Consider the following 115,343-nt stretch of genomic DNA (forward strand, 5'->3'; position numbering starts at 1 on the left):
GAATTTTGATTTTTTCCAGTTCTTTTCGACGATTAATCCGCCTTTTGGAATAGGTTCTGTCTTGCAAATAAGTTGTTTTTGCATTGCCTTTGTTACGGGTTCTGAAGTGGAAATAATTTTGCCATTATTGTCTGTTAGTATGATAGCTATATCAGAGTTAGCAATTAATTCTGATTCTACTAAGTGTGCAGCTGCATCCGCGATATCGAAATCTGGATACATAGGACGGTTAGGGTTTTTATTGTATTCAGCGCGTTCGGGATGTTGCTTTTCTTTAGCAATTGCATTCCACTTTGTGCGGCTTGTAATTTTTTTACTATAGCGATTACCTTTTTCTAAAAGAGCAAGTGTTTCTTCCTCAATCCGCATTGTTGAAATGCTTTTGTAAAAAGATACAAAAGCAATTGTTTCAATACATAAAGCTAATATTAAAAAGTATGTCCCAATTTTAAGTGAAAGTTTACTCATTTTCTCACCATACCTTATTTCATATAAAGGGTCAGTGGTATACTATTGTCCACTGACCGAAGTAATTATTCACTTTTCCATTTATATCCGACTTTATAAACAGTTTCTAAGTAATTTTCAACTGGAAATCCTTTTTTGCGTAATTTATCACGGATATTGCGAATATGTGAATCGATTGTTCTATATTCAATGTCTGTTTCATAACCCCAAATTTTTTCGATTAAATCATCTCGGCTATAAGCACGGTTTGTATTTTGTAAAAATAGTCCAAGTAAAGAAAATTCGATAGGAGTTAGTGGAATTTTTTCATCATATACTGTGACAGTATGTTTCGTTTTATCCCACTCAATACCATTGAAGCTAACGAAGCCATCTTTCTTTGTACGGCGTAATATAGCTTCGATTCTTGCAACTAATACATGCTCATCAAATGGTTTTGTAATATAGTCATCCGCGCCCATAGTAAGGCCTTTCACCATATCGTAATTTTGATTACGAGCTGTTAGCATAATAATTGGAACGTTGGAAATTTGACGGATTTGATAGCAAGTATCCCATCCATCCATATTCGGCATCATAACATCTAACAAAATAATATCGAAGTCTTTTTGTTCTATTAACTTTAGTGCTTCAAGGCCAGAGGTAGCTTTCATACAAAAATAGCCACGAGGACTTAAGAACAGATCTAATAATCGTAACATACGTTCTTCATCGTCTACTAATAAAATTTTTACCATAATCTTGTGCACCCCAAACTGTTCATTCTACTTGTATAGTTTACATGAAAATGATAAAAAACTCTTTTTATGTGATTGAGTGGAAGAGTGATTTCTCGCTCAGAGTAATTGACATAAAAAATGCACTAGTTTTGCACAACTATTTTTTATAATAGAAAACGTAGCGACACAAAATACCCTATGTTGCGACATAACGTCATGTCATTTTATTTATAAAATGACAATTCCATTCTATTGTGTATGTGAGATAGAGAGGGTTTTCGTATTCACCTCGCATCGGATAAGAAAAAATTCCTATCTCACACTTTTTTTAAAAGGAGATCATACACATGAATCCAAAAGAAGAAATTTCAAAAAAAGAAAAGCAAGATCGTAATACGGTTGTCATGTGCATTGCCGTATCTATGGTTATTATTATAAGTTGTGTAAATAAAATTTTGGGGATTTTATAATATAGAAAAAGCTTATTGCTTCTTAAGAAGCAATAAGCTTTTTTTCGTTATTAGGGGAATAGTTTTATATAATAAACCAAGGTAAAATTGCTAACCCAGAAGTTACAATTGCTGTAGTAAATATTAAAAGCATAGCTCGTTTGTTTTGTTTCATGTCACATTCTCCTCTATCTATCAATTGAATGCTATACGCTCATTTCATAATTGGTGCCTTACTTTATACTTTTAGTATAATGAATGGAAAGGTTTGGTACGATCGATAAAGGTGACATGAAGATTACATTGTTGTAATGAAAAAAGCACCTTCCTTAATAAGAAGATGCTTTTAAAAACTATATTGAAGTATTAATCATTTAAGAACAGAACCATATGTTCCTCGTCCCAATATTGCCCGTTATGTTTTAATGAACGCTCTTGTACGCCGTAAGTTTGGAAGCCTAATGACTCATATAATTTTTTTGCTGCATCGTTACCAACTACAACATCGAGCATAAGTTGTTCTACATGTAATTTATCGGCATTTTCGATAATTGCTTTAATTAGAGCTCTTCCTGCTCCAAGGCCACGCGCTTTTGGGGAAACAAAAACGGAACCGATTTTTGCTTTATGTTCTTGTTTAATGAAAGGCTTTGTTTCTAAAGTAGAAATGCCGATTAAATCGTTATCTTTGAAGACCCCTAGAGTATACTTATCCGGATTGCTTAATCGTTTTGCCATAGCAGCTACAGGATCCTCATGTTTAAGAACATCTTCATAAGAAGAGCTAAAAGCTTCCGGGTTCTTCGTTAAACCTTCCATACAAACTTTTAAATATATTTCTGCGTCCTCTGTCGTTAATAAGCGAATTTCCATAGTTATAACCTCCTTGGTCGATTTCAAATAAAATAAATCCATTACTTCTATAAGATTGTGTATGTGTTTTGTTAACAGTCTCTTTTAATTTGTAAAAGAATGAAAAGATATATGCTACAATGTTTTGTTTTTAATATGTAATGAAATTATATATTAACTTCATTAACTATTCAAGTATTTAATATATTACATTTTTATAACTAAAATAACTCCTCAACCGAGGAGTTATTTTAGTTATTCGATTGATAACCATCAATTCGATTTGGATGTGTGTAAATATTGCAAGATTCATTTCTAATAAATCCTACGACTGTAATGCCTAAATCATGAGCGAGTTGTAATGCTAATTTTGTTGGAGCGGATTTAGATAGAACCATTTCACATCCGATTTTTGAAACTTTGAGTAAAATTTCGGATGAAATACGTCCACTAAATGCGATGATTTTTCCTTTAACGGATATATCGTTGCGTAAACAATGGCCATATATTTTATCTAATGCATTATGTCTTCCGATATCCATTCTTGATAGGAGGATATTGTTTCGATCACATAGCGCGGTATTGTGAACACCGCCAGTTTGGCGAAAGGTAGTGGAAGATTGTTGTAAAGTATTCATTAAGTAAAAGCATTCTTCAGGAGTAATTTTTACATGTATATCATGTAAATCTTTTGCTTTTGCTGCATCGTTAACGAAAATAAAACCTTGTCTACCTTTTCCGCAGCAAGAAGTGATGTATCGTTTATTATATAAAGTTTGATAGAGTGGATTTACTTTTGATGATGTTACATGGACAATTCCGTTATCTTTTTGCACCCATAGTTCTTCAACATCTTTATAGGAAGCAATAATTCCTTCAGAAATTAAAAAACCAATTACCATATCTTCAATATAATTTGGTGTGCATACAACTGTTACATATTCTTCACCATTTAATTTAATAGTAATAGGAGATTCTGTAACAATCTCATCCAGTTGTTTTGAAAATGTACCAGATTGATAGCGTACAATTGTATAAGTCTCTTGCGTAGGCCCCATATTTAATTCCCCTTTTATATGTATTTCTCTCCCATATTTATCATAAAACAATGGGGAAATAAAAACACCTATTAGCAAGGAAATCACAGATTATTTTGGTTATTATTGTATATGTACGATATAATAGAACTGTAGAATAGTGATATTTTCAAGCTTTCGTAGTTATACCTTATAACATCTAGAATCGACTTCATAAGAAAAGTATTCGGACAGAGCGTTCAAAAATATGTACAGTAATGCGATTTTGAAAACGGATTCATAATTGTGTTGTACAGTTGGTTGTAAGGAGAGGGGAAACTATGGCAGAACAGACAGTCCATGTAACCGTGGATGGTAAAGAATTTTCCACATCGGGTGAAAAGACGATACTACAATTATTTAACGAGAGTAATTTGGAACATCCTCAAATTTGTCATGTACCAGAAGTAGATCCAATTCAAACTTGTGATACGTGTATTGTAGAAGTAAATGGGAAGTTATTACGTGCTTGTTCAACAAAATTAGAGAACGGTATGCATATTGAAAGACAGTCCCAGCGTGCAAAAGAGGCACAGACTGAGGCAATGGATCGAATATTAGAGAATCATTTATTGTATTGTACCGTTTGTGATAACAATAATGGTAACTGTAAAGTCCATAACACGGTACATATGATGGGAATTGAAGAACAGAAATATCCGTATGAGCCGAAAGTAAGTGCTTGTGAAGTGGATATGTCACATCCGTTTTATCGGTATGATCCAAATCAATGTATTGCTTGTGGACAGTGTGTAGAAGTATGTCAAAACTTACAGGTTAATGAAACTATATCGATAGACTGGAACTTAGATCGTCCACGTGTTATATGGGATCATGGTGTAAGCATAAATGACTCATCTTGTGTAAGTTGTGGGCAGTGTGTAACAGTATGTCCATGTAATGCGTTAATGGAAAAAACAATGCTAGGTGAAGCTGGGTTCATGACTGGATTAAAACCAGATGTGTTAGATCCAATGATTGATTTTGTAAAGGATGTAGAGCCTGGATATAGTAGTATTTTAGCGGTTTCAGAAGTAGAGGCTGCGATGCGTAAGACGAAAGTTAATAAAACAAAAACAGTTTGTACATTTTGTGGTGTCGGTTGTTCCTTTGAAGTATGGACAAAAGATCGCCATATATTAAAAGTGCAACCTGTTTCAGATGCACCTGTTAATGGTATTTCCACATGTGTAAAAGGTAAATTTGGATGGGACTTTGTAAATAGTGAAGATCGAATTACGAAGCCATTAATTCGCCAAGGAGATATGTTTGTTGAAGCTTCATGGGAAGAAGCATTAGAAGTTGTTGCTTCTAACATGCAGCATATTAAATCTCAATATGGCAGCGACGCATTTGGATTCATTTCTTCATCGAAAGTAACGAATGAAGAAAATTACCTTATGCAAAAACTAGCCCGACAAATATATGGAACGAATAATGTGGACAACTGTTCTCGTTATTGTCAATCTCCAGCGACAGACGGTTTATTTAAAACTGTCGGTATGGGCGGGGATGCTGGAACAGTGAAAGATATAGCTGAAGCAGGCCTTGTTATTATCGTTGGTGCGAATCCAACAGAAGGACATCCTGTACTTGCTACGAGAGTAAAACGTGCTCATAAATTACACGAGCAAAAACTGATTGTAGCAGACCTTCGTAAACATGAAATGGCAGAGCGTGCGGATCTATTTATTCATCCGCGCCAAGGAACGGATTACGTATGGCTTGCAGGTATTACGAAATATATCATTGATCAAGATTGGCACGATAAAAAGTTTTTAGCTGAAAATGTGAAGAACTTTGATGAATATAGCAAAATGTTAGAAAAGTATACGCTTGATTACACAGAAGAAATTACGGGGATTTCTAAAGCTCAGTTAAAAGAAATGGCCCGTATGGTATATGAAGCAGATGGTACTTGTATACTTTGGGGAATGGGTGTAACTCAAAATACAGGAGGAAGTACGACATCAGCAGCAATTTCAAATTTACTACTTGTTACGGGTAACTATCGTCGTCCTGGTGCAGGTGCATACCCATTAAGAGGGCATAATAACGTACAAGGTGCTTGTGATATGGCAACATTACCAAACTGGCTTCCTGGTTATCAAGCAGTATCAGATGATACGCTTCGTGCGAAATTTGAAAAAGCATACGGTACAACTATTCCGAAAGCACCAGGATTAAATAATATTGCAATGTTACTTGCAGCGGAAGAAGGAAAACTACGCGGTATGTATGTCATGGGTGAAGAAATGGCTTTAGTCGATTCAAATGCGAACCATGTGCAACATATTTTATCAAATTTAGACTTCCTCGTTGTTCAAGATATGTTCTTATCAAAAACAGCTCGTTTTGCTGATGTTATTTTACCGGCAGCACCAAGCTTAGAAAAAGAAGGAACGTTTACGAATACAGAGCGCCGTATTCAAAGATTATATGAAGTATTGAAACCGCTTGGTGATTCCAAACCAGACTGGTGGATTTTGCAAAAAGTTGCTCGTGCACTGGGCGGGGATTGGAATTACGAAAGTCCAAGTGAAATTATGGACGAAATTGCATCACTTGCACCGTTATACTCTCAAGCGACGTATGACCGTCTAGAAGGATGGAATAGTTTATGTTGGGGTAGTCATGATGGTAGCGATACACCGCTATTATATGTAGATGGATTTAACTTCCCAGATAAACTTGCTCGTTTATCATTAGATGAATGGGTACCACCGGTTGTAGCGCCAGATGAGTATGATTTACTTTTAAATAATGGTCGTATGCTAGAACATTTCCATGAAGGGAATATGACGAATAAGTCGGTTGGTATTTTATCTAAAGTATCTGAAGTATTCGTTGAAATTTCACCTGAACTCGCTATAGAGCGCAATGTAAAAGATGGTGGTCTTGTAGAATTAGCATCACCATTTGGGAAAATTAAAGTACAAGCGCTTATTACTGATCGTGTAACGGGGAAAGAGCTATATTTACCAATGCATGCAACAGTAAATGAAGAGGCAATCAATATTTTAACTGGGACGGCAACAGACCTTTATACGTGTACACCAGCATATAAACAAACGATGGTGAAAATGCGTGTGTTACGTGAAAAAGGAAATCGTCCGTTACCATCTTCAAACCCGCGAGATAAAAAGCGTAATCCGCAAAATGGTGTTGAAATCGAGCAAAAGTGGCAAAGAAAACAATACGTATCACTTGTGGACTAGGGGGCGGAGATAGTGGCGAAAGAAATTACGTTAATTAAAAAGAAAGTTGTAACAGAGGAAGAACAGAAACAGCAATTAGCAGATGAACTTCTACATGAGCTATCTAATAATCGTGAAGCAGTAGAAGAAACGATGCAGCTTTTAGCACAGTTGCAGAAGGCTGGGATATTAGATGCAGCGATTAGTTTACTTGCTGCGAAGGAAGATGTTTCAAAAATCGCTGTGGAGCAATTAAATCGTGAACCCGTTAAAAATGCACTCAACAATATGATGGGAGCGGGGGAAGCGCTATCTGCAGTTGACCCAGAAGTAACGAAGCAAATCACATCAAGTTTAGTTACTGGATTGCAATTTGCAACAGATGAATTAAATAGTGGTAAAAAAACAAAAGTGATGGATTTCTTTAAAGTATTAAAAGATCCAGATATCAATAGAGCCATTACATTTGGTTTTAGCTTCTTGAAAGCATTTGGGCAAGGGTTAGAGAAAAAATAGGGTAAATGAAAAAGTGATGGGACGTAGCCATCACTTTTTTCATTGTATGTATAAGAGTGTTCATGTTAAGCGGAATATATTATTATTAAAAAGATGGATTGGAAATGGAAGTATGGAATCCATCTCAAATATCGTTTTAGAATGTGGAGGAATATATGCAACACCGTAAAAGACTATCTATACCAGGGGTAATGGGACATTCCTTTCAAACAGTTAGATTTGCTTTTTGGAATGTATTAACCTTTCAACTTGCTTATAAATTATTAGCAGCGATTGTATTTGTCCCGCTATTTGGGATTATTTTTAATAAGTTATTGTATTTTGGTGGTTATGCAAATGCGACGAATGATGAATTATTAACGTTTTTAAAGACACCATACGGCATTTTGGCAATCGTAATTTTATCATTGTTAGCACTGTTTCTTATCTTTACGGAATTTGCGGTACTTATTATTATTTCGTACTTCGCTCATAAAAGACAAAAGGTGAAATTACGTCCGATTTTATATAAAACTGTAACGTATTTACCTACTCTGTTCACATATTGCTTACCAGGATTTATTTTATATGCTGTCGTATTGTTACCTCTTTTAAATATTGGATATGAAACGGCATTAATTCCGCAAATTCAAATTCCTAACTTTATTACAGGGGAACTATTTAAGACAACGATGGGACAAGTTGGCTATTACACATTTTTTGCTGTAGTTGCGTATTTGAACCTTCGCTGGATTTTTGTTCTACCTATTGTTGTTTTAGAGCAAAAGCCGTTTCGCACAGCAGCACGTAAAAGTGCAACGTTAGTAAAAGAAAGTTTTTTAAAAGTACTATTCTTTTTAGTAGGATTTTTTATTTCAATAGGGATTGTGTACGGTGTATTTTTTGGAATATATTTATTGTGTCTATGGGGCATGTACGAATTTACAAATCCACAGGGAACATTTGCATTGTTAGCGGAATCAACAATGTCTGTATTTTTAACGAGTACATTGTATTTATTTAGTTTTATCGTGACGCCATTTTATATTATGGCAATAACAAGATTATATTTACAAAAGGTTCCGGTTGAAGATGTTTTATTAGAAGAAGGATTAGATTATTCAAAGACGAAAGCAGATAAATGTTTCTTCCAAAAACATCGTTGGAAATTTATTGGCGTATATATTGTAGGAATTATTACTGCGGGAATGGTTGTTGCCTTCATTGTGACCTTTATTACAAACACATATAAAGAACCGATTATTATGGCTCATCGCGGTTATATTTCAAAAGGTGTAGAGAATACGAAAGAAGCTGTGCAGGGAGCTATTGATGCGAAAGCAGACTACGCTGAAATTGATGTACTACAAACGAAAGACGGTGAACTAGCAGTTATACATGATTTGAAGTTGAAACGTCTTGCCAATGCTAATGTTCATGTTTCGGATTTAACGATGGACGAGTTAAGACAGCTTACTCTTAGTCAAGATGGGTTTTCAGGACAAATAAGTACACTTGATGAGATTATTAAGCTGTCAAAGGACAAAATCAAACTTAATATTGAAGTGAAGCTTCATGGTGGCGAAAAAGATTTCGTAAACAAAGTATTAAAAGTGATTAAAGATAATGAATTTGAGAAGCAATGTGTCATTCAAACGTTACACTATCCGCTTATTAAAGAGTTTAAACGTGCAAATCCAAATATAAAAGTAGGATATATACTGTATGCAAGTAGAGCTAACTTAAAGAATGTGAAGGCTGATTTTTATGTAGCAGAAGAATACATGTTAAATAAGAAATTAGTAAAAGAAGCAAGAAAGTTAAACAAGCCGATTTACGTATGGACGGTAAATGATATGGAAAGTTTAAAGGGATATTATAAATTAAACGTAGATGGTATCATTACCGATTATCCTGAAGATGCACGTGAAACAATTAAGATGTTAAAAGAGCAAGAAGCGGAAGAAAGTGATCTGTTTGATAAAATTAGTGAAACAACAGATGATTTATTTTCCAAGTTATTTATAAGTTACCCAGCTGCTGGCTAAATGCCTGCAGCTGTTTTTTTAGGAAAAGAATATATCTCTAAAGTATTGTGTACAGTAATAAGTGTATATGTATACGTCGATACTTAGGTTTCTTACATTGTTACATTATTGTCGAATAATAAGTGAATACTGCTTATTTTTAGGGAGTATAATAAAAATAGAGTGATAGATAATGAAATGGAGCGAAGATGCTAATAGAATCAATGTTTCTTATATTTACACTATTCTAAATATATAAACTTTTAAAAAATGATATGTTAGCGTTTTCATAACTTTTAAGTTATGCTAGAATAAGGACATAAGTTATTAATTATTACAAAAAGAAAAAAGACTTTCTTTTTTCTGTTAATTATAAGGGGGCATTTCATTATGCGTATTGGGGTACCAGCAGAAATTAAAAACAACGAAAACCGTGTGGCAATGACACCAGCAGGTGTTGTACATTTAATTCGTAACAATCACGAAGTATTCATTCAAAAGGGTGCAGGTCTAGGATCTGGTTTCACAGATGCTCAGTATGTTGAAGCGGGAGCAAAAATTGTTGATACGGCTGAAGAAGCATGGAACATGGAAATGGTTATGAAAGTTAAGGAACCAGTTGAAAGCGAATACAAACACTTCAGCGAAGGTTTAATCTTATTCACATACTTACACTTAGCTCCAGAACCAGAATTAACAAAAGCATTAATCGAAAAGAAAGTTGTTTCTATTGCATATGAAACAGTACAATTAGAAAACCGTTCTCTACCATTACTTGCACCTATGAGTGAAGTAGCTGGTCGTATGGCTGCACAAATTGGTGCACAATTCCTTGAGAAAAACAAAGGCGGTAAAGGTATCTTACTTGCAGGTGTTCCAGGGGTTAAACGTGGTAAAGTAACAATCATCGGTGGTGGACAAGCTGGTACAAATGCTGCTAAAATTGCAGTTGGACTAGGTGCGGATGTAACAATCATCGACTTAAGTGCAGAACGTCTTCGTCAATTAGATGACATTTTCGGAAACCAAGTAAAAACTTTAATGTCTAATCCTTACAATATTGCAGAAGCTGTAAAAGAGTCTGATCTTGTAATCGGTGCAGTATTAATCCCAGGTGCAAAAGCGCCAAAACTTGTAACAGAAGAAATGATTAAATCAATGGAACCAGGTTCTGTTGTTGTAGATATCGCGATTGACCAAGGTGGTATTTTCGAAACAACTGACCGTATTACAACTCATGATAACCCAACTTACGAAAAACACGGCGTTGTTCATTATGCAGTTGCAAACATGCCAGGTGCGGTTCCACGTACATCAACTCTTGCATTAACAAACGTAACAGTACCATATGCAGTACAAATTGCTAACAAAGGCTACAAAGAAGCTTGCCTAGGGAACGCTGCATTACTAAAAGGTATTAACACATTAGACGGCTATGTAACATTCGAAGCAGTTGCAGAAGCTCACGGTGTAGAGTACAAAGGTGCTAAAGAATTATTAGAAGCAGAAACAGTATCTTGCTAATAGCAGCATTATACAAAACAAAATCGAACAATATATAAAACAACATGAGAAGAGCTAAGAGTGATGATCTCTTAGCTCTTCTTGGCAAAAGGGGGCATACATCGTGGCCAACCTATTTAAAAAGAAATCCGTTACGCAATTGTTAGGGGAAAGTAAAAGTAAAACTTTAACGAAAACGCTAGGGGCATTCGACCTAACAATGCTAGGGATTGGTGCGATAATCGGTACAGGAGTTCTAGTATTAACAGGATTAGTAGCAGCAAGAGATGCTGGTCCAGCAGTTATTTTTTCATTCATGATAGCAGCAATTGTTTGTGGATTTGCAGCATTATGTTATGCAGAAGTTGCATCTACACTTCCTGTTTCAGGTAGTGTGTACACATATTCATATGCAACAATTGGTGAGTTTGTTGCCCATTTAATGGGATGGACATTGTTATCCGTATATGTCGTAACAACTGCCGCAGTAGCTGGCGGATGGACGGGTTATTTCAATAACTTAGTTAGTGGATTAGGACTTGAAATCCCTAAAGCCTTGTTAACGATTCCATCGCAAGGTGGTATGGTGAACTTACCCGCAATTATCGTTACGTTAGTGATAACTTGGTTATTATCACGAGGTACGAAAGAAAGTAAGCGTGTGAATAACATAATGGTATTAATTAAAATTGGTATTGTTGTTTTATTCATTGCAGTTGGTGTATTCTACGTGAAACCAGAAAACTGGATACCATTTGCACCGTACGGCATAAGTGGAGTTTTCGCCGGAGGAGCAGCAGTATTCTTTGCTTTCTTAGGATTTGATGCATTAGCAACTTCTGCTGAAGAAGTGAAAAATCCGCAACGTGATCTACCGATTGGTATTATTGCTTCGTTAGTTATTTGTACAATCATTTATGTTGTAGTTTGTCTCGTTATGACAGGTATGGTTTCTTATAAGGAATTAGATGTACCTGAAGCTATGGCATATGTGTTAGAAGTTGTAGGACAAGATAAAGTGGCTGGTGTAATTGCTATTGGAGCTGTAATCGGAATTATGGCTGTAATTTTCGCTTACATTTATGCAACAACTCGTGTATTCTTCGCAATGAGCCGTGACGGTTTATTGCCAAAATCTTTTGCGAAAATTAACAAGAAGACTGAAGCTCCAACATTTTCAGTTTGGTTAACAGGAATTGGTAGTGCTTTAATTGCTGGATTTATCGATTTAAAAGAATTGTCGAATTTAGCGAATATTGGAGCGTTATTAACATTCGCCATGGTTGGTGTAACTGTTATCATTCTTCGTAAAACGCATCCGAAATTACAACGTGGATTTATGGTACCACTTGTACCGATCTTACCGATTATTTCAGTTGCATGTTGTCTATTCTTAATGGTAAATTTACCATTAAAAACATGGATATACTTCGGTGTTTGGTTAGCAATCGGAGTAGTTGTATACTTTGTTTATTCGAAAAAACATAGTCATTTAAAAGACGATGGAAGTTCGCAGGATAATTTAGAACAAGCTAATTAAAAGGGATATAAGTATAGTAAGCCTTGTGCGTCTAGGGAGCGCGCAAGGCTTTTTTCTTTTGTGCAAAATGTACATCCTTTTTTGTATGAGAATGTAATGGATGTGGAAAATATGTGTAAGCCTTATTAAAATATGAACAAAATGTTCGGAAAAATATATGAGATTTCATTGACACATATGAATGGACGCTCATATAATAAGAGTATAAGATATATGAATGATTGTTCATATGTTCAAATGAAGAGGTGAGCTATAATGGCTGGAAATAAAGTAGAAACACCACAAGAGACATGTTCTCAAACGATAATTCATGAAGAAGTTGTTGATCAAGTAAAACAAACAATTCCAACTGACGAAAGTTTAAGTAAAGTAGCAGAACTATTTAAAGTATTAGGTGATCGTACACGTACGAGAATATTACATGCGTTATTTGAAGCAGAAATGTGTGTGTGTGATTTAGCGTATTTATTAGGAATGACACAATCATCTATTTCACATCAGCTTCGTGTGTTAAAGCAAGCGAAACTTGTAAAGAATCGTAAAGAAGGAAAGGTCGTTTATTATTCGTTAGCTGACCAGCACGTAATTCATATCTTCGAGCAAGCGTTTGAACACGTAAACGAGGAAGAGTAAAAAGAACGCGAGGAGGGAGAACGATGGCTGAAGCATTAGTGAAAAAGAAACTGGTGTTAGAAGGTTTAGATTGTGCGAACTGTGCAATGAAAATTGAAAAAGGCGTTGGGAATATAGAAGGAGTAAATTCTTGCTCTGTAAATTTCGCGACAAAAACAATGGTTTTAGAAACAGCACAAAATAAAGAAAGCGAAGTTGTTACAGAAGCAAAACAACTCGTTACAAAATTAGAACCGCACATTAAAGTACAAGAAGAAAACAACACAAAAGTAGCGAAAGAAGTATTTATATTAGAAGGTTTAGATTGCGCAAACTGTGCGATGAAGATTGAAAACAAAGTGAAAGAAATGCCCACTGTTTCAGCAGCAACTGTTGATTTCGTATCAAAGAAATTAAGAGTTGAAGTAGCGAATAAAAGAGAATTAGAAGCGACTATAGCAAATATAACAAATGTCGTTCAAAAGTTAGAACCAGATGTAAAAGTTGTTCGTGAAGAAAAAGGTGGTCATGACCATGGACATAGTCACGACCATGGTGAAGCAAATGTGAAAAAGATGGTAGGACGATTAGTGGTCGGCGGAATTTTGACAGCAATTGCTGCATTAGCTGGCTTACCACAAATGATAACAATTCCGTTATTCGTCCTTGCGTATTTATTAATAGGCGGAGATATCGTTTGGAGAGCGGTAAGAAACATAACTCGCGGCCAAGTGTTCGATGAGAACTTCTTAATGGCAATTGCAACACTAGGAGCTTTTGCGATTCAACAATATTCAGAAGCTGTTGCGGTAATGCTATTCTATCAAGTAGGGGAACTATTCCAAAGTATTGCGGTCAATCGCTCCCGAAAGTCAATTACTTCATTAATGGATATCCGTCCTGATTATGCGAATGTGAAGGTTGGAAATGAAACGAAACAAGTATCACCAGAAGATGTACAAATCGGCGATTATATTATCATGAAGCCTGGTGAGAAAGTACCATTAGACGGAAAAGTAGTTGAAGGAACATCAATGGTAGATACTTCAGCATTGACTGGTGAATCTGTACCACGTGAAGTCGAAGTTGGAAATGATGTATTAAGTGGTTTTGTGAACCAAAATGGTGTATTAACAATTGAAGTGACAAAAGAATTTGGTGAATCAACTGTATCAAAAATTTTAGATTTAGTTCAAAATGCAAGCAGTAAAAAAGCGCCAACAGAAAACTTTATTACGAAGTTCGCGCGTTACTACACTCCAGTTGTAGTTATTACAGCAGCGATCATGGCGTTTATTCCACCACTTATTTTAGAAGGAGCTACATTCTCAGAATGGATTTATAGAGCTTTAGTGTTCTTAGTAATCTCTTGTCCATGTGCGTTAGTTGTATCTATTCCTCTTGGATTCTTTGGAGGAATTGGTGGTGCATCTAAAAGTGGTGTGTTAATAAAAGGAAGTAACTATTTAGAAGCTTTAAATGATGTGAAATATATTGTTTTTGATAAAACAGGAACATTAACAAAAGGTGTCTTCAAAGTTACAAAAATGGAACCAAGCGAAGGTATTACAAATGAAGAATTATTAGAGTATGCAACATTTGCTGAAGTGTATTCTAATCATCCAATTGCACAATCTATTCGAAAGGCATACGGAAAATCAATTGATGAAAAAATAATCGATGAGTATAGCGAAATTTCTGGTCACGGTACAGTCGTAAAAGTACAAGGAAAAGAAATTTTTGCAGGTAATGCTAAATTAATGAAAAAAGAAAACATTACATTTAAGCAACCAGAAACGGTAGGTACATTAGTTCACGTTGCTGTAGATGGGGAATATGCAGGTTATATCGTTATCTCTGATGAGGTAAAAGAAGATTCAAAACAAGCAATTCAAAAATTAAAAGAACTAGGTATTAAGAAGACAGTCATGTTAACGGGTGATGCAAAATCCGTTGGTGAAGCTGTTGGTAAAGAATTAGGTTTAGATGAAGTTCACGCAGAACTATTACCGCAACAAAAAGTCGAAGAGATTGAAAAAATTGATGCGGCGAAGAACGGAAAAGAAAAAGTTGCTTTCGTTGGTGATGGTATTAATGACACACCGGTATTAGCAAGAGCAGATGTTGGTATTGCGATGGGTGGTTTAGGATCAGATGCAGCGATTGAGGCGGCAGACATTGTTATTATGACTGATGAGCCTTCAAAAATTGCAACAGCCTTAAATATTGCAAAACGCACACGACGCATTGTATGGCAGAATATCATCTTTGCATTAGGGGTAAAAGGATTAGTTTTATTACTTGGTGCTTTTGGTATTGCAACAATGTGGGAAGCTGTCTTCTCAGATGTTGGTGTGACACTACTTGCAGTGTTAAATGCAATGCGTGTACTACGAGTGAAAGATTTATAAAAAAGAGGACGCAACCTGCGTCCTCTTTTTTAGGTTATTTTGTTGAAATTGACTCAATAAAATAATAACAAATATTATTTTGTAAATAAATAACGTAATATTAAAATTTACAAATAAAAAATATTTGTCGTATTATTTTAATATATTTTCCACAAAGATACATATCGTATTGAAAAAACAGAGAAGGAAAAGCTTCTCTGTTTTATTTTTGTATATTTTTTTCAACTTGTTCTCGAACAGTTTGAATGTAATTCATTTTATGATCCCAACATTCTTGACTTAAATCGACAGGGTACTCTTCGGGATTTAAAGTTCGCATATATTCTTCCCAAAATAGTGCGAGACTCTGTTCATTATATTTTTGAATATCTAATATACCTGGTAGTTCATATGTTCTTTCGCCGTTAATGAAAATGTCTTTATGCAGTTCGCGTGCTTCAAAGTTTGTTACAAATTTACTTATATACGTGTGTACAGGATGAAACATTTTTAAACGTTCTTCTTTTCCTGGCTCTTCAGAATCTAATGCAATATAATCGCCTTCTGCATGATCGTTAACTCGATTGATAATGCGATAAATTCGTTTCAGTCCTGGAGTGGTAATTTTTTCAGGGTTAGATGAAATTTTAATTGTATCATTTAACTTTCCATCAGTATCTTCAATCGCAACTAGTTTATAGACAGCCCCTAACGCTGGTTGCTCAAAGGACGTAATTAATTTTGTTCCAACGCCCCATACATCAATTTTTGCGCCTTGAGATTTCAAATGCATAATTGTGTATTCATCTAAATCGCTAGAAGCAATAATTTTTGTATTTGTAAACCCAGCTTCATCTAGTAGTTTTCTTGCCTTTTTAGATAAATAAGCCATATCACCACTATCAAGGCGAATGCCGTAAAAATCGATACGATCTCCAAACTCCTTCGCAACGCGAATTGCATTTGGAACACCTGATTTTAAAGTGTCGTATGTATCAACGAGAAAGACACATTTTTTATGAGTTTCAGCGTATTTCTTAAACGCGACATATTCATCGCGATACGCTTGAACGAAAGAGTGAGCGTGTGTGCCTGCTACAGGTATTCCGAAGCGTTTCCCAGCTCGTACGTTACTCGTAGATGAGAAACCACCAATAAAGGCAGCGCGTGTGCCCCAAAGAGCTGCATCAAACTCGTGGGCACGTCTTGTACCAAATTCTAAAAGTTCATCATTATTTGCAGCGTGCTTCATACGAGCAGCTTTTGTTGCAATTAATGTTTGGTAATTCACAATGTTTAACAGGGCAGTTTCAATAATTTGTGCTTCACCGAGCGGTGCATCAACACGTAATAAAGGCTCGTTATTAAATACAACTTCACCTTCTTGCATACTTCGAACGGTCCCAGTGAATTTCATATTTTGTAAATAATGAAGGAATTCTTCTTCAAATTGTAATTCTGCTAAATAAGCGATATCGCTTTCGGTAAAGCTGAAGTTTTCTATGTACTCTACAATCTTTTCAAGGCCAGCAAAAACAGCATAGCCGTTCTCGAATGGAAGCTTTCGAAAGTATAAATCAAACACCGAGCGGCGATTATGAATACCATCTTTCCAATATGTATAAGCCATATTAATTTGATATAAATCTGTATGTAAGGCATAGCTATCGTCTTTATAATAAGTCATCGCGAAAACACCTCCATAATTTGGTTATAGTATACCAATTTTTCACCGCTCGTAGCAAAGAATGGATATGAAAGTATAGTCAAGAGGGAAAAAAATGAAATAATGCATATTTTTTAGAAAATTAACATTTATCAATTTATATTTCTCAAGATTTTATGTATTATTAGAGTAATGGGGGTAATGAGAATGGAGGAGGACAATGCAACAAACATTAGAAAAAATAGGCAAACAAGTCTTTTATAAACGGCTACAGCAAAAAATGACACAAGAAGAATTATGTCAGGGCATTTGTTCTGTCTCATACTTAAGTAAAATCGAAAATGGAAAGATCGAAGCATCAGAAGAAATTCTACAATTGCTCTGCACAAGGTTAGAAATTGCCGTGACGGATTTGAGAGATGTAGAAGAAGATGTGAAGGGGAAGCTAGATGAATGGTTGAATGCACTAGTTCATTTGGACAAGCCACAAGTAGAACGCATATATGAAGAGTTGCAAGGTGAAATGAAGCATGTTTTGGATTTTGAAATTATAAATTATTATAAACTGCTGTATACGCGTTATTTAATTATGAAACGAGATTTTCTGGCTGTTGAAGAAGAATTAGAGAGATTAAAAAAGATGTACAAAAAGTATTCGCCATTTCAGAAATTATTATATACGTATAGTAAAGGTCTATATTATTTTTTACAGCATAAATATAAAACGGCCTTAGATTATTTAGTTCAAACTGAAGTGATGGCGAAAGAACAAGGCTATTATGAAACTGGAATCTATTATAATTTAGCTCTTGTTTATAATGAATTAGAAATAGAACATATGGCTTTACATTTTGCTCATTTAGCTATGGAAGGCTTTAAGAATGAATATAAATTTCGTCATGTGATTAATTGCCAGTTATTGATAGGGTTAAGTTATATACAGAAAAAACAATATAACGAAGCTTTAGGGATTTATAGAAATATTTTAAGAGAGGCTAATTCTTTTGCGGATAAAGATAACATAACAGCGATTGCTCTAAATAACATGGGGTATTTACATTACCATTTAAAGGATTATGCAAAAGCGAAAGAGTATTATTTACAATGTTTACAATACAAGAAGGAAGAAGATTTAGATTACATTGATGCTGTATATGAGATTGCATTGCAATGTATTGAATTGAAGGAATTTGAAGAAGTAAAAGAGTGGATTAATAAAGGGATAGAAGTTGCGAAAAGAGATGAGAAGTATAAAAGTATGTTATATACACTTTTAATACTTCAATATAAATATTTTGAAGAAAAGGGGGTGTATAAAAAGTTTTTAGAAACAGAAGCTTTAACATTTTTTAGGCAAGAGGAAAATAAAAAAGATTTAAAAAAGGTATATTTAGAATTAGCAAAATATCATGAAGAAGTATTAGAATTCCAAGAAAGTAATCGGTATTATAGACTAACTATTAATTTATTAGAAGAAAAGGGAGGAAGATGAATATGAAGAAAATGATTTTTGGTGCACTAGCATTAGTGGCTATATTAGTAGTGTTAGAACCTCAATATGCTTGGACTGGAGATATGTATGGTCAAGCTAAAGAAGTAATAGAAGTAATAAATTCTTAATAAAAACCCCTTTCCAATCGGAAAGGGGTTTTTCAATATTTGTTCCTCAAAATTCTACAAAACTTGAGAAAAAAATTATTTGAATTTTTAGTATATTAATAGTGGAAACATAGTGCTACGATAAAGCTACTCTTTTTCAAAAAAATTTTTTATTAGGGGGAAGGTTCATGAAAAAGAAAAGTTTAGCATTAGTGTTAGCGACAGGAATGGCAGTTACAACGTTTGGAGGGACAGGCTCTGCATTTGCGGATTCTAAAAATGTGCTCTCTACGAAGAAGTACAATGAGACGGTGCAGTCACCGGAGTTTATTTCTGGTGATTTAACTGGAGCAACTGGCAAGAAAGCAGAATCTGTTGTGTTTGATTACTTAAACGCAGCAAAAGGTGATTATAAGTTAGGGGAAAAGAGTGCGCAAGATTCTTTCAAAGTAAAACAAGTGAAAAAAGATGCTGTAACTGATTCAACAGTAGTACGTATGCAACAAGTATACGAAGGAGTACCTGTATGGGGTTCTACTCAAGTAGCTCATGTAAGTAAAGATGGTTCTTTAAAAGTATTGTCTGGAACAGTTGCACCTGATTTAGACAAAAAAGAAAAGTTGAAGAATAAAAATAAGATCGAGGGCGCAAAAGCAATTGAAATTGCGCAAAAAGATTTAGGTGTTACACCTAAGTATGAGGTAGAACCAAAAGCGGACTTATATGTATATCAAAATGGTGAAGAAACAACATATGCATACGTTGTAAATCTAAACTTCTTAGATCCAAGCCCAGGAAACTACTACTATTTCATTGAAGCAGAAAGCGGTAAAGTATTAAATAAGTTTAATACAATCGATCATGTGACGAATGATGATAAGTCACCAGTTAAACAAGAGGCTCCTAAGCAAGATGCAAAAGCAGTTGTAAAGCCTGTAACAGGAACAAATAAAGTAGGTACTGGTAAAGGGGTATTAGGAGATACGAAGTCGCTTAATACAACGTTATCTGGATCATCTTACTACTTACAAGATAATACACGTGGGGCAACGATTTTCACATATGATGCGAAAAATCGTTCAACATTACCAGGAACATTATGGGCAGATGCAGATAATGTTTTCAATGCAGCGTATGATGCAGCAGCGGTAGATGCTCATTACTATGCAGGTAAAACATATGATTACTATAAAGCTACATTTAATAGAAATTCTATTAATGATGCAGGAGCGCCGTTAAAATCAACAGTTCATTACGGAAGCAATTATAATAATGCATTCTGGAACGGATCACAAATGGTATACGGAGACGGTGATGGTGTAACGTTTACTTCATTATCTGGTGGAATTGATGTAATTGGTCATGAATTAACGCATGCGGTTACGGAAAATAGCTCGAATTTAATTTATCAAAATGAATCAGGAGCATTAAATGAAGCAATTTCTGATATCTTTGGTACATTAGTAGAGTTCTATGATAACCGTAATCCAGATTGGGAGATTGGTGAAGATATTTACACGCCTGGTAAAGCAGGAGACGCACTTCGCTCTATGAGTGATCCAACGAAATATGGTGATCCAGATCATTATTCTAAGCGTTACACTGGTTCAAGTGATAACGGTGGAGTTCATACGAACAGTGGTATCATTAACAAACAAGCTTATTTATTAGCAAATGGTGGTACACATTCTGGTGTAACTGTAACTGGTATTGGTAAAGATAAGTTAGGTGCAATTTATTACCGTGCAAATACACAATATTTCACGCAATCTACTACATTTAGCCAAGCTCGTGCTGGTGCAGTACAAGCTGCAGCTGATTTATATGGTGCGACTTCTGCGGAAGTAGCAGCAGTTAAGCAATCATTTAGTGCTGTTGGTGTAAACTAAGGGTTTAAGAGAGTATTATTAATAAAATACTTCAAAAATAAAGAAGGAGCATAGGCTCCTTCTTTATTTTTTTCTCCATTTTTTCCACAAATAAAACAATCCAACACAACCCGCTATTGTTACAATCCACTTCGCTTCATTCGTTCCATTCATGACATGATAGGCAGAATATACTTCGATTAACAAAGCCGGTATTTTACCTATTGTGCTGGCAATACTGAAAGAGAGTAATGACATTTTGCCTAGAGCGGCAAATAAAGTAACGATACTTGATGGGATGAAAGGTATGAATCGAAACGATAGAACGAGTAGAAAGGCCTCTCTACCTTCTACATAAAGTAGGCGTTCTACCTTTGGATACTTATTTACTTTGTTGTGAGTGAATTTCTGAAGGCCTATACGATAAATATAAAACGAGATAATAGCCCCTAATGCCTCACCTGCGATCGAAATAATGGTTCCGTTTGTTACACCAAAGAGCTGTATGTTAATAGCGGTTAAAAAAATACTAGGGATAAAACCTAAAAGACTGATGATGACGTTAATTAAGATACTAAGTGGAATTGCGATTGAATAATAGTCTGTTAAGAAGTTTTGAATTGTTTCAGCCATTGTTTAAAATCCTTTATCTTTTTTTGCATTACACCATATTTCTATTGTGTAGGCAAGTACAAATTTACATAATGTAGAAAACGTTGATAAAACACCATCAATATACCTTATATAGGTATTGGGTATATTGAATTGGGGGTATATTTTATTTTTAGAAAATCACCAAAAAACTCTGTTTTTAAAGGGAATATTTAGCTTTTTTAGGGGTGATTTAATCTGGGAAATAATTATAAAAACATAGGGGTATATTTCAGAGGGGGGTCCAAAATAGTAGTTTGATGAAATTAGGGTGGTAATATGGCAAAATTGATGATGAATTTTAAAAATGTATATGTTTTTTCGTTGTGAAATTGACTTTTAGTGAAGTTACGATAATAATCATGGAAGAGGTGATATGATGAAACGAATAAGTAGTCTTTTCTTGAGTAGTTTATTGGCATTAATGCTGATCTTAAGTGGATGTGCAGGAAAAGAACAAAAAACAGAGAAACAAACAGGGAATCAATCGACATCAGTAGAAAAAATTAGTGATAATATTTTAGATGAAATGGAAGGGCCACCTAAAAATGGTCATACGATTGAAAGACATGTAGGAAAATCAGAAGAGGATTTGAAGAATCGCTTGAAGACAGATAAAGTATCAGCGGCAAGTACATACTATGATAAGGAAACAGCGACGAAAGCTGTAAAAGATAGTTTGAAGCAGCATGATAAGGAAATTCAAGATTGGTTAAAAAATTCTAAAGAGGCTCGTCTCGTATTAAATACAACTCATTCATTCCCGGTTGGAAAAACGGTAATAAAGAAAAATATGAATGTAAAAGACAAGCTAGTAAAAACTGTTACTGTTTTGGCGAGAGATAAGTCAGGAGATTTAGGATATAAGATCATTACTTCTTATCCATCTGACAAATAAGAAGGGGGAGTACATATGTATACGACATTACAATACTTTCTTAAATCGTACTGTACGTTAAGTGTTCATGAAGGTGAAATAGTAGGCGTGATGGAAGAGTTTATAGAGCAAGAAGATGAAGAAATTGTTTTGAAATTACGCGATGAATTATTATATATGAAGAAAAAGGATACTTGGGAAGAGGCGTGCGTATTAGCTGCGAAGCAAGGAAATCGCATGTGGTCTTTAGAGGAAACGAAAGACCATCTTGAAGCTTTTTTACTATTATTGCAAAAGAAAAAGGCGTGAATAGATCACGCCTTTTTTGTTTGCCAATTTGATGGTGTCTCATTGTGTTGGGGCACTTTTATATACGCTTTTGGAAATTTGTCCATTTGATACTACTTCACCGTTTTGTGTTACTTTTTTATACGTAACCGCTGTTATTTTATCACCAGTTCTACTAACTACTTGAGAAGAAACTTCAACATTTTTACCAGTATTTGTACCAAAAATGCGAGTAGTAATACTACCGCCGTTTGAAAATGCTTGAATATAAATATGATTGCCTGTATTGTTTTTAAATTTTAAATCCGGACCATAATCTGCCACTGCTGCATCTTGCCCAAGTGGTAAATAATTTACGGGCATAGAATGATTACTTCGAGAAACAATTCCTAAATCTGCTCTTAAAGCTGCGCTATATAAAGTACTACTAACTTGGCAAACGCCTCCGCCTGCACTTTGTATAACTTTACCTTCTGAAAATACTGCTGCGGATTTATAACCATGTGCAGCATCCGTTACGCCAACGCGGCCATTAAAACTAAACGTTTCATCAGGTGCGACAATAACTCCACTTAAAGTATTAGCTGACTTATTTACGTTATAGGATTGGTTTCCATTACGACCAGCCATTGGAGTTGAATATTCAGCAATTACTTCTTTAATCCCCATTTTTTGTATATCTTCTGTAGAACGCTCAGGTTTTAAGAGTGTAACTGGTAACGTAACGTCTGATGTGCCAGAAGTAATGGCCTGTTTCGTTAAATCAGTTAACTTTCCTTTATCAATTTTTTCTCCATTTTGACTTTGGCTAATATTTACTGTAGAGCCTTCAACACTTAATTCTGCATTAACAGGATTTTTTAATGTGTCATTATATTTATCCTTCATAAAGCTTTCATAGGCAGTTGTATTTAATTGAGCTGTTAATTTATAATCACGTTTTAATTCACCGTTTTCAGCCTGCTTCCGCATTTTGTAACGATTCATTGCATTTCCTTCTTGTTCTGTAAAGATTTTGTCGATAATATCTTTTTCCTTATAATTTACCCCTAAATCTTTCCATGTGTACGTTTGTTTATCATTTTGGAATATGTACGTAAGAGATTTTTGATCTAATTCAGTTACCTTTTGATTAATAATTGCTTGAATATCTTTTTTGTTTTTTCCATCGAGAGAAATACCTTCAAATGTAGTATTCGGTAATGCAGTAGTATTTAATTGATTATTTAGTTTGGATACATATTGATATCCACCCACACCGCCTACACAAAGTAATATGCCCCCAGTAATTGCAGAACCGATTAGTATTTTACTTAGCTTCATTTATTTCCCCCCAGAAATTTTTGTATAAATATATGTATTACATTTTTTGTATAAAAATGATGAAAATAACATTATGTACGTACTAGTATACTATTATTTTCACTATGCGTGTAATGTTTTTATAAAAAATGTTACACTGGTGTAATAATTGTCTCTTTTTGTCACAATATGTACGAGAAATATGTTGGAAATTATAATAAAAAGGCTGTCTAGAAAGATCTAGCAGCCTTTTTATTATAATTTTTTATGTTCATTTTTATTCGTAACACCGAGATGTTCTTGTAGTTTTGTCGAAATGTTATTGACGCTTTTTTCGTTTGGAACGTAATAATAAATACCACCAATATATTTATCTGTACCTTCTACTTGCATTTTGTCCATTTTCAAATTGGAATCCATTGAATTTTTTGCAATTGTCATCATATCATCAAAAGTTAAATTTGTTTTTAAGTCTTTATCAACAGCGTCTAATAGACCACCAATCTTATTAATGGAATTAAGTGATAGTGCTTTTTGAGCAATAGCTTCTAAAACAAGCTGTTGTCGTTGACCGCGCATATAATCACTATCGATATGACGAGTTCTAGCTAGTGCTAATGCCTCTTCTCCATTTAAATGTTGACGTCCTTTTTTCAAATGAATTGCATCTGGTTCGTCTTTACTATTTTGTTCTGTGAATTCAACAGGAACATCGACAGTAATACCACCAAGGGAGTCGACAATTTTAATAAATGATTTAAAGTTGAATTTTACATAGTAATCAACTGGAACATCTAAAAAGTTCTCTACGGTATCAATCGTGCTGTCTACACCACCGAATACGTGCGCGTGTGTAATTTTATCGTATTTATCACGTGATTTAATGAAGACACGTGAGTCACGTGGAATACTGACAAGTTTAACAGATTTGTCGTTTTTATTAATTGTTGCAAGTAATAGCGCATCCGTACGAGTTGCTTTTCCATAACTCTTATCCCTAATATCACTTTCATCAACACCCATAATAAGTACGGAAATGTTGTCAGTCATAGGTTTCACGGCTTTTTCACGTTTGCTGGATTTGTCCCCGCGGCCCAGTTCAGAATAAGCATTATTTAATACAGACTTTGCTTTACTGTATATATGGAAGGAATAGCCTCCTGCTCCAAGTGCTATAATCAGTAATGGAATAAGAAGGAACCAAAGGAGGCGTTTTTTCTTTGAGCGTCCTTTTTTGGCTCGAGTATCTTTGTTCATATCGGATTTCATCATTTTTTCTCCTTTAAAGCTATCAAAGTGTATACATCTAGAAGCGCATTCAAACACATAAAAAATATTGTACGCTAAATAAAAGCGATTGTACATGTATAAAAAATAGATGTCTTGATTATTTATAAAGACATCTATTCGTTATTGTATACAAAAGATAGGGATAAGAAAATGATAAAATTTTACCTGATTACAACATAATGCTTACGATAATTGCAGATAAAATGCTAACGAGAGTAGCTCCATATAGTAATTTAAGGCCAAATCTGGCAACGACGTTTCCTTGTTCTTCGTTTAACCCTTTTACTGCACCTGAAATAATGCCGATAGAAGAAAAATTGGCAAAAGAAACGAGAAAAACAGAAATAATCCCCACTGTACGGGGAGAAAGGCTATTAGAAATTTTACTAAGGTTCATCATTGCTACAAATTCATTCGTTACAAGCTTCGTTGCCATAATGCTACCAGCTGTGACAATTTCAGAACTTGGTACACCGATAAGGAATGCAACAGGCGCAAATACGTAGCCGATTAATTGCTGGAAAGTAATGCCGAATATAATGAGGAATAGGTCATTAATGCAGCTCATTAATGCGACGAATCCGATGAGCATAGCGCCGACAACGATGGCTACGCGAAAGCCATCTAGAATATATTCTCCAAGCATTTCAAAAAAGCTTTGCTTTTCGCCTTTAATTTCTAAAATATCTTCGTCATCTTTAACGTCGTAAGGATTGATGATGAGTACGATAATAAAACCACTAAATAAATTGAGAACGAGTGCGGTTACTACATATTTAGGCTCGATCATTGTCATGTAGGCACCTACGATAGACATAGATACGGTTGACATGGCAGAAGCACAAAGTGTATAAAGACGGTGTTTTGGAATTTGAGCTAATTGCTTTTTAACTGTAATAAAAACTTCTGATTGGCCGACAATGGCAGAGGCGATAGCGTTGTAAGATTCTAATTTCCCAAGACCATTTATTTTGCTAAGGAAGTAACCGATCCAATGAATAAAAAATGGTAGTATTTTGAAATGTTGTAGTATACCAATTAAGACGGAAATGAAGACAATTGGTAATAATACAGTAAGGAAAAATGACATTTCACCTTTATTGGCAAGACCGCCAAATACAAAGTTTATACCATCAGCAGCATACTCGAGCAGCTTTGTAAACAGACTGGAAATGACCCGAATAAGTATGAGGCCGATTTCTGTATTTAATAATAAATAGGTTAAAATCAACTGTATAATAAGCATGATGAAAATTGGTTTAAATTTAATATGTTTCTTATTGTTGCTAGCAATATAAGCAAGGAAGAAAACAACGATAAGTCCCACGAAAAAAGTAATAAATTTCATAGTAAGCCCCCTAAAAGAGATATTCTGCTATATATGTTTTTCATTTCAAGGGAGAATATACATCTTTGGTAAAGAAAGGAATAGAGAGAGCATGAATATATGTAAAGTGCACCACGTTGCAATTATTTGTTCGAATTATGAACTGTCAAAGGATTTTTATACTCGGATATTAGGTTTAAAAGTGATAAATGAAGTATATAGAAAAGAACGAGATTCTTATAAGTTAGATTTATGTGTAGGGGAAGAGTATCAAATTGAATTATTTTCATTTCCTAGTCCACCTGAGCGCCCCAGTTTTCCAGAAGCAGCTGGACTTAGACATTTAGCATTTGCTGTTACAAATATAGAAGAAGCTGTAAACCATTTAAAACAATGCGGTGTGGAGACTGAAGCGATACGTATGGATGAAATTACGGATAAAAAATTTGTCTTTTTCCAAGATCCTGATGGCTTGCCTTTAGAATTGTATGAGGCTTGAAATTGGTGAATTTTATACAGGGTTGCTTTCAAATAAATGAAGAAACTAAAGTGAAACTTCTTTTTTAAAGGAGGTGTAACTTTAGCTAAGAAAGCTAAAGGACATATGTGGATATTTTAAAATTATTGATGGTAGTTATCCTTATTGCGTTAACAGCATTTTTTGTAGCTGTTGAGTTTGCAATTATTAAGGTACGTAGCAGTCGTATTGATCAACTCGTTAGTGAGAAACGACGAGGAGCATTGGCAGCTAAAAAAGTAACGTCGAATTTAGATGAGTATTTATCAGCATGTCAGTTAGGTATTACAATTACTGCTTTAGGGCTTGGGTGGTTAGGAGAGCCCACTATAAAACATATACTCGAGCCGTTGTTTTTAAAACTACACCTATCTCCTGCAATTGCAAGTACAGTTTCATTTATTATTGCCTTTGCAGTGATTACATTTTTACATGTTGTCATTGGTGAACTTGCTCCGAAGACGCTCGCTATACAAAGAGCAGAGCAAGTTAGCTTATTATTATCGAAGCCAATTATTTATTTTTACCGAGTAATGTATCCGTTTATTTGGGCTTTAAATGGCTCAGCAAGGCTTGTAACAGGGCTATTCGGATTACATCCAGCCTCTGAACATGAAGTAGCTCATTCGGAGGAAGAATTGCGATTAATCTTATCCGAGAGTTATGAGAGCGGAGAGATTAATCAAAGGGAATTTAAATATGTAAATAATATTTTTGAATTTGATAATAGAGTCGCAAAGGAAATTATGGTACCTCGTACGGAAGTTGTAGGTTTATATGAGGACGAACCATTTGAAACACATATTAAAATAATCGCACAAGAAAAATATACGAGGTATCCCGTATTTGGTGAAGATAAAGATGAAATTATTGGGATGGTTAATGTAAAGGATTTATTTATTCGTTATATGGATGGTAACCGAGATGAGGAGTGCTCGATTACACCGTATACAAGGCCAGTTATTGAAGTACTAGAAAATATTCCTATACATGATTTGCTATTACAAATGCAAAGAAAACGAATCCCATTAGCTGTACTATATGATGAATATGGTGGTACAGCGGGGATTGTTACATTAGAAGATATTTTAGAAGAAATTGTTGGAGAAATCCGAGATGAATACGATGAAGACGAGCACCCGCCTATAGAGCATATAAGTGAAGGGTGTAAAATCGTAGAGGGAAAAGTGCTTATTAGTGAAGTAAATGATTTATTTGGCATACACTTAATCGCTGATGATGTAGATACAATTGGTGGCTGGATTATGGTACAAAAGCAAATCGTTGCTGAAGGAGATGTTATTGAAAAACACGGCTTTTCTTTTAAAGTTCTCGAAAAGGATATGCATCAAATTAAACGAGTGGAAATAAAGAAGGTAGAAGAATGATTTTCTATAAATTGTTATCCCGCTATTTGTGGGCAGTAAGACCCCTACTTCAAAATTCAGCGAAAGCGAAGAAGTTAGGTGGGGGATCAACAAAACCCTCACTGATTAAAGTTTCACTTTATAAAAGGTATATATAGAAAAATAAATGTTTGCGCTTTCAAAAAAGGTGCTATATAGTGAAGGTGGATACTGAAAAATTCTTCTGAATGATACTCGTTTTTTTAGAGGCGAATTTTTTAGATAAGGATTTAGAATGAAAAGTATAGGTGATGAAAATGATAGCAACGAAGGATATACGTATAGAGAAAGATTTTTTAGGTGAAAAGGAAGTACCGAGTGTAGCTTATTATGGGGTACAAACATTACGTGCTGTAGAAAACTTCCCGATTACAGGATATCGCATTCATCCGTCACTCATTACGGCAATGGCAATTGTGAAAAAAGCGGCGGCACTTGCAAATATGGATACTGGTTACTTAGCTAAAGACATTGGATATGAAATTGCAGAGGCAGCGCAAGAAATTGTTGATGGGAAATTCCATGATCAATTTATCGTGGATCCAATCCAAGGCGGTGCTGGAACTTCTATTAATATGAATACAAATGAAGTAATTGCTAATCGAGCTTTAGAACGTATGGGATGTGAAAAAGGCGAGTATGTGAAAATTAGCCCAAACACGCATGTGAACATGGCTCAATCAACAAATGATGCGTTTCCAACGGGAATTCATATTGCAACTCTTATGATGTTAGAAGAACTTCTTATTACAATGGAAGAACTTCATGCTGCTTTCCGTGCAAAAGCAAAAGAGTTCGACCACGTCATTAAAATGGGACGTACACATTTACAAGATGCTGTTCCGATTCGTCTTGGACAAGAATTTGAAGCGTATAGCCGAGTGCTTGAACGTGATATAAAAAGAATTAAACAGTCTCGCCAACATTTATATGAAGTGAACATGGGGGCGACAGCTGTTGGTACGGGATTAAATGCAAACCCTACGTACATTGAACAAGTGGTTAAACACTTGCGAACATTTAGCGGATTCCCACTTGTTGGTGCAGAGCATTTAGTTGATGCAACGCAAAACACAGATGCATACACAGAAGTATCTGCGGCATTAAAAGTATGTATGATGAATATGTCTAAAATTGCAAATGATCTTCGTATTATGGCATCTGGTCCACGTGTTGGATTGGCGGAAATTCAATTACCAGCTCGCCAACCAGGTTCATCTATTATGCCAGGTAAAGTAAATCCTGTTATGGCAGAAGTAATTAATCAAGTTGCTTTCCAAGTAATTGGTAATGATCATACAATTTGCTTAGCATCAGAAGCAGGACAATTAGAGTTAAACGTAATGGAGCCTGTACTCGTATTTAATTTAATTCAATCTATTAGTATTATGAATAACGGATTCCGTGTATTCCGTGAATATTGTATTAAAGGAATTACAGCAAATGAAGAATTGCTGAAGCAATATGTAGAGAAAAGTGTTGGAATTATTACAGCAGTTAACCCTCATATTGGTTATGAAGCAGCATCTCGTATTGCACGTGAAGCAATTGAAACAGGAAAATCTGTTAGGGAGCTATGTTTAGAACATGGTGTACTGACAGAAGAAGAATTGGATATTATTTTAGATCCGTTCGAAATGACGCATCCTGAAATTGCTGGTGCTTCTTTATTAAAGAATAAGAAGATGTAATATGAATAAAACACCGATCCATTTGGATCGGTGTTTTATTTTTAAAAGATATTAAATACAGCGTTTAATTGAAGTAAGCTAATGATAGCTAAGAAGATTAAACTGTATTTCATCGCTGTTTTAAATAGGGCAGATTCTTTACCAACTAGTCCAACTGCTGCACAAGCAACGGCTACAGATTGTGGTGAAACCATTTTTGCCATTGTACCACCTACTACGTTTAATGCAACAAGAGTAGAAGGAACGATATTTAATTGATCTGCAGTTACTGCTTGAAGCGGTGCGAATAATGAACCACTTGATACTACTGAACCTGTAATGAATACGCCAATCCATCCTAAGATTGGAGAAAGAACTGGGAATGCATTACCAGTAGAAGAGAATGCCAGTCCAAGTGTAGATGACATACCAGAGTAGTTCTCTACGTAAGCTAAAGCGATAACGCTACAGATTGTATATACTGGAGCTTTTAGTTCTTTCATTGTTTCTACTATTAATTCTTTAACCATTTTACCTTTTACGCGGTAAACGATAAGTGAAACAATAATTGCTAATACGATTGCAGTAGTTGTAGAAGAGAATACATCAAACTTGAAAACAGCCGCGAAAGGTGTATCAGCTTTTGTAATTGGTGTAGTTTTCATAACAGCATTATGAAGACCAGGGAACTGAATGTTAAATACTAAGTTTGCTAGTGCGCCATCCGGAGCAAATAAAGCTTTAATTGGTTTTAAATTAAAGATTGTTACGAATGCAGTTAAGAATACGAATGGAGACCAAGCATATAAAATTTGATTGAATGTATGAGGTTCTTGTTTTTCTTGTTTTTCTTCTGTAGAAGAAGATTTTGGTTGCCAAACACGTAAGAATAATGCTAGAGAAACCATACTTACAACGGCTGCGAAAATATTAGTAAGTTCTGCACCTAAGAAGTAAGTCACAAGGAACTGAGTTATAGCGAAAGAAAAACCACTTACAAGAATACCTTGCCAAGTTTCTTTAATACCTTTAATTCCATCAACCATTGAAACAAGTAAGAAAGGTAAAACAATACTAATGAATGGTAAAATAAGAACAGTTTGACGACCGATAGTTAATGCGTCTAGCTCAGTTAATTGTGCTGGTACTGTAACTGGGATACCCATAGCACCCATAGCACCACCAGCGATGTTAGCTACTAAACAAATACCTGCTGCTTTTAATGGATTAAAGCCCATACCCACAAGTAATGCAGCTGTAATAGCAACTGGAACCCCTAAACCAGCTGCGCCTTCTAAGAAAGCACCGAAAGAATAAGCGATTAATAATACTTGTAAACGTTGATCATTTGTAATGCTTGAAATACTATCACGAATGATGTTGAATTGCTCTGTTTTAACAGTTAATTTGTAAAGGAAAATTGCTGCGATAACGATAGTACAAATTGGATAAAATCCAGATAAAACACCGAATCCGGCAGATGCTACAGCTACGGTTGCTGGCATTTTATAAACGAATATAGCAAGAATAATAGCGACAATCACACTGTAAAGACCAGCCATGTAACTTTTCATTTTCAGTCCCATTAAACAAATGATGAAGCAGAAAATTGGAAGTGCTGCGATTAGTGCAGATAACCAAATATTGTTTAATGGGTCATAAATTTGTGTCCAAGTACTCATAATAATGACAACTCCTATCTATTTTATGTGAAGAAATTCACATTATTTGTGAAACAATTCACAATCAACTTACATGCTTAGTATATTCTCCTTCAACACTATTGTCAACGTAAAAAAGTATAATTATTCCATAATAGTATTAAAAGAAATGCTTTGTTCATAAAGTAGACAAAAAGCAAACTCAAATAGATTTGAGTTTGCTTTTTGAAGTTATTTCTATATTGTTTTGTTTGTTCGTATATCATTAATCTTATATGTTAGATGACGTCTTTGCATTAAGTATATAGGATGTTGAAATTTGATAGGTGTCACATGCTGGTCTGAGTTGATCTAGTAAGAAAGAGAAACCAAATGCATTTAATAGGAAGTTTTGAATAACAGTCTGAGCAAGTACAATACGAATTAAAACAACAATAAGTCAATTTTTAATATTACATTATCTTTTTTTACTGAAAATTCCTTTTAGCATAACAAAGAGGTTAAATATAACCCAAATACGTTACGATAGGTTATCAATTATAGACGGTATTTTACAATATCGTTACTGTAAGTTGCAGTGAGGTGAAAATATAACAAAAAGCTTGATAAAACAACGTTTGTAAGCAAAGTATTCATAGCCCTTACTTTTGCTTTTTCATTATATCATATAGTATAATATTCAAAATCAGCAAGGAATTTTTCCTGAATTCTTTCCTGATAAAGGTGGAAAAAATTTTCAGCATTATAGGTTGATAAAGTTATGTCGTAACAGGAAATATAAGAACAGATATATAAATAAATAAAAAGAAAATAAAAACGAAAATGAGGGGAACTTTATGAGCCAAAATCAATTCGAATGTCGTATTTCAGAAGAAGATGTACAAATGTTAAGAGCGTTAGCGCATCCGTTACGTTTACGCCTAGTAATGGAACTAATGCAACGTGGAACTTGTAATGTAACACAATTACAGGAAGTGTTAGAAATTCCACAATCAACGGTTTCACAACATTTAACGAAATTAAAACAAAATAAAGTAGTGCGCTTTGAAAGACGAGGACTAGAAGTGTATTATCAAATTCATAATGATAAAGTAAGTGAAGTTGTAAAAACATTATTTTCTTAAAATTTGAATATTATGGAAAAAGACGTGTGGGATATACGTCTTTTTTTATTTGTCAGAAAGGTGATAGGAGAGTAAATGTTAGCATGTAAGGAAGAAAAGGTTATCAATTAACATGTTGTTATATGGAATATATTCTAAAGGGAAAAGAAAAGATAGAAAGGAGTGTAGTAAGGAAAAGGAGGAATAGTAGTATGGATGTAAAACGTGTGAAACAAATCTTATCTTCTTCAAGTAGCATTGACGTTACATATGAGGGCGTACCAGTATGGATTGAGAGCTGTGACGAGCAGAGTGGAGTTGCTCAAGTGTATGATGTATCTAATCCTGGAGAAAGCGTTCACGTGAACGTGACGGCTTTAGAGGAGAAGTAATAGAAAAGACGCTTCTAATTTTAGAAGCGTCTTTTTTATTATTCCATCATATGTGCAATTTTCTTAGAGAACATAAGAAGTACTAATCCTAGTACGATTACGATAACACCGATGCTTGCGAATACTTCTAAATATCCTAAAGATTGAGTGAAAGCAGCTAATTGTCCTGCTAAGAAGTTTGCACATCCAGTACCAGCTAACCATACACCCATTAATAAAGAAGCTAATTTAACAGGAGCGATTGCACTAACCATAGATAATCCGATTGGTGATAAGAATAATTCACCGATTGTGTGGAACATGTAAGTGAATACAATGAATAGTAAGTTTGCCTTCATTGTAATGTTACCTTCATCACTACCAGTTTTTAAAACAGCTAAAGTTAGAACTAAGTATCCAATACCTAGTAAAATCATACCTAGTGCCATTTTTGTTGGAATTTTCAAATCACCATTTTTTGTTTTTGAAAGCTTAATCCATAAAGCTGAAACAGGTAATGCTAGTAAGATAATGAATAGTGGGTTTACAGATTGGAACCAAGGTGTTGGAATTGTAAATCCACCAATTGTACGATCTACGAACTTATCTGTGTAAAGTGTTAAAGAACTACCAGCTTGTTCAAAGCCTGCCCAGAAGAATACAACGAAACAAGTTAAAATTAAAATTGCAGCTGTACGTTTTTTCTCTTGTGATGTTAAAGGTTTTTTCTCAATTACTTTTGCAGTTTTTTCTTTAGACTTTTTACCTACAACAGTTGTACCAATTGTTCCTAAGTAACGAGGTGCTAAGAAATTAAAAGCAACCTGTCCAATGATCATACCGATACAAGCTGTTAAGAATCCATATTTGTAATCTGTGAAGTAACCGCAAATGAATGGAGCGATAAGAGCTCCTAAGTTAATTCCCATGTAGAAGATAGTGAAAGCACTATCACGACGAGAATCGTTGTCGCTATATAATTGACCTAGTAAAGTCGAAATATTTGGTTTGAAGAATCCGTTACCAATAACTAATAATCCTAATCCTAAAAATAGTCCAGTTTTCGTATTCATTGAAAATAGTACAAAGTTACCAATTGCCATGATGATACCACCAATAGTAATGGCGTGTCGCTTCGTAATGAAATGGTCAGTTAACCAACCACCAATAATCGGAGTGAAGTATACTAACATTGTGAAAATACCGTATATTTGTACAGCAACTGCTTTATCAAATCCTAAACCGCCGCTTACTAAGCTCGTTGTTAAATAAAGAACTAATAAGCCACGCATTCCGTAATAACTAAATCTTTCCCATGCCTCTGTAAAGAACAACAAATATAATCCTGGTGGATGTTTTTTTGGTGATTGTTGCTCTCCAGCTTTGTCTAATTTTAAAGCTGCATCCATGTTTGTTTCCCCCTAATCCTGTATAACGGATATTTATGTAATTATTTTAATTCACAAAATATTTAGAAGTCAATAGAATTATATGGAAATAGAAAGAAAATTTCTAAAAAAATCTATTTCTCTTCAACCGTTACTGTATTTTTCCCTGAAAACTAGATAATAAGCGTTTTCAAATGTAATAATTGAATTCTAAAAGAATATAAAATAGTGATTAATCAGAAAATTTAGATTAAAATATTTATTCTGATATAGAGAAAATATATTCTATTTACTTTTATAATATAACATATTGGGAATAAAAATACAAAATGAAATAATGTGACATTTAAGTGAATCAAAAAATAACCAGCTCCATAGAAGGGAGCTGGTTAGGGAAATATTATTTAACAAAGCGTTTTTCGATATCATCTAATAGTAGGTTAGCAGCCATTACACCACCGGCTGTATTCCAAATAACGTCGTCAACTTTGTATGCTTTACCGTTTTTCACTGCATTTAAATTTTTAAATAGAGGATCATTGATATATTCTTTTTCTAATTCAGAACCTTTTTTCTCGTTTCCTTTATCGAATGTGAAGTAGAATAATACATCGCCGTCCATTGCTGAAATACGTTCTTTAGATACGTTACGCTCTGCAAAGTCATCTTTATTTTGATCTCCAGGACGTTTAAATCCAAGTTCTTTTAAAATAACACCAGAGAATGTATCACCGTGATAAATACGAACATCACCAGGCATAAAGCGAACCATAGAGATTTCTTGATTTACTTTATCGCCTAGTTTAGTTTTTAAATCTTTCATACGTTTATCGTAATCAGCTAAAACCTTTTGACCTTCTTTTTCTTTATTTAATGCTTTTGCATAAAATTTGAAGTTATCTTTCCATTCACCACGTAGCGTTTCCGAGAACACAGTAGGTGCAATTGCCTTTAGTTGCTCGTACACTTTTTCGTGACGCATTTTGTTACCGATAATTAAGTCTGGTTTTAAGGAAGCGATTGTTTCCACGTTCACTTGCCCTTCATCACCAACAACCTTTACATCTTTCATTTTATCTTTAATATGTGGATACCATGGATCACCAGTCCAAGATTTCACAGCCCCAACTGGTTTTACACCTAACTCGAGTAAAGCTTCAGTGCCTTCATTTGTTAAAATAACTACACGTTTTGGACTAGCGGGAACTTCTGTTTTACCCATTGCATGTTCCACAGTAATCATTTCTTTTTTCGTATTTTCTTTTGATTCTTCTTTCGTATTTGATTTTCCACAAGCACTTAAAAGTAGTGAAAAGGCTAGTAAAAACACAAATATTGTAAACGATTTCTTTTGCACGAATTTCATTATGTACCCCCTACATACTGAGAAGTTTTTTCAATAGCAAGCATGATATTAAGCTTTTATCTTTTGATTGTCAATACATATCAATGAAAATAGTTCTCATTATCGTTGACAATGAGAATTAAGTTGAAATACACTTACAACGTATCATTATACATTGAAGGGGAAACGCTGCATGTTATTAAAAACAAATCAAGCAAAATGGATTGGGTTATTTGTTGGAATCATTGCAGTCATTATTTGTATTTGGGGAAGTATTATTTTCGGATATACAAATACGAGTTGGAAATTAGCGTTAGATGCTTTTTTCCATTTTAATGGTTCCAATGAACATATTATTATTCAAAATGTGCGTCTACCAAGGGCACTAATTGCAGCTAGTGTTGGTGCTAGTTTAGCCATTGCTGGTTGTCTTATGCAAACTTTAACGAAGAATCCACTTGCTTCTCCAGATTTTATTGGATTAAATTCAGGCGCTGCGTTTTTCATAGTTGTAGCAATTGTGGTTTTTTCTGTTACATCATTGTCAGCTTTTACTTGGATTGCCTTTTTAGGGGCAGCAGTTGCTGCAATCCTTGTATTCGCTTCTAGTTCTTTAGGAAAAGAAGGGACGACGCCTCTTAAGTTAACATTAGCAGGGGTCGCAATTAGTGCGTTATTTTCATCATTAACACAAGGATTACTTGTGTTAAATGAAAAAGCGCTTGAAGAAGTACTGTTTTGGCTTGCCGGATCTGTGCAAGGAAGAAAGTTAGAAATTTTACAATCTGTATTCCCATATTTATTAGTAGGCTGGATCGCATCGCTTATGATGGCAGGGAAAGTAAATACATTGATGATGGGGGAAGACGTCGCGAAGGGGCTTGGACAACGAACAATTTTAATGAAATCATTCGTGTTACTTATTATTGTCCTGTTGTCTGGTGGTTCAGTTGCAGTCGCTGGTCCGATTGGATTTATCGGAATCATTATCCCACATTTCGCCAGATTTCTTATTGGAGTAGATCACAGATGGAGAGTACCGTATAGCGGCTTGTTAGGTGCAATACTACTAATCTTGGCTGATATAGCAGCGAGATATGTCATTATGCCACAAGAAGTACCAGTAGGGGTTATGACAGCATTTATCGGGGCACCATTCTTTATTTATATTGCACGTAAGAGAGGGCTTAGCAAATGAAGAAGTATATTCCGTTTCGTATAGGAAAAGGCGGGCTCTCGTTTTTAATGTATAAACGAGCTTGTCTCGTCTTATTCAGTTTACTAGTTGTTTTAATAGGATTATTTTTTGCGAGTGCAGGTATGGGAGACATGAAAATTGCTCCTTATGATGTATGGCAAGCAATCACTGGAAATGGCGATGCGATGTCTAATATGGTTGTAAATAAGTTTCGTATGCCGCGTATTTTAATTGCCATCCTTGTAGGAATCGCACTTGCAGTAGCAGGATGTATTTTACAGGGTCTCGTTCGAAATCCACTGGCTTCTCCTGATATCATTGGGATTACAGGTGGTGCAAGTGTTGCAGTTGTATTATTTTTAGCTATATTTAGTGATAAAAATAATGCGCTAACTGTAAGCATTCATTATATGCCGTTAGCAGCCTTCGCTGGGGCAACGATTGTAGCGCTTTTTGTATATTTATTTGCATGGAGAAATGACGGATTATCACCGATTAGTCTTGTTTTAATTGGTGTTGGTTTTTGGGCATTAACGAAAGCGGCAACGACTTTGTTTATGCTGTTAGCGCCAATTTATCAAGCGAGTCAAGCGAATGTATGGATTACAGGTACTGTTTACGGTTCTTCATGGCAAAACGTTATGGTGCTTGCGCCGTGGGTTCTCATTTTAACAGTAATATCATTTATAGCTGCTAGGCATTTAAATGCGCAAGAGCTAGGGGATGATATTGCGGTAGGACTCGGTGTTCCTTTAACGAAGTCACGCGTATTCATGTTATTACTGAGTACAGCTTTAATTGGTGGCGCAGTTGCCTTCGCCGGAGGAATTGGGTTTGTCGGTTTAATGGCACCTCATATTTCACGAAGACTAGTTGGTTCTTTATACGGTGCATTACTCCCAGTTGCGGCTATTGTTGGTGCAATTTTAGTACTTGCTGCAGATTTAATCGGGCGTACAGTTTTCACACCACTTGAAATTCCAGCAGGGGTATTTACATCAGCAATTGGTGCACCTTATTTTATTTATTTACTTTATAAAAGTCGGAATTCATAAAGGGAGATGAATATGCAAAAAGCATTGGAGACGAAACGTTTGACGCTGTCTTATGGTGAAGCAATTATTATTGATGAGTTGAATTTAGAAATTCCAAAAGGCGAAATTACAATCTTTATCGGTTCTAACGGTTGTGGAAAATCAACTTTATTACGTTCACTAGCTAGATTATTAAAGCCAACAACTGGTGACATTTTGCTAGATAATCAAGCCATTCAAAGTATGCAAACGAAGCAAATCGCTCGTCAAATGGCAATTTTACCGCAAGGACCGCAAGCTCCAGAAGGGCTTACAGTATTGCAACTTGTAAAGCAAGGGCGTTATCCATATCAAACGTGGCTGAAGCAATGGTCAGAAAAAGATGAGGAAATGGTACAAAAAGCACTCGCAGCAACAGGTATGACAGAATTTGCTGAGCGTGATGTGCATGCTCTTTCAGGCGGACAACGACAACGTGCTTGGATTGCAATGACACTTGCACAAGATACAGATATTATTTTACTGGATGAGCCTACTACATATTTAGATATGACTCACCAAATTGAAGTGCTAGATTTATTATTCGAATTAAATGAAACAGAACAAAGAACAATTGTTATGGTATTACACGATTTAAATTTAGCATGTCGCTATGCAGACAATATTGTAGCCATTCAAGATAAACAAATATATGCACAAGGTAAGCCGGAAGAAGTAGTAGATGAGAAGCTAGTACGTGATGTATTCCGAATGGAGTGTCAAATCAGTACGGATCCATTGTTTGGGACGCCACTTTGTATTCCGCATGGAAAAGGAAGACGTGTACGTAAAGAGGTTGCTCAGGCAATGAGTTAATGAAAAAAGACGATGAGGATTCATCGTCTTTTTTATTTTCTACAAGAAAATAAGAGGAAGAGGGGAATTCGTAAACGTCGTTCATATTCTTCTTCGCTCTGAAAATAAGTTTGATTTGGTGTAGCTTCTTTTATATTTGTAATCGTAAATCCAGCTTGTTGTAATAATGTAAAATATTCTTCCGTTGTACGATGATATTTAATAACTTCTTGATCAATCCAAGGTTCAACGCGTTTTCCCATTTTAAAATAATCATCGACGAGCCAGCTTGTTCTTTCTCCGCTCGTTTGCAAGCTTTCAAATGAAGAAGTAATAACAGGGTGTTGAACACTAAAAGTAAAGGTTCCATTTGTTTTTAAAGCTTCGTACACATTTTGAAAAATGATAGGAAGATGTTCAATATAATGTAAGGCGAGTCTAGATGTTACTAAATCAAAAGTAGCGGGAGGGTATGTGTAGTCTTTGAGGTTTAAAAAATGGACGGTCCCAATTTTATTTTCTAGTTGTTTTTTAGCTTTTTCATACATAAGTTCGGAGCCTTCAATACCAGTGTAAGAGTGGCAGTCTTTTTCTAATAATTCCTCACCAAATTTAGCGTCACCGCAGCCTAAATCGAGGATTTTCTTTCCTTTCACATCACCAATGAGTTGAAAGAAGGCTGGTTTTTCAAGTGATTCGTTTGGGCTATTTTCTCGGTATCTTCGTTTCATATATTTTTCCAAAAATGCTTCGTTATTATATACATCAGATTCAGTAAATGCCATGATTGAAGCCCCCTTACATATTTTTTTTATTCTACCAAATATGAAAAGTAAATGATAGATTTCTTGTAATGAATCATTTATAATCTAGAATTGTAAGCGGTTACTTTAAACTATTTTTCTATAATAAATTCTAAAAACGTGTTAAGCTAGTAGAGGGATTATTAGAACTATTAAGATAATAATCCGCTTACATGAACGATGGGAGGCTTCACAATGTCTAGTAAAACACTTGCGAAATTTTTAGAAGAAAATTTAGAGGATTTAAAATCAAAGGGGCTTTATAACGTAATTGATCCGCTTGAGAGTTCAAATGGACCGATCATTACAATTGGCGGAAAAGAATATATTAACTTATCTTCAAACAACTATCTTGGATTAGCAACAGATAGCCGTTTGCAAGAAGCAGCAATTGGTGCAATTCATAAGTACGGCGTTGGAGCAGGAGCTGTTCGTACAATTAACGGTACTTTAGATTTGCATATTAAATTAGAAGAGACAATTGCAAAGTTTAAACATACAGAAGCAGCAATTGCTTACCAATCAGGATTTAACTGTAATATGGCAGCGATTTCAGCCGTTATGGATAAAAATGATGCGATTCTTTCAGACGAATTAAACCATGCTTCTATTATTGATGGTAGTCGTTTATCAAGAGCGAAAATCATCGTTTATAAACATTCTGATATGGAAGATTTACGCCAAAAAGCAATCGCAGCGAAAGAATCAGGTCTTTACAATAAATTAATGGTAATTACAGACGGTGTCTTCTCAATGGATGGAGATGTTGCAAAATTACCAGAGATTGTTGAGATTGCAGAAGAATTAGATTTAATGACATATGTAGACGATGCACACGGTTCAGGTGTACTTGGAAAAGGTGCAGGAACTGTAAAGCATTTCGGTCTATCTGATAAAGTTGATTTCCAAATTGGTACATTATCAAAAGCAATTGGGGTAATTGGTGGATATGTAGCAGGGAAACAAAACTTAATTGACTGGTTAAAAGTTCGTTCACGTCCATTCTTATTCTCTACAGCATTAACACCAGCTGATGCAGCTGCATGTATGCGATCAATTGAAATTTTAATGGAAAGCACAGAGTTACATGATCGTTTATGGGAAAATGGCCGCTATTTAAAACAAGGGTTAAAAGAACTTGGCTTTAACATTGGAGAAAGTGAAACGCCAATTACACCTTGTATTATTGGTGACGAAGTATTAACACAAGAATTTAGTAAACGTCTAAATGAAGAAGGCGTATATGCAAAATCTATCGTGTTCCCAACTGTAGCTAAAGGAACAGGACGCGTTCGTAATATGCCTACAGCAGCTCATACGAAAGAAATGTTAGATGAAGCAATTCGTAAGTATGAAAAAGTAGGGAAAGAAATGGGCATCATTTAAGTAACGACATCTTTTGAATAGCTTGCAAATGAGGAGTGGGGAAAATGAAAAAAATTCTAGTAACCGGTTCTTTAGGGCAAATTGGTTCTGAACTAGTAATGAAACTTCGTGATGTATACGGTGCATCAAATGTTATTGCAACAGATATTCGTGAAACAGATAGTGAAGTAGTAACGTCTGGTCCATTTGAAACGTTAGATGTAACAGATGGACAAAAACTACATGATATCGCAAAGCGTAATGAAGTAGATACAATTATTCATTTAGCAGCTTTACTTTCAGCAACAGCAGAAAAAAATCCGTTATTTGCTTGGAATTTAAATATGGGCGGACTTGTAAATGCGTTAGAAGCAGCTCGTGAATTAAACTGTAAGTTTTTCACGCCAAGTTCTATCGGTGCATTTGGTCCATCAACGCCGAAAGATAATACGCCACAAGATACAATTCAACGTCCTACTACGATGTATGGGGTAAACAAAGTAGCAGGAGAATTACTATGTGATTATTATCATCAAAAGTTTGGCGTTGATACGCGCGGTGTACGTTTCCCTGGTTTAATTTCTTATGTAGCTCCTCCAGGAGGCGGAACAACTGATTATGCAGTTGAAATTTATTATGAGGCGATTAAAAAAGGCACATACACCTCATACATTGCAGAAGGAACATACATGGATATGATGTACATGCCAGATGCTTTACAAGCGATCATTTCATTAATGGAAGCTGATCCAAGTAAACTTGTGCATAGAAACGCATTTAATATTACAGCGATGAGCTTTGAGCCAGAGCAAATCGCAGCATCCATTCGTAAACACATCCCGACGTTTACAATGGATTACGCTGTAGATCCTGCTCGTCAAACAATCGCTGATAGCTGGCCGAACTCTATTGATGCAACAGCAGCAATGAACGAGTGGGGCTTTAAAGCAGAATACGATTTAGACAAAATGACAACGGACATGTTGGCTAAGTTAAAAAAAAAGTTCACAGCTGAGTTAGTGATGAATTAACAGGAAGGGTCGATTCTTAGGAATCGACCCTTTTATTTGTAATTTGAGAATATACAAATAATTACAAATGTGATAGAATGAGTTAATTTGTGCATAAAGGGGAGAGATACAATGGAGAAATGGGAGTTAGCAAAGGAAATTTACAATACATCACGTTTAACGGGAACATTTAAACTTCGATCAGGACAAGTATCAAATCAATACTTTGATAAGTACTTATTTGAATCTAATCCGGTACTGTTATTAGAAATTGCTAAACAATTGAAAGAGCTCATTCCTCCTGAGACAGAAGTACTCGCGGGTTTAGAGATGGGAGGAATTCCAGTAGCAACAGCATTATCTTTACAAACAGGTATACCTGTTGTATTTGTAAGAAAAGAAGCGAAGAAGTACGGTACATGTAAGTTAGCAGAAGGCGTTAATATTGCTGGGAAAAATGTTTGTGTTGTTGAGGATGTTATTACGACAGGTGGTCAAATATTATTAAGCACGAAAGATTTAAGAGAACTAGGTGCGAAAGTAAATCATGTTCTAGGTGTAATTGAACGAACGAAAGAGGGAAAAGACAACTTATTAGAAGATGGCTTACAACTACATTCTTTATTTACAATGGATGAGTTAATTGAAGGAGAAAAGCAACATGCAAAGAGTTGACGTCGTATATGCACTAATACATGATGAAGAAACAGATAAAATATTAATGGTACATAATATAGAACAAAACGTTTGGTCACTGCCGGGTGGGGCTGTTGAAAAAGGTGAAATATTAGAGGAAGCACTAATAAGAGAAGTAAAAGAAGAGACAGGTTTAACTGCTGTGGCAGGTGGACTTGTTGCGATCAATGAAAAATTCTTTGAAGCATCAGGGAATCATGCGATACTATTTACATTCCGAGCAAATGTAGTAAAGGGTGAACTGATTGCGGAAGATGAAGAAGAAATTTCTGCAATAGAGTGGGTGGACCGAGCAATTGCAAATGAACGATTCCCATTCTACGATGGCGGATTCGAGGCATTATTAGAAGTAGCTATTCCATACAAGTTTCAACCAGAAACAAAGTGATTGAGTAGAAAAAAACAGGAGCGACAACGCTCCTGTTTTTTTCTACTCAATCGTCTTCAGTAATAACTTTTTCAATAGTGGTTTAATCTTCAGACGTAAATCTTCAGCATGATTTGCAACTAAGAAGTGATGGTTATAAATGTTCTTCATTAATTGATAAGTTGCTTCTTTTGCTTCGCCTTCTTCGATGAAGATTCCGATTACTTCCATACCACTTTTACGAGCAAGTTTGACAGCTTCATGCGTATCTAAAATACCGTCTTGTTGATAGTCTAGCGCAGAAGGCTCACCGTCTGTAAAGACAAGTAAGAATTTATGTTTTTCTGTTCTTTTTGCAAGTTTTTCAGAAACGATACGAATAATATATCCGTCGCGGTTATCTTCTTCTTCGCGAAGCTGCATAATTTCTGGACCGACGTTTGGTAACGTTGAGTTTTTATACGTTACAACTTCATGGATAACGTTTGGCTTATCCTCAGGCTTAGCACTAGAAGCATCTTCCCAAAATCCACTAATGGCGTGCGGGATTTTTAAAGATTTCAACGCTTCATGGAATAGGACCACACTCTTTTTCGTTTCTTCCATTTTGTTATACATAGAACCAGAGCAGTCCACTAGTAGTTGGAATGCAACGTCAAGTTCTTGTGATTCTTGTCCTTTTTTATAAAACATGCGCGGCTGCTTTTCAGTATAAATACGAAGGAATTTCTTACGAAGTCTTCCGTAATATTTATCACTATTTGCATTCGTTTTATTTTCAATCGTTTTTTCGATAATTTTCTTTAATTCTTTTACATCTTTATTAACGACTGATTTGATAGCTTGGTAATCCTTTTTTTCATCAGGATTTGATTTGCGAGCTTCTTTAAATATATGAGAAGCACCAACGTTATACTTACCGTATGCACCCTCGTTTTGGCTAGAAGCGTGTGAAGCTCTTGCTTCTTCTGTATCAGCGCCATCAAAGTTGGATTGTGTACTCTTTTGAGAAGTACCTTGTACAGAACCAAGTGCTTGGTCGCCATCTTCTGATTCACGAGCAGTATCGCCCATCATGTTTGTTTTTGTTCCACTTTCTAATTCAAAGCGTAAAAAATTCTCGTTTTCGTTATTTTTATTTTCACGATGCCATGTGGAGAAACTTTCATCCATTTTGTTTTTATTTTCATCGTCATCTATGAGCTGCGTATCATCATTTGCTAAATCTTCGACGCGACAGTTCTTTTCGTCTGCAATGACAGATAAATAAAGCGGAGCATGTCCGAAATAATTATTAAGCATATCACTTTCAAGAAGTCCTTCTAAACGATAGCGAATTTTTTCAACGATATACATAATGTCTTCTGTATTACGAGCTTGGAATGTTTCATGCAAAATTGCTTCAATTTGCTCGAAATATTCATTATTAAACATTTCATATTTATCGCTCGTTAATGAAAGATAGCAGAGACAAAATAGACGATCACCGTGATAGTTACGAACACGATTGATTTCATTTTGTGAACCAAAGTAATTGCGATACATTTCTTTTCTTCTTTTAAAAACATGCTTTGTGCCAGGGCGTAAGTCTTTTACGATTTCCTCAACACGTAAATCTTCTAATAGAACAAATAATTGTGTTAAAAACTTTTTTAAGGGTGATTCTTGTAATTCAATCGCATAAGAACGAATTAAAGTCATGTCCGAGTAATGTTTATTACCAAGTGCTTTTAAAAACACTTCGCTTTTTAATCCGATTACTGTATCCTCTTCTTTTCGATCATCCCAAAAGTGACTAATGACAACCTTTTTTTCAATTTCGTCGTAGTATGCTTTATAGCCATACTCAAGGTAGGCATCGTCTTCTTTTAGAAGAGCATACATTAAGTTTTCCATTTGTAGAAACAGCGACGCATCAATTTTTTTGTCACTAAAAATTTGTCTCATGAATTATCCCTCAAAGAAATAACTTTCTGCTAATTCACGGACAGTCATTTGTTCTGTTTCATCGTTTAATTTTGCGATAATACTACGTTCAATTGCACGCATAACAGGAATATATACACCTAAATCACATGCGTCGATAATGCCACGAATACTTGCTGCTTCTTCACTTACACGTCCATCACGAGCTAAAGGCATAAGGTCGCTTGCAAATGCAACGAACTTTTCAATTGTTGCAACATCATTTAATTTTGATTCAGATAGTAATAGTTCTTTTAATGTGTCACCTTGAATGTATGGAACTTCAATAATAACGAAACGGTTTTTTAATGCTTCGTTTAGTTCGCTTGTTCCAACGTAACCTTCATTAATTGCTGCAATTACACGATACTCGTCATCGCCATACACAACCTCTTGTGTAAATGGATTTGTAATCATTTTACGGTAATCTAATGCACCGTGAAGAAGTGGTAACGTTTCAGGTTTTGCCATATTGATTTCATCAATATATAGGAAATGACCGTTCTTCATTGCTTTCATAAGAGGGCCGTTAACAAATGTAACTTCAGATGCGCCATCTTTCGTTTGTAGTGTGTTGTATCCTAAAATACCTTCTACATCTAGGTCAACAGAACAGTTAATGCTATGCATTGGTTTTTGGAATAAAGAAGAAAGAGTTTCAGCTAGTACTGTTTTACCACTACCAGTCGGCCCTTTTAATAGAATGTTTTTGCCAAGAAGAAGCGCTGTAATAGCATCTTCAATAATGCTGTTATCAGATGCTTTATATATTTTCTTTCCAATTAAATGTGCGTTTTCACCAGCTTCTTGTTTATTTTTTTCGTGAATGGTTGAGAGCTGTTGTTTTAAATCAGCATGTATATGAAATTGTTCTAACATGTATTTCCCACCTAACATTATTTTCATAAAGTAATACATCTTATGATAACTTGTTTTAATATGGTATGCAAAGAAAAGGAGAGAGGGGAAATGGAAAAGAAAAAGCAATCAATAGTACATTGATTGCTTACAGTAAAGGAGAAATGAGTCGCATGAAAGACTCTAATATTCGTTTTTTGATACTTCTTTTTTGGAATGCGTTCCATTTAATTTCAGTGGAATGCTTAAAGTCGTCTTCAAAATCATGTTTAATATCATGAACGGTTTCTGATTCATATAGTACGCTAATAAGTTCATAATTTAATTCGAAGCTGCGTACGTCCATATTTGCCGTTCCAATTGTCGCGATCTTATCATCAACGAGTACAATCTTTGCATGCATAAAACCATCTTTATAACTATAAATGGAAGCACCAGCTTTTAAAAGCGGAGTGAAGTAGGACTGAGATGCCTGATCACTAATAATACTATCACTTTTACCAGGATATAAAATGCGTACATCTATGCCAGATATTGCACTTAAACGTAATAATGTTAAAGTTTCTTGATCTGGAATAAAGTAAGGTGTAGCGATCCAAATCGATTTTTTTGCAGATCCCATAACAGCTAATAATGTATTGCGAATGCTTTTATCATCTGAGCTAGGCCCGCTGGCTACAATTTGCACAGCACCTTCTGCACTTGAAATTTCTTTACCTGGGAAGTATTGTCTATTCATAAATTGATCCCAAGAATAAGTATTCAATCCACTAGAGGCATAGAGCCAATCTTCTAGAAAAATTGCTTGTAATTTATATAACGCTTTTCCTTCTATTTTTAAATGACTATCACGCCAAACGGGAAATTTTTTTGAACGGCCAAGATATTCATCACCGACGTTGAGTCCACCAGTAAAACCGATTTCTCCATCTACAATAACGATTTTTCGATGGTTACGATAATTGACAGTTTCAAGTAACCAAGCTGAAAAAATAGGGTCAAATTCTACAATTTCAATACCAGCTTCTTTCATAGGTTTTAAAAAGCGTCTTCTTAACGTATTACTTCCGAGTCCATCATAAAGAAAGCGTACAATAACACCAGATTTTGCTTTTTTTATTAAAGCATCTCGAACTTTCGTACCAATCTCATCAGATTTATAAATATAGTATTGAATATGTATGTGATGTTTTGCTTGCTCGATAGCTTGCAAAATTTCTGAGAATGTTTGATCTCCGTTTGTTAAAAGCTTTGTAGTTGTTCTATCTGCGGCAGGCCCGCCTCCAAATTTTTGTACGACTTCTGTTAAATGGGCAGAGCGTTCACTTAATGGGACTTTGAGTGATAACTCTACTCGTCTTCCTTCTAATATTTCACGGAATAATTTTCTTTGCTCTTCTGAACGATGGAGATGTTTTTTTCTTCTCCAACGGCTACGACCGAAAATAGAGTATAAAAGCACCCCTATAACGGGAAGAAGTGCTAATACTAAAAACCACGCTAAGGTGCTTTGAGGAGATCTATTTTCGATGAAAATAACGAATGAAATTCCTACGATTGTAATAGACCATAGGGCACCGACAAGTGTATATAAAGAAATAAACGATGTATTTAATAGGAAAAGAACGATAGATATAATTGTAAATATTAATAGTAATTGAACGATAGGCTTCTTCATTTCTATAAAATTCCTCTAATCTTTCTTAAATATAGACTTCTTATATAAAAGGTATAATCCGACATTCTTATTATAAAGTGTTTTGTTTTTTTTACAAAATATAGACATTTTCCCCATGCTTTCCGCATTTGTCCTACATACAGTATATTGTTACGTTATTATCCTGCTATTTGCTGGTTAATAAACAGTGTAGGGGGGACAAAACATTTGTCCGTTATATAGGAACAGGGATAACCATATCATGGATTTGTAACAGGTGCATGATGAAGCGAAGGATATGGTTATTCGTATTATACGGATTCTTCTTATTATATAGGTTACTAACAAGGTCCGTACTATTCATACAATACCTATTAAGATAAGAAAATGGAAAAGGAGAGGGGAATAATGAATTATATAGAAAATAACGGATTGTATTATCGTCATAATCATGGAGGTCACCATCATAATGGCGGACATAACCATCATGGAGGGCACAATCACTATGATCATCACCACCATCACGGAGGTGGATGGGGCTGGGGTGGCGGCTCATGGGGCGGTGGATTTTTCCCAGGAAGTTTTGCTGGAGGCGTGTTAGGTGGACTTACAGCTGGCGCATTAACGGGTGCAGCAAGTGGAGGCTACTATCCAGCACCGTACCCAGTAACTTATCCAGCGCCATACCCAGCACCATATCCAACTCCATATCCAGGGTATCAGCAAATACCATATCCGTATTAAACTAAAAAAGAGGCTTGCCTCTTTTTTAGTTTAATAAAGTATTTATAAAATATTTCCAAAATAAAGGTGAAAATATGTTAATATTTTGTTATTGTAATTCAAAAACATATATACTAATTTTAACTTTTATATTATTATCCGTGAATAGTTGTATAGTGTGCTCGGAATTCTATTTCGCTAGTAAAGTAAAGAGGGTTAGATGTGAGCGGGATTATTAGGAAACAATGGTCGTATAGAGCTAGTTATAAAGGAACGTAAGAGAATGAATAAGGTATAATAAAATAAGATCATTATAGTGATAAGAAACTACTATTTATAATGGAAACGGCATTATATTGCTTTTTATTATAAATAATATTATGTTATTTTAATCGGCATATTTCAAAATGTGATGAATGCAAATAGCTATTATTAAGAAATGAAATATCTCTATTTCTATGAAGAGAAACAAGTTGTGTTTTAGTCAGATAGGAAGCAAGGAGAGATGCGCATGCTAGAACAAAGAGGTCATGCATTATATGACTCTTCATTGCGAGATTTAAAGTTAGCATTAGATGAGTCTTCAATTGTTGCGATTACAGACCGAAATGGTCTTATTACATATGTAAATGATAAGTTTTGTGAAATCTCCAAATATACACGAGAAGAGTTAATAGGAAAAGATCATCGTATTTTAAATTCAGGATATCACCCGAAAACATTTTTTCAAATTCTATGGAAGCGTATTTTGAACGGAAAAGTATGGAGAGGTGAGATTCGAAATCAAGCAAAAGATGGGACGTATTATTGGGTTAAAACAACAATTGTTCCGTTTTTAAATGAAAAAGGAGAGCCGTATCAATTTATCGCGATCCGAAATGATATTAGTAGTAGGAAAGAAGCAGAGCAGAGGTTGCGGTTAAGTGAAAGTCGTTATAGGGAGCTTGCGTATCATGATGCTTTAACGAGTTTACCGAACCGATTGCAGCTAATAACGACTGTAAACGAGATGATTGCAGGAAAAAAAGAATTTGGTATGATTTACTTTGATTTGGATCGTTTTAAATTAGTAAACGATACGCTAGGTCATATGATAGGGGATTTACTTTTAAGCGAAGTTGCTTCACGGTTGCATTACGTGCTAGGAGAGAAAGACGTTCTGGCTAGGCTGGGTGGCGACGAATTTGTGCTGTTAACAAAAAATCATAAACAAGATGAAATGAGGCAGTTAGCGACATCTGTGTTGTCATGTTTTCAGGCACCATTTATGCTTGAAGGTCATGAAGTATACATTTCAGCTAGTCTAGGACTGTGCGCATATCCGCAAGACGGACAAGATGTAGAAACTCTATTGAAAAATTCGGATTTAGCCATGTATAGTGCGAAAGAACAAGGCAGAAATGCCGCGTGTTTCTTTACAGATGAGTTACGTGCGAAAATAAATCGTAGAATGAAAATTGAATTCGCTTTGCAAAAGGCAATTCGTGATGAAGAATTAGATGTGGTACTGCAGCCTATTATTGATTTGAAAACGAAGAAATATACCGGTATTGAGGCTTTAGCGCGTTGTTCGACAGAAGAAGGGCCTATTTCGCCAGGCGAATTTATTCCAGTAGCTGAAGAATCTGGACTTATTATAAAATTAGGAGACTGGGTATTAGAAAAGTCATGTCGCTTGTTTAAAACATTGCCAGATTACGAAGAAGGACTAAAGTTATCTGTTAATTTATCCATACAACAATTAATGCAAAAGCGTTTTATCATATCTGTACGTAGCATTTTAAGGAGAACTGGCTTTCCACCGAATCGTTTAATTTTGGAAGTAACGGAAAGTATCGCTGTTCGCCATTTTGATTATATTATTGCTACATTACAAGAATTAAGAAATATGGGTATTTTAATTGCTTTAGATGACTTCGGAACGGGCTATTCTTCCTTATATTATTTAAAACAACTGCCACTGGATATAGTAAAAATTGATCGTAACTTTATTCGTGAATTTCATTATGATCATGCACAGCCAGAGCGAACGATTGTAAAATCTGTTATTGAAATTGCTCATAGCTTAAATTTAGCAGTAGTTGCTGAAGGGGTAGAAACAGTAGAGCAAGAAAGTTTATTACAATCTATGGGCTGTGATTACGTACAAGGATTTTATTATGCGAAGCCTTTATCTGTAGGGGAGTTAAAAGAAAAGTTAATTATAGATTTTTAATAAAAAAGAGAAGCTGGTAGCTTCTCTTTTTTTAATTTATTTTTTGTGAGTTTTTCATTAGTACTGGATAAAGAATAAGACCTAATACAAACAATCCAATTCCTAAGAAGAACGTTTTTAAATCAGCAGTTCCTGTTTTAATAACCCAAATAGAGTAGACAAATGCTAATGTAGTAATGATCCCATCTTTTATTCGAGAGCCAGGCATTATATCATACGTTTCTCCTGTAATAACCAATTTGAATTGGTACAGCGTAGAAACAAGGTATGGAATTAAATAAGCTAATGTTGCTACAACGATAGCGAAATTATAAGCTTCTGATACGGTACCAGAAATCGTTGAGAATAAGAAAATTTGCGTCATCACATTTGTAATAAATAATGATTTTGAAGGACTACCTTTTTTATTTGTTTTCGCAAAAAACTTAGGGAAAAGTCCATTCTTTGCTGCCTGGTAAGGTACTTCTGAACTAACAACGATCCAGCCAACTGTAGATCCAAATAAAGATACAAGTGCAAGTAAAGCCATTATATATGCGCCTTTATTGCCAATTGCTAAATTTAATGCGTCTACTAATGGTTTTTGAGATTCTTTTAAAGCATCTTGCGAGAGAGCTCCCATTGTAAGTAAAGTAATTGACATGTAAATAAGAAGAGCGATAATCAACCCGAAAATGGTAGCTTTTTTTACATCGCGCTGAGATTTTGCGCGGTTAGAAAGCATTACAGCAGATTCAATACCGATAAATGCCCAAAGTGTTGCGATAGCAGCTGAATTGATTTGTCCACCTAACGAAATTGATTGTCCTGCTTCATTCATAAATGTTTGACCGTCTCCGAAATTAGAGGCATTGAAAATGAATAATGTGATTACAATAAACATTGTAAATCCAATAATTTTTGCAATGGTAGCAAGAAGATTCATATTTCCAGCTCGGTCAATATTTTGAGAAAGAATATATTGAATTCCCCATAACATAAGGCTACATACGAGGAAAGTTAGTCCTTTTCCGAGTTCTAGTGAAAATCCGTTCGTTGAAAAAAGAATTTGCTTACTTTGTAACACTGGAAAGAATGTTGATAAATATCCAGCAAAGGAAATAATAACAGATGCGGTTGCAGCCCAGTTCGCAGCCCAATAGCCCCATGCCATACTATATCCTGCAACTTTACCCGCTTTTTTTGAAGGGAACATCGCTTGAGCATAACTTTGTGGTCCAGCTTTTAATTCTGGTTTTCGGATTGCTAAATTTCCAAATACGAGTGCAATCATAAATACGCCAAGGCCTGTAATACTCCATGCGAGTGTAGAACCCATTGGACCTGATACGTGTGCTAAATTTGCTGGGAGCATAAATACGCCACCGCCAACCATATTTCCGATTACAAAAGCTGTTAAAATCCATAATCCCCATTTTTTCGTTTCCATTTTTGTTAACTCCTTTGTAGTAAGTTTTGCTTAAACATCATTTTTTACTAGCTTTTTGGCAATAAAAAAAGAGCCATGTAGATAAAAAATACCTACATGGCTCTTCGCCTAACGTAGGTACAACGGGAATAACCCTTGTACCTACGCGTAATTTTTCCGCTAGGTTTCAAGGGTTACGTATGATGATGATGTTTTTGTGCAAATGTAACTACAATTGTTGTATAAGTAAGCATAGTTCTTTGCTCCCTTTCTCCTCTGATTTTGAAGTTAGTATACTACATGTTTTTTTGAATGAAAAGAAAAATATAAAAATTTTTATAAAAATACGTTTTAGAGATTAAATATTTACCTGTATTTTTCCTATACTGGAAAATAAGTGAGAGATTGGCAGAAGAGTGTAGCATGGTATAATACATATAGAATTAGAAGGTGACAAGGGGCTATTGTAGATGATGAGTAAGTATGAACAAATTTATACAGAAATCAGTAAGTCTATTGATAATAAGCAATTAAAAGAGGGATGCAAAATCCCATCCGAAACTGAATTAATGAAGCAGTATGAAGCAAGCCGCGGTACGGTAAGAAAAGCTGTAGATTTATTACAAGAGCGTGGATATGTTCAAAAAATACATGGAAAAGGTGTTTTTGTTTTAAAGCGAAAAAACATTGAATTCAACTTTGGTGGTATTGTAAGTTTCCAAGAAGAAAATGAACGTTTAGGACGCCATTGTATTACAGAAGTCGTGGAAATGGAGAAAGTAAAAGCGACAAAAGAAGTTGCAAAGCTATTAAATGTGAAAGAGAAAACAGAAATAGATCATATTAAACGAGTACGAAATATTGATGGAGAAAAAGTAATTTTGGATATTAATCATTTTGTATCGGAATATATTCCTGGATTAACGAGTGAAATTGCAGCAAAGTCCATTTATAAATACATTGAGAAAGAATTAGGTCTTCATATTAGTTACTCACAGAGGGTAATTGAAGTGCAGCCATGTACAGAGGACGATAGAGAGTATTTAGATTTAAATGGAACAGACTATGTTGTCGTTGTGAAAAACTTTACGCATTTTTATGATGGAAGTCAGTTCGAATATACAGAATCACGCCATCGTTTAGATATTTTTCATTTTTCGGATGTGGCGCGGAGAAAATAAGGAGATGGAACGAAATAACGTTTCATCTCTTTTTTTATAAAAAAATTACAAACTCGTATATACGAGTGTTGACTAACTTATATATACGAGTTAATATGTAATTGTAAACGGTATCAAAAAAAGAAAAGAGGGACGGGAATATGGGGAAAGACTATCGTCAAACAGCAGAGGAAGTGTTGCAGTATATTGGTGGAAAAGACAATATTGAACAAGCTGCGCACTGTGTAACGAGGCTCCGTATCGCTTTAAAAGATGAAAGTAAAATAGATAACGATAAATTACAGTCTGTTTCATTAGTGAAGGGAGCGTTTCATAACGCTGGAGTATTTCAAATTGTAATCGGTCCAGGAGATGTTGATCGAGTATATGCCGAATTGATAACGCTTGCAGGTATGAAGGAAGCGACAGTAGCTGACGTGAAAGACTCTGGAAACCAAAAGTTAAACCCAGTTCAAAAGTTTGTAAAGGTATTTTCAGATGTATTTATGCCGATATTACCAGCCATCGTAACAGCTGGTTTACTAATGGGAATTAACAATCTATTAGGAGCGAAGGACTTATTTTTTGAAGGTAAAAATTTATTAGATGTATATCCAAACTTAAGTGGGCTTTGGGATTTAATTAATATGATGGCGAATACAGCATTCGTATTCTTACCAGCACTTGTCGGTTGGTCAGCAACGAAGCGTTTTGGTGGTAGTCCGATATTAGGGATTGTTATGGGATTAATGCTTGTGCATCCAGCCTTATTAAACGCGTGGGATTATGGTAAAGCAGCAACTGGTTTAGATGGACAAAAGATTGAGTACTTCGATATTTTAGGATTATTTCAAATTGAAAAGGTAGGGTATCAAGGTCAAATCTTACCGGTTTTAGTAGCAGCACTTGTATTAAGTAAAGTGGAAATTTTCTTGAAGAAACATGTACCAAATGCAATTCAATTATTAGTTGTACCAATTACAACGATTGTCGTAACAGGTGTGTTAGCGTTAGGAATTATTGGTCCAGTTACACGTCATATTGGAGATTTATTAACAGCTGGATTAGTAGGTGTATATGAAACAGTACCAGTAGTTGGAGCAGTATTGTTTGGAGCATTATATGCACCGCTTGTAATTACAGGTATGCATCATATGTTTATTGCAATTGACTTACAATTAATTGCACAGCACGGTGGTACATTCATTTGGCCAATGATTGCTCTTTCTAACATTGCGCAAGGTAGTGCGGCACTTGCGATGTTCTGGATTTCTAAAAATCAAAATGATAAAAGCATGGCATCTACATCAGCAATCTCAGCATATTTCGGTATTACAGAGCCAGCTATGTTTGGTGTAAACTTACGAAATAAATTCCCGTTCTATGCAGCGATTATAGGATCGGCTATTGCAGCTATATTTATTACGTTAAATGGTGTATTAGCACCTGCTATCGGAATTGGCGGATTACCAGCATTTATTTCTATCATTCCGAAATCGATTCCAATGTTTATTGTAGGAATGATTATCGCGGTTGTAATTCCATTTACGTTAACATGGTTATTTGCAAAACGAGTAAAACAGAAGTAGGAGGAAGTTAAACATGAAGGATTGGCATAAAAGTGTAGTTTATCAAATTTATCCGAAGAGCTTTAATAGCTATTACAATAAAGAAACCGGTGATATAAAAGGAGTTACAGAGAAACTAGATTATTTAAAAGAACTCGGAGTAGATTATATTTGGTTAACACCGATATACCAATCACCACAAAATGATAATGGATACGATGTAAGTGATTACTACAGTATTGATCCATCTTACGGAACGATGGAAGAGTTTGAAGAGCTTTTAGAAGAAGCAAAGGCACGTAACATTGAAATTATGCTCGACATTGTTGTAAATCATAGTTCTACGGAGCATAAGTGGTTTAAGGAAGCGAAGGAAGATAAAAATAGTCCATATCGTAATTACTATATTTGGCGTGATGAAAAAAATAATTGGCAATCTAAGTTTGGTGGGTCTGCTTGGAAATATGATGAGAAGACAGAGCAATATTTTTTACATCTATTTGATGAGACACAAGCTGATTTAAATTGGGAAAATAAAAAACTTCGTGAAGAAGTATATGATATGATGCGTTTTTGGCTTGATAAAGGGGTAACTGGATTCCGATTAGATGTTATTAATTTAATTTCAAAAGATCAACAGTTCTTAAATGATGACGGAAGTACGGCGACAAGCGATGGGCGTAAATATTATACAGATGGCCCGCGCGTTCATGAATATTTACAAGAGATGAACCGAAATGTTTTTGAAGGGAAAGATGTAATTACAGTTGGAGAAATGTCATCTACGACAATTGATAATTGTATTAAATATTCAAACCCTGAGCGTAATGAATTAAGTATGACGTTTAGTTTCCATCATTTAAAAGTAGATTATCCGAATGGAGATAAGTGGACGCAAGCTGATTTTGATTTCATTAAATTAAAAGAGATTATGTCTAATTGGCAAATTGAAATGCAAAAGGGCGCAGGATGGAATGCGTTGTTCTGGTGTAATCATGACCAACCTCGCATAGTGTCACGCTTCGGTGATGATAGAAAGTACCGAAATGAATCTGCGAAAATGTTAGCGACAGCTATGCATATGTTGCAAGGAACACCTTACATTTATCAAGGCGAAGAAATCGGTATGACGAATCCTAAATTCGAGTCCATCGAGCAATATCGCGATGTGGAATCGTTAAATATACACGATATAAAGCTAGAAGAAGGATTATCAAAAGAAGAGATTATCGGGATTTTAAAACAAAAATCTCGTGACAACTCTCGTACTCCGATGCAGTGGAATGAAAAGGTGAACAGTGGTTTTACAACAAGTACACCTTGGATTTCAGTTGCTGAGAATTATAAAGAGATTAATGTAGAAAAAGCATTAGAAGATAAAGAATCTGTATTTTATCATTATAAAAAGTTAATAGAACTTAGAAAAACGTATGATGTAATTACAGAAGGGAAATATGCTATTTTAGATGAAAATCATCTTAAGGTTTGGGCATATACACGTACTGTAAATGACGAGGTATTACTCGTTATCAATAACTTCTATGGAGAAGAAATAACGTACTCTGTACCAGCTCATGTTCAATTAGATGGAATGAAGCAAGAAGTACTACTGTCGAATTATAAAGATTCCAGCAAGGATATTACAAAACTTAACTTAAGACCATATGAATCAATTGTATATCGATATACGAAATAAAAAGGTTGTATGCCCGCGTGGCATACAACCTTTTATTTTAAGACACCACTATACAAAATGTTTACTTCTACTTCAGGTTTGAATTTTACTTTTGCATAATCTTTATTCCAATTTTTTTTCTTCCATAAGTCAGGGTGATAAGCGATAAGGTGTCTGCCGATACCGAAAGCATCACAATTTGCTTTTTGTAACCTGTTCGTTATTTGTTTTGCTTCTTTTGTAAGTTGTTTAGATAATTTTTTATTTAATTTTTTTCTTTCTTCCATTTTGTAAATATTATCTCTTGGAGCCTCAAGGGCTATAACTTTTAGTTGAAGCTTAATGTGAGCATATACATTTCCTTTTTTATCTGTTGTTATTTTTAAGTCTCGCTTTAACTTTCGATTGCTAATTTCCATTGTTAAATAATCAGATGTCTTCTCTGATTCATCGCTAGTAAGTTTTTGGGTTATACGGGCACTTGTTCCCATTTTTCCGGTTAATAATACGAATAAAACAGATTGTTTCAAAGGTAAATGCCCAGTTAATTTATCATTATTAAATAAAGCTAACCCGTTTGTAATTACTTCTTTTCCTTTTATTTTTATAGACGGGAGGGTAAAGTCTTTACCGGGATCTAACATTTTTGTAGCGGCTGTTTCTAAAGTTTCTTTTGGAAATACACTCATATCTTCTAAGCTTTTCACTTTTTTCTTTAGAAAATCTCCAATTAGTAAATTTCCTACTTTCTTTTTTTCGAGTATCTCGGACGTTTCACCATCTACTGCAATAAGTTTTACTAAAGCAGTTGGGTTTGTTGGGTCACGAAAGCTGACATCTAAATAGGGTAGTATACCTTTTTTTAGAATTTTGGTTCCTAGTAATTGAACACCATATTTGAAATAGCGAATATTCCCAGTCACATTTTTTTTTAGGGCATCGCTTGTATCCCTTATGTTATGCCCGGTTGCTGAATGTATTTCATTTTCGAATGAAGATTGCTCTCCGCTTGAACTTTTTACGAGTTCAAGCGTTTGCTGAAGTTTATTTTCTTCCGTAATATCATATCCAATGCTATAAGCTAATCTCGCTTCTCTTAATGGTTCTTGATCCCAACAGCCAGAAAGGAATGCACTAGTACATAATATAAAAAGTAATTTAACTCTTTTTTGGAACATACTGTTCTCCTTTCTTATTCCTTATTACTGAATAAAGTAGAAATAAAAGAGGGAGGACAACTATGAAAATATACGTGAACTTATCAGTAAAAGTTGCAATTAATTTTAATTCTTCAGGTGTATCTATAAATAGGGCTACACTAAAAGCAATAATACCAACGATTGGAACAGCCTTTTTATGATTAGCCAGATTGAAGATATGTCCAATTCCTATAGAAGCAGCACAGTAATAACTAGCAATAGAAGCTACAACAGTTATCATCCATATTGGGATGAATAGTAAATCGGTTCGGTCTATAATCCCAATATGTAGAGAACGCAATAAGTAAGCAACTGGCTCTGGAATAAGTTCAACTTGTTTTGGACTAAATACGATAAAGCAAATCCAAACAGTAAAAGTATAAAAAAGAGTTACAAATCCATTAGCGATAGAAATTGCTTTCAGTTTTGCCACAGAACTCCCGTTTACTTTTGGGAAAGCGATAAGAATAATCTCAAAACCATACATAGCTGTAATGGTTTCTTTTGATGCTTGAATAATATTCCACCATCCGGCTTCTGTAATTGGAAAAATGTAAGAAAAATCAGCTCGTGTAAGCCCTAGGGCAATTAAAAGAGCCATTGGTAAAATGAGAATAGAAGCCATGACGTAAAACCGTACGATGACTTTGAACGTATTATAAGCTATGTAACAACAAGCTATTGTAAATAGCATGAGGGTGGCATACCAAGGAGTTGCTTGTAATATCCAAACTTTAATGACATTACAAGCATTTAACATAACCGTCATACCGATAAGGGTAAAATAAAAAACATAAGCAAAACCTAATAGTTTTCCAAACTTATTCCCAAATAGCATACAAACACTTTCATACATATCTGCATCAGGAAATCGTTTTAAGAAAAGCCACATAAGTAAAATAATAAGTTGAATTGCAAGACCAGCGATGAGAGCAGAAATCCATCCGCCACCTTTCGCTATTGGGTGAAGACGGTTTGGTAGAGAAAGTATACCAACTCCGATTTGGCATTGAATAACGAAAAAGGTAAATTGAACAAGTGAAATTTTACTTTGCGTGTTTGTCACCGTTCTCATCCTCTCTCGTTACATGTTGTCGTTGCATTTTTTTCGGTTTTGAATCATGTGGTCGTTCCCAAAACGACCAAATTGGTAGTCGTACAAAAGAGTCTTTCATATCTTTTATCCGCATCGGAGCAACAGGAGAAAGATATGGGGTATGAAATGAATGTAACTGGCATAAATGAACGAAAGTTATAATGAGACCGAATGATATTCCTACATAGCCGAATATGGCAGCAAGGAGCATTAATGGAAAACGAAGAATCCGAACTGCGGAACTCATATCATTTGATGGAACAAGAAAAGATGAGATTGCAGTTAAAGCTACAACGATAATCATTGTATAAGAAACGAGACCGGCTTTTACAATTGCATCACCAATTACTAAACCACCTACAATACCGATTGTTTGTCCAACTCGGCTTGGCAAGCGAATACCAGCTTCCCGTAATAATTCAAAGATTAATTCCATTAAGAGAGCTTCAAAAATAGGAGGAAGTGGCACTTTTTCTAATGAAGCTTTAATCGTATAAACAAGTTCGAGCGGCAACACATCAGGATGAAAAGCAACTGTTGCGATATATATAGCGGGCAAGAGAAAGGCAATCAAGAAACTGACTAAGCGAATCATTCGGATGAAAGAACCGACAATCCAGCGGTTATTATAATCATCTGGTGATTGATAGAAAGCAAATAACGTAACAGGAACGATAAGTGCAGTTGGATCTCCATCAGATAAAATAGCAACTCGTCCTTCCATTAAATTTGCTGCGACTCTATCTGGACGCTCTGTATTTAATTGTTGCGGAAAGGGTGAGAAAGACGTATCCTCTATAAATTCTTGTATATATCCTGGAGGCATAAGTGCATCTGTCTTAATCGTTTCTAACCTTCTTTTTACTTCTGTAACTAAATCGTCATTCGCTATATTTTGCATATAAGCAATTGCCACTTTCGTATGCATTTCTTCACCGAGTGTGAAATATTTAACGACGACATGTGGACTTTTTATGAGTTTACGAATAGAAGCTAAATTGGTTGCTAAATCTTCTACTAAACCAGTATGCGGTCCACGGACAATCCCTTCATTATCAGGTTCTGTTATATCTCTCTTTAAAGATAGAGCTGTTTCGAAAATACAAAAACTGTCGACGTGTTCATGAAAATATAAAGATTTACCTTGTAATAAAAGCTGCACACCATAATTTAAATTTGTTTCTTTTTTCATATTTAATGTGGCAAAAGCTTTATCTAAAGACAGATCCGATCGAGTTAATAATGGTTCAAGAGCTAATTGATGAATTAAATTTGGGTCTGCTAAAGATTCGATATATATAATTGTTCCTTTTCCATTTTGAAAAGGGATATCTAATTTTTTTATATCGTCTGAATGGGAAAGTTTGTTTTCAATGTAATTAATGTTCTCCGGAAGTGATGGAAACATATGCTTTTGATTTTTACTCTCTTGTTGTTCTTTAGGCTCCGTCATAATTTCCACCTCTTTTAGAATAAAGTCACTTCAGTTAATTTTTGTTGTTTGTGAGAAATTTATGCTTGGATTATTCGGGTGAGAGATTGAAAATTCTGTTTTTTTATCTTCTATACTTAAAGAAAATGAAAATTAGGAGAATGGGAAGAAAGCGTATATTAGATTGGCAATATTAATATATATCTTTTGTACTATAGGAGGGTAAACCTAGCGGCACATATAATTACATCATTCGATGAATAGGAAATTTAAGAAAAGCGATTTATAATAATAGTATTGTGTCTTGCCTTTTTAGGGGCAGTACACAGCCGGTGATTGGCTAGTGGAGGTTCTTCCATTTTGCCAGTGCCGGTTTTTTATTGGATAATAGAGAAAATGAAGTTTTATAAAGAAAGAAGGGGTTGTTTTGAAGGATGTAAATTCTATCTTTATGAGAGAAAAGATTGCTAGTTCTTATCTTTATTTTATTTCTTTTCTTGGTTTGATTACTATAACTATATCTTTACTTGAAATTAAAATCCCTTCTCATTTAACAATACTAATATTGTTATTAATATTTATGGGGATTGCAGAGTATTTTCCTGTACGATTTTGGAGAGGAACGAGCTCGCTTACCTTTCCCATAATTTACGCTATGAGTTGGCAGTTTGGAATCCATATAACTATTATTGCTATTGTACTCGTAACGTTAATTATTCACCTGCATCGTCGTTCACCAATACAAAGAATGTTATTTAATAGTACTCAGCATGCGCTTAGTTTGATCTTGGCCGAATGGTTTTCAAATAAATGTATGCACTTATTAATTAACAATATAGATATGTCAGTTCTGTATGAAAATTTAATATCTTTGTTATTATTTTGCGTGTTTTTTTGTTTTTTCAACAACCGCTTTTACGATTTGTTAATGATACTCCTTCCACAGCCATATTCAATCTATCAGTGGTATAAAAAAACTGTAACGGTATTCCTTTGCGAAACTTTTGGTTTCTCTTATGCGGCCTTGATGCATGTATTAATTAGTACATATAGTGTGGAAGTAAATGAGATTACAGTACTTTTTTTCTTTTTTCCACTTGTAGCAATTTCAGTTATTAGCTCTTTTTCTGTACGGATAAGGATGGAGAAGGAACGATTATATGAGCTGTTTCTTATTACGACAGAAATTAGTCGTGGACTAACCGGAGGGAACCTGAAACATATTAAACAAGCACTTAAAGGTTTTTTTGGCATACAAGCATATGGAATATGGACAAAAGATGATGGAAACTGGAATCTTCTATTAAAAGATGGGAAAGTCCGTCTTGATATTTCTGATCATTCGGAAAAGTTTGAGGGAATCTCTAAAAATCTTGTGTTTAATGATTGGAAAACTGGTACGGCTCCTGGAGATGAAATATTTGATAGTGTCATACGCTCCCTTGTATATTTTCCTCTTATTGTAAATGATGAACTAGTCGGAATGTTTGTTGCAGGGAAAAGTAGAACTGCGGGTTTTTTCCCGGAAGATGTACAGTCTTTAGCTACGTTTTCTAATCAATTAGCTAACGTAGTTAAAACAAGGATATTGATTTCTGAACAGGAAAAAAGAATGATTTTAGAAGAAAGAAATAGAATCGCACGCGAAATTCACGATGGTATTGCGCAAACATTGGCAGGGGTGATATATCAACTAGAATCCGCACAGAAAAAATATCGTGATAAACCAATAGATATGCAACAAATAGTAGAGAAAAGTATAAAAGATTTAAGAGGAAGCTTAGGAGAAGTTCGCTATTCTATTTATGCTTTAAAACCATATCCGACACAACAATTAGGGCTAAAGCAGGCGATAGCAAGTAAAATAAAGTCTTTAAAACAAGAATATGAACTAGATATTACATATCATGAAAGAGGTCATGCACGTGCGCTTAGCTTTTCAAAAGAAAGAGCTATTTTTGATACATTACAAGAGAGTTTGCAAAACATTGTAAAACATGCACAAGCAGACAAGACTGATGTTTTACTTAGCTATCAAAGTGAGCACGTGCTTTTAAGGGTTAAGGATAATGGGGTTGGGTTTTCACTATTTGAGTCTATGGTTAAAACGAAGAATGAGCCACATTATGGTATATTACATATGAATGAACAAGCTGAACAATTAGGGGCTACTTTACAGATTGATAGTTCTGTAGGGAAAGGGACAGAAATTACACTATTAATTCCAGATTCACAAACAAGGGGTGCGTAAAATGATTAAAATATTAGTAGTGGATGATCATGCTTTTTTACGAGACGCAATTCGGAGCATACTAGAGGATGAATCTGATATGAACGTGGTTGGAGAAGCTAGCTCTGGGGACGGAGTATTGGAAAAAGTAGAAGAATGCAGACCAGATTGTATTTTGATGGATATTAATCTTCCTGGGAAAAATGGTATTGAAGCTACAGAGTTGGTGAAAAAAAATTATCCGAATTGCCGAGTACTTGTGTTTACAATGTATGAGCATGATGAGTATTTAATGGATGCACTTCAAGCTGGTGCTGATGGGTATTTATTGAAAGATTCATCATCGGAGCAGGTAGTAGCAGCAATTCGGATGTTATATCGAGGCGATTCAGTTATTCATCCGCGTATGACTAAAAAATTAATTACATATCATCAGCAAAAAATGAAAGTAGAATCAAATGAAAATGAACTGACGGAACGTGAAAAGGAAATTCTCTTTGAATTAGTAAAAGGACTTAGTAATAAAGAAATTGCTGAAGCTCTGTATATTAGTGATAAAACAGTTAAAATTCACATCAATAAAATTTTTAAAAAACTAAATGTGAAAAGTCGGTCGCAAGCGGTGATTTATGCTGTTCGAAATCAATTGGTTCCGTTGGATTAAATAAGAGATGTTTAAAAGAACTATCGTGTTTCTTTATTCTATATTACAAAGAATAAAGAGCAAGATAGTTCTTTTGTACTATGTAGACATAGAATCATTAGAAAAAAGATACGCCTTTCGTTTAATTTTCAGAAAAGTTAGAATGTGGAATAATAAAAATAGAATTATTGCTTAAAGCTACTAATAATTCATGTTGTAAATCATTGTAGTTGGAAACAATTTATGGGGGCTTTTATAGAAAGAAGATTAGAAGTGTGGGGATGGCGGTAGTAGTGTTGGAGATTTTTGATCCTTTTAAATAGATCCAAGGTTGATAGAATTGCCAATGCTACATAGGAGCTCAGAAGATTTATTTTAGAAAAAATAATTTTAATAATAAGGAGATGCGCTATGAAGAAGGGGAAATTCGGAAGAATACTTATCGGAACGCTAACTGTTGGTATGTTAATGTCTCAAGGAATTCCATATAACGTATTGGCAGAAGAAGTAAATACATCTACTTTAACTGGAATTGATGATGCAAGTTCTATATTGAAAGGACTTACAAAGGAACAACGTAATGCTTTAAAAACATTAGATACAAAACCTGGTTTTGTTATTTCACCAGGCATTAATACAGCAAGTCCTGATAATGTGAATGTGATTGTAGAATTTAAGCAAGCACCTAGCAAAATCGAGATGTTAAAACAAGCAGCTAAAGGGAAAAAAATAGCTCTTTCAACTGCAGAACAAAAGGTGGAAGCATCGCATAAAGGATTTAAAACTGAGCTTGAACAGCTTCAAAAAAAGAAAGATAAGGGGCCGGATTTTAAAACTGCCAAAATAACAAGAGAATATAAGAATGCTTTTAATGGTGTGGCAATGTCGTTACCTGCGAATACGATCGAAGATTTAGTTCGCACTGGTATTGTTAAGCGTGTATGGGAAGATCGTGAGGTCAAAATTGATTTACCGAAAGAAACAGCTAAGACGGCTGCCGAACCCAAAATGGCAGATAGTGTACCACAAATTGGTGTGGACAAGCTGCATGATGAAAAAATAACAGGAAAAGGAATTAAGGTAGGTGTACTGGACACAGGTATTGATTATAACCACCCTGATTTAAAAGATGCTTATAAAGGGTATCGTGCAAAGCAAGGTGAAGATCCAAGCAAAATAGATCCGAACTCAATAAAAGGATGGGATTTTGTTAATAATGATGCTGATCCAATGGAGACAACGTATAAGGATTGGCAAAATTCTGGAGGATATCCTGAAATTTATGATGGAAGTGCATACTATACATCCCATGGTACTCATGTAGCTGGGACAATTGCTGCAGACAAAAAGAATAGTGTGGATTATGCAGTTACGGGAGTCGCTCCGGATGTAGATTTATATTCATATCGTGTATTAGGTCCATATGGAAGTGGACAAACAAGCGGTATTCTTGCTGCGATTGATAAAGCAGTGAAAGACGATATGGACGTTATCAATTTATCATTAGGTGCGTCTATTAATGATCCTTTATATCCTACTTCTATTGCAGTAAACAATGCGATGTTAGCTGGTGTTGTTACAGTAGTAGCGGCAGGTAATAGTGGTCCAGAAGAAGGTACCCTTGGATCACCTAGTGCAGCAGCACTTCCAATTACAGTTGGAGCAAGTGACGCTGCGATGACTATCCCGACATTTTCCGCCGATGCAGCTGATTTACATGTGGATAAAATGATGCTACTTGGAAAAAGCTTTACTGATAAGATTGAAGATTTGAAAGGTCAATCCTTATCGCTTATATATGCAGGACTTGGGAAATCAGGTGATTTTACAGGGAAAGATGTAAAAGGGAAGTTAGCTCTTATCCAACGCGGTGAGATTACATTTGATGAAAAAATTAAAAATGCTAAGGAAGCAGGTGCAAAGGCGGTAATTGTATATAACAATGTAGATGGTGAAATTACAAGTTATCTTGGAGAAAGTACTTCATCTATTCCATCGTTCCGCTTAACAAAGGCAGATGGTGAGAAATTGCAAGCAAAAGCTGTCCAAGGAGATGTCTCTTTAACATTTGGAGAACTGAGTAACACAAAAACAGAGGGAGATCACTTAGCCGATTTCAGCTCTCGCGGTCCTGCAAGTAAAACAGATGATATTAAGCCGGATATTGTAGCGCCAGGTGTGTCTATTTTCTCTACTGTTCCTGAATATATTAATGATCCAAAGGATGGAGAAAATTATCCGGTAGCGTATGGACGTATGTCAGGTACATCTATGGCAACTCCTCATACAGCGGGGGTGGCAGCACTCATTTTGCAAGAAAATCCAAACTACAGTCCGTTTGAAGTAAAAGAAGCGCTTATGAATACTGCAGTTGACTTAAAAGAGGCACGCTCTGTATTTGAGGTGGGATCAGGCCGAATTGATGCGTATCGTGCAGTTCATGCAGATACAGCTATCGAGGTTATCGATAAAACATCAAACGTTGTAAATGATGAAGAAGTAGAAATTGAAGAAAAAACAGGGTCTATTGCATTCGGATATAAAAATCAATTGGGAAATGGACCTATTAAAGATAGTCGAAAAGTCTTAATTAAGAATAGCAATAAAACAGACGAGAAAGAGTTTAAATTAGAAGTAGAGTTTTCACCAACAAGTGTAGGTGTGCAAGATGCAGCGAAGAATGGTGTGAAGCTGAACGTACAAGATTCTATTAAAGTAGCTCCTAGTACATCAGGGGAAATTAGCCCTGAAATTATCATTCCAGAAAACGCTGAATTTGGTAGATATGAGGGATATATTCATATTTCAAATAAAAAAAATGAAAAAGAAGTATATCAAGTGCCATTTGCAGTTAAATTCACAGAAAAAGGAATTGAATCTGTAGATTTGCTGAGAGATGCAATGGCAACAGATACATCTAACTTCCATCCATTTATGGAAAGGCCGAGTTCACCGCTGACATTTAAATTGAACAGTCCACTTGAAACTATCGATGCAGTGGTGAAGGATCGAAAAACAGGAAAGGCATTAGGAATTGTGGGGACAATTAATGCTAGCAGTCTAACACCAAATATTGAATATATCATGTTCGATGGTATGGGTGGCTATGTATTCCCGTTTACAGGAGATCCAAATCATCCAATTGGAGACAAGCGAGTTACGTTGCCTGATGGAGATTACCAACTTGATTTCATTGGATATGACAAAGAAGGGAAACCTTATACAAAAGGAGATAGCGTAATTATTGATAATATCAAACCTGAAATGAAATTTACCGATGTAAAACCTGGCGTTCATGAGGTAAATGAATCTATGTTCAAAGAAGAAGATGGTCAGCGTGCATTATGGGTACATGGTAACATATATGATTCTACGATAGATGTATTAAAGGCAAAAGGCCTTCAGTATGACCAAAAAACTAATGAAATTGTATATTACCAAAACTCTGCTTTTCCGTCAGGTTGGTTGAATACAATTCAAGCCAATGGTGATTTTAAATTTGGTGTACTTCCAGAGGAAATCAATGAACCGCTTAATTTAAGGTTATTTGGATATGATCTTGCAACTGCATCAAATATGGTAAATGGATTTAAAGATTATGTCTTTGTTAAAGAGGGAACGGAATACGCTGTCCCAAGCTATGACAAGGATAAAGTTAAACTAGGAGAAAAAATTACATTAACTTTAAATCTTAATAATGTGAAACAACTTATGTCAGGTACATTTGAGATTCCTTATAGTAAACAGTTGTTTAAATTTGTAGATGTTAAACCAAATCCAGCACTTGCAGAATATGCAAAACAACATGGATTAAATATTAAATTAGAAGATCCAGTGATAAATGAAGAAGGAAACTGGGAAAACAAGGTGAAAGTTGGTGCATCTTTAGAAGGAACAGAATTTAAAGGTCTAGATGGAGACGCACCATTTGTAGATGTTACATTCGAGATGACGAGTGACGAGTATTTTAATAATTTAACAGCATTTGGAGTAGATAAATTCTCTTATACAAAAACAGGTGCATCAGAAGGCGTTGAGATTCCTGTGTTTAAAGATAAATCCTTTTCTATTATTTCGAAACATGCAATGGTTACAGGATATATTGGACCAGAAGCTTTCTTAACTGAAGAGGGGTATTTAGGTAAGAATGACTACACAAAACTAGGAGCAAAAGTGTATGCAGTTGGTAAGGATGGAAAGAAATATACAGGAACGGTTGATGATAATGGGCAATTTGAAATTCATAGTGTTCCAGTAAGTGATACAGAATATAATATTTTCGTAGAAATGCCAGGTCATTTAAATAGTAAATTAACTACAAAAATAGGGAAAATGCAGGATGGAGAATTAGTGGGACAAAACTTTAGAGCTGATATGGATGACAGCCTTGCAGGTGATGTAAACGGCGATAAAATGGTAGATATTCAAGATGCTAGAATAGCAGCTCTTTCATATGAAAAAGGAAAAGTGGCTGTAAAAGATGGAGATGTCAATCAAGATGGTGTTGTAAATGAAACAGATATTCGTTTTATTGAGAAGAATTTCTTGAAAAAGGGTCCAGATGCCAAAGAAAATCAGAAACCGAAAGAAAATGTAGGGCCAGTGACGTTAGATAAAATCTTACGTTCCATTGGATTAGAGCCAAAAAAATAAGTGGGCACAATTCTAGAGTAAACTAAGTGATAAAACAATGAGTATAGAATTAAATAGGATTTACTAACAATGGACCGGTAATGATTCGATGTAACATTACCGGTTATTCTTAAAGTGATAGTTATTTGTAAACATGAAGTAAATAATTTAACGTTGGTTAGGTTTCGTTATGGGGAATATTATTTGTTTAATTAGTATTGTTTGTGGGATGGAAATAAGGTTTGGAGTTTGAACTTTAAAAATAGGGGGACTTGTGAAATGAGTATTAAGAAAAAACTTGGTATGGGTGTTGTAACTGCAGGGCTTGGTTTATCTTTAATTGGCGGGGGGACATATGCGTATTTTAGTGATAAGGAAGTATCACAAAACACGTTTGCAGCGGGTACTTTAGATTTGAGTGTTAATCCTGAAGTTGTTATTAATGTCGACAATATTAAACCAGGTGATGAAATGGAACGCGGTTTTCAATTAGTTAACAAAGGAACTTTAGCGATAGGAGACGTGAAACTTCTTACAGATTATAGTGTAATCGATGCTAAAGGAGATAATGGAAGTGCTGATTTTGGTGATCATATCCGTGTCGATTTCTTATGGAATTTGGATAAAAATGAGGTTCCAATTTGGTCTACTACATTATCTGAATTAAAGGTAGCTACGCAAAACGGAAGTATTCCTGATCTTGTACAAAAAGGTGTTGTAGACCGAGAAGGAAATGGACTTGCTCCTGGTGATGATGATACTTTCTATGTAATGTTCACATTTGTAGATAGCAATGAAGAGCAAAATGTATTTCAAGGAGATTCATTAAAATTAAATTGGACTTTCAATTCAATGCAGACAAAAGGTGAAGAGAGATAAAGATAAATGTTATATATAAGAATAAATTGATGAAGAATTGAGAAATAAAATTTTTAATAGTGTAAGGGTTGATTTAGTGAATCAACCTTTTTTGTGTTTTGAGAGAAAATTATGCTTGGATTATTTGAAAAAAAATAAGCTTGAAAGTTACGTTACGTCATCTTTTATACTTAAGGAAACAAGGAGTAGAGGGATGGTGTATATAATTTTGAAAAGTATGTGGGGATGGAAAGAAATTTTATATTTATTTGTGTTTGTATTTATTATTGTCCCAGTAACAGTTGAATCTCTTTTTTATAACTATGCTTTAAAAATAATAGGGAACTCATTATATGCCGGAGTATTAATGGGATTTATAATGGCAGTGATATTTACTACTGTAGTTTATTTTTTTTGTATAAAAAGATATAAGCTCTCATGGAGAGATATTGGAATTCGGAAGCTTTCATGGAAAGATTTCTTATGGACATTTGGAGCGGTTATTTTCTTAATTGTAGTTAGTATTGCTGTATTAATGATAATGGAGAAAATGGGTATTTCTTTTGAAAATAGTAAAACGGAAACGGTCCAAAATGATAAATCAATATATTCATTCTGTATCGCGGTAATCGGAGCAGCAGTTATATCACCAATCTATGAAGAGATTTTGTATCGAGGGGTTTTTTATACGTTTTTTCGTGATAAATATGGTATATGGGGCGGAGTACTTATAAGTTCCATAATATTTACCGTTGTTCATATTCCAACATATAACACATTACCAGTGAATTTTTTTAGTGGAGTAGTATTTGCGTGGTTATATGAGAAAACAAATTCTATTTTATCAGCTATGATTGCCCACGCATTATTCAATTTCATAGCAGTACTTCTCACATTTATGTCGAATTAAGAAGATATATAGGAGGGATACATATGGAAATAGCTGTAGAACGTGTTTTTACAAAAGAGGTTTTAGCAAGAGCAGCAAAGGCATTTCATGTAACAGTGGAAGAAAAGCCACTTGGAGATTTTGAAAATTATATTTTTAAGGCAAAGGGTGATAGTGGTGAAGATTACGTATTACGTTTAACACACTCTTCTCATCGTTCTAAAAAAGAAGTTGAAGCTGAACTAGATTTTTTACGATATGTTGCGGAGCATGGGGCAAAGGTAGCAGGACCTCTTTATTCAAAGTCTCAAAATCTTGTAGAAGGGATCAGAGCAGAGGATGAAACTTTCTTTTTCGCTTCTTTATTTACATATGCAAAAGGTGAACAAGTAAAAGGAAAAGAATCGCCTTATTGGGGAGATGCTTATTTTGAAGCATGGGGAAAAGCGATTGGCCAACTGCATCGCCTAACAATGAACTATCCTAAAACAGAATATCGTGATACGTGGGAAGAAGACGAAAGTGGGATTGTTAATGAATTAGAAGATGATCAAGTGAAAAAGATTGCAGCGGTATTAATGGATGAAATAAAGGCTCTTCCAATTGAAAGAGAAACGTTCGGCCTTATGCACGGTGATATCCATCCCGGTAATTTTCATTATGATGGTAAAGAGCTAACAATCTTTGATTTTGATGATGCGGCTTATAATTACTTTATACATGATTTAGCAATGGTTCTCTATTACTCTGTTCTATTTACACCGTGGACAGCGGAAGAGAAGACAGACTTTGCTCGTAAACAGCTACAAGTGTTACGAAAAGGCTATGAGTATGAGCACAGACTAGCGGATAGTTGGTATGAATCGTTACCGTTGTTCTTACGTCTACGTGATGTTGGTTTATACGGTACACTTCAAAAGAAGTTTAAGGAGAAAGATATGCCAGATAACTTCCGAGAATTAGCAGAAGAGCTATATGAAAGAATTATAAAAAGAGAAGCAATTGTGAATATATAATACATTTTTGTGAAAACAAAGTATACAGAATAAATGTATGCTTTGTTTTTTTATACAAAAATATGTTTGTTTTATTAAAATAATATTGTTATAGATTCGGTATACACTTATAATTTTATATATATTCTGAATATTCTTTATAAAGAAGGAGGGGGAATGTTGGAAGCTTTCGTAAATTGGTTAAATAATATTGTTTGGAGTCCAGCACTTGTTTATTTATGTTTAGGAGTAGGTTTATATTTTTCCATTCGAACGAGGTTTTTACAAGTAAGGCATGTAGGCGAAATGGTGAAGCTGACATTTCAAGGTGAAAAATCAGAGGCTGGTGTTTCTTCATTCCAAGCGTTAGCACTTTCGTTATCAGGGCGCGTTGGGACAGGGAATATAGCTGGGGTAGCAACAGCGGTTGCATTCGGTGGACCAGGAGCTGTATTTTGGATGTGGGCAGTGGCCTTTTTAGGAGCAGGATCAGCTTATGTAGAATCTACATTAGCACAAATATATAAGACGAAACATCAAGGGCAGTTTCGTGGTGGACCTGCTTATTACATTGAAAAAGGTTTAGGTGTGAAATGGTATGCATTAGTATTCGTTGCAGCGACAATTCTTGCAACGGGGCTTTTACTACCAGGTGTGCAAGCAAATAGTATTGCTGTAAGTTTAGAAACAGCTTTTGGAATTAACACTACCGTATCAGGGGCTTTATTAGTTGTTATATTAGCTCTTATCATCTTCGGTGGAGTAAAGCGAATTGTTAACGTGGCACAAGTTGTCGTACCGTTTATGGCAGTTGGTTATATTTTAGTAGCTTGCGTTATTGTTGCTATGAATATTGAAAAGTTGCCAGAAGCATTTATGTTAATTATAAGAAGTGCTTTTGCATTAGAGGCGGCTTTCGGTGGTATTATCGGTTTAGCAATTTCTTGGGGAGTAAAACGTGGTATTTATTCCAATGAAGCAGGGCAAGGAACTGGACCACATGCAGCAGCAGCTGCGGAAGTATCACATCCAGCTAAGCAAGGTTTAGTGCAAGCATTTTCCGTTTACATTGATACATTATTTGTTTGTTCAGCAACAGCATTTATGATGATTATTACAGGCATGTATAACGTATTTGATGCAAGCGGAAAAAACTTTATCGTAAATAAATTAAATGGTGCTCAGCCAGGACCGGGATATACACAGGCAGCGGTAGAATCTGTTTTCCCTGGATTTGGAAACGGTTTCGTTGCAATTTCGTTACTATTCTTTGCATTTACAACAATTATGGCGTATTACTACATTGCAGAAACGAATATCGCGTACTTAAATCGTGATAAAGACCGCCCTTGGTTGTCTATGGTACTAAAGTTTGTATTTTTAGGAGCTGTATTCTACGGCTGTATAAAAACAGCAGCAACAGCTTGGGCTTTAGGTGATATCGGTGTAGGAATTATGGCATGGGTAAATATCATTGCGATTTTACTATTACAAAAACCTGCATTAGTTGCATTAAAGGATTATGAAAAGCAGAAAAAAGAAGGAAAAGATCCGGTATTCGATCCAGGGCCATTAGGAATTAAAAATGCTGATTTCTGGGAGCATGAATACGGGAAAGATAAGAAAGAAGAAGTATCTTAATCGAATAGAAATGGAGAAGCAAAGGGAAATCCCTTTGCTTTTTTTATGGGCAAAAATGAAGGGAGAAGTTATTTTTGGGACTGTTTTTGAATATAAAAAGAATGTACATGCTTTGTTAGGGGAAGGAGGGGGAGAGTATGTTGATAGAGTTTCGTAATGTAAATAAATATTATGGCAACTTTCAAGTTTTAAAAGATATTAATGTGCAAGTGAAAAAAGGGGAAGTGGTAGTAGTTGTTGGTCCTTCAGGATCAGGAAAAAGCACGTTGCTTCGGTGTATAAATCAGCTAGAGACAATTACAGATGGAGAGTTGCTTGTACAAAATACGGAGGTACACAATACAAAAACAGATATGAATGAATTACGCCGGAATATTGGGATGGTCTTTCAACATTTTTATTTATATCCACATAAAACGGTTCTTCAAAATATTACACTAGCACCGATTAAAGTAAATAAAGTTTCAAAAGAGGAAGCTGAGCAAACAGCGATGTTTTATTTAGAGAAAGTAGGAATTCCGGAGAAGGCTAGTGTATACCCGCATCAATTATCCGGAGGACAACAGCAAAGGGTAGCGATTGCTAGGGGATTGGCAATGCAGCCGGAAATTATGCTATTTGATGAGCCTACGTCTGCTCTTGATCCGGAGATGATTGGGGAAGTACTTGATGTTATGAAAACACTAGCTAAAGAAGGAATGACAATGGTCGTTGTCACGCATGAGATGGGATTTGCGCGAGAAGTAGCAGATCGGATCTTATTTATGGATGATGGTCAAATTATTGAAGATACGACACCAACACAATTTTTTGCAAATCCTGAACAGGAAAGAGCTCGTCTATTTTTAAGCCGAGTGTTAAATCATTAAAGGAGGAATTTCATGCTTAAAATGAAAAAGCTGTTTACCTTAATCGTATTCTCATGTTTATTCGTACTTGTCGTTGCCGGATGCGGAAGTAAAAAAGATGAGGCGAAAGAAACGAATACGAAGCAAGGTGGGGCTGTTGAGCAAATTAAAAAGCGCGGGAAACTAGTAGTTGGGGTGAAGAATGATACGAACTTATTTGGATTAAAAAATCCTTCCACTGGGCAGGTAGAAGGATTTGATGTTGATGTCGCGAAAGCACTTGCGAAAAAAATTCTCGGAGATGAAAAGAAACTAGAATTAAAAGAAGTAACATCTAAAACGCGTATTCCACTATTGAAAAACGGTGATATTGATGCAATTATCGCAACAATGACAATTACAGAAGAACGTAAAAAAGAAGTGGATTTTTCAGATGTATATTTTAAAGCGGGGCAATCGTTACTTGTGAAAAAAGGGAGCGATATTAAAAGTATTGATGATGTGAAAAAGGGTGTGAAAGTGTTAGCTGTAAAAGGTTCAACGTCTACAAATAATATTCGTCAAAAGTCACCAGAAGCGACTGTATTAGAATTTGAAAATTACAGTGAGGCATTTACGGCGTTAAAAGCGGGGAAAGGCGATGTTTTAACGACAGATAATGCAATTCTTTACGGCATGGCAAAACAAGATTCAAATTATGAAGTTGTAGGGAAAATTTTTACGGATGAACCGTACGGAATTGCAGTGCAAAAAGGTGCAGATGATTTGACGAAAGAGATTAATAGCTTACTAAAAGATATGAAAGCGAATGGGGAATACGATAAATTGTATGAAAAATGGATTGGACAAAAACAAGAGAAGTAAAGTGAAACTTTAATTAGTGGGGCTTTATTTCTAGTGAATAGTAAAAGTGAGAGGATGAGGGATGCTCATCCTCTTCTTGTAAAGAAAGAGGGGAGAATATGTGCCTGATTTTTCTATATTAACGAATAACATTGATATGTATTTAGAAGGCTTTAAGTATACAGTTATGTCTAGTGTAATTGCATTAATAGGAAGCTTTATTTTAGGAGTAATTTTGGCTGTAATGCGTATTGCACCTATTCGTATTTTAAATTGGATAGGATCAGCTTTTGTGGAGTTTGTAAGAAATATTCCACTTGTATTAATTGCATTTATATTCTATTTTGCTTTACCTGTAATAGGAATTACTTTAAATGGTTTTGTAGCAGGAACAGTTACGCTTACCGTATATACGGCAGCGTTTATTGCGGAAGTTATTCGCGCTGGTATTTTATCAGTGGCAAAAGGCCAAATGGAAGCAGCACGTTCCTCAGGATTGACTTATACGCAAGCAATGTACCATATCGTTTTACCCCAAGCGATGAAAATCGTAATTCCTCCTCTAGGAAATCAATTTCTCAATTTAGTAAAAAACTCTTCCATACTCGGAATTATCGCTGGTACGGATTTAATGTATCAAGGAGACTTAATTTCAACGAAGACATTGGTTACGTTCGACGTCTATATATTTGTCGGGATGTTTTATTTAATATTAACAATTCCGCTCAGTATGCTAGTGCGTTATTTAGAAAAACGCTTAGCAAAGGAGGCGGTGTAAATGGATTTTAAGGGAGCAATTACAGGAGATCATATTCTGTTTTTATTAAAAGGATTACTTATAACGCTAGAGGTAGCGCTCGTAGCGATTGTACTTAGCTTTATTATTGGTAGTGTAATAGGGATATTGCGGTATATGAAAATACCTATCGTCTCACAAGTATTAGGAATTATCGTTGAAGTAATTCGAAATTTACCACTACTTTTAATTATATTTTTCACGTATTTTGCACTTCCAGAAGCAGGCTTGAAATTAGAAATTATAACAGCTACAATTGTTGCTTTAACAATATTTGAAGCAGCAATGATATCTGAAATTGTTCGAAGTGGTTTATTATCTATTGAAAAAGGACAGATTGAGGCTGCAAGATCTTCAGGATTAACGTATGTTCAAGCGCTTTGGCACATTATTTTACCACAAGCATTAAGAAGAATGGTCCCGCCGCTTGTTAGTCAGTTTATTTCATTGCTGAAAGATACATCATTAGCAGTTGTTATATCACTGCCAGAGCTTATGCATAATGCTCAAATTATTAGCGGACAGAATGTGAATTATATGATTCCAACGTTTATAGTAGTAGCTTGTATGTACTTTATCATAAATTATAGTTTATCAATTTTATCGAGAAGATTAGAAATCCGTTAACCTTTACAATATATGTAAAGGTTTTTCCTTGTTTCTCCTTATTTTCCTTTAATTATAATCTAAATCCCGCGATAATTCGATTTTTTATATTGTTTTATCAGAAAAGTTTTAATTTTATATAGAAATTGTAATCGCTTTCGTGTATATTTTTATTATCAGAAAATTTTAACAAGATATAGGGGTATCGGTAGGGGGAGGATTTAGATGCAGCAATCAACGAATGAGAAATTACATCGTACGATGAAGAGTAGACATTTATTTATGATCGCACTAGGTGGTGTAATCGGGACTGGTTTTTTCTTAGGTTCAGGTTATACCATTAATCAGGCTGGACCAGGGGGAGCCATCCTTTCATATTTAGTGGGCGGATTTATTATGTATTTAACAATGCTTTGTCTTGGAGAGTTAACGGTAGCAATGCCGGTTTCAGGTTCTTTCCAAAAGTATGCGACGAAGTTTATTGGGCCAGGAACGGGCTTTATGATTGGCTGGCTATATTGGCTTGGCTGGGCAGTGACAGTAGGACTAGAATTAACGTCAATCGGTTTAATGATGAAAAGATGGTTTCCGAATGTTGATGTTTGGGTATGGTGTCTCGTATTCGGCGTTATTCTATATGCGTCAAACGCAATTTCGGCGAAAAGTTATGCTGAATTAGAATTTTGGTTCTCTAGTATTAAAGTAGTGACAATTCTTGCGTTTGTTGTTCTTGGTGGTGGTGCATTATTAGGGTTTATATCATATGACGGAAAAGAAGCAGCACCTCTTTTCTCTAACTTTGTAAGCGATGGTGGATTATTCCCGAATGGACTAGCTGCCGTATTACTTACAATGATTACGGTTAACTTCTCATTCCAAGGAACAGAGTTAATCGGGATTGCAGCGGGAGAAAGTGAAAATCCAGAAAAAACAATTCCACGTGCAATTCGTAATACAGTATGGCGCATTATGTTATTCTTCATTTTAACAATGACGATTTTAGTAGGATTAATTTCTTGGAAAGAAGCAGGGGTAATTGAAAGTCCATTCGTAGTCGTATTTGATAAAATCGGTATTCCATACGCAGCTGATATTATGAACTTCGTTATTATTACAGCGTTACTATCTGTAGCGAATTCAGGATTATATGCGGCAACTCGTATATTATGGTCACTTGCAAATGAAGGAATGGCACCAACATCTTTCAAGAAAGTAAATAAACGAGGTATTCCAATTACAGCGCTAGTCGTAACAATTGCGGTAGCAGGGCTATCTTTATTCACAAGCTTCCTTGCAGAAGATACAGTATACATGTACTTATTATCTATAGCTGGTTTATCAGCTGTTTCAAGTTGGATCATTATTGCTTTATCGCAACTTCGCTTTAGAAGTCAGTATATAAAAGGCGGAGGAAAGTTAGAGGACTTAAAGTATAGAACGCCGTTATATCCAATTGTTCCTATTTTAGCTTTAATTACAAATAGCATCGTTGTTATTAGTTTAGCGTTTATTCCAGAACAAAGAATGGCGTTATACTGTGGTATTCCATTTATCATTTTCTGCTATATATATTATTATATGAATAAGAAACGGAAGAAGCCGATGAAAGTGGAGATGGAAGCGAAGTATGAAAATAAAAATTAAGCATGATGGTATAGAGGCAGATTTATCGTATGGTCCATTAGCGATTGGAAAAGAAAATGGGTATTCACCGTTACAATTACTCGTTTCTTCTATCGCAGGATGTAGTGCAATTGTCTTTCAAACAATTTTAGAAAAGAAACGTATTACATACGATACGTTTACAATTGAAACTGAAATTGGTAGAAGTGAAGCTTTATCCAAACCAGTTGAAAGTGTTCATTTGCACTATAAAATTAAAGCCCAAAACATTACAGAAGAGCAGTTGGACAAGGCGCTGCAACTTGCAGTGAAAAATTGTACGATTGTTCAATCGGTAAAAGATAGTATAAAAGTTACGGAAACAATTGAACTAATAAAGTGAAACATAAAAACGTGAGAATACGGCTCTCACGTTTTTATGTTTTAGAGAGAGGAGAAAGTGTAATGGAATGTTTAGGATGTAAATTAGCCAACGAAGAAGAAATTATATATAGAATATATGAAGATGACTATGTAACATGTTTTTTAGATCATGAACCTTTTTATCCAGGTCATACTTTAATTGTGCCAAAGCAGCATGTTGTAGAAGTGGACGAATTAGATGATATTGTAGCAAAATCCATTATGGATGCTTCTAAACTGATTGCAAAAGCGATTAAGCTATTATATAAACCAGATAGCGTTACAATTTGTCAAAATGGTGGAATCTTTAATGAGTTAACGCATTATCATATGCATGTCGTACCGAGATATAAAGAGCGCTCGTTTGCCGAGTTTTATACGGTAGAATTAGGAGAAAAGAAGAATTATAACTTGGAAGAGACAAAGTATTTGTTACAAGAAGCGATAGAGCAAATGCTGTTTACTGAAAAGGCGTAAGAGGGGTTTTCTTAAGGGAACAATCAGGGAAATTCTAATAAACAAAAGCCCAATTTCTCAGTTAAAATAGAGAAATTGGGCTTTTGTTTATTCTATTATTAAATTTTATATATAAAGGGATTTTGTAGTGTCACAAAGTATATCGCCCATTCGTTATATAGAGTGAGAGGAGGAATTATATGAAAGTCACAAACAACGATTATGAAAAGATGGAAGAGCTATACGAGTTGTACGAACAAAAAATTTATTATGTAGCGTATTCTATTTTAAATAATATTCAGCAGGCTGAAGATGCGGTTCAAGAGACGTTTATTACTCTTTATAAAAACTTGGAAAAGCTCCATAGCTTGGCTACTCAAGAGCTTAAACGCTACATTTTGAGGATCGCGAAAAACAAGGCGATTGATAGTTACAGGAAAAATAAACGACATGAAACATTTTTAGAAGAATATGAAAGAGAATCAATCGAAGCAGTAGACGAAAATATTGAAGAGTGGGAAAAACGTAAAATGTCTGAGGTTCAAATTGATACATTGCTAACAGAATTAAGTGAATCTAACAGACAGGTGTTTAAGTATAAAGTCTTCTATAACTTAACGTATCAAGAGATTTCAAGTGTTATGGGAATAACCGAGGGTAATGCCCGCAAGCAGTTTGAACGCGCTCGAAAACGAGTCCAAAATATGATAGGAGGTATACAACATGACGAATTCAAAGAACTCCAAAGAAATATATGAACTTGCTGAAAAAATTGCTTTAGATGATTTTGATAAACTCGAAGAACAACATGAATTTTCACATACATATACGCGCAAAAAGAAATTGTTTATGGAGGAAATGAAGTTGAAAGATGGACAACCGCAGAAAAAGCGTAAAAAACATCGTATGTTAATCGCTGCTGCTTGCTTATTGATTGGTATGCCGACAACCGTTTTTGGTGCAGTGAAAGTCTATAATATGATTGTTCAAAAACAAAATTATGAAGTAAATGTTTCGGTAACAAATAAGGACTCGAAAAAGGCTGATAAGTGGTATAAGTTGAAACTGGGTAAATTACCAGAAAATATGGAAGCAATCGATGAAACTGCTATGAAATATTCCTTTAAAGATAACTACGCAAAGGGTGGATTTTCATTCATTCTTTGGAGAGTAGGAAAAGATTCGAACTTTAAAACGCTGTACTCAAAAAGCTACGAAGAGAAAGAGATAAATGGCAAGAAAGCAGTGATTGTCAATAAAGAAAATGGAAACCACAATTTAGCGTTTAACAGAGAGGTCTTTCTCTTTTTTGAGAAAGAAGGGATTATGTTAGAAAGTTATATTGGATCCGATGTAAATGAAGAACAAATGATGGATGTGTTAGGGAGTATTTCACTTGAGCCTACGTCAAAAGAAAAGGCATCAGATATAACAGATTATGATAAAAAGTATTTTAGCCAAGCAGATGAACCGAAAAAAACTAAAGTGATTCCTTTGAAAAAAGATAGTAAACGACTATTTCATATAGGGCAAAAGGTTCCAGTAACGATATCTATGGATAACAGCAAAATTGAATATGTGATAGAAAAGGTTGAAGTTTTTGATTCGATTAAAGATTTTAAACAAGAGAACTTTAATGAACTTGGCCTAGAGATATTAAGCAAGAAGAAGGCTTTAGATCAGACGGGAAAACTGCTATCGTACAGACGGGATGTATATAAATTAGGGAATGGTAAAGATTCAATTGATACATTAGTAGATTCGAAATTAGTTAATGTTAAATTTGTCTACTTAACAACAACAGTGAAAAACATTGGTAAACAGGCAACGGAAGAAATCTATATGCATCCATCCATAAAACAGCTTAAATTTGAAGGGAATGCATGGAACTACGCTAAAGAAGAGGGAATGGACGCAACGCGTATTATGACGGGTGAAGTTGATTATTTAGAACCTCACGGAGATGGAAAAAGTTTTTACAATATTGGCAGTATCCAACCAGGACAAACGGTAAATGTTAAATTAGGTTATTTTGTAGATGAAGATAAACTAGATTCAATCTTCCTGGATGCTTTCCATTACAGAGGGAATGGAAGTACTGAAAATATGAATGCGTCATATCGTTGGTGGATGGATATTCGTCAACAGTCAAAACAATAGGAACAAATACACAAAAAGCTGCTTATATTTAGCAGCTTTTTTCGTCTTCATACATATGTAAAATTTCTTTTGCACGTATACGTAAACCATCTATCAATTCTTTCGGTTCTAACACTTTCGCATCTTTTCCAAGTCTATAAAATAAAGGGGTAATAAAGTTAATCTCACCTTTATCAATTGTTGAATGTATATATCCTGTCCCGTCTTCGTTTACTACAACGAATTCTTCAAGGTAAGGAACGCTTTTACATTGGCGTACACCTTCTGTCGTCAGTAAAACATGTAACTGAGTAGGACTATGTATTACGTTAGAGTTAGAGGCAAACCACTCTTCTAAATTCATGAATGTATCTTCAGTTTTTTCTGTTGATAATATAGAAAGAATACGATCAACGCGATACAGTAATACTTTTTTTCTACTGAAGTCATAGGATGGTAAGTACCATAGCCCGTCATGAGCATATACACCGATAGGATGAACATGTTTTGTTTTTATCCCCAATTTAGATTCGTATTGAAAGTGTAAATTTTTATTTTCAATAGCCGCGGTTAACACTTCGTTTAAAAGAGGTGTATTAATTGTTCTCTTCGGATTCCAAAACGCGATATAAGAACGTATTTTATCAACTTTCGCTTTCGCATCATGCTGTAGAGAGCTATACAGTTTATGTGTAACAGAATTAATTTCTGTGTTAAAAGGTAAGTCTCGATAGTAACTTAAAGATTGAAAAGCAAAAAAGATGGATACTGCTTCTTCTTCCGTAAATAAAATAGGCGGAATGACTCTATTCGTTAATACTTTATATCCTCCGTTACGACCTTGTTCTGCGTAAAGGGGTAATCCCATATCACTTAAATCTAAAATATATCTATGGACAGTACGAACAGAAATGTTAAATTCATCAGCTATTTCTTGAGCTGTAAATGTTCTTTTCGCAGAAGCGAATATAAGAATGTCTAGTAAACGTTTTGCTTTTGACAACTATCTCACTCGTTTCTTTTTTTAACATGACATGAATTGTCATGTTTTAAGGTTAGTATAGTGTGTATAAGGTCATTTTATCAATATACGTTGTAAGGAGGAAAAGAGATGTCACGTGAAATTGTTTTATTTATAGCCGCTAGTTTGGATGGATATATTGCGAAAGAAAATGATGATTTAGAGTGGTTAATGGAAACCGAAGGAGAGGGAGATAACGGTTATACGGAAATGTATGAAACGATTGATACAATAATTATGGGAAAGAAAACGTACGACTATGTAGTAGAGCATACAGACACATTCCCGTACTTAGATAAAGCATGTTATGTTTTTTCTCGTTCAGAAAAAGGTTCAGACGGAAACGTGGAGTTTGTAAATGAAGATATAGTGGAGTTTACTAAAAGGTTAAAAGCACAAGAAGGATCTAAAATATGGATGGTCGGTGGAGGGAGTTTACTGAAAGAGTTCTTTAAGAATAATCTAATTGATGAATATATCGTTACGATTACACCGCATATATTAGGTTCTGGAGTTCCTTTATTTCAAGACAAGAATCCAGAAATTAATTTAACTTTAACGAATACGAAACGTTTTGGACAATTTGTAAATTTATATTATAAAGTGAAACTTTAATCAGTGGGGGTTTTCTTAATCCCCACTGATTATTAGTTGAACCAATCGGACTTTTAGGGGCAGTTGATCCCCCAACTAACTTCTTTGCTTTCGCTGAATTTTGAGTTGGGGGTTTTACTGCCCATTAAAGCGGGATAAAGTAAAATGATAAAGAAACACGACTACCATCAATAGTCGTGTTTTTGTATAGATGGCAATGAAATAATAAAGCAAGACCCATGATCGACTTCGCTCGTTACAGTAATATTCCCGCCGTGTAGTTCTACAATTTCTTTCACGATAGATAGTCCTAAACCAGTTCCGCCTGTAGCTCGTGATCTTGCTTTATCAACTCGATAAAAACGGTCGAAAATATGAGGGAGGTCTTCAGGCGGAATACCTTCGCCTTCATCTTCAATTGTAATGGAAATACGTTTATGTTCTTCTGTAACAGAAATATTTATATGAGAATGCTCTTGTGAATGTCTATAAGCGTTATTTAAAATGTTTACTACAACTTGTTCAAATCGCTGTTCATCTAAGTTTACTACTAGTGTAGGAGGACAAGAAAAAGAAACTGTAATGTATCTTTCTTTATACATGGCATTTACTTTTTCAGCTATGCGAGTAAGGAAGGTGTGTAAATATACTTCCTTTACTTGAATAGAAAAGTTATGTTGTTCCATTTGTGCAAGTGAAAATAAATCTTGAACTAAGTTCGTAATATAATCAGACTCATCTTTTATAATAGATAAATATCGTAAACGTTGCTCAGGAGATGTGTTTTCCTTTAAAGCAATGTCAGCATAACCTCTTACGTATGTTAGCGGTGTTCGTAATTCATGAGCAACACTTGCTAGAAATTCACTTCGCTCTGTTTTCATATAATGTAAATCATTAGCAAGCGTTTGAATAGATGAGGTTAGTTCACCAATTTCATCATTTCGACTAGTCGTTAAAGAAACAGATAAATCGCCTTTACTCATTTTTTCAGTGGCATGTTTCATGTGTAACAATGGTTTTGTTAACAACCGTGATAAGAGAAAGATGGTGATGGCTGTTAATAGAAACGTAATGACTCCGGCAATAATGAATTGTCTTGTTAGTCCGTTAACCATTTCCTCGATTGATTCCGTTCCGAGAAACATATATACGTAGCCTTCTGTTTTTCCTGCGACTATAATTGGACTAACTGTACATATATAATTAGATGTTTTCCAATGATTCTCTATAATTGCTCCGTCATGATCTGTCCGTGTTTGCATCTTTTCAATATGCTTTTTTATAGTAGTAGTTATTTCGTTGGATTTAGCTAGCACATCCTTATTGGCATTTGTAATAACGACAGTGGTTTCGGCTTCGGATTCCATTAGTGCAACATGGGAGATTGTTTGCTTATCAAAATACTTTTCAAGGACATCTCGGTGACTATTTCCACGCTTTAATAAAGCTGCCATTTCTTCATTTACTCTATTGTTGACAAGACTATAATAAAGCAAGACAAATAGAACACTTTCGATTAAAAGTGTAACAATTAAAAAATAAAATCCGAGCTGAATAGAAATTCGCTTCATTACTTTGCTCCTTAATCTACAGTATCAACCCATCGATACCCGACTCCGTAAACAGTTTTTAAATGGTGATCAATAGGGAAATTTACTTTTCGTAATTTATCACGCAAATTACGAATATGTGAATCGACTGTTCTATCTTCTGTATTTGTATTTAGTCCCCAAATTCGTTCAATGAGCTGATCGCGGCTTAACACGTAGTTCACATGATGTAAAAATAATCCGAGTAAAGAGAATTCGATTGGAGTGAGAAGAAGTTCTTCATTATAGACAGAGACGAAATGCTTTGCTTCATCCCATAAAATACCGTGATATTGGATTTGTGCGTGTTGATTCGTTCGCCTTAAAACAGCTTCAATTCTTGCGAAAAGCTCTTCTTCATGGAAAGGTTTCGTTACATAATCATCCGCTCCAAGTTTTAACCCTTGGATGACATCTACCGTTTGATCACGAGCTGTTACCATAATGATGGGAACGTTACTAAAGGATCGAATTCTTTTGCACGTTTCCCACCCATCCATCTTTGGCATCATAATATCGAGTAAAACAAATTTGAAGTTTCGATTTTCTATATGTGAAATAGCTTCTTCCCCGGATACTGCACATACGCAGTTGTATCCGATTGGAGTAAGATAAAGCGTTAATAATTCAAGCATTCTCGGCTCATCATCTACGAGTAGTATATCGACCATAGAGTACCTCCGCATTTGTAGTTATTAATTAAATTGTAAGTCAAAATCATGAAGAAATGGTGCAGATTATCATGCATCTGCATAATTTCTTCAGAATTGCTTGTTATTGTAAAGTTGAAATTTCATTTTAGGTAATCATATTGGCTCGAAAATGATTTATACGGAGGCGGTATAGTGAAAAAGGTGACCCGAATCTTTGGGATAACAATAATTACAGCAGTTGGTCTTGCTGCATGTGGACAAACGAACACGGATCGTAAAAATCATGAATCTAAAGAAGAGAAAAAAACAGAGCAAAAGGAAATGAAAATGAATCAGGAGGTAACTGCGCCGAAAGAAATGAACGAAGGTGCATCGAATGATTTATTAACGACAAGTTTAAAAAATGTAACGAGATTAAACACAAACGATCCACTGCAAATGGCAGTAGTAACTTCGCAAACGATATGGCCAGCAACGCATAAAGAGAATCAGCCAGGCGCTGTTATTTTAGTGCCAGTAAACGAGTGGCAATTAGGTATTGCGAGCGCGGATCTTATTCACCATCCGAATAACGGGCCAATTTTATTTATAGAAAAAGAAAAGGTACCCGAAATGACGTTAAAAGAAATAAAACGATTAAATCCGCTCGGAACGAAAGATGGAACACAAATTATGGTGATGGGGGATGTAGGTCCATCTATCCTTGAGCAATTAAAAGCATATAAAGTAAAGCAAATAAAAGAAACGGATCCAGCTACATTTGCTAAAGATGTGGATAAAGAATATGCCGATATAACAGGTAGCTATCCAAATAGTGTTATTATCGGTTCGTCTGAAGAAGAAGGGCGTTTATATACAACACCAGCTGTAAATTGGATTTCTCATATGCCAGAACCGCTTTTATATACAGAAAAAGATAAAGTGCCAGAAGCGACGATAGAGGCATTAAAAATGAGAAAAGATAAAGCAAATATATATTTACTAGGACCAGAAAAAATCGTTTCAAAAGAAGTAGAAAAAGAGTTAAGTAAATACGGGAAAGTAACGCGTATTAGTGGAGAGACTCCAGTAGAAAACTCTATCTCATTTGCGAAGTTTAAAGATGAAAAAACGAAATTTGGCTGGGGATTCACAAAAACAGGCCACGGTTTATCATTTGTTTCAAGTAAAACACCAGACTTAGCAGTTGCAGGGGCACCTTTTTCTCATATGGGTAAACACGCACCTGTTGTATTGTTAGAAGAAGGGAAAGCTTCACAGCCAGTGTATGAATTCCTTGCTAGTATTCAGCCGAAGTTTAAAGATGACCCAACACTTGGACCGTATAACCACGGCTTCTTATTAGGAAGTACGAGTGATATTTCATTTGAAACACAAGGTATACTGGATGAAAGGTTAGAGATTGTTCAGGAAAGTGGTCAAGGGCACGGTGGACATTAATGAAATGAGAAAAGACGCTATGAAGGTAGCGTCTTTTTTTAGGAAACTTTTACATAGCAAAAATCTCTCTACTCGTTATATAATAGCCTTCGTGCAGTCGGTCTAGATTTTCTTATGGAGAAAATCAAATGATAAAAGAGTAGAGGAGTGGTATTTTGTTTCAAACCATAAAAAATGACTGGTTCTCCAATGTGAAAGGGGATGTGCTGTCAGGAATTGTTGTTGCTTTAGCGTTAATTCCTGAAGCGATCGCTTTCTCAGTTATTGCAGGTGTGGATCCGACTGTTGGACTATACGCAGCCTTTTGTATTGCAGTTACCATTTCATTTGTTGGCGGAAGAACTGGGATGATTTCAGCTGCAACAGGTGCAATGGCATTGTTAATGGTGACGCTCGTGAAGGATCACGGTTTGCAATACTTATTTGCTACAACAATATTAACGGGTATTGTCCAAATTATTTTTGGTGTGTTCAAACTGAGCTCATTTATGAAGTTTGTTCCTAAATCTGTTATGAGTGGTTTTTTAAATTCACTTGGAATTTTAGTTTTTACAGCGCAATTACCACATTTTAAACATGCAACTTGGCAAATGTATGCACTTGTCGCATTAGGACTTGTAATTATATATGTATTTCCACGTATTACGACGGCTGTACCGTCTACACTTATTTCCATTATTATTGTGACAAGTATTGCACTTATGAGCGGATTGCAGTTAAAAACAGTAGGAGATATGGGAAGCTTGCCGAAAGAATTACCGTTCTTTAGCATTCCTGACGTACCTTTTACACTTGAGACGTTAGGGATTATTTTACCGTACGCAGTTATGCTTGCAATTATCGGTTTACTAGAGTCATTATTAACAGCTTCAGTTTTAGATGATATGACGCATACGGACAGTAATAAACATAAAGAAGCACGTGGGCAAGGTATTGCAAATATTGTCGCTGGTTTCTTCGGAGGAATGGCAGGATGTGCAATGATTGGACAATCTGTTATTAATATTAAATCAGGTGGACGAGGTCGTTTATCGACATTTGTAGCAGGCGGGTTTTTAATCGTATTACTATTCGTTTTAGGTGATTATGTTGTTCATATTCCGATGGCAGCTTTAGTTGCAGTTATGATCATGGTTTCAATTGGAACATTTGATTGGAACTCTGTAACAACGATTCATAAAGTACCAAAAGGAAACGCATTTGTTATGATCGTAACAGTTGTGATTGTCTTAATTACACATAATTTAGCACTAGGTGTAATTATCGGAACAGTAATTAGTGCGGTTTTATTTGCTTTCAATATGGCAAAGATTCACGTGAAACATTTATATATTGAAAATAAGAAAATATACGAAATTCATGGTCAACTTTTCTTTGCATCTACAGCGGACTTCATAAATCATTTTTCATTTGAGGAAGATGTAAAAGAAATTGAGTTGAATTTTACTCATGCACACGTATGGGATGATTCAGCGGTAGCCGCAATTGATAAAGTTATCATGAAGTATGAACAAAGTGGCGTGAAAGTAAGTATAACGGGATTAAATGAACGAAGCTCGAAGATTATTTCAAACTTAGCTACTTATAATAAAAGAATTGCTAGTTAGAAGCCTCCTTTTTAGGGGGCTTTATTATATAATACGGGTAGGATAACGAAAAGGGGATTCAGCATATGTACAAACAAATTATATTAGCATGTGACGGTTCTGAACATGCACTTCGAGCAGCGGAACATGCAACATATATTGCGAAATGTAGCGAAGAAACAAATGTTGAAGTTGTGTACGTAGTAGATAATAGAACGGCAAAATCAGATATTATACAAGGTCAAACAGATCTAGAAACAATATCGGCTAGTCGAAAAGATAAATTAAAAGAGATTGAAGGTTTATTAAAGAAAGAGAACATTTCTTATAAAATTACGATATTACATGGCGATCCAGGAGATACGATTGTTCAATATGTAAATACAGGAGACATAGATCTTGTTATCGCTGGAAGTAGAGGATTAAATACACTGCAAGAGATGGTGCTTGGTAGTGTAAGTCATAAAATAGCAAAACGAGTGAAATGCCCGGTGATGATTATTAAATAAATTGAGTGAGATACTCTGTAGTGTAAGCAGGACTTTGATATAATTCAAGGTCCTTTTTGGTGTATAAAAGGGGAAGGTATGGACATACTAGATACATAAGTTTTAGAAAATGTTAACTTACAAATTTGTAAGTTTGTTGTCAGAAAAATCGATGTTATGAAATTTTTCCCATTGGTAAAATAAGAGTATCAAAGGGGAGATAGGGAGGATGGAAGTAATGAAATCATTGCAAAATTTATCATATAGTCAAGGGGTAAGCTTAATTTGTTTAGGCGGATTTGCTGCATCTGTTACGTTAGCTGTTGTAATAAAGATGATTCATCAAATCTTTTAATCTTAGAGTAGGAAAGGAATTGGTTGTTATTAATAGTAAGAGAAGGATGGTAAATAAAAAATAGCTCCTAGCATGTATCTTAGTGCTAGGAGCTATTTTCTTATTTCTCTGTTTCTGCTTTATCGCTTGTTACGCTAACTTTACCCCACTTGTATTGATCTTCTGGTGTATATTTATAATCTTTTACGCGATTATTTACACCTTTTAAGTCAAATTTATAATGAAGTGGAATTAATGGTACTTCATCGTGAACTAATTTTTGCCATTTATCGTAGACATCTTTACGGTATTTTTCATCAGCAGCTTCTTTAGAAATACCCTGTTTTAATAATTCTGTGTTTTTGTCAGTAGCCCAACGTGTGTAATTGAACGGTGCGTTTTTAGCCCAAATACCAGAAGGGTCTGGATCAGATGCAGTTCCCCAAGCAGCAGCGAAAAGGTCAACCTTTGGATCATCTTTTTTAATCATATCGTAGAATGAGTTGAATTCGTGTAAGCGACCATCAAGAAGTTCTACTTTTAGGCCGATGTCTTTCCAAGATTGAATAAAGAATTTTGCAAGTGGTTCACTCACATCGCTACCACTCATTGATAAGAAATTAGCTTTAAATTCTTTACCATTCGGATCTTCACGGAATCCATCTCCGTTCGTATCTTTATAGCCAGCTTCATCTAATAACTTTTTAGCTTTCTCTACATCTTTATCATAGGCACCAATTTTATTGTTATGATATTTTGGTAGAGATGGTGGAATTGGTGAGTTAGCCGGATAACGTAGGCCGTGATATAATTTTTCGCCAATTTCTTTTCGATCAATAGCATAAGCCATTGCTTGACGTACACGAACATCTTTAAACTTATCCTTATCCATCACTACTTCTTCTTTTTCTTTATCCATATGACCTAATTTAAAGCCGATATAACTATAGTATAAATCGGTTTTACCAACTAATTGTGCATTTTTTAATTTACTCACATTTGGATATTGATCTGCACTTACTTCAGCAATGTCAATATCACCATTTTTTAAGGACGCGTTAACAATGGAAGGGTTAACAACTTTTAAAACCATACTTTTCAGTTTTGGTTTTCCACCATAATAGTCATCAAAACGTTCAAATTCAACGGATTCTCCAGGAGTGATTTTCTTCACTTTAAAAGGTCCGAAACCAATTGGGTTTTTACGGATTTTATCAGATTCTGCTAATTTATCGATTGGTACATCTCCTAAGTATTTCTTATGAAGAGGGTATGTCCAAAGCCCAGTTTTCACAGAAGGATTCGGTTCTTTAAACGTAATCGAAATTGTTTTTGGATCCGTTACCTTGATACCTGAAATTTTTTCAGCTTTTCCATTATGATAATCTTCCATACCTTCAATCATTTGCATTTGAGAGTCATAGCGAGAACCAGCATATTGTTTGCTACCAATCACCAGATAAGAGTATTCTAAATCCTCAGCAGTAACAGGGTTTCCATCATGCCATTTTACATTATCTTTAATTTTTAGTGTAATTGTCTTTTTATCTTTAGAAATTTCATATGTAGCAGCACCATCATTCGTGTATTCCCAGTTTTCATCATTTGATAATAAAGATTCATCGAAAATGGTAATGACTTGGTTATCAGGATCCCCTTCATATACAGCGAAGTTCAAAAGTCCTTCAAATGGTGTGTTAGAAACAAGACCATATGTTAATGAACCATCTTTCACTTCTTTTTTATCATTTTTAACATTTGTACTAAATTTATTTGTATCTACTTTTTTTGTGCTGCTCGTTTTTTCACTACCACCACTGCCCCCACATGCTGAAAGTAGTAATGTTGAAACCGCAAGTGTACTTAATACTTTAAAAAATTTTGGCTTATTCATCATTTCTTCCACCCCTTATCCTTTTCTTTGTCTTGCGTCGGCCGAACGGCGTAGCGCTTGACCAATAAAATTTATACACAGCATCAATGTTAAAATCATGATTGATGCGGGTAACCAAATCCACCATTTTTCTTGTAATACATCTGGATTTCTAGCATAACTAACAAGTGTACCAAGGCTTGGTGTACTCTCTGGTAGGCCAAAACCTAAGAAAGTTAAACCAGATTCAATACCGATGTTTCCAGCAAGATTTAATGTAACGCTAACAATGATAATTGAACTTAAGTTAGGTAGTACTTGGAAAAGAATGATTTTCCAGTTTGGTGTTCCTAAAGTTTTAGATGCAGAGACATAATCTAGTTCTTTTTCAGTTAATACTTTTGAGCGAATTAATCTGGCCTTTCCTGTCCATAGGAACACGCTCATAATTAAAATGAAAGTAAAAATATTGAATGTAGGAACAAGTGTAATAAATACAATTACAAGCATTAAAAATGGTAAAACCATAACAAAGTCGATAACGCGCATAATGATATTATCAATAGCTCCTCCAAAATAACCGGCAATTAATCCAATTGAAAGACCAATTAAACAAGAAAGAATAGTAATTGCTAATCCAATTGTAAATGAGTTACGTGTACCAATAATAAGTTGACCGAAAATATCGCGTCCTCCGTAATCTGTTCCTAACCAATGTTCAGCAGAGGGAGGAGCATAAATAGCGAATAAATCAACTCGTACAATATCTTCTTGTTTCATAATAAAAGATGTTGCGTAGACTGCTAGTAATAAGATTGCTAGGAAAAAAAGTGAAAACATTGCTAATTTATCTTTACGAAGTTCTCGCCACATAATAGAGAAACCGGAAGGGCTTTTTTCGTAATGAATAACTTCAGTTTGTTTTTCGGGTTTTGCTAACATAATGTTTCTTCACCTCCATTAATCAATACGAATACGTGGATCGACGATGCTTAGAATAATATCTGAAAGGAGAGTTCCAAGTAACGTTGCAAATCCAGTAAACATAACGAGTGCAGTTATTACACTAAAATCGCGTTGAGAGATAGATTGTATAAATAGTTGCCCAATTCCTGGATAGCTAAAAATACTTTCTAAAAAGATGGCACCCCCAACTAATCCTGTAATTTCATAGCCTAAGAAGGCTGCAATTGGTAAGAATGAATTTCGTAAAATATGTCTAGAATAGATTTTTGATTCTGGAACACCTTTTGCTCTTACTGTACGTACAAAATCTTTATGTTTCGTATCAATAATTTCGCTTCGTAAATATTGAACAGTACCAACTGTTGCAATTAATGCCCCGGATAAAGCTGGTAGTAGCATGTGATTCAATTTGCTTAAATAGTAAGCAAATGTACCTGTTGCAACTTGAGGATCTACGCTACCGCCGGTTGGGAATATTGCAAACTTAAATCCAAATAGGAAGAGCATAACTAGTGCAAATATAAATAGTGGTGTAGCGAAACCTAGATAGTTGTAAATGGTAATGAGTCGATCAGCCCATGTATCATTCCACCGTCCACTTATAACTCCCAGTGGTATGGCAATTAAATAAGTAAGAATAAGAATGACAAGTGCTAAAGATACTGTATTTCCAAGTCGTTCTCCAATTAACTCGGTTACTTTCATTTTATGTGCATAGGAAATACCAAAGTCACCTTGGACTGCATTTTTAATCCAGCGAACATATTGTGTTGGAACTGGGTCATTTAATCCAAGCTTTTCACGTTGTTCTTCAATTACTTTTGGATCCGCTTTTGGATTCATTGCTCTGCCGGTTAAGGCATCGCCTGGCATTGCTTTAGCTAGTAGAAAGACAAGTACACTTAACACGAATAATTGCGGGATCATTACTAAAAATCTCCGTAATATAAACTTCCACATGATTTATCACTCCCTTATGGTAATGCCACCCGATGCGTTGGCGAGATTGGTTTTAAATCGTAAGCACGACCGTTTTCATTGAAATAATTTTCATATGATTTTTCGTATTCAGTGCTGACCTCACGACGTAATTTACGTTGTTGTTCTCGATTTTCAGGACGAATATCAGGAATTGCTGATATGAGGCGCTTCGTATAAATATGTTGCGGATTACTGTATATTTCTGCACTAGTTGCTTCTTCGACGATACGTCCGCGATACATAACACCGATACGATCACACATATGACGAATTACACCTAAATCATGACTAATGAATAAGTACGTTAGTCCGAGCTCAGCTTGTAAATCTTGCAAGAAGTTTAATACTTGAGCTTGTACAGAAACATCTAGTGCTGATACAGGTTCATCAGCGATAATAAGCTTCGGTTTTAATGTAAGAGCGCGTGCAATACCAATTCGCTGCCTTTGCCCACCGGAAAATTCATGTGGATATTTATAAATTGACTCTGGATTTAGACCAACTTTATCAAGATATTCTTGAACTGCTCTACGTTCTTCATCAGGTGAGAGCTTCTCAAAATTTCGAAGAGGCTCAGCAATAATGTCGAGAACACGTTTCTTAGGATTTAATGATGAATACGGATCTTGGAAAATCATTTGAATATCTTTTCGTTGTTCACGTAGCTCAGAGCGACTTAACTTTGTTAAATCTCTATTATTAAAATGAATGCTACCCTCTGTTGCTTTCGTTAAATGCATAATTGCTTTACCCGTTGTTGATTTGCCACTTCCTGATTCACCAACGATCCCGTATGTTTCACCCGGTTGTAATTCAAAACTTACACCATCGACAGCACGTACGTAATCTAATGTGCGGCCGAAGAAACCACCTTTAATTGGGAAATGTACTTTTAAATCTTCTACTTTAAGCAGTGCCATGAGTTACGTCATCTCCTTTCTTATCTTGGAAGTTGAAATGCTTGTAGCAAGTACAACGCACCCAGTGGTCTGGTTTTACTTCATGTAAAATTGGATTTTCCTCGTGCTGATCAGGTCTAATCCATGGAATTCGAGCTTGGAAGCGGCAACCTGTGCGAGGAAGTTTCGCTAACGTAGGAACGACCCCTTGAATTACGTGCAATTTTTCTTTTTCACCATACGCAGATGGAATGGAGTTTAATAGAGAACGAGTATATGGGTGAAGAGGGTTGTTAAAAATCTCTTCAACTTTTCCTGTTTCTACAACTTGTCCAGCATACATAACGACGATACGATCAGCTGTTTCTGCGACAACACTTAAATCATGAGTAATTAAAATAATGCCCATTTTCGTTTGTTCTTGAATAGACTTTAGTAAGTCTAAAATTTGTGCTTGGATGGTTACGTCAAGAGCCGTTGTTGGCTCATCTGCAATAATGAGTGCTGGGTTACAAGCGATTGCAATTGCGATAACAATTCTTTGTCTCATTCCGCCAGATAATTCGTGTGGGTATTGTTTATATGTAAGTTCTGGTTTTGGAATACCAACTTGATGAAGTAGTTCTAAGGTGCGTTCTTTCTTTTCAACTTTTGAAAGGCTTGTGTGGTAGTCTAAGTTTTCTTCGATTTGCTTTCCAACTGTCATAAGAGGATCGAGTGCTGTAAGAGGTTCTTGGAAAATCATACCGATGTTTGATCCGCGTACTTTATTCATCTCTGCGGCTGACATAGTTAGTAAATCCTTATCTCTATAGTTAAGCTGCCCTTTTAATTTTGTATTTGCTTCATTATGCAATCGCATAATAGAAAGGGCAAGTGCACTTTTTCCGCAACCTGATTCACCAACTATCGCGACAATTTCATTTTCATGGACAGTTAACGAAACATCATCTACTGCTGCATGATAGTGATCTTGTATGCGAAAGGAAGTCTGTAAGTTTTCAATGCGAAGAAGTGGATTCTTCATGGCTATCCCTCCATCTTTTCAGAAAAGACTAAATATTTTGTATGTTGTTGTTATTTTAATATAAAATGACAATGTTTGACAAGCATAAGTTGAGAAAATATTCAAAAATCTTTTTATATAAAAATTGAATGCAGTTGTATTAGTAGTTGAGGTGTTTTGGAAACGCTAACATATATGTGAGAGGGAAATAAATCTTTTGTAAGAAAAAAGTATTATATGTAGAAAAAAGAGAGGTGTTCTGGAAAGAACAGTCTCTCTTTTTTTGATAAGAATAATATTAGTACTTAAGCTTGTTTTTGTTTTGCAGATCCTGTGTTTAAAGTAAGAGCAAGGAAGAACATTGCAAGTACACAAGATACAAGTAATAAGATGAATCCGCCATCCCATCCGAATGCATCTACGATAAAGCCCATAGCGGCACTAGCGAAAGCAGCTCCGCCTAAGTAACCAAAGAATCCAGTTAAGCCTGCTGCAGTTCCAGCAGCTTTCTTTGGTGCTAAGTCAAGAGCGTGTAGACCAATTAACATAACCGGTCCGTAAATTAAAAATCCAATCGCGACAAGTGCGATACTATCAACCATTGGATTACCAGGAGGATTTAACCAGTAAACAAGAACTGCGATAAATACACCAACCATAAATAAAATACCAGCAGGTGCGCGGCGTCCTTTAAATAGTTTATCACTCATCCATCCGCAAAGAAGTGTACCTGGAATACCAGCCCATTCATATAGAGCGTAAGCAGTACGTGAGCTACTATGAGTAAAGCTTTTTTCTTCTACTAAATAAGTAGGAGCCCAGTCTACAACACCGTAACGTACGAAATATACGAAAACGTTCGCAATAGCGATGTACCACAAAAATTTATTGTTTAGTACGTATGTAAATAAAATTTCCTTTGCCGAAAGTTCGCGTTCGCGATCTTTTATTTTCTCATCTGGTGGATATTCTCCAGTATGCTCTTCAATCGAAGGTAGTCCACAAGATTGAGGTGTATCTTTCATTGTAATTAATACATAAATACCAACTAAAATTGAAAGAATACCTGGGAAGTAAAAAATACTCTTCCAGTCATTTGCGAAGAAGTATAAGCCTAATGTCACAAGAGAAGGCATAAGCGCGCCACCGACATTATGAGCAACGTTCCAAATAGACATTTTTGTACCACGTTCACTAATAGAGAACCAGTGAACCATCGTACGACCACAAGGAGGCCAGCCCATACCTTGTACCCATCCATTTAAAAACTGAAGTACAAACATAAGTATAATGCTCGTTGTAATGAAAGAAAATGAGCCGAAAATAATATTAATGATACCTGATAAAAATAGTCCAGCTGCTAAAAAATAGCGAGGATTACAACGATCGGATACGATACCCATAAGAAATTTACTTAATCCGTAAGCAATAGAAACTGCTGAAAGGATAACCCCAAGTTCCCCTTTACTAAAGCCTTGTTCGATTAAGTATGGCATTGCTAGTGAAAAGTTTTTTCGAACGAAGTAGTAACCTGCATAGCCGATGAAGATACCTAAGAATACTTGTAAACGTAATTTACGGTATTCGCTATCAACACGATCAGCTGGTAAGCGTTCCGCGTGGGGCGCAGGTTTAAATAATTGTGTGAAAAACATAAAATGAAAATCCTCCCCTAATTAATTCGAAATGTTGTAAGTCAGAGAGAATATAAAAAGGCCATGAAATATAAAAAAGTTTCCTTTTTTATGATTCATAGCCGTATACTCCGATTCTCCGTGACTGTCAATATTAACTTCGTCGAAAATTATACAACTTTGTGACAAAAATGTAAACGTTTTTATAAATAAAAGTGTTGACGGATTTTGTTCGTGGTATTAATATTTAAATACATTAAATATTTTATTGTTTAAATAAGAGGTGGATAACATGCCAAATGATATGACGCATATCGATAAAATTCAAGCTCTTGCCTTTTCGATTGGAAAGAAAATGCAGACGGAGTTATTAGAACAAATGCAAGCAACAGGACTTACACCACCGCAGTTTTATATTTTAAAGATTTTAGATCATTACGGTGCTTCAAGAGCTACAAAATTAGCAAAAAAGATGTATGTAAAGCCTAGTGCAATTACAGTGATGATTGATCGCCTAATTGACCAAGAGCTTGTAGAACGCTATCACGACAAAGATGACCGCCGTGTTGTCATCATTGAGTTAACAAAAAAGGGGAAAGCTAGAGTAGAAGAGGCAATGACCGCTCGTAATGAGCATATTGCAAAATATTTCTCACATTTAGAATTACAAGAAAGAGAAGATTTGTTACGCCTCTTTGAGAAGTTAGAAACAATTATTTGCGGGACACAAGAGAAAAAAGAGAATAACTAAGAGGAATTGAGGAGATTACATGGAGCAACAAGAAAACATAAATAGAAAGTTGCTGTTAATCGGTTTAATAATCGCGATGCTATTTGCTGCATTAGATGGAACAATTGTTGGTACAGCAATGCCGCGTATCGTCGGTGAACTAGGCGGATTAAGCTTAATGACATGGTTAACAACAGCTTATATGTTAACATCAACAACAGTTGTACCAATTGCAGGTAAATTAGCGGATTTACTTGGTCGTCGTAACGTATATATAACAGGGCTAGTTATCTTTATGGTTGGCTCAGCGTTATGTGGTATGGCAAATGGTATGACAGAATTAATTATTTTCCGCGGTATTCAAGGTCTTGGTGGCGGTATTATGATGCCAATGGCTATGATTATTATCGGAGATATGTTCACGGGAAAAGAACGTGCAAAATGGCAAGGTATTTTTGGTGCATTATACGGTCTTGCTTCTGTAATTGGACCACAAGTTGGTGGTTGGATTGTAGACGCAGTGAACTGGAGATGGGTATTCTACATTAACTTACCAGTTGGTATTTTAGCAACAATCTTTATTGCAATGGGATTAAAATCACATAAACAAACAGGACCGATCAAAATTGATATTGCTGGAATCTTTACGATGATTCTCGGTGTTGTAAGTTTATTACTTGCATTAACGTTTGGCGGAAAAGATTATCCATGGGATTCTTGGCAAATTATCGGGTTATTTGCATTAGCTCTAATTGGTATTGTTAGCTTTATTATCGTTGAAACAAAAGCAGAAGAACCAATTTTACCGATGCATTTCTTTAAAAATCGCACGTTTACATTACTGAATGCAATTGGATTCTTTATGAGTATCGGAATGTTCGGTGCGATTATGTTCGTACCATTCTTCATGCAAGGAATTGTAGGAGTAAGTGCTGCTGAATCAGGAACAATCATGACGCCAATGATGATTACTATGATTGTGATGAGTATTATCGGCGGTCAACTTGTATTAAAAGTTGGTGTGAAACCACAAATTATTACAGGGATGCTTATTATGGCTGGTGGTTTCTGGTTATTAACAACGATGGATATGCACACGACTAAACTTACTGCTACTTTCTATATGAGTATTATCGGTTTAGGAATGGGTCTTGTTATGCCGACATTAACATTAGCGTTACAAGAAAGTTTCCCGAAAAAAGATCTTGGAGTCGTAACATCATCAAGTCAGTTCTTCCGTCAAATCGGTGGAACATTTGGTATTACAATTTTAGGGTCAATCATGAATAACACTTCAGGTACAACATTAACAAATAAATTAGTACCTGTATTAGATACGTTCCCGAAAGAAGCGGGCCAAATGGTAACGAAATTTAAAGATATGATTCACACAGATCCACAAGGTTTATATTCGATGCTATTTAGTCCAGAGGCATTAAAACAAATGCCAGAAGCATTCGCTAACAGCATTGTACCAATCTTGAAAAACTCTTTAGTAGACTCACTTCATATTGTATTCTTAACAGGATTAGTATTTATCGTAGTAGGCGCTATCTTTACGATTTTCTTACAGAAGATTAAACTGTCAGATCGTAAAAAAGATGCTGAAGAGCCAGCTACAGAGGAAAAAGAACAAACTGTATCCTATTCGTAATGAAAAAGCATCGCCTTATGGCGGTGCTTTTTTTGAGTATAACCTTAAAAGCTTTTTCATGAGAAATGATTGACGTATTTCGAGAAATACGTTATATTGTTTTCTGTAAACGGTTACATGGGATGGAGAGGAAAGAGAATGAGTACGATTAAAGACGTTGCGAAATTAGCGGGAGTATCTGTGGCGACCGTTTCCAGAGTGTTAAATAAAAATGGATATGTTCATGAAGATACATTAAAGAAAGTAGAACGAGCGATTGAGATGCTAGATTATAAACCTAGTACAGTAGCGCGTTCATTGTATAATAAAAAATCACGTTTAATTGGCTTAGTTGTTCCAAATATCGTGAATCCATTCTTTCCAGAAGTTGCACGTGCCGTAGAAGATGTAGCGCATAAGCAAGGATACACAGTTGTCCTTTGTAACTCTGATGAGAGTTTAGAGAAAGAAAAGCAATATATTGATGTACTTAGGCAAAATAATGTGGATGGATTTATTGTAGCAACGAATCCACAAAATAGTGTTAATTACATGAAGTTGTCTGTTCCAGTTGTTGCAATTGACCGTATGTTTAATGAGCGTATCCCTACTGTATATGCAGATAACTATGCAGGGAGTCAGGCAGCGACAAAGTTATTAATAGATAAAGGCTGTAAACATATTGCGCATATTCGCGGACCGCGTGATGTAAGCACTGCTAATGAACGTTTTGAAGGTTTTGTAGACGTTATTACGCAAAATAATCTTTCTTATATGATTGCAGAGAGTACATTTGATCCAGCTAATAGTGAGCGTGTAGCAGTGGAATTATTAGAAGAATACCCACATATTGATGGAATTGTTGCTGGAAATGATTTAATCGCAATAGGTATTGTAAAGGCTGCACTCCAAAAGGGGATTTCTATTCCAGATGATTTACAAATTATCGGATTCGATGGAATTTCTTTAACAGAAATGATGTATCCATCTATTACAACTGTTGCACAGCCAATTTATGAAATGGGGAAAATTGCAACAGAGCTGTTATTAGAGCAGATGGAAGGAAACGTATTAGAAGAGAAACACTATCGTTTACCGATTGAAATTATAGAACGAAATACAACGAAGTAAGGAGATGAAACAGATGCCAAATATTGCAGTGGTAGGTAGTATTTCAATGGACTTAGTGGCTGTTTCAAAAAAACGTCCGAAAGCAGGAGAAACAGTAATTGGTGAAGCATTTCATACAATCCCAGGAGGGAAAGGAGCCAACCAGGCAGTTGCTGCAGCTAGATTAGGCGCAAATGTAGCGATGGTTGGAGCGGTTGGAAACGATAATTATGGAACTGTAGTTAGGAACAATTTAGAGAACGAACGCGTTTTTATCGACTATGTGGTACCGGTTACAGATACGGCGACAGGAATTGCTCATATCGTTTTAGCAGAAGAGGATAACAGTATTGTTGTTGTGCAAGGGGCGAATGCTCTGGTCAATGAGTCGGTTGTAGATCGTTCAAAAGATCTTCTTATAAAAGCAGATATGGTTGTTCTTCAACTAGAAATTCCACTTGAAACAGTAAAATACGTATTAGCTATTTGTGAGGAACACAAAATCCCGGTTATGTTAAATCCAGCGCCAGCACAAGTGTTATCAGAAGATATTTTAGAAAAAGCAACTTATATTACACCAAATGAACATGAGTGCCGCATCGTATTAGATGATTTCATATCGCCAATTGAAGATTTACTGGCTAAATATCCAAATAAACTATTGATGACAGAAGGTTCTAACGGTGTTCGTTTCCATAATGGTAAGGAGATTGTACATGTTCCTAGCATTGCTGTTGATGTAGTAGATACGACTGGAGCTGGTGATACATTCAATGGTGCATTAGCAGTTGCACTTTCTGAAGGAGAAACACTTCAAAAAGCAATTCGTTTTGCGAATATTGCTGGTGGTCTTTCTGTAACGAAACTTGGAGCACAGGGCGGTATGCCAACGAGGGATAGAGTACGTGAAGTGCAGGTGATTGTCGGATGAAAAAGCACGGTGTATTAAACAGTGAGATTGCATCAGTCCTTGCTTCACTTGGACATACAGATACGATTGTAATCGCAGACTGTGGGCTACCAATTCCTGACGGAGTAAAACGAATTGATTTAGCTGTTGAGATTGGAAAACCTAGCTTTTTAGACGTATTGCAAGTGGTAGCTGATGATATGGCAATTGAAAAAGTAACGTTAGCAGAAGAAGTCATTAACAATAATGCGGAAGTAAATAAAGAAATCGAGCTGAAATTAATAGAGCCAGCGTTTGAATATGTATCGCATGAACAATTTAAAGAGCACACGAAGAAAGCGAAGGCGATTATTCGTACAGGAGAGGCTACTCCTTATGCCAATGTAATTTTACATGCGGGCGTGATTTTTTAATAAAAGGAAGTGATGGAAATGCGTATTGAAATGAAAAATATTTCAAAGGCGTTCAATGGTAATCCTGTTTTGAAGAATGCACAGTTTATGATTGAAACAGGGGAAGTCCATGCATTGATGGGGGAAAATGGAGCGGGCAAATCAACGCTCATGAAAATTTTAACAGGTGTATACAAAAAAGATGGTGGAACAATCACGATTGATGGACAAGAACGAACTTTTAAAAATGCGAAAGAAGCAGAAGAGTACGGTATTGCATTTATACATCAAGAATTGAACATATTATCGAATTTAACAGTAGCTGAAAATATGTTTCTCGGTAAAGAGTTAATGTATGGGAAGACAGGTATTTTGCGTACGCGTCAAATGAACGCGATTGCGCAGCAGCAACTAGCGGAGTTAGGGTTACATGTAAAAGGCGCTATGTTGGCAGGAGAGTTATCGGTTGGACAACAGCAAATTATTGAAATTGCGAAAGCGTTAATGACAAACGCGAGCGTTATTATTATGGATGAACCTACAGCTGCATTAACAGATCGTGAAATTGAAACGTTGTTTACTGTCATTAATAAATTACGTAAAGAAGGTGTTTCGTTCGTTTATATCTCACACCGAATGGAAGAAATTTTTTCAATATGTGATGCCATTACGATTTTACGTGATGGGGAATACGTAGGAAAGAGACTTATTCCGGAAACATCATTTGATGAAGTAGTGAGTATGATGGTGGGGCGCAGCATTGGTGAACGTTACCCAGAGCGAAATAGTCAAATTGGCGATGTCATTTTTGAGATGCGTAACGGAACGAAAAAAGGGAAGTTTGAAAATGTTTCGTTTCAAGTGAGAAAAGGTGAAATCCTTGGTGTTGCTGGCTTGATGGGAGCTGGCCGTACAGATATTATGAAAGCGATATTTGGATACGAACCTTTAGATTCTGGCCAAATTTTTATAAATGGACAAGAAGTAAAGATTGATAGTCCGATAGATGCGATTAGACAAAGAATAGCTTTCATTACAGAGGATAGAAAATCTGAAGGGTTAGTGTTAGATTTCTCAATTCGAGAAAATTTAGCTTTACCGAATTTAGAAAGTCTTTCAAAGGGAAGTGTCTTAAGTAACGAACTAGAACAACAGTTTACAGCGGATATGATGAAACTTCTTAATGTGAAAGCAGCTAGTGGAGAGCAAGCGGTGAAATCTCTTTCTGGTGGAAATCAGCAAAAGGTTGTTATTGCAAAATGGCTAGGTATCCACCCGCAGTTACTCATTTTAGATGAGCCAACAAGGGGTGTAGATGTTGGAGCGAAAAAAGAAATTTACTCTATTATGAATAAGCTTACTGAGCAAGGCGATGCCGTTATTATGGTATCATCTGAGCTTCCAGAAGTTTTAGGAATGAGTGATCGCGTTCTTGTTATTCATGAAGGAAAGGTCGGCGGCATTTTAGAGAAAGGTGAGGCATCACAAGAGTCTATTATGGCACTAGCTACAGGGGGAGAGTAAGGATGGCTAAGAAGGGGAATGTATTACAACAACTCGGTTCTTTAATCGGTTTAGTATTAATTATCGTCGTAATTACAGCTTTAAATCCAGCATTTATTGAGATTCCAAATTTATTTAATATACTGCGTCAAGTATCGATTAATGCGCTTATTGCATTTGGAATGACCTTTGTAATTTTAACAGGGGGTATTGACTTATCGGTAGGTTCTATTTTAGCATTATCAAGTGCACTTGTTGCTGGAATGATGGCAAGTGGCATGGACCCGTTCCTTGCGATGGCAGTTGGATTATTAGCTGGTCTTGTAATGGGGATTGTAAACGGTATCATCATAGCGAAGGGAAAAGTAGCTCCATTTATTGCAACTTTAGCAACAATGACTATTTTTCGTGGGTTGACGCTTGTTTATATGGACGGACGTCCGATCACTGGTCTTGGTGATCATTTAATGTTCCAAATGTTTGGCCGCGGTTATTTTCTCGGTATTCCGGTACCAGCTGTTACAATGATGATCGCTTTCGCAGTACTGTACTTCATTTTGAAGAAAACGACATTTGGTCGCCGTACATTTGCAATTGGTGGAAATGAAGAAGCAGCAGCGCTATCAGGTATTAATGTTACGAGAATTAAAGTAATGATTTACGGTCTTTCCGGAATTTTGGCAGCGCTTGCAGGTATTGTCTTAACATCACGACTAGATTCTGCACAGCCAACTGCAGGTACTTCTTATGAATTAGATGCAATTGCAGCAGTTGTATTAGGTGGAACAAGTCTTTCTGGGGGAAGAGGATGGATTGTTGGTACATTCATCGGTGTACTTATTATCGGTGTACTAAATAACGGTTTAAATTTATTAGGTGTATCTTCTTTCTTCCAACAAGTTGTAAAAGGACTTGTAATCTTACTAGCTGTATTAATTGATCGCCGAAAAGAAGCGTAATGGAGGGATAGTTCATGAAAAAATGGTTACTTATACTCGTTGCATGTATTATGGTCATTACTGCTGGTTGTTCAATGGAACCACCAGAATGGGCAAAGGATTCTAGCGATAAAGGTCGAAATAAAACTATTAAAGTTGGATTCTCTGTTTCAACTTTAAACAATCCATTTTTTGTTACTTTGAAAAAAGGAGCAGAAAAGCAAGCGAAAGCAAGCGGCATTGAATTGATTGCTGTTGATGCACAAAATGATGCAGCAAAGCAAACGAACGATGTTGAGGATTTAATTCAAAAAGGTGTCGATGTAGTTGTTATTAATCCGACCGATTCAGATGCTGTTGCTTCAGCAGTAAGTGCGGCAAATGCAGCAAATGTTCCTGTTATTACAGTAGACCGCGTTGCGAATTCAGGTAAGGTTGTTTCTCACATTGCATCTAATAATATTGAAGGTGGTCAAATGGCTAGTGATTACATTCGTGAATTAGTTGGCGGGGGAGCAAACGTTGCTGAATTAGAAGGAATACCTGGCTCTTCTGCTGCTCGTGAGCGCGGGAAAGGATTCCATAATGTAGCGGATAAATCTTTAAAAGTAGTTGCAAAACAAGCAGCTGATTTTGATAGAGCAAAAGGATTATCTGTTATGGAAAACATTTTGCAAGCAAATGGTGATATTAAAGCTGTGTTTGCGCATAACGACGAAATGGCATTAGGGGCACTTGAAGCATTGAAGTCCTCTGGAAAAACGGATGTAGTCGTTGTTGGATTTGATGCAACAGAAGATGCTGTAAAGGCGGTTAAAGATGGGCGTATGGCTGCAACAGTTGCTCAAAAACCGGAATTAATCGGGGAGAAGGCGATGCAAACAGCAAAAGAGATCACGCAAGGTAAAAAAGTGGACAAATCTATTCCGATTGAATTAGAGCTTATTAAGAAAAACAAATAAATATAAAATGAAAATCAGGAAGGAAGAATAACAAATGAAATTCTTTATTGATACAGCAAACATTAACGAAATTAAAGAGGCAAATGCATTAGGCGTAGTAGCTGGAGTAACGACAAACCCATCACTTGTAGCAAAAGAAGGCGTAGATTTCCATGAGCGTATTCGTGAAATTTGCAGCTTTATAGAAGGACCTGTAAGCGCAGAAGTAATTAGCTTAGAAGCTGATAAAATGATTGAAGAAGGAAAAGAATTAGCGAAGATTGCTCCAAACGTTGTTGTAAAAGTACCAATGACAACAGAAGGTTTAAAAGCAGTAAAAGCATTCTCTGATTTAGGAATTCGTACAAACGTTACATTAGTATTCTCAGCAGTTCAAGCATTACTTGCAGCTCGTGCTGGTGCAACATATGTATCACCATTCTTAGGTCGCTTAGACGATATCGGCCATAACGGTATGGACTTAATCCGCCAAATCGCAGAAATCTTTGCAATTCACGGCATTGAAACAGAAATCATTGCAGCATCTGTACGTCACAGTGTTCACGTAACAGAAGCAGCATTAAACGGTTCACATATTGCAACAATCCCAGCAAACGTAATTGCTTCATTAGTGAAGCATCCATTAACAGATCAAGGAATTGAGAAATTCTTAGCTGATTGGGAAAAAACACAAGAGAAATAATAGAAAATCAAGAATCCTAGTTTAATTGACTAGGATTCTTTTTTTGTATTTAAAAGAATTTTCATGCAATTTTGCATATTGTCTTTTAAATTTGTTATATAAACTATTTAATATATACAAATCACTCTTTATTTTTCATATTTTGATATAAGAAGATAGAGGGTCTGACCAGAAAACTGGAGGGCATGATTCTATAACATAAAGTTTAACGTTTATAGAATTATGCCTTTTTGTCCCGCATTAACGGTCAGTAAGATTCCCACCTTAAAATTCAGCTAGAGCAAAGAAGTTAGGTGGGAAATCAACTGCCCGTAAATGCCCGATTGGTGTGGGCTAATAATCAGTGGGGATGGACAAACTCCCCACTGATTAAAGTTTCACTGTATATAGGGAGGGCAGAAAGGAGAGCTTTTGATTTAAATGCACTTATTTATCTGAATTTTAAGTTTTATAAAAGGAGAGAAATAGAATGAGAAGAAAAGCGCCATTTAAAGTGTTATCATCATTAGCAATTGCGGCAATTATCGGATGCACATCTGTAATGAGTGCTCCGCTAGCATACGCAGAAACGCCAGCAAAAGAGAAAGACAATGTATCTACAACACCAATTGATTACAATTTAATTCAAGAAGATCGTTTAGCGGAAGCACTGAAGGAAAGAGGAACAATAAATCCAGCATCTTCTAAAGAAGAAACGAAAAAAGCTGTAGAAAAGTATATTGAAAAGAAACAAGGCGATCAGGCAAATAAAGAAATTCTTCCAGCGGATACTGCTAAAGAGGCATCTGATTTCGTGAAAAAAGTAAAAGAGAAGAAAATGGAGGAAAAGGAGAATGTAAAGAAACCTGAAAAAAATGTTAGCCCTGAGCAAAAGCCTGAACCAAATAAGAAACAATTGAATGGGCAAGTTCCAACATCTAAAGCAAAGCAAGCGCCGTATAAGGGATCTGTTCGAAATGATAAAGTATTAGTATTACTCGTTGAATTTAGTGATTATAAACATAATAATATTGATCAAACGCCAGGGTATATGTATTCGAATGACTTTAGTAGAGAGCATTATCAAAAAATGTTATTTGGTAATGAGCCGTACACATTATTTGATGGTTCAAAAGTAAAGACGTTTAAACAATATTATGAAGAGCAGTCTGGCGGTAGTTATACGACTGATGGATATGTAACAGAATGGCTAACTGTCCCAGGAAAAGCGTCTGACTACGGTGCTGATGGTAGCAGTGGTCATGATAATAAAGGACCAAAAGGCGCACGTGATTTAGTGAAAGAAGCTTTACATGCAGCTGCTGAGAAAGGATTAGATTTATCTCAATTTGATCAATTCGATAGATATGATACAAATGGTGACGGAAATCAAAATGAACCTGATGGTGTAATTGATCATTTAATGGTAATCCATGCTGGCGTTGGTCAAGAAGCTGGTGGTGGTAAATTAGGTGATGATGCAATTTGGTCACATCGTTCAAAATTAGCAATAGATCCAGTAGCGGTTGAAGGTACAAAATCAAAGGTAGATTACTTTGGTGGAAAAGTAGCGGCGCATGATTATACAATTGAACCAGAAGATGGAGCAGTAGGTGTATTTGCGCATGAATTTGGACATGATCTTGGCTTACCAGATGAATATGACACGAAATATACTGGAACTGGTTCACCTGTCGAAGCGTGGTCATTAATGAGTGGAGGTAGTTGGACAGGGAAAATTGCAGGAACAGAGCCAACTAGTTTCTCACCACAAAATAAAGATTTCTTACAAAAGAATATGGGTGGCAACTGGGCAAAAATTTTAGAAGTGGATTACGATAAAATTAAGCGCGGTGTAGGAGTTCCTACATATATTGATCAAAGTGTTACGAAATCTAATCGTCCAGGCGTTGTACGTGTTAACTTACCAGGTAAAAGTGTTGAAACGATTAAACCAGAGTTTGGAAAGCATGCATATTATAGTACAAGAGGAGATGATATGCATACAACACTAGAGACACCATTCTTTGATTTAACAAAAGGAACAAATGCAAAATTCGATTATAAAGCAAATTATGAGTTAGAAGCAGAGTGCGATTTTGTCGAAGTGCATGCAGTAACAGAAGATGGAACGAAAACATTAATTGATAGACTTGGAGAAAAAGTAGTCCAAGAAGATAAAGATACAACAGATGGAAAATGGATGGATAAATCATATGATTTAAGTCAATTTAAAGGGAAAAAAGTGAAACTGCAATTCGATTATATTACAGATCCAGCTGTAACATATAAAGGTTTCGCGATGGATAATGTAAATGTAACTGTTGATGGACAAGTTGTATTTTCTGATGATACAGAAGGACAGGCTAAAATGAATTTAAATGGTTTTGTTGTTTCTGATGGGACAGAAAAGAAAGCTCATTATTACTACTTAGAGTGGAGAAACTATGCGGGATCAGATAATGGATTAAAAGCAGGAAAAGGTCCAGTGTATAATACAGGTCTTGTCGTTTGGTATGCAGATGATAGCTTCAAAGATAACTGGGTTGGGGTGCATCCAGGTGAAGGATTCCTTGGTGTTGTGGATTCGCATCCAGAGGCATTTGTTGGCAATTTAAACGGAAGACCAACTTACGGTAATACAGGTATGCAAATTGCAGATGCTGCATTTTCATTTGATCAAACACCAGCATGGAGTGCAAATTCATTAACACGTGGACAGTTTAACTATTCTGGATTACAAGGTGTTACAACATTTGATGATTCAAAAGTATATAGTAATAAACAAATTGCAGATGCAGGAAGAAAAGTTCCAAACCTTGGACTTAAATTCCAAGTTGTTGGACAAGCGGATGATAAGTCTGCAGGTGCTGTTTGGATTAAGCGTTAATAAAATGGAACTTTAATCAGTCGGAGGTGTTCATCCCCAATGATTATTAGCACACACTTCCTCGTATTCGTCGAATTTCGAGGCGGGATTCTTACTGTCCGCAAATAGCGAGATAAAATAAAAGCACATTCTTCATTCGAAGGATGTGCTTTTTCTTTGTACATTAAGGTATTAATTTATCTATGTGTAGTGTATCAAATTATGTGGGGAAAAGAAGTATTTCCGAGGAAATTGTCGAAAGGATTTATTTGTTTTTTATGAGAATTGACTCGAAGAACTTTCAGTATATCGGATGAGAATTAATTATTTTAATATGGTAAATGTTTTAATTGGAAAAAAGTAAATACATATTTTTCAAGGTTTTACTAATTTAAGGTGTCGAAATTTAATTATTTTTAAAAAATAAAATTATATATTGCTTTTAGTTTTTGTTTTAAGTAAAATTCATAGGGAATTAATAAGATAATAGTTTAGTAGTTTAATGTAATATTCTTTCGGAAAAAGAAAAGTAGCACGTAGTAAACTTTTAATTTGTAAGTAAAGGGAGAGTAAAGTAATTGAAAGCATGGAAAAATGTATCGTTTGTTATGAAAAGTAGTATCTTTTTATTATGTTTAACTTGTATGTTTTTTATTGTGCCAAGTACAAATGCGAGTGCAGAAACAGTTAAAATTTATCTAGATCCAGGGCATGGGGGAACAGATACAGGTGCTATTGGAAATGGTTTGAAAGAGAAGGATTTAACATTAGATATTGCTTTGCGAATTCGTAATATTTTAAATTCTGAGTATACAGGTCATGAGATTAGAATGAGCCGTACAAGTGATGTGTATCCTACATTAGCACAAAGAACGAATGATGCTAATCAGTGGGGAGCAAACTTCTTCTTATCTGTGCATATCAATAGTGGTGGAGGAACAGGCTATGAGGATTACAGTTATCCGAATGCAGGTGCTCCTACTACAACGTATCACCAATTGATTCATCAAGAAATTATGAAAACAGCTGATTTTGTTGATCGAGGAATGAAAACAAGTAATTTTCATGTGTTAAGAGAGACAAATATGCCTGCAATATTGACTGAAAATGGATTTATTGATCGAGCTGAGGATGCTGCAAAGCTTGCCAATGCGGATTTCAGAGAGCAGCTTGCAAGAGGACATGTAAATGGATTAGTAAAATCATTTAATTTACAAAAGAAAACATTCTTACTTCGTGTAAAGGCACCTGAATTATACTATTATAACCAACCTGATTGGAATGCAAAAGCAGGGACTGTGAAACAGGGAGATGTGTTTACTGTTGTAGAAACATTAACTGTGAATGGTTCGAAAATGTATAAATTAAAATCTGGAAATTATATAACTGCGAATCCAGCATATGTTGAAATTATAAATTAAAAGGCTATACATAGAAAGACAATGATGGAATTAACCCATCATTGTCTTTTTTACTTTGCTTTTTTCTTTACTTTTTATTTTGCTTCTTACATAAATCATTCCAGCGAATGTTAATAAGAATGCTGTTCCGATAACGAAGCTGACGCTAGGGGATGCCCCGATTGCACCAACCGTAAAGGATCCAGCAACAACTCCTAATGAGAAGAAAGCATAAAACAATCCGAATGCTTTTCCGCGCTTATCATCTGTCGTATTCTCAACAAGTAATGCATTTATCGATGGGAAAAGGATAGCGAATCCAATGCCATAAATCATCATAACGATAAAGAGCATACCTTTTGTTGCGAATAATCCAAGTAAAGATAACGCGAATGCCATTACTGCAATACCAATTAGCATAAGTTTTGAACGATTAAATCGATCATAAATACGGTTTGTTGGCAGCAAGAAGAAGAGGATAGCGGTAATGCCGAATACACTTAACATCATGCCTGTTGTAGATGCTTTAAGTGCTAATGCCTCAACTTTCACTGGTAGCATATAAGTGACAATTCCTTGTGAAAACATTAGCGTGAAAGCACCAATATATGCTTGCAATAACGGTTCTGATTTTAATAGTTCAATCATATCCTCTTTGTTCATCATTTGTGTTCTTGAAGTATCTTTTCTTGATACGTTATTTGGTAAGAAGAATAGAGATACGATTGTACCAAGGACCATTAAAATAGAAATGGTAATGAACACCCACTCTATACCAGCAGTTGCTTTCATAATTCCACTGAAAGCCGGTCCTACAATTGCCGCTGTTCCAACAGCAGCACCAGATAGAGCCATTGCCTTACCTTGTCTTGCTGAATTTGTTTGTTTTGATAAAAACGTAAAGGCAGCAGGAATTAAAAATCCGTCACTAAAGCCGTGCATAAAGCGCACAACTAATAGTTGTTCACCACTTTGAACAACGGTGTATAACAAGACTATGAAACTCGTAAGTCCCATGCTTATATAAAGTATTTTTTTTGCACCAAATTTATCGACAGCAGCGCCAGCAATAATATTACCGATCATATTAGCGAATGAGTACATACCGACAACTAGCCCAATAATAAGAGGAGATCCTCCAAGACTTTGAGCGAACGTACTCATAATAGGTAATTGTGAAAATGTATCTAGAAACGCTACGATAACAATAAAGTAAATAAAATATTTCAAGCGATATTCACCTCTCCTCTGCTATTATGGCATAATGCTAATTTCAACCGCAATGAAATTAGCATTAACAGATGTGGAAAAAAGTACAAAGTGACAAAATATTGAACGTTATTTGTTAAAATTTAGTGGAAATGAGATTGTTTTTTTGAAATATATGGATAGAAGTATTATAATAGATTTGTAAACTTCACCAGGTTAAGTATATACGTAGAGAGGGATGTATAAAATGAAAGCATTACTTTGGCATAATCAACGCGATGTACGAGTAGAAGAAGTACCAGAACCAACTGTAAGACCAGGAGCAGTTAAGATTAAAGTGAAATGGTGTGGTATCTGCGGAACAGACTTGCATGAATATTTAGCAGGACCTATTTTTATTCCAACAGAAGAGCACCCATTAACACACGTAAAAGCACCGGTTATTTTAGGTCATGAGTTTAGTGGTGAGGTAGTTGAAATCGGTGAAGGCGTTACTTCTCATAAAGTGGGAGATCGCGTCGTTGTAGAACCAATTTATTCTTGTGGTAAATGTGAAGCTTGTAAACATGGACATTACAATGTTTGTGAACAACTTGTTTTCCACGGTCTTGGCGGAGACGGCGGCGGTTTCTCTGAATATACAGTAGTACCAGAAGATATGGTCCACCATATTCCTGATGAAATGACGTATGAACAAGGTGCACTTGTAGAACCAGCAGCGGTAGCAGTTCATGCAGTACGTCAAAGTAAATTAAAAGAAGGGGAAGCTGTAGCAGTATTTGGTTGTGGTCCAATTGGACTTCTTGTCATTCAAGCAGCTAAAGCAGCAGGAGCAACTCCTGTGATTGCAGTAGAACTTTCTAAAGAACGTCAAGAGTTAGCAAAATTAGCAGGTGCGGATTATGTATTAAATCCAGCTACTCAAGATGTACTAGCAGAAATTCGTAACTTAACAAATGGTTTAGGTGTAAATGTGAGCTTTGAAGTAACAGGTGTCGAAGTAGTACTTCGTCAAGCGATTGAAAGTACAAGCTTTGAAGGACAAACTGTAATTGTTAGTGTGTGGGAAAAAGATGCGACAATTACGCCAAACAACCTTGTACTAAAAGAAAAAGAAGTTATCGGTATTCTTGGATACCGTCATATCTTCCCAGCTGTTATTAAATTAATTAGCTCTGGCCAAATTCAAGCAGAGAAATTAATTACGAAAAAAATCACAGTAGATCAAGTTGTTGAAGAAGGATTTGAAGCACTTGTAAAAGATAAAACACAAGTGAAAATTCTTGTTTCACCTAAATAATAGAGAATAGTAAAAAGTAGCCCTTTTCTAGAAATAGAAGAGGGCTACTTTTTTTCTATACAGAAAGGTGATAGACTTTCCTTTAACTACAGGTATTTTGTTTGGAAGGGGAAGTCGAATGCTTTCATTTATGTTGACATTGAAACGAATGCTAAAAGCTTGTTTACGAGCGTGGAAAGATAAAGAATTTCAAGTATTATTCGTATTAACATTTTTAACATTAACATCTGGTACGATTTTTTATAGTACAGTTGAAGGATTACGTCCTCTTGACGCTTTATATTTTAGTGTGGTCACGTTGACGACTGTCGGTGATGGGAATTTTAGTCCGCAAACTGATTTCGGAAAGGTATTTACAATCTTATATATCTTTATTGGGATTGGATTAGTGTTTGGATTTATTCATAAGTTGGCCGTTAATGTACAACTGCCAAGTATATTATCAAGTAGAAAAAAAGAGTAAAGCATGTGTATGCTTTACTCTTTTTTTACATTAGTTTAGACAATCATTTGTAGTAGCTTAACAATACTTTATTACAATATAAGTGCATTCATTCATTATATTCACTATGTATAAAGTTATAATGATATGAACATCTGCATATTTTAATTTAATAATAGATATTTCGTGAAAGGTGGGATATTCTAGTCATAGGTTAACCGGACGACATCATAGGATCCTAACAAAAAGTTTACAATAATTCAATTATAAAATGGAGGATTTCAGATGAAAAAGAAAGTACTTGCTTTAGCAGCAGCTATTACATTAGTAGCCCCTTTACAAAGCGTTGCATTTGCTCATGAAAATGATGGGGGAAGTAAAATAAAAATAGTTCACCGTTGGTCTGCTGAAGATAAACATAAAGAAGGTGTAAACTCTCATTTATGGATTGTAAACCGTGCGATTGATATTATGTCTCGCAATACAACACTTGTAAAACAAGATCGAGTTGCACAAGTAAACGAATGGCGTACGGAATTAGAAAATGGTATTTATGCTGCTGACTATGAAAATCCTTATTATGATAATAGCACATTTGCTTCACATTTCTATGATCCAGACAATGGAAAAACATATATTCCATTTGCAAAGCAAGCAAAAGAAACTGGCGCTAAATATTTTAAATTAGCTGGTGAATCATATAAAAATAAAGACATGAAACAAGCATTCTTCTATTTAGGATTATCTCTTCATTATTTAGGAGATGTAAACCAACCGATGCATGCGGCAAACTTTACAAATCTTTCGTACCCACAAGGATTCCATTCTAAATATGAAAACTTTGTAGATACGATAAAAGATAATTATAAAGTAACGGATGGAAATGGATATTGGAACTGGAAAGGTACAAATCCAGAAGAGTGGATTCACGGAGCGGCAGTAGCAGCGAAACAAGATTACGCTGGCATTGTAAATGATAATACGAAAGATTGGTTCGTAAAAGCAGCTGTATCACAAGAATATGCAGATAAATGGCGCGCTGAAGTTACACCAATGACAGGTAAGCGATTAATGGATGCACAACGTGTTACTGCCGGATACATTCAGCTTTGGTTTGATACGTACGGAGATCGTTAAGTATTAAAAAAGGTCAAATCTCACAATAGAGTATTTGGCCTTTTTATAACTAATACATGGAGGTATGAAACGTGAAAGGAAAATTGCTAAAAGGTGTACTTAGCTTTGGGATTGGTTTAGGAGTTTTATACGGAGGATCTTCAGCTCAAGCAGAAACGTCTACAAATCAAAATAATACTTTGAAAGTGATGACACATAATGTGTACATGCTATCAACAAATTTATATCCGAACTGGGGACAAAGTGAGCGTGCTGATTTAATTGGGGCGGCAGATTATATAAAGAATCAAGACGTTGTTATATTAAATGAAGTGTTTGATAATAGCGCATCAGATCGTTTGTTAGGGAATTTGAAGAAAGAATATCCAAATCAAACAGCGGTATTAGGTCGTAGTAACGGAAATGAATGGGATAAAACGTTAGGTAGCTATTCATCTTCAACTCCTGAAGATGGGGGCGTTGCAATCGTGAGTAAATGGCCGATTGTTGAAAAGATTCAATATGTATTTGCAAAAGGATGCGGGCCAGATAATTTATCGAATAAAGGATTTGTATACACGAAAATTAAGAAAAATGATCGTTTCGTTCATGTAATCGGGACACATTTGCAGGCTGAAGATAGTATGTGCGGAAAAACTTCACCTGCATCTGTACGTACAAATCAGTTAAAAGAAATTCAAGACTTTATTAAAAATAAGAATATACCAAATGACGAGTACGTCCTATTTGGTGGTGATATGAACGTGAATAAAATAAATGCAGAGAACAATAGTGACTCAGAGTACGCATCCATGTTCAAAACATTGCACGCTTCTATTCCATCTTATACAGGACATACAGCAACTTGGGATGCGACGACAAACAGTATAGCAAAATATAATTTCCCTGATAGCCCTGCCGAGTATTTAGATTATATTATCGCAAGTAAAGACCATGCGAATCCGTCATTTATAGAGAATAAAGTATTACAACCGAAATCTCCACAGTGGACTGTTACATCATGGCTTAAAAAATATACATATAATGATTACTCTGATCATTATCCAGTAGAGGCAACTATTTCTATGAAATAGTCCTAAAAAAGTTTCTTCTTAATAGGAAGAAACTTTTTTATTTTGTAGAGGAAATTTCAACTTTCTTTCCAATATGTATAAGACATATTGAAAAGAGGAGAGAAAAATGTGGATCGAGGAATTTTTAAAGAGGTTCCATTACCGTGTGCATTTTTGGATGAAGTGGCTTTAGATAGAAATATTCAATCGATTATAGAATTAAGTGGGAATAAGAAGATTCGTATAGCGAGTAAATCGTTACGTTCTGTTCCAGTTATGCAAAAGATTTTAGCTACAAATGATCGATTTCAAGGTATTATGTGTTTTTCACCTAGAGAGGCTTTGTTTTTAATTGAACAAGGATTCAATGATTTATTGCTTGGGTATCCTGCTTATGATAAAAGAGCTTTACATGAAATTAGTTTGCTAACAAAGCAAGGCCTCATTATAACTTGTATGGTGGATTGTGAAGACCATATTGTTTATCTAGAAAAAATTGCTGAGGAGTCTAAAGGGTGTTTTCGTGTTTGTTTGGATATTGATATGAGTAGTCATTTTTTTCAATTTCATTTTGGGGTCAAAAGATCACCAGTAAAAGATGTGCAGAGTACTTTGAAAATAGTGAGAAGGGTAAAAGAATCATCATGTTTAATACTAGATGGTGTAATGGGATATGAAGCCCAAATTGCTGGGGTAGGAGATCACATACCTAATCAAAGAGTGAAAAGTAAAGTAATTTCGTATTTAAAGAAGAAGTCAGTGTTAGAAGTTAAAGAAAGAAGAGGACATATCGTAAAAGAAATACAAAACCTAGGTATTGAACTAAGGTTTGTAAATGGGGGAGGCACAGGAAGTATAAAAACAACTGAGCAAGATAATTCAGTTTCAGAGATTACAATAGGTTCTGCTTTTTATGCCCCGAAGCTGTTCGATTATTATAAAGAGGTGCAATTTCATCCAGCTGTCGGATTTGCTTTACCAGTTGTGCGTAAACCAGCCCTGTTTATTTACACTTGTTTAGGTGGTGGATATATTGCCTCAGGTGCAATCGGGAAAGATAAAGAACCTGAGATTTGGAGACCAAATGGTGCAAAATTATTAGCTTTAGAAGGCGCTGGCGAAGTGCAAACACCGATTTTTTATAACGGTGAGGAACGAGTAGAGATAGGAGATTCTATCTTGTTTCGCCATAGTAAAGCTGGAGAGTTATGTGAGCGTTTTCCTTTTTTATATCGTGTGAAAGAAGGAGAGATTGTTGGGGAGTATTCAACATATCGGGGGGATGGCCAATGCTTTCTATAAAGGGACAAAAATGGAGAAATTGGACAGGGAATGTAGAAGGAACGCCGCATTATACGATGTATCCAGAAAGTATACAAGATGTAGTAGAAGTTGTAGGGCTTGCTCGAAAAAAAGGGAAGAAAATTCGTGTTGTCGGTTCAGGACACTCTTTTACACCTCTTGTGCAAACGGAAGAAATTTTAGTTTCTTTAGATGAATTGAAAGGTATTTTGGATATGGATGCAGAGAAGATGGTTGCCGAAGTATGGGCAGGAACAAAGTTACATGATTTAGGGAAGTTACTTGAAGAAAAAGGTTATGCACAAGAAAATTTAGGGGATATTGATTTGCAATCGATTGCAGGAGCGATTAGTACAGGGACTCATGGAACGGGTATTACCTTTGGAAGTTTATCAACACAAGTTATAGAGATTACCGCAGTTTTATCTACAGGCGAGAGTATAGTTTGTTCGGAAACTGAGAATGTGGAATATTGGAGAGCCTTTCAGTTGTCGCTTGGAATGTTAGGTATCATTGTAAAAATAAAATTGAAGGTTATTCCAGCCTATTCACTCGTTTATAAAAGTGAAAAACAGTCATTATCTACTGTAATGAACAAGCTAGAAGAATATAAGAAGAATCGCCATTTTGAATTTTTTGTTTTTCCTTATTCAGATGAAGTACAAGTGAAATTTACAAATGAAACAACGGGTAAAAAAAGTGACTTGAAATGGCATAAACTAAAGGTAGAGTTGCTGGAAAATAAGATGTTCTCTTTGTTATCTAAAGGATGTAAATGGTTTCCCTCTATAAGTAAAGGAGTAAGTCGATTATCGGCTAAAGCTGTACCGAATACAAAGATAGTTGGTCCGAGTTATGAAGTATTTGCTACGTCGCGTGCGGTTCCATTTTATGAAATGGAGTATAGTGTTCCTTCAAATTATATGCGGGCCGTTGTAGAAGAAATTTCAAACCTTATTGAAAAGAAAAAGTATAAAGTGCACTTCCCAATTGAATGTCGTTATGTGAAAAGTGATGATATATGGCTCAGTCCAGCGTACGGAAGGGATTCAGCGTATATTGCCGTTCATATGTATAAAGGTATGAAGTATGCTGCTTATTTTGGTGAGGTGGAGAAAATTTTTCTAAAGTATGAAGGGCGCCCGCATTGGGGGAAAATGCATACGTTAACGTACGAAAAATTACAAAATATATATCCAGAAATG

At 35.4% G+C, this 115,343-nt stretch carries 97 protein-coding genes and 1 pseudogene (2 of these 98 cut by a window edge); 68 read left to right on the forward strand and 30 right to left on the reverse strand.

What is annotated here, in order from left to right; all coding sequences use genetic code 11:
• A protein-coding gene (locus tag ACLBWW_RS23980; RefSeq protein ID WP_048541636.1) for a sensor histidine kinase crosses the window boundary here: on the reverse strand, positions 1–468 show its 5' end (the start). The gene continues 996 nt to the left of window position 1, outside the view; 468 of the gene's 1,464 nt are visible here — the first part of the coding sequence; the start codon lies at positions 466–468; its stop codon lies beyond the left edge, outside the window.
• A 65-nt stretch (positions 469–533) separates the two neighbouring features.
• A complete protein-coding gene (locus tag ACLBWW_RS23985) occupies positions 534–1,205 on the reverse strand; it encodes a response regulator transcription factor (protein ID WP_000238948.1) in 672 nt (223 codons plus the stop codon).
• Positions 1,206–1,534: 329 nt separating this feature from the next.
• Here ACLBWW_RS23985 and ACLBWW_RS23990 point away from each other — a divergent pair, with 329 nt between their 5' ends.
• Positions 1,535–1,657, forward strand: coding sequence for a hypothetical protein (locus ACLBWW_RS23990; protein ID WP_001068388.1), 123 nt, complete (start codon positions 1,535–1,537; stop codon positions 1,655–1,657).
• Positions 1,658–2,002: 345 nt separating this feature from the next.
• On the opposite strand, the gene ACLBWW_RS23995 is transcribed toward ACLBWW_RS23990, so the two are convergent.
• Positions 2,003–2,509 carry a GNAT family N-acetyltransferase gene (locus tag ACLBWW_RS23995; RefSeq protein WP_000405878.1) on the reverse strand — a complete coding sequence of 169 codons (507 nt, stop codon included), beginning with the start codon at positions 2,507–2,509 and terminating at the stop codon, positions 2,003–2,005.
• A gap of 230 nt (positions 2,510–2,739) precedes the next feature.
• Entirely contained in the window at positions 2,740–3,546 is an 807-nt protein-coding gene (gene fdhD, locus ACLBWW_RS24000; RefSeq protein ID WP_048541637.1) for a formate dehydrogenase accessory sulfurtransferase FdhD, read from the reverse strand.
• 299 nt (positions 3,547–3,845) lie between these two features.
• Here fdhD and fdhF point away from each other — a divergent pair, with 299 nt between their 5' ends.
• From fdhF to ACLBWW_RS24035, 7 genes are all read left to right on the forward strand, one after another.
• Positions 3,846–6,782 (forward strand): formate dehydrogenase subunit alpha, encoded by a 2,937-nt coding sequence (gene fdhF, locus ACLBWW_RS24005; protein ID WP_048541639.1) that lies wholly within the window; start codon positions 3,846–3,848, stop codon positions 6,780–6,782.
• Positions 6,783–6,794: 12 nt separating this feature from the next.
• Entirely contained in the window at positions 6,795–7,277 is a 483-nt protein-coding gene (locus tag ACLBWW_RS24010) for a DUF1641 domain-containing protein (RefSeq protein WP_048541641.1), read from the forward strand.
• Positions 7,278–7,432: 155 nt separating this feature from the next.
• Positions 7,433–9,304 (forward strand): glycerophosphoryl diester phosphodiesterase membrane domain-containing protein, encoded by a 1,872-nt coding sequence (locus ACLBWW_RS24015; protein ID WP_048541643.1) that lies wholly within the window; start codon positions 7,433–7,435, stop codon positions 9,302–9,304.
• A 369-nt stretch (positions 9,305–9,673) separates the two neighbouring features.
• Entirely contained in the window at positions 9,674–10,807 is a 1,134-nt protein-coding gene (gene ald, locus ACLBWW_RS24020) for an alanine dehydrogenase (protein WP_048541645.1), read from the forward strand.
• Between the two features lie 103 nt (positions 10,808–10,910).
• The gene (locus tag ACLBWW_RS24025; protein ID WP_048541647.1) at positions 10,911–12,326 is read left to right on the forward strand and encodes an amino acid permease; all 1,416 of its coding nucleotides are present in this window, start codon (positions 10,911–10,913) and stop codon (positions 12,324–12,326) included.
• 255 nt (positions 12,327–12,581) lie between these two features.
• Positions 12,582–12,959, forward strand: a complete 378-nt coding sequence (locus tag ACLBWW_RS24030) for an ArsR/SmtB family transcription factor (protein ID WP_000918377.1) — start codon at positions 12,582–12,584, stop codon at positions 12,957–12,959.
• Between the two features lie 23 nt (positions 12,960–12,982).
• On the forward strand, positions 12,983–15,349 hold the full coding sequence (locus ACLBWW_RS24035) for a heavy metal translocating P-type ATPase (protein WP_447614280.1): 2,367 nt from the start codon (positions 12,983–12,985) through the stop codon (positions 15,347–15,349).
• A 202-nt stretch (positions 15,350–15,551) separates the two neighbouring features.
• On the opposite strand, the gene ACLBWW_RS24040 is transcribed toward ACLBWW_RS24035, so the two are convergent.
• A complete protein-coding gene (locus tag ACLBWW_RS24040) occupies positions 15,552–17,015 on the reverse strand; it encodes a nicotinate phosphoribosyltransferase (protein WP_048541651.1) in 1,464 nt (487 codons plus the stop codon).
• Between the two features lie 199 nt (positions 17,016–17,214).
• On the opposite strand from ACLBWW_RS24040, the gene ACLBWW_RS24045 reads away from it, so the two are divergent.
• The 3 genes from ACLBWW_RS24045 (at position 17,215) to ACLBWW_RS24055 (ending at position 20,482) form a co-directional block, all read left to right on the forward strand.
• Positions 17,215–18,486 carry a helix-turn-helix domain-containing protein gene (locus tag ACLBWW_RS24045; RefSeq protein WP_048541653.1) on the forward strand — a complete coding sequence of 424 codons (1,272 nt, stop codon included), beginning with the start codon at positions 17,215–17,217 and terminating at the stop codon, positions 18,484–18,486.
• Between the two features lie 2 nt (positions 18,487–18,488).
• Entirely contained in the window at positions 18,489–18,614 is a 126-nt protein-coding gene (locus tag ACLBWW_RS24050; RefSeq protein ID WP_000738188.1) for an NprX family peptide pheromone, read from the forward strand.
• Positions 18,615–18,781: 167 nt separating this feature from the next.
• Positions 18,782–20,482 carry a M4 family metallopeptidase gene (locus ACLBWW_RS24055; protein WP_048541655.1) on the forward strand — a complete coding sequence of 567 codons (1,701 nt, stop codon included), beginning with the start codon at positions 18,782–18,784 and terminating at the stop codon, positions 20,480–20,482.
• Between the two features lie 63 nt (positions 20,483–20,545).
• Here the strand turns inward: ACLBWW_RS24055 and ACLBWW_RS24060 are convergent, their stop codons facing one another.
• Positions 20,546–21,094 (reverse strand): TVP38/TMEM64 family protein, encoded by a 549-nt coding sequence (locus ACLBWW_RS24060; protein WP_046953834.1) that lies wholly within the window; start codon positions 21,092–21,094, stop codon positions 20,546–20,548.
• A gap of 397 nt (positions 21,095–21,491) precedes the next feature.
• Here ACLBWW_RS24060 and ACLBWW_RS24065 point away from each other — a divergent pair, with 397 nt between their 5' ends.
• Together ACLBWW_RS24065 and ACLBWW_RS24070 are read left to right on the forward strand one after the other, a co-directional pair.
• A complete protein-coding gene (locus ACLBWW_RS24065; RefSeq protein ID WP_000822712.1) occupies positions 21,492–22,010 on the forward strand; it encodes an RNase A-like domain-containing lipoprotein in 519 nt (172 codons plus the stop codon).
• A gap of 15 nt (positions 22,011–22,025) precedes the next feature.
• The gene (locus ACLBWW_RS24070; protein WP_447614281.1) at positions 22,026–22,298 is read left to right on the forward strand and encodes a hypothetical protein; all 273 of its coding nucleotides are present in this window, start codon (positions 22,026–22,028) and stop codon (positions 22,296–22,298) included.
• Between the two features lie 39 nt (positions 22,299–22,337).
• Here ACLBWW_RS24070 and ACLBWW_RS24075 read toward each other — a convergent pair whose 3' ends face one another.
• The 3 genes from ACLBWW_RS24075 to ACLBWW_RS24085 all read right to left on the reverse strand — a co-directional run bounded on the left by ACLBWW_RS24075 (position 22,338) and on the right by ACLBWW_RS24085 (position 26,217).
• The gene (locus ACLBWW_RS24075; protein ID WP_048541660.1) at positions 22,338–23,600 is read right to left on the reverse strand and encodes a VanW family protein; all 1,263 of its coding nucleotides are present in this window, start codon (positions 23,598–23,600) and stop codon (positions 22,338–22,340) included.
• Positions 23,601–23,834: 234 nt separating this feature from the next.
• A complete protein-coding gene (locus ACLBWW_RS24080) occupies positions 23,835–24,851 on the reverse strand; it encodes an LCP family protein (RefSeq protein ID WP_048541662.1) in 1,017 nt (338 codons plus the stop codon).
• Positions 24,852–25,038: 187 nt separating this feature from the next.
• On the reverse strand, positions 25,039–26,217 hold the full coding sequence (locus ACLBWW_RS24085) for a NupC/NupG family nucleoside CNT transporter (protein WP_048541664.1): 1,179 nt from the start codon (positions 26,215–26,217) through the stop codon (positions 25,039–25,041).
• A gap of 91 nt (positions 26,218–26,308) precedes the next feature.
• Between ACLBWW_RS24085 and gloA2 the strand changes: the two genes are divergently transcribed.
• The 3 genes from gloA2 to aspA all read left to right on the forward strand — a co-directional run bounded on the left by gloA2 (position 26,309) and on the right by aspA (position 29,810).
• Positions 26,309–26,695, forward strand: a complete 387-nt coding sequence (gene gloA2, locus ACLBWW_RS24090) for an SMU1112c/YaeR family gloxylase I-like metalloprotein (RefSeq protein ID WP_048541666.1) — start codon at positions 26,309–26,311, stop codon at positions 26,693–26,695.
• Positions 26,696–26,802: 107 nt separating this feature from the next.
• Entirely contained in the window at positions 26,803–28,101 is a 1,299-nt protein-coding gene (locus tag ACLBWW_RS24095; protein WP_098076903.1) for a hemolysin family protein, read from the forward strand.
• A gap of 275 nt (positions 28,102–28,376) precedes the next feature.
• A complete protein-coding gene (gene aspA, locus ACLBWW_RS24100) occupies positions 28,377–29,810 on the forward strand; it encodes an aspartate ammonia-lyase (RefSeq protein WP_048541670.1) in 1,434 nt (477 codons plus the stop codon).
• A 41-nt stretch (positions 29,811–29,851) separates the two neighbouring features.
• Here the strand turns inward: aspA and ACLBWW_RS24105 are convergent, their stop codons facing one another.
• A complete protein-coding gene (locus tag ACLBWW_RS24105) occupies positions 29,852–31,471 on the reverse strand; it encodes an L-lactate permease (RefSeq protein WP_098221274.1) in 1,620 nt (539 codons plus the stop codon).
• Positions 31,472–32,286: 815 nt separating this feature from the next.
• On the opposite strand from ACLBWW_RS24105, the gene ACLBWW_RS24110 reads away from it, so the two are divergent.
• Positions 32,287–32,574: an ArsR/SmtB family transcription factor gene (locus tag ACLBWW_RS24110; RefSeq protein ID WP_000081429.1), complete on the forward strand. Its 288-nt coding sequence runs from the start codon at positions 32,287–32,289 to the stop codon at positions 32,572–32,574.
• 191 nt (positions 32,575–32,765) lie between these two features.
• Entirely contained in the window at positions 32,766–32,945 is a 180-nt protein-coding gene (locus tag ACLBWW_RS24115) for an acid-soluble spore protein H (RefSeq protein WP_000382688.1), read from the forward strand.
• Between the two features lie 38 nt (positions 32,946–32,983).
• On the opposite strand, the gene ACLBWW_RS24120 is transcribed toward ACLBWW_RS24115, so the two are convergent.
• On the reverse strand, positions 32,984–34,333 hold the full coding sequence (locus tag ACLBWW_RS24120) for a peptide MFS transporter (protein WP_000338304.1): 1,350 nt from the start codon (positions 34,331–34,333) through the stop codon (positions 32,984–32,986).
• A 379-nt stretch (positions 34,334–34,712) separates the two neighbouring features.
• The gene (locus ACLBWW_RS24125; RefSeq protein ID WP_098048152.1) at positions 34,713–35,678 is read right to left on the reverse strand and encodes an ABC transporter substrate-binding protein; all 966 of its coding nucleotides are present in this window, start codon (positions 35,676–35,678) and stop codon (positions 34,713–34,715) included.
• A gap of 172 nt (positions 35,679–35,850) precedes the next feature.
• Between ACLBWW_RS24125 and ACLBWW_RS24130 the strand changes: the two genes are divergently transcribed.
• The 3 genes from ACLBWW_RS24130 to ACLBWW_RS24140 are packed head-to-tail and all read left to right on the forward strand — an operon-like array spanning position 35,851 to position 38,744.
• Complete coding sequence (locus tag ACLBWW_RS24130) at positions 35,851–36,855, forward strand: FecCD family ABC transporter permease (protein ID WP_048541677.1); 1,005 nt, start codon at positions 35,851–35,853, stop codon at positions 36,853–36,855.
• Entirely contained in the window at positions 36,852–37,910 is a 1,059-nt protein-coding gene (locus ACLBWW_RS24135; RefSeq protein WP_000760065.1) for a FecCD family ABC transporter permease, read from the forward strand. The genes ACLBWW_RS24130 and ACLBWW_RS24135 overlap by 4 nt, the downstream gene beginning before the upstream one ends.
• A gap of 12 nt (positions 37,911–37,922) precedes the next feature.
• On the forward strand, positions 37,923–38,744 hold the full coding sequence (locus ACLBWW_RS24140; protein ID WP_001167944.1) for an ABC transporter ATP-binding protein: 822 nt from the start codon (positions 37,923–37,925) through the stop codon (positions 38,742–38,744).
• A 32-nt stretch (positions 38,745–38,776) separates the two neighbouring features.
• Here the strand turns inward: ACLBWW_RS24140 and ACLBWW_RS24145 are convergent, their stop codons facing one another.
• Complete coding sequence (locus ACLBWW_RS24145) at positions 38,777–39,508, reverse strand: class I SAM-dependent DNA methyltransferase (protein ID WP_048541682.1); 732 nt, start codon at positions 39,506–39,508, stop codon at positions 38,777–38,779.
• 213 nt (positions 39,509–39,721) lie between these two features.
• Between ACLBWW_RS24145 and ACLBWW_RS24150 the strand changes: the two genes are divergently transcribed.
• From ACLBWW_RS24150 to ACLBWW_RS24165, 4 genes are all read left to right on the forward strand, one after another.
• The gene (locus tag ACLBWW_RS24150; RefSeq protein ID WP_000095914.1) at positions 39,722–40,912 is read left to right on the forward strand and encodes a glycine C-acetyltransferase; all 1,191 of its coding nucleotides are present in this window, start codon (positions 39,722–39,724) and stop codon (positions 40,910–40,912) included.
• A 44-nt stretch (positions 40,913–40,956) separates the two neighbouring features.
• Entirely contained in the window at positions 40,957–41,922 is a 966-nt protein-coding gene (locus ACLBWW_RS24155) for an L-threonine 3-dehydrogenase (protein ID WP_000723143.1), read from the forward strand.
• Positions 41,923–42,033: 111 nt separating this feature from the next.
• Positions 42,034–42,576: an orotate phosphoribosyltransferase gene (gene pyrE, locus ACLBWW_RS24160; RefSeq protein ID WP_048541684.1), complete on the forward strand. Its 543-nt coding sequence runs from the start codon at positions 42,034–42,036 to the stop codon at positions 42,574–42,576.
• Positions 42,563–42,985, forward strand: a complete 423-nt coding sequence (locus ACLBWW_RS24165) for an NUDIX hydrolase (RefSeq protein ID WP_048541686.1) — start codon at positions 42,563–42,565, stop codon at positions 42,983–42,985. The genes pyrE and ACLBWW_RS24165 overlap by 14 nt, the downstream gene beginning before the upstream one ends.
• A gap of 42 nt (positions 42,986–43,027) precedes the next feature.
• On the opposite strand, the gene ACLBWW_RS24170 is transcribed toward ACLBWW_RS24165, so the two are convergent.
• From ACLBWW_RS24170 to ACLBWW_RS24180, 3 genes are all read right to left on the reverse strand, one after another.
• Complete coding sequence (locus ACLBWW_RS24170; RefSeq protein WP_048541687.1) at positions 43,028–44,911, reverse strand: vWA domain-containing protein; 1,884 nt, start codon at positions 44,909–44,911, stop codon at positions 43,028–43,030.
• A 3-nt stretch (positions 44,912–44,914) separates the two neighbouring features.
• Positions 44,915–45,808 (reverse strand): ATP-binding protein, encoded by an 894-nt coding sequence (locus ACLBWW_RS24175; RefSeq protein ID WP_000892965.1) that lies wholly within the window; start codon positions 45,806–45,808, stop codon positions 44,915–44,917.
• 127 nt (positions 45,809–45,935) lie between these two features.
• On the reverse strand, positions 45,936–47,465 hold the full coding sequence (locus ACLBWW_RS24180; RefSeq protein ID WP_048541688.1) for a cardiolipin synthase: 1,530 nt from the start codon (positions 47,463–47,465) through the stop codon (positions 45,936–45,938).
• 387 nt (positions 47,466–47,852) lie between these two features.
• Here ACLBWW_RS24180 and ACLBWW_RS24185 point away from each other — a divergent pair, with 387 nt between their 5' ends.
• Together ACLBWW_RS24185 and ACLBWW_RS24190 are read left to right on the forward strand one after the other, a co-directional pair.
• Positions 47,853–48,188 carry a hypothetical protein gene (locus tag ACLBWW_RS24185; protein WP_046957341.1) on the forward strand — a complete coding sequence of 112 codons (336 nt, stop codon included), beginning with the start codon at positions 47,853–47,855 and terminating at the stop codon, positions 48,186–48,188.
• A gap of 490 nt (positions 48,189–48,678) precedes the next feature.
• Positions 48,679–50,382, forward strand: a complete 1,704-nt coding sequence (locus ACLBWW_RS24190) for a putative bifunctional diguanylate cyclase/phosphodiesterase (RefSeq protein WP_048541691.1) — start codon at positions 48,679–48,681, stop codon at positions 50,380–50,382.
• Positions 50,383–50,413: 31 nt separating this feature from the next.
• Here ACLBWW_RS24190 and ACLBWW_RS24195 read toward each other — a convergent pair whose 3' ends face one another.
• Positions 50,414–51,811, reverse strand: a complete 1,398-nt coding sequence (locus ACLBWW_RS24195) for an amino acid permease (RefSeq protein ID WP_048541693.1) — start codon at positions 51,809–51,811, stop codon at positions 50,414–50,416.
• A gap of 449 nt (positions 51,812–52,260) precedes the next feature.
• Between ACLBWW_RS24195 and treR the strand changes: the two genes are divergently transcribed.
• From treR to treC, 3 genes are all read left to right on the forward strand, one after another.
• Complete coding sequence (gene treR / locus ACLBWW_RS24200) at positions 52,261–52,971, forward strand: trehalose operon repressor (protein WP_048541695.1); 711 nt, start codon at positions 52,261–52,263, stop codon at positions 52,969–52,971.
• Between the two features lie 140 nt (positions 52,972–53,111).
• A complete protein-coding gene (gene treP, locus ACLBWW_RS24205) occupies positions 53,112–54,539 on the forward strand; it encodes a PTS system trehalose-specific EIIBC component (protein WP_048541697.1) in 1,428 nt (475 codons plus the stop codon).
• A 13-nt stretch (positions 54,540–54,552) separates the two neighbouring features.
• Positions 54,553–56,214, forward strand: coding sequence for an alpha,alpha-phosphotrehalase (treC, locus tag ACLBWW_RS24210; protein WP_048541699.1), 1,662 nt, complete (start codon positions 54,553–54,555; stop codon positions 56,212–56,214).
• A gap of 32 nt (positions 56,215–56,246) precedes the next feature.
• Here treC and gerKC read toward each other — a convergent pair whose 3' ends face one another.
• The 3 genes from gerKC to gerKA are packed head-to-tail and all read right to left on the reverse strand — an operon-like array spanning position 56,247 to position 59,941.
• Positions 56,247–57,371: a spore germination protein GerKC gene (gene gerKC / locus ACLBWW_RS24215; protein WP_048541701.1), complete on the reverse strand. Its 1,125-nt coding sequence runs from the start codon at positions 57,369–57,371 to the stop codon at positions 56,247–56,249.
• Positions 57,352–58,458 (reverse strand): GerAB/ArcD/ProY family transporter, encoded by a 1,107-nt coding sequence (locus tag ACLBWW_RS24220; RefSeq protein WP_048541703.1) that lies wholly within the window; start codon positions 58,456–58,458, stop codon positions 57,352–57,354. Before ACLBWW_RS24220 ends, gerKC begins: the two co-directional genes overlap by 20 nt.
• On the reverse strand, positions 58,439–59,941 hold the full coding sequence (gene gerKA, locus ACLBWW_RS24225; protein ID WP_000138673.1) for a spore germination protein GerKA: 1,503 nt from the start codon (positions 59,939–59,941) through the stop codon (positions 58,439–58,441). Before gerKA ends, ACLBWW_RS24220 begins: the two co-directional genes overlap by 20 nt.
• A gap of 406 nt (positions 59,942–60,347) precedes the next feature.
• Between gerKA and ACLBWW_RS24230 the strand changes: the two genes are divergently transcribed.
• The 16 genes and pseudogenes from ACLBWW_RS24230 (at position 60,348) to ACLBWW_RS24305 (ending at position 79,542) form a co-directional block, all read left to right on the forward strand.
• Positions 60,348–62,171, forward strand: a complete 1,824-nt coding sequence (locus ACLBWW_RS24230; RefSeq protein ID WP_048541706.1) for a GAF domain-containing sensor histidine kinase — start codon at positions 60,348–60,350, stop codon at positions 62,169–62,171.
• Between the two features lies 1 nt (position 62,172).
• Positions 62,173–62,814, forward strand: a complete 642-nt coding sequence (locus ACLBWW_RS24235) for a response regulator (protein WP_000590680.1) — start codon at positions 62,173–62,175, stop codon at positions 62,812–62,814.
• A gap of 390 nt (positions 62,815–63,204) precedes the next feature.
• Entirely contained in the window at positions 63,205–67,446 is a 4,242-nt protein-coding gene (locus ACLBWW_RS24240) for a S8 family serine peptidase (RefSeq protein WP_098132094.1), read from the forward strand.
• 258 nt (positions 67,447–67,704) lie between these two features.
• Positions 67,705–68,304 (forward strand): TasA family protein, encoded by a 600-nt coding sequence (locus ACLBWW_RS24245; RefSeq protein ID WP_000023371.1) that lies wholly within the window; start codon positions 67,705–67,707, stop codon positions 68,302–68,304.
• Between the two features lie 202 nt (positions 68,305–68,506).
• On the forward strand, positions 68,507–69,193 hold the full coding sequence (locus ACLBWW_RS24250; protein WP_048541828.1) for a CPBP family intramembrane glutamic endopeptidase: 687 nt from the start codon (positions 68,507–68,509) through the stop codon (positions 69,191–69,193).
• Between the two features lie 23 nt (positions 69,194–69,216).
• Complete coding sequence (locus tag ACLBWW_RS24255) at positions 69,217–70,188, forward strand: phosphotransferase enzyme family protein (protein ID WP_098124193.1); 972 nt, start codon at positions 69,217–69,219, stop codon at positions 70,186–70,188.
• Positions 70,189–70,347: 159 nt separating this feature from the next.
• Entirely contained in the window at positions 70,348–71,808 is a 1,461-nt protein-coding gene (locus tag ACLBWW_RS24260) for an alanine/glycine:cation symporter family protein (RefSeq protein ID WP_048541712.1), read from the forward strand.
• Positions 71,753–72,677: pseudogene (locus tag ACLBWW_RS24265) on the forward strand (amino acid ABC transporter ATP-binding protein). The gene ACLBWW_RS24260 and the pseudogene ACLBWW_RS24265 overlap by 56 nt, the downstream one beginning before the upstream one ends.
• Positions 72,678–72,689: 12 nt before the next feature.
• Positions 72,690–73,520 (forward strand): glutamine ABC transporter substrate-binding protein GlnH, encoded by an 831-nt coding sequence (gene glnH, locus ACLBWW_RS24270; protein ID WP_000916483.1) that lies wholly within the window; start codon positions 72,690–72,692, stop codon positions 73,518–73,520.
• 100 nt (positions 73,521–73,620) lie between these two features.
• Positions 73,621–74,277, forward strand: a complete 657-nt coding sequence (locus ACLBWW_RS24275) for an amino acid ABC transporter permease (protein ID WP_048541718.1) — start codon at positions 73,621–73,623, stop codon at positions 74,275–74,277.
• Complete coding sequence (locus ACLBWW_RS24280; protein ID WP_048541720.1) at positions 74,278–74,922, forward strand: amino acid ABC transporter permease; 645 nt, start codon at positions 74,278–74,280, stop codon at positions 74,920–74,922.
• Between the two features lie 204 nt (positions 74,923–75,126).
• Positions 75,127–76,545 carry an amino acid permease gene (locus tag ACLBWW_RS24285; RefSeq protein ID WP_098132096.1) on the forward strand — a complete coding sequence of 473 codons (1,419 nt, stop codon included), beginning with the start codon at positions 75,127–75,129 and terminating at the stop codon, positions 76,543–76,545.
• On the forward strand, positions 76,529–76,906 hold the full coding sequence (locus ACLBWW_RS24290) for an OsmC family protein (RefSeq protein WP_048541724.1): 378 nt from the start codon (positions 76,529–76,531) through the stop codon (positions 76,904–76,906). The genes ACLBWW_RS24285 and ACLBWW_RS24290 overlap by 17 nt, the downstream gene beginning before the upstream one ends.
• 62 nt (positions 76,907–76,968) lie before the next feature.
• Positions 76,969–77,403, forward strand: a complete 435-nt coding sequence (locus ACLBWW_RS24295) for an HIT family protein (protein WP_098132097.1) — start codon at positions 76,969–76,971, stop codon at positions 77,401–77,403.
• A 179-nt stretch (positions 77,404–77,582) separates the two neighbouring features.
• Positions 77,583–78,140 (forward strand): RNA polymerase sigma factor, encoded by a 558-nt coding sequence (locus ACLBWW_RS24300; protein ID WP_048541728.1) that lies wholly within the window; start codon positions 77,583–77,585, stop codon positions 78,138–78,140.
• A complete protein-coding gene (locus tag ACLBWW_RS24305; RefSeq protein ID WP_107135011.1) occupies positions 78,106–79,542 on the forward strand; it encodes a DUF4367 domain-containing protein in 1,437 nt (478 codons plus the stop codon). Before ACLBWW_RS24300 ends, ACLBWW_RS24305 begins: the two co-directional genes overlap by 35 nt.
• Before the next feature lie 28 nt (positions 79,543–79,570).
• On the opposite strand, the gene ACLBWW_RS24310 is transcribed toward ACLBWW_RS24305, so the two are convergent.
• A complete protein-coding gene (locus ACLBWW_RS24310) occupies positions 79,571–80,524 on the reverse strand; it encodes a helix-turn-helix transcriptional regulator (protein ID WP_107135012.1) in 954 nt (317 codons plus the stop codon).
• A 108-nt stretch (positions 80,525–80,632) separates the two neighbouring features.
• Here ACLBWW_RS24310 and ACLBWW_RS24315 point away from each other — a divergent pair, with 108 nt between their 5' ends.
• The gene (locus ACLBWW_RS24315) at positions 80,633–81,157 is read left to right on the forward strand and encodes a dihydrofolate reductase family protein (protein ID WP_098222287.1); all 525 of its coding nucleotides are present in this window, start codon (positions 80,633–80,635) and stop codon (positions 81,155–81,157) included.
• 167 nt (positions 81,158–81,324) lie between these two features.
• On the opposite strand, the gene ACLBWW_RS24320 is transcribed toward ACLBWW_RS24315, so the two are convergent.
• Both ACLBWW_RS24320 and ACLBWW_RS24325 read right to left on the reverse strand, forming a co-directional pair.
• Entirely contained in the window at positions 81,325–82,710 is a 1,386-nt protein-coding gene (locus ACLBWW_RS24320) for a sensor histidine kinase (protein ID WP_098048171.1), read from the reverse strand.
• Positions 82,711–82,721: 11 nt separating this feature from the next.
• Positions 82,722–83,399: a response regulator transcription factor gene (locus tag ACLBWW_RS24325; protein WP_098076851.1), complete on the reverse strand. Its 678-nt coding sequence runs from the start codon at positions 83,397–83,399 to the stop codon at positions 82,722–82,724.
• Between the two features lie 174 nt (positions 83,400–83,573).
• On the opposite strand from ACLBWW_RS24325, the gene ACLBWW_RS24330 reads away from it, so the two are divergent.
• The 4 genes from ACLBWW_RS24330 to ACLBWW_RS24345 all read left to right on the forward strand — a co-directional run bounded on the left by ACLBWW_RS24330 (position 83,574) and on the right by ACLBWW_RS24345 (position 87,250).
• Entirely contained in the window at positions 83,574–84,821 is a 1,248-nt protein-coding gene (locus ACLBWW_RS24330) for an ArsR family transcriptional regulator (protein ID WP_098222292.1), read from the forward strand.
• Positions 84,822–84,976: 155 nt separating this feature from the next.
• Positions 84,977–86,428 carry a SulP family inorganic anion transporter gene (locus ACLBWW_RS24335; RefSeq protein ID WP_048541742.1) on the forward strand — a complete coding sequence of 484 codons (1,452 nt, stop codon included), beginning with the start codon at positions 84,977–84,979 and terminating at the stop codon, positions 86,426–86,428.
• Positions 86,429–86,493: 65 nt separating this feature from the next.
• Positions 86,494–86,916, forward strand: coding sequence for a universal stress protein (locus tag ACLBWW_RS24340; protein WP_000277996.1), 423 nt, complete (start codon positions 86,494–86,496; stop codon positions 86,914–86,916).
• Between the two features lie 208 nt (positions 86,917–87,124).
• On the forward strand, positions 87,125–87,250 hold the full coding sequence (locus tag ACLBWW_RS24345) for a DUF4027 family protein (protein ID WP_000453510.1): 126 nt from the start codon (positions 87,125–87,127) through the stop codon (positions 87,248–87,250).
• A 100-nt stretch (positions 87,251–87,350) separates the two neighbouring features.
• On the opposite strand, the gene opp4A is transcribed toward ACLBWW_RS24345, so the two are convergent.
• The 6 genes from opp4A to glpT all read right to left on the reverse strand — a co-directional run bounded on the left by opp4A (position 87,351) and on the right by glpT (position 94,609).
• Complete coding sequence (gene opp4A, locus ACLBWW_RS24350) at positions 87,351–89,123, reverse strand: oligopeptide ABC transporter substrate-binding protein (RefSeq protein ID WP_098068464.1); 1,773 nt, start codon at positions 89,121–89,123, stop codon at positions 87,351–87,353.
• 15 nt (positions 89,124–89,138) lie between these two features.
• Positions 89,139–90,044: an ABC transporter permease gene (locus ACLBWW_RS24355; RefSeq protein ID WP_048541744.1), complete on the reverse strand. Its 906-nt coding sequence runs from the start codon at positions 90,042–90,044 to the stop codon at positions 89,139–89,141.
• Positions 90,045–90,062: 18 nt separating this feature from the next.
• Positions 90,063–91,028 (reverse strand): oligopeptide ABC transporter permease, encoded by a 966-nt coding sequence (gene opp4B, locus ACLBWW_RS24360; protein WP_048541746.1) that lies wholly within the window; start codon positions 91,026–91,028, stop codon positions 90,063–90,065.
• A 14-nt stretch (positions 91,029–91,042) separates the two neighbouring features.
• The gene (locus ACLBWW_RS24365; RefSeq protein ID WP_048541747.1) at positions 91,043–91,969 is read right to left on the reverse strand and encodes an ABC transporter ATP-binding protein; all 927 of its coding nucleotides are present in this window, start codon (positions 91,967–91,969) and stop codon (positions 91,043–91,045) included.
• Positions 91,956–92,975 carry an ABC transporter ATP-binding protein gene (locus tag ACLBWW_RS24370; RefSeq protein ID WP_048541749.1) on the reverse strand — a complete coding sequence of 340 codons (1,020 nt, stop codon included), beginning with the start codon at positions 92,973–92,975 and terminating at the stop codon, positions 91,956–91,958. The genes ACLBWW_RS24365 and ACLBWW_RS24370 overlap by 14 nt, the downstream gene beginning before the upstream one ends.
• A gap of 284 nt (positions 92,976–93,259) precedes the next feature.
• Positions 93,260–94,609, reverse strand: coding sequence for a glycerol-3-phosphate transporter (gene glpT / locus ACLBWW_RS24375; RefSeq protein WP_048541751.1), 1,350 nt, complete (start codon positions 94,607–94,609; stop codon positions 93,260–93,262).
• Between the two features lie 271 nt (positions 94,610–94,880).
• Between glpT and ACLBWW_RS24380 the strand changes: the two genes are divergently transcribed.
• The 11 genes from ACLBWW_RS24380 (at position 94,881) to ACLBWW_RS24430 (ending at position 107,717) form a co-directional block, all read left to right on the forward strand.
• On the forward strand, positions 94,881–95,339 hold the full coding sequence (locus tag ACLBWW_RS24380; RefSeq protein WP_001132358.1) for a MarR family winged helix-turn-helix transcriptional regulator: 459 nt from the start codon (positions 94,881–94,883) through the stop codon (positions 95,337–95,339).
• A gap of 19 nt (positions 95,340–95,358) precedes the next feature.
• A complete protein-coding gene (locus ACLBWW_RS24385; protein ID WP_447614282.1) occupies positions 95,359–96,972 on the forward strand; it encodes an MDR family MFS transporter in 1,614 nt (537 codons plus the stop codon).
• A 138-nt stretch (positions 96,973–97,110) separates the two neighbouring features.
• Positions 97,111–98,082, forward strand: coding sequence for a ribose operon transcriptional repressor RbsR (gene rbsR / locus ACLBWW_RS24390; protein WP_029437473.1), 972 nt, complete (start codon positions 97,111–97,113; stop codon positions 98,080–98,082).
• A 13-nt stretch (positions 98,083–98,095) separates the two neighbouring features.
• A complete protein-coding gene (gene rbsK, locus ACLBWW_RS24395; protein ID WP_048541756.1) occupies positions 98,096–98,992 on the forward strand; it encodes a ribokinase in 897 nt (298 codons plus the stop codon).
• Positions 98,989–99,384, forward strand: a complete 396-nt coding sequence (gene rbsD / locus ACLBWW_RS24400) for a D-ribose pyranase (protein WP_000716160.1) — start codon at positions 98,989–98,991, stop codon at positions 99,382–99,384. The genes rbsK and rbsD overlap by 4 nt, the downstream gene beginning before the upstream one ends.
• A gap of 18 nt (positions 99,385–99,402) precedes the next feature.
• Positions 99,403–100,887 (forward strand): ribose ABC transporter ATP-binding protein RbsA, encoded by a 1,485-nt coding sequence (gene rbsA / locus ACLBWW_RS24405; protein ID WP_048541758.1) that lies wholly within the window; start codon positions 99,403–99,405, stop codon positions 100,885–100,887.
• A 2-nt stretch (positions 100,888–100,889) separates the two neighbouring features.
• Positions 100,890–101,825 carry an ABC transporter permease subunit gene (locus tag ACLBWW_RS24410; protein ID WP_001074641.1) on the forward strand — a complete coding sequence of 312 codons (936 nt, stop codon included), beginning with the start codon at positions 100,890–100,892 and terminating at the stop codon, positions 101,823–101,825.
• 14 nt (positions 101,826–101,839) lie between these two features.
• Positions 101,840–102,766 (forward strand): ribose ABC transporter substrate-binding protein RbsB, encoded by a 927-nt coding sequence (gene rbsB / locus ACLBWW_RS24415; RefSeq protein WP_048541760.1) that lies wholly within the window; start codon positions 101,840–101,842, stop codon positions 102,764–102,766.
• A 34-nt stretch (positions 102,767–102,800) separates the two neighbouring features.
• Complete coding sequence (fsa, locus tag ACLBWW_RS24420; protein WP_000667669.1) at positions 102,801–103,448, forward strand: fructose-6-phosphate aldolase; 648 nt, start codon at positions 102,801–102,803, stop codon at positions 103,446–103,448.
• Between the two features lie 469 nt (positions 103,449–103,917).
• The gene (gene inhA2 / locus ACLBWW_RS24425; RefSeq protein WP_048541762.1) at positions 103,918–106,317 is read left to right on the forward strand and encodes a M6 family metalloprotease immune inhibitor InhA2; all 2,400 of its coding nucleotides are present in this window, start codon (positions 103,918–103,920) and stop codon (positions 106,315–106,317) included.
• 623 nt (positions 106,318–106,940) lie between these two features.
• On the forward strand, positions 106,941–107,717 hold the full coding sequence (locus ACLBWW_RS24430) for an N-acetylmuramoyl-L-alanine amidase (RefSeq protein WP_223265780.1): 777 nt from the start codon (positions 106,941–106,943) through the stop codon (positions 107,715–107,717).
• Positions 107,718–107,747: 30 nt separating this feature from the next.
• Here ACLBWW_RS24430 and ACLBWW_RS24435 read toward each other — a convergent pair whose 3' ends face one another.
• Entirely contained in the window at positions 107,748–108,926 is a 1,179-nt protein-coding gene (locus tag ACLBWW_RS24435; protein WP_046957312.1) for an MFS transporter, read from the reverse strand.
• A 226-nt stretch (positions 108,927–109,152) separates the two neighbouring features.
• On the opposite strand from ACLBWW_RS24435, the gene bdhA reads away from it, so the two are divergent.
• The 6 genes from bdhA to ACLBWW_RS24465 all read left to right on the forward strand — a co-directional run.
• Positions 109,153–110,205: a (R,R)-butanediol dehydrogenase gene (gene bdhA, locus ACLBWW_RS24440; RefSeq protein WP_000645832.1), complete on the forward strand. Its 1,053-nt coding sequence runs from the start codon at positions 109,153–109,155 to the stop codon at positions 110,203–110,205.
• Between the two features lie 118 nt (positions 110,206–110,323).
• Positions 110,324–110,668, forward strand: a complete 345-nt coding sequence (locus tag ACLBWW_RS24445) for a potassium channel family protein (protein WP_073517263.1) — start codon at positions 110,324–110,326, stop codon at positions 110,666–110,668.
• A gap of 264 nt (positions 110,669–110,932) precedes the next feature.
• Positions 110,933–111,784 (forward strand): phospholipase CerA, encoded by an 852-nt coding sequence (cerA, locus tag ACLBWW_RS24450; RefSeq protein ID WP_000731011.1) that lies wholly within the window; start codon positions 110,933–110,935, stop codon positions 111,782–111,784.
• 71 nt (positions 111,785–111,855) lie between these two features.
• Complete coding sequence (sph, locus tag ACLBWW_RS24455; protein ID WP_000676775.1) at positions 111,856–112,857, forward strand: sphingomyelinase C; 1,002 nt, start codon at positions 111,856–111,858, stop codon at positions 112,855–112,857.
• Between the two features lie 108 nt (positions 112,858–112,965).
• The gene (locus ACLBWW_RS24460) at positions 112,966–114,138 is read left to right on the forward strand and encodes an amino acid deaminase/aldolase (protein ID WP_046957310.1); all 1,173 of its coding nucleotides are present in this window, start codon (positions 112,966–112,968) and stop codon (positions 114,136–114,138) included.
• Positions 114,126–115,343 carry the 5' portion of a D-arabinono-1,4-lactone oxidase gene (locus tag ACLBWW_RS24465; protein WP_098048178.1) on the forward strand. The gene runs 96 nt beyond the window's last position, so 1,218 of the gene's 1,314 nt are visible here — the first part of the coding sequence; it begins with the start codon at positions 114,126–114,128; the stop codon falls past the right edge of the window. The genes ACLBWW_RS24460 and ACLBWW_RS24465 overlap by 13 nt, the downstream gene beginning before the upstream one ends.

Source organism: Bacillus sp. M5A3_1b (genome assembly GCF_053345335.1).

Coding starts and splice junctions, on each gene's coding strand:
- ACLBWW_RS24345 (WP_000453510.1), top strand. CDS start 87,125: ATGGAAGTAATGAAATCATTGCAAAATTTATCATATAGTCAAGGGGTA.
- ACLBWW_RS24145 (WP_048541682.1), bottom strand. CDS start 39,508: ATGGCATTTACTGAATCTGATGTATATAATAACGAAGCATTTTTGGAA.
- ACLBWW_RS24070 (WP_447614281.1), top strand. CDS start 22,026: ATGTATACGACATTACAATACTTTCTTAAATCGTACTGTACGTTAAGT.
- ACLBWW_RS24105 (WP_098221274.1), bottom strand. CDS start 31,471: ATGAGTACTTGGACACAAATTTATGACCCATTAAACAATATTTGGTTA.
- ACLBWW_RS24050 (WP_000738188.1), top strand. CDS start 18,489: ATGAAGAAAATGATTTTTGGTGCACTAGCATTAGTGGCTATATTAGTA.
- gerKC (WP_048541701.1), bottom strand. CDS start 57,371: ATGTTCCAAAAAAGAGTTAAATTACTTTTTATATTATGTACTAGTGCA.
- rbsB (WP_048541760.1), top strand. CDS start 101,840: ATGAAAAAATGGTTACTTATACTCGTTGCATGTATTATGGTCATTACT.
- ACLBWW_RS24040 (WP_048541651.1), bottom strand. CDS start 17,015: ATGACTTATTATAAAGACGATAGCTATGCCTTACATACAGATTTATAT.
- ACLBWW_RS24150 (WP_000095914.1), top strand. CDS start 39,722: ATGTCTAGTAAAACACTTGCGAAATTTTTAGAAGAAAATTTAGAGGAT.
- ACLBWW_RS23990 (WP_001068388.1), top strand. CDS start 1,535: ATGAATCCAAAAGAAGAAATTTCAAAAAAAGAAAAGCAAGATCGTAAT.
- ACLBWW_RS24410 (WP_001074641.1), top strand. CDS start 100,890: ATGGCTAAGAAGGGGAATGTATTACAACAACTCGGTTCTTTAATCGGT.
- rbsD (WP_000716160.1), top strand. CDS start 98,989: ATGAAAAAGCACGGTGTATTAAACAGTGAGATTGCATCAGTCCTTGCT.
- ACLBWW_RS24325 (WP_098076851.1), bottom strand. CDS start 83,399: ATGGTCGATATACTACTCGTAGATGATGAGCCGAGAATGCTTGAATTA.
- ACLBWW_RS24290 (WP_048541724.1), top strand. CDS start 76,529: ATGAAAATAAAAATTAAGCATGATGGTATAGAGGCAGATTTATCGTAT.
- treR (WP_048541695.1), top strand. CDS start 52,261: ATGATGAGTAAGTATGAACAAATTTATACAGAAATCAGTAAGTCTATT.
- ACLBWW_RS24365 (WP_048541747.1), bottom strand. CDS start 91,969: ATGGCACTGCTTAAAGTAGAAGATTTAAAAGTACATTTCCCAATTAAA.
- ACLBWW_RS24255 (WP_098124193.1), top strand. CDS start 69,217: ATGGAAATAGCTGTAGAACGTGTTTTTACAAAAGAGGTTTTAGCAAGA.
- ACLBWW_RS24300 (WP_048541728.1), top strand. CDS start 77,583: ATGAAAGTCACAAACAACGATTATGAAAAGATGGAAGAGCTATACGAG.
- fdhD (WP_048541637.1), bottom strand. CDS start 3,546: ATGGGGCCTACGCAAGAGACTTATACAATTGTACGCTATCAATCTGGT.
- ACLBWW_RS24170 (WP_048541687.1), bottom strand. CDS start 44,911: ATGAGACAAATTTTTAGTGACAAAAAAATTGATGCGTCGCTGTTTCTA.
- ACLBWW_RS24320 (WP_098048171.1), bottom strand. CDS start 82,710: ATGAAGCGAATTTCTATTCAGCTCGGATTTTATTTTTTAATTGTTACA.
- ald (WP_048541645.1), top strand. CDS start 9,674: ATGCGTATTGGGGTACCAGCAGAAATTAAAAACAACGAAAACCGTGTG.
- glnH (WP_000916483.1), top strand. CDS start 72,690: ATGCTTAAAATGAAAAAGCTGTTTACCTTAATCGTATTCTCATGTTTA.
- ACLBWW_RS24080 (WP_048541662.1), bottom strand. CDS start 24,851: ATGATGAAATCCGATATGAACAAAGATACTCGAGCCAAAAAAGGACGC.
- aspA (WP_048541670.1), top strand. CDS start 28,377: ATGATAGCAACGAAGGATATACGTATAGAGAAAGATTTTTTAGGTGAA.
- ACLBWW_RS24045 (WP_048541653.1), top strand. CDS start 17,215: ATGCAACAAACATTAGAAAAAATAGGCAAACAAGTCTTTTATAAACGG.
- ACLBWW_RS24125 (WP_098048152.1), bottom strand. CDS start 35,678: ATGAAATTCGTGCAAAAGAAATCGTTTACAATATTTGTGTTTTTACTA.
- ACLBWW_RS24245 (WP_000023371.1), top strand. CDS start 67,705: ATGAGTATTAAGAAAAAACTTGGTATGGGTGTTGTAACTGCAGGGCTT.
- ACLBWW_RS24280 (WP_048541720.1), top strand. CDS start 74,278: ATGGATTTTAAGGGAGCAATTACAGGAGATCATATTCTGTTTTTATTA.
- treC (WP_048541699.1), top strand. CDS start 54,553: ATGAAGGATTGGCATAAAAGTGTAGTTTATCAAATTTATCCGAAGAGC.
- rbsR (WP_029437473.1), top strand. CDS start 97,111: ATGAGTACGATTAAAGACGTTGCGAAATTAGCGGGAGTATCTGTGGCG.
- ACLBWW_RS24055 (WP_048541655.1), top strand. CDS start 18,782: ATGAAAAAGAAAAGTTTAGCATTAGTGTTAGCGACAGGAATGGCAGTT.
- fsa (WP_000667669.1), top strand. CDS start 102,801: ATGAAATTCTTTATTGATACAGCAAACATTAACGAAATTAAAGAGGCA.
- ACLBWW_RS23985 (WP_000238948.1), bottom strand. CDS start 1,205: ATGGTAAAAATTTTATTAGTAGACGATGAAGAACGTATGTTACGATTA.
- ACLBWW_RS24085 (WP_048541664.1), bottom strand. CDS start 26,217: ATGAAATTTATTACTTTTTTCGTGGGACTTATCGTTGTTTTCTTCCTT.
- opp4A (WP_098068464.1), bottom strand. CDS start 89,123: ATGAATAAGCCAAAATTTTTTAAAGTATTAAGTACACTTGCGGTTTCA.
- inhA2 (WP_048541762.1), top strand. CDS start 103,918: ATGAGAAGAAAAGCGCCATTTAAAGTGTTATCATCATTAGCAATTGCG.
- ACLBWW_RS24295 (WP_098132097.1), top strand. CDS start 76,969: ATGGAATGTTTAGGATGTAAATTAGCCAACGAAGAAGAAATTATATAT.
- ACLBWW_RS24065 (WP_000822712.1), top strand. CDS start 21,492: ATGAAACGAATAAGTAGTCTTTTCTTGAGTAGTTTATTGGCATTAATG.
- ACLBWW_RS24180 (WP_048541688.1), bottom strand. CDS start 47,465: ATGAAGAAGCCTATCGTTCAATTACTATTAATATTTACAATTATATCT.
- ACLBWW_RS24185 (WP_046957341.1), top strand. CDS start 47,853: ATGAATTATATAGAAAATAACGGATTGTATTATCGTCATAATCATGGA.
- ACLBWW_RS24380 (WP_001132358.1), top strand. CDS start 94,881: ATGCCAAATGATATGACGCATATCGATAAAATTCAAGCTCTTGCCTTT.
- ACLBWW_RS24235 (WP_000590680.1), top strand. CDS start 62,173: ATGATTAAAATATTAGTAGTGGATGATCATGCTTTTTTACGAGACGCA.
- ACLBWW_RS24075 (WP_048541660.1), bottom strand. CDS start 23,600: ATGAAGCTAAGTAAAATACTAATCGGTTCTGCAATTACTGGGGGCATA.
- ACLBWW_RS24015 (WP_048541643.1), top strand. CDS start 7,433: ATGCAACACCGTAAAAGACTATCTATACCAGGGGTAATGGGACATTCC.
- ACLBWW_RS24305 (WP_107135011.1), top strand. CDS start 78,106: ATGACGAATTCAAAGAACTCCAAAGAAATATATGAACTTGCTGAAAAA.
- ACLBWW_RS24140 (WP_001167944.1), top strand. CDS start 37,923: ATGCAAAAAGCATTGGAGACGAAACGTTTGACGCTGTCTTATGGTGAA.
- ACLBWW_RS24195 (WP_048541693.1), bottom strand. CDS start 51,811: ATGGAAACGAAAAAATGGGGATTATGGATTTTAACAGCTTTTGTAATC.
- ACLBWW_RS24315 (WP_098222287.1), top strand. CDS start 80,633: ATGTCACGTGAAATTGTTTTATTTATAGCCGCTAGTTTGGATGGATAT.
- ACLBWW_RS24430 (WP_223265780.1), top strand. CDS start 106,941: ATGTTTTTTATTGTGCCAAGTACAAATGCGAGTGCAGAAACAGTTAAA.
- ACLBWW_RS24110 (WP_000081429.1), top strand. CDS start 32,287: ATGAGCCAAAATCAATTCGAATGTCGTATTTCAGAAGAAGATGTACAA.
- opp4B (WP_048541746.1), bottom strand. CDS start 91,028: ATGTGGAAGTTTATATTACGGAGATTTTTAGTAATGATCCCGCAATTA.
- ACLBWW_RS24190 (WP_048541691.1), top strand. CDS start 48,679: ATGCTAGAACAAAGAGGTCATGCATTATATGACTCTTCATTGCGAGAT.
- ACLBWW_RS24355 (WP_048541744.1), bottom strand. CDS start 90,044: ATGTTAGCAAAACCCGAAAAACAAACTGAAGTTATTCATTACGAAAAA.
- ACLBWW_RS24120 (WP_000338304.1), bottom strand. CDS start 34,333: ATGGATGCAGCTTTAAAATTAGACAAAGCTGGAGAGCAACAATCACCA.
- ACLBWW_RS24035 (WP_447614280.1), top strand. CDS start 12,983: ATGGCTGAAGCATTAGTGAAAAAGAAACTGGTGTTAGAAGGTTTAGAT.
- bdhA (WP_000645832.1), top strand. CDS start 109,153: ATGAAAGCATTACTTTGGCATAATCAACGCGATGTACGAGTAGAAGAA.
- ACLBWW_RS24445 (WP_073517263.1), top strand. CDS start 110,324: ATGCTTTCATTTATGTTGACATTGAAACGAATGCTAAAAGCTTGTTTA.
- fdhF (WP_048541639.1), top strand. CDS start 3,846: ATGGCAGAACAGACAGTCCATGTAACCGTGGATGGTAAAGAATTTTCC.
- ACLBWW_RS24240 (WP_098132094.1), top strand. CDS start 63,205: ATGAAGAAGGGGAAATTCGGAAGAATACTTATCGGAACGCTAACTGTT.
- ACLBWW_RS24130 (WP_048541677.1), top strand. CDS start 35,851: ATGTTATTAAAAACAAATCAAGCAAAATGGATTGGGTTATTTGTTGGA.
- rbsA (WP_048541758.1), top strand. CDS start 99,403: ATGCGTATTGAAATGAAAAATATTTCAAAGGCGTTCAATGGTAATCCT.
- ACLBWW_RS24155 (WP_000723143.1), top strand. CDS start 40,957: ATGAAAAAAATTCTAGTAACCGGTTCTTTAGGGCAAATTGGTTCTGAA.
- gerKA (WP_000138673.1), bottom strand. CDS start 59,941: ATGACGGAGCCTAAAGAACAACAAGAGAGTAAAAATCAAAAGCATATG.
- ACLBWW_RS24135 (WP_000760065.1), top strand. CDS start 36,852: ATGAAGAAGTATATTCCGTTTCGTATAGGAAAAGGCGGGCTCTCGTTT.
- rbsK (WP_048541756.1), top strand. CDS start 98,096: ATGCCAAATATTGCAGTGGTAGGTAGTATTTCAATGGACTTAGTGGCT.
- gloA2 (WP_048541666.1), top strand. CDS start 26,309: ATGAATATATGTAAAGTGCACCACGTTGCAATTATTTGTTCGAATTAT.
- ACLBWW_RS24165 (WP_048541686.1), top strand. CDS start 42,563: ATGCAAAGAGTTGACGTCGTATATGCACTAATACATGATGAAGAAACA.
- cerA (WP_000731011.1), top strand. CDS start 110,933: ATGAAAAAGAAAGTACTTGCTTTAGCAGCAGCTATTACATTAGTAGCC.
- ACLBWW_RS24175 (WP_000892965.1), bottom strand. CDS start 45,808: ATGTTAGAACAATTTCATATACATGCTGATTTAAAACAACAGCTCTCA.
- glpT (WP_048541751.1), bottom strand. CDS start 94,609: ATGTTTTTCACACAATTATTTAAACCTGCGCCCCACGCGGAACGCTTA.
- ACLBWW_RS24060 (WP_046953834.1), bottom strand. CDS start 21,094: ATGGCTGAAACAATTCAAAACTTCTTAACAGACTATTATTCAATCGCA.
- ACLBWW_RS24285 (WP_098132096.1), top strand. CDS start 75,127: ATGCAGCAATCAACGAATGAGAAATTACATCGTACGATGAAGAGTAGA.
- ACLBWW_RS24385 (WP_447614282.1), top strand. CDS start 95,359: ATGGAGCAACAAGAAAACATAAATAGAAAGTTGCTGTTAATCGGTTTA.
- ACLBWW_RS24340 (WP_000277996.1), top strand. CDS start 86,494: ATGTACAAACAAATTATATTAGCATGTGACGGTTCTGAACATGCACTT.
- ACLBWW_RS24115 (WP_000382688.1), top strand. CDS start 32,766: ATGGATGTAAAACGTGTGAAACAAATCTTATCTTCTTCAAGTAGCATT.
- ACLBWW_RS23995 (WP_000405878.1), bottom strand. CDS start 2,509: ATGGAAATTCGCTTATTAACGACAGAGGACGCAGAAATATATTTAAAA.
- treP (WP_048541697.1), top strand. CDS start 53,112: ATGGGGAAAGACTATCGTCAAACAGCAGAGGAAGTGTTGCAGTATATT.
- ACLBWW_RS24030 (WP_000918377.1), top strand. CDS start 12,582: ATGGCTGGAAATAAAGTAGAAACACCACAAGAGACATGTTCTCAAACG.
- pyrE (WP_048541684.1), top strand. CDS start 42,034: ATGGAGAAATGGGAGTTAGCAAAGGAAATTTACAATACATCACGTTTA.
- ACLBWW_RS24370 (WP_048541749.1), bottom strand. CDS start 92,975: ATGAAGAATCCACTTCTTCGCATTGAAAACTTACAGACTTCCTTTCGC.